62 protein-coding genes, 1 tRNA gene and 1 pseudogene are annotated in these 88877 nt (G+C 54.9%); 26 read left to right on the top strand and 38 right to left on the bottom strand.

What is annotated here, in order from left to right:
- The coding region (locus tag KK078_RS20630) for a PKD domain-containing protein (protein WP_254092208.1) at nucleotides 1–2185 on the top strand (2185 nt) is incomplete at its 5' end.
- Between the two features lie 168 nt (nucleotides 2186–2353).
- A complete protein-coding gene (locus tag KK078_RS20625; protein ID WP_254092207.1) occupies nucleotides 2354–5260 on the top strand; it encodes a ligand-binding sensor domain-containing protein in 2907 nt (968 codons plus the stop codon).
- Nucleotides 5261–5505: 245 nt separating this feature from the next.
- On the opposite strand, the gene KK078_RS20620 is transcribed toward KK078_RS20625, so the two are convergent.
- The 4 genes from KK078_RS20620 to KK078_RS20605 form a co-directional block, all read right to left on the bottom strand.
- Nucleotides 5506–7455 carry a sialate O-acetylesterase gene (locus KK078_RS20620; protein WP_254092206.1) on the bottom strand — a complete coding sequence of 650 codons (1950 nt, stop codon included), beginning with the start codon at nucleotides 7453–7455 and terminating at the stop codon, nucleotides 5506–5508.
- An 8-nt stretch (nucleotides 7456–7463) separates the two neighbouring features.
- The gene (locus KK078_RS20615) at nucleotides 7464–9086 is read right to left on the bottom strand and encodes a GH35 family beta-galactosidase (RefSeq protein WP_254092205.1); all 1623 of its coding nucleotides are present in this window, start codon (nucleotides 9084–9086) and stop codon (nucleotides 7464–7466) included.
- Nucleotides 9087–9174: 88 nt separating this feature from the next.
- A complete protein-coding gene (locus KK078_RS20610; protein WP_254092204.1) occupies nucleotides 9175–11004 on the bottom strand; it encodes a RagB/SusD family nutrient uptake outer membrane protein in 1830 nt (609 codons plus the stop codon).
- 17 nt (nucleotides 11005–11021) lie between these two features.
- A complete protein-coding gene (locus KK078_RS20605) occupies nucleotides 11022–14150 on the bottom strand; it encodes a SusC/RagA family TonB-linked outer membrane protein (protein WP_254092203.1) in 3129 nt (1042 codons plus the stop codon).
- A gap of 225 nt (nucleotides 14151–14375) precedes the next feature.
- Here KK078_RS20605 and KK078_RS20600 point away from each other — a divergent pair, with 225 nt between their 5' ends.
- On the top strand, nucleotides 14376–16580 hold the full coding sequence (locus KK078_RS20600) for an alpha-glucuronidase family glycosyl hydrolase (RefSeq protein ID WP_254092202.1): 2205 nt from the start codon (nucleotides 14376–14378) through the stop codon (nucleotides 16578–16580).
- 6 nt (nucleotides 16581–16586) lie between these two features.
- Here the strand turns inward: KK078_RS20600 and KK078_RS20595 are convergent, their stop codons facing one another.
- Nucleotides 16587–17630, bottom strand: a complete 1044-nt coding sequence (locus KK078_RS20595) for a glycoside hydrolase family 43 protein (RefSeq protein ID WP_254092201.1) — start codon at nucleotides 17628–17630, stop codon at nucleotides 16587–16589.
- A 147-nt stretch (nucleotides 17631–17777) separates the two neighbouring features.
- On the opposite strand from KK078_RS20595, the gene KK078_RS20590 reads away from it, so the two are divergent.
- From KK078_RS20590 to KK078_RS20575, 4 genes are all read left to right on the top strand, one after another.
- Nucleotides 17778–18800 (top strand): LacI family DNA-binding transcriptional regulator, encoded by a 1023-nt coding sequence (locus KK078_RS20590; protein WP_254092200.1) that lies wholly within the window; start codon nucleotides 17778–17780, stop codon nucleotides 18798–18800.
- 109 nt (nucleotides 18801–18909) lie between these two features.
- Nucleotides 18910–24789, top strand: coding sequence for a PKD domain-containing protein (locus KK078_RS20585; protein ID WP_254092199.1), 5880 nt, complete (start codon nucleotides 18910–18912; stop codon nucleotides 24787–24789).
- An 85-nt stretch (nucleotides 24790–24874) separates the two neighbouring features.
- Complete coding sequence (locus KK078_RS20580) at nucleotides 24875–26512, top strand: M28 family metallopeptidase (protein ID WP_254092198.1); 1638 nt, start codon at nucleotides 24875–24877, stop codon at nucleotides 26510–26512.
- Between the two features lie 137 nt (nucleotides 26513–26649).
- A complete protein-coding gene (locus KK078_RS20575) occupies nucleotides 26650–28878 on the top strand; it encodes a LamG-like jellyroll fold domain-containing protein (RefSeq protein WP_254092197.1) in 2229 nt (742 codons plus the stop codon).
- 138 nt (nucleotides 28879–29016) lie between these two features.
- Here the strand turns inward: KK078_RS20575 and KK078_RS20570 are convergent, their stop codons facing one another.
- From KK078_RS20570 to KK078_RS20555, 4 genes are all read right to left on the bottom strand, one after another.
- Nucleotides 29017–29475 carry a SusE domain-containing protein gene (locus tag KK078_RS20570; RefSeq protein WP_254092196.1) on the bottom strand — a complete coding sequence of 153 codons (459 nt, stop codon included), beginning with the start codon at nucleotides 29473–29475 and terminating at the stop codon, nucleotides 29017–29019.
- Between the two features lie 6 nt (nucleotides 29476–29481).
- Nucleotides 29482–31194 carry a RagB/SusD family nutrient uptake outer membrane protein gene (locus KK078_RS20565; protein WP_254092195.1) on the bottom strand — a complete coding sequence of 571 codons (1713 nt, stop codon included), beginning with the start codon at nucleotides 31192–31194 and terminating at the stop codon, nucleotides 29482–29484.
- A 17-nt stretch (nucleotides 31195–31211) separates the two neighbouring features.
- Nucleotides 31212–34526 carry a SusC/RagA family TonB-linked outer membrane protein gene (locus KK078_RS20560; RefSeq protein WP_254092194.1) on the bottom strand — a complete coding sequence of 1105 codons (3315 nt, stop codon included), beginning with the start codon at nucleotides 34524–34526 and terminating at the stop codon, nucleotides 31212–31214.
- A gap of 185 nt (nucleotides 34527–34711) precedes the next feature.
- The gene (locus tag KK078_RS20555) at nucleotides 34712–35668 is read right to left on the bottom strand and encodes a FecR family protein (protein ID WP_254092193.1); all 957 of its coding nucleotides are present in this window, start codon (nucleotides 35666–35668) and stop codon (nucleotides 34712–34714) included.
- A gap of 196 nt (nucleotides 35669–35864) precedes the next feature.
- Here KK078_RS20555 and KK078_RS20550 point away from each other — a divergent pair, with 196 nt between their 5' ends.
- Both KK078_RS20550 and KK078_RS20545 read left to right on the top strand, forming a co-directional pair.
- Nucleotides 35865–36452, top strand: coding sequence for an RNA polymerase sigma-70 factor (locus KK078_RS20550; RefSeq protein WP_254092192.1), 588 nt, complete (start codon nucleotides 35865–35867; stop codon nucleotides 36450–36452).
- A 127-nt stretch (nucleotides 36453–36579) separates the two neighbouring features.
- Nucleotides 36580–38097 carry a TROVE domain-containing protein gene (locus KK078_RS20545; protein WP_254092191.1) on the top strand — a complete coding sequence of 506 codons (1518 nt, stop codon included), beginning with the start codon at nucleotides 36580–36582 and terminating at the stop codon, nucleotides 38095–38097.
- Between the two features lie 635 nt (nucleotides 38098–38732).
- On the opposite strand, the gene KK078_RS20540 is transcribed toward KK078_RS20545, so the two are convergent.
- The 4 genes from KK078_RS20540 to KK078_RS20525 form a co-directional block, all read right to left on the bottom strand.
- Entirely contained in the window at nucleotides 38733–40304 is a 1572-nt protein-coding gene (locus KK078_RS20540) for a glycoside hydrolase family 71/99-like protein (RefSeq protein WP_254092190.1), read from the bottom strand.
- A 263-nt stretch (nucleotides 40305–40567) separates the two neighbouring features.
- Nucleotides 40568–41281, bottom strand: a complete 714-nt coding sequence (locus tag KK078_RS20535; protein WP_254092189.1) for a DUF3823 domain-containing protein — start codon at nucleotides 41279–41281, stop codon at nucleotides 40568–40570.
- Between the two features lie 13 nt (nucleotides 41282–41294).
- Nucleotides 41295–43325 carry a RagB/SusD family nutrient uptake outer membrane protein gene (locus KK078_RS20530; RefSeq protein WP_254092188.1) on the bottom strand — a complete coding sequence of 677 codons (2031 nt, stop codon included), beginning with the start codon at nucleotides 43323–43325 and terminating at the stop codon, nucleotides 41295–41297.
- Nucleotides 43326–43336: 11 nt separating this feature from the next.
- A complete protein-coding gene (locus KK078_RS20525; RefSeq protein ID WP_254092187.1) occupies nucleotides 43337–46564 on the bottom strand; it encodes a SusC/RagA family TonB-linked outer membrane protein in 3228 nt (1075 codons plus the stop codon).
- A 335-nt stretch (nucleotides 46565–46899) separates the two neighbouring features.
- Between KK078_RS20525 and KK078_RS20520 the strand changes: the two genes are divergently transcribed.
- From KK078_RS20520 to KK078_RS20490, 7 genes are all read left to right on the top strand, one after another.
- Complete coding sequence (locus KK078_RS20520; RefSeq protein WP_254092186.1) at nucleotides 46900–49527, top strand: Kelch repeat-containing protein; 2628 nt, start codon at nucleotides 46900–46902, stop codon at nucleotides 49525–49527.
- Between the two features lie 163 nt (nucleotides 49528–49690).
- A complete protein-coding gene (locus KK078_RS20515; RefSeq protein ID WP_254092185.1) occupies nucleotides 49691–50533 on the top strand; it encodes a sugar phosphate isomerase/epimerase family protein in 843 nt (280 codons plus the stop codon).
- Between the two features lie 135 nt (nucleotides 50534–50668).
- Entirely contained in the window at nucleotides 50669–51541 is an 873-nt protein-coding gene (locus KK078_RS30685; protein ID WP_254092184.1) for a helix-turn-helix domain-containing protein, read from the top strand.
- A 125-nt stretch (nucleotides 51542–51666) separates the two neighbouring features.
- Complete coding sequence (locus tag KK078_RS20505) at nucleotides 51667–52314, top strand: DUF2652 domain-containing protein (RefSeq protein ID WP_254092183.1); 648 nt, start codon at nucleotides 51667–51669, stop codon at nucleotides 52312–52314.
- Nucleotides 52315–52332: 18 nt separating this feature from the next.
- Nucleotides 52333–53679, top strand: a complete 1347-nt coding sequence (locus KK078_RS20500; RefSeq protein ID WP_254092182.1) for a TolC family protein — start codon at nucleotides 52333–52335, stop codon at nucleotides 53677–53679.
- Between the two features lie 8 nt (nucleotides 53680–53687).
- Nucleotides 53688–54737, top strand: coding sequence for an HlyD family secretion protein (locus KK078_RS20495; RefSeq protein ID WP_254092181.1), 1050 nt, complete (start codon nucleotides 53688–53690; stop codon nucleotides 54735–54737).
- 6 nt (nucleotides 54738–54743) lie between these two features.
- Complete coding sequence (locus KK078_RS20490) at nucleotides 54744–56333, top strand: MFS transporter (protein ID WP_254092180.1); 1590 nt, start codon at nucleotides 54744–54746, stop codon at nucleotides 56331–56333.
- A 12-nt stretch (nucleotides 56334–56345) separates the two neighbouring features.
- Here the strand turns inward: KK078_RS20490 and KK078_RS20485 are convergent, their stop codons facing one another.
- The 8 genes from KK078_RS20485 to KK078_RS20450 all read right to left on the bottom strand — a co-directional run bounded on the left by KK078_RS20485 (nucleotide 56346) and on the right by KK078_RS20450 (nucleotide 65382).
- Nucleotides 56346–57059, bottom strand: a complete 714-nt coding sequence (locus KK078_RS20485; protein WP_254092179.1) for a hypothetical protein — start codon at nucleotides 57057–57059, stop codon at nucleotides 56346–56348.
- A gap of 228 nt (nucleotides 57060–57287) precedes the next feature.
- Nucleotides 57288–57358: transfer RNA gene (locus KK078_RS20480), tRNA-Cys, on the bottom strand.
- Nucleotides 57359–57496: 138 nt separating this feature from the next.
- Nucleotides 57497–59503, bottom strand: coding sequence for a 30S ribosomal protein S1 (gene rpsA / locus KK078_RS20475; protein ID WP_254092178.1), 2007 nt, complete (start codon nucleotides 59501–59503; stop codon nucleotides 57497–57499).
- Nucleotides 59504–59691: 188 nt separating this feature from the next.
- The gene (locus KK078_RS20470) at nucleotides 59692–61047 is read right to left on the bottom strand and encodes a TolC family protein (RefSeq protein ID WP_254092177.1); all 1356 of its coding nucleotides are present in this window, start codon (nucleotides 61045–61047) and stop codon (nucleotides 59692–59694) included.
- A 21-nt stretch (nucleotides 61048–61068) separates the two neighbouring features.
- Nucleotides 61069–61755 carry an ABC transporter ATP-binding protein gene (locus KK078_RS20465; protein ID WP_254092176.1) on the bottom strand — a complete coding sequence of 229 codons (687 nt, stop codon included), beginning with the start codon at nucleotides 61753–61755 and terminating at the stop codon, nucleotides 61069–61071.
- Nucleotides 61756–62248: 493 nt separating this feature from the next.
- Nucleotides 62249–62662, bottom strand: a complete 414-nt coding sequence (locus KK078_RS20460) for an OmpA family protein (protein WP_254092175.1) — start codon at nucleotides 62660–62662, stop codon at nucleotides 62249–62251.
- Between the two features lie 75 nt (nucleotides 62663–62737).
- Nucleotides 62738–64315 carry an ATP-dependent DNA ligase gene (locus KK078_RS20455; protein ID WP_254092174.1) on the bottom strand — a complete coding sequence of 526 codons (1578 nt, stop codon included), beginning with the start codon at nucleotides 64313–64315 and terminating at the stop codon, nucleotides 62738–62740.
- A complete protein-coding gene (locus KK078_RS20450) occupies nucleotides 64312–65382 on the bottom strand; it encodes a ligase-associated DNA damage response exonuclease (RefSeq protein ID WP_254092173.1) in 1071 nt (356 codons plus the stop codon). The genes KK078_RS20455 and KK078_RS20450 overlap by 4 nt, the downstream gene beginning before the upstream one ends.
- 252 nt (nucleotides 65383–65634) lie before the next feature.
- Here KK078_RS20450 and KK078_RS20445 point away from each other — a divergent pair, with 252 nt between their 5' ends.
- Entirely contained in the window at nucleotides 65635–66423 is a 789-nt protein-coding gene (locus tag KK078_RS20445) for a porin family protein (RefSeq protein WP_254092172.1), read from the top strand.
- A gap of 15 nt (nucleotides 66424–66438) precedes the next feature.
- On the opposite strand, the gene KK078_RS20440 is transcribed toward KK078_RS20445, so the two are convergent.
- Entirely contained in the window at nucleotides 66439–67056 is a 618-nt protein-coding gene (locus KK078_RS20440; protein WP_254092171.1) for a nuclear transport factor 2 family protein, read from the bottom strand.
- A 96-nt stretch (nucleotides 67057–67152) separates the two neighbouring features.
- On the opposite strand from KK078_RS20440, the gene KK078_RS20435 reads away from it, so the two are divergent.
- Together KK078_RS20435 and KK078_RS30515 are read left to right on the top strand one after the other, a co-directional pair.
- Entirely contained in the window at nucleotides 67153–68304 is a 1152-nt protein-coding gene (locus tag KK078_RS20435; protein WP_254092170.1) for a tetratricopeptide repeat protein, read from the top strand.
- Nucleotides 68305–68456: 152 nt separating this feature from the next.
- Nucleotides 68457–68585 (top strand): hypothetical protein, encoded by a 129-nt coding sequence (locus KK078_RS30515; RefSeq protein WP_262898742.1) that lies wholly within the window; start codon nucleotides 68457–68459, stop codon nucleotides 68583–68585.
- Nucleotides 68586–68666: 81 nt separating this feature from the next.
- Here KK078_RS30515 and KK078_RS20430 read toward each other — a convergent pair whose 3' ends face one another.
- The 10 genes from KK078_RS20430 to KK078_RS20385 all read right to left on the bottom strand — a co-directional run bounded on the left by KK078_RS20430 (nucleotide 68667) and on the right by KK078_RS20385 (nucleotide 75569).
- Complete coding sequence (locus tag KK078_RS20430) at nucleotides 68667–69215, bottom strand: thioredoxin family protein (RefSeq protein WP_254092169.1); 549 nt, start codon at nucleotides 69213–69215, stop codon at nucleotides 68667–68669.
- 24 nt (nucleotides 69216–69239) lie between these two features.
- Nucleotides 69240–69815 (bottom strand): hypothetical protein, encoded by a 576-nt coding sequence (locus KK078_RS20425; protein WP_254092168.1) that lies wholly within the window; start codon nucleotides 69813–69815, stop codon nucleotides 69240–69242.
- Nucleotides 69799–70371 (bottom strand): YkgJ family cysteine cluster protein, encoded by a 573-nt coding sequence (locus KK078_RS20420; RefSeq protein WP_254092167.1) that lies wholly within the window; start codon nucleotides 70369–70371, stop codon nucleotides 69799–69801. The genes KK078_RS20425 and KK078_RS20420 overlap by 17 nt, the downstream gene beginning before the upstream one ends.
- 103 nt (nucleotides 70372–70474) lie before the next feature.
- Nucleotides 70475–70981 carry a nuclear transport factor 2 family protein gene (locus tag KK078_RS30945; protein WP_254092166.1) on the bottom strand — a complete coding sequence of 169 codons (507 nt, stop codon included), beginning with the start codon at nucleotides 70979–70981 and terminating at the stop codon, nucleotides 70475–70477.
- Nucleotides 70982–71015: 34 nt separating this feature from the next.
- On the bottom strand, nucleotides 71016–71501 hold the full coding sequence (locus KK078_RS20410) for a VOC family protein (protein WP_254092165.1): 486 nt from the start codon (nucleotides 71499–71501) through the stop codon (nucleotides 71016–71018).
- A 27-nt stretch (nucleotides 71502–71528) separates the two neighbouring features.
- On the bottom strand, nucleotides 71529–71978 hold the full coding sequence (locus KK078_RS20405; RefSeq protein ID WP_254092164.1) for a GyrI-like domain-containing protein: 450 nt from the start codon (nucleotides 71976–71978) through the stop codon (nucleotides 71529–71531).
- 77 nt (nucleotides 71979–72055) lie between these two features.
- Complete coding sequence (locus KK078_RS20400) at nucleotides 72056–72481, bottom strand: SRPBCC family protein (protein WP_254092163.1); 426 nt, start codon at nucleotides 72479–72481, stop codon at nucleotides 72056–72058.
- Between the two features lie 61 nt (nucleotides 72482–72542).
- Nucleotides 72543–73640 carry an alkene reductase gene (locus KK078_RS20395; RefSeq protein WP_254092162.1) on the bottom strand — a complete coding sequence of 366 codons (1098 nt, stop codon included), beginning with the start codon at nucleotides 73638–73640 and terminating at the stop codon, nucleotides 72543–72545.
- A gap of 165 nt (nucleotides 73641–73805) precedes the next feature.
- Nucleotides 73806–74090 carry an ArsR/SmtB family transcription factor gene (locus tag KK078_RS20390; protein ID WP_254092161.1) on the bottom strand — a complete coding sequence of 95 codons (285 nt, stop codon included), beginning with the start codon at nucleotides 74088–74090 and terminating at the stop codon, nucleotides 73806–73808.
- A 96-nt stretch (nucleotides 74091–74186) separates the two neighbouring features.
- Complete coding sequence (locus KK078_RS20385) at nucleotides 74187–75569, bottom strand: ATP-binding cassette domain-containing protein (protein ID WP_254092160.1); 1383 nt, start codon at nucleotides 75567–75569, stop codon at nucleotides 74187–74189.
- Nucleotides 75570–75730: 161 nt separating this feature from the next.
- On the opposite strand from KK078_RS20385, the gene KK078_RS20380 reads away from it, so the two are divergent.
- Both KK078_RS20380 and msrB read left to right on the top strand, forming a co-directional pair.
- Nucleotides 75731–75955 carry a hypothetical protein gene (locus KK078_RS20380; RefSeq protein WP_254092159.1) on the top strand — a complete coding sequence of 75 codons (225 nt, stop codon included), beginning with the start codon at nucleotides 75731–75733 and terminating at the stop codon, nucleotides 75953–75955.
- A gap of 25 nt (nucleotides 75956–75980) precedes the next feature.
- Nucleotides 75981–76535, top strand: a complete 555-nt coding sequence (gene msrB / locus KK078_RS20375; protein ID WP_254092158.1) for a peptide-methionine (R)-S-oxide reductase MsrB — start codon at nucleotides 75981–75983, stop codon at nucleotides 76533–76535.
- An 8-nt stretch (nucleotides 76536–76543) separates the two neighbouring features.
- Here the strand turns inward: msrB and KK078_RS20370 are convergent, their stop codons facing one another.
- Entirely contained in the window at nucleotides 76544–77638 is a 1095-nt protein-coding gene (locus tag KK078_RS20370) for a hypothetical protein (protein WP_254092157.1), read from the bottom strand.
- 265 nt (nucleotides 77639–77903) lie between these two features.
- On the opposite strand from KK078_RS20370, the gene KK078_RS20365 reads away from it, so the two are divergent.
- On the top strand, nucleotides 77904–78548 hold the full coding sequence (locus KK078_RS20365) for a GyrI-like domain-containing protein (RefSeq protein WP_254092156.1): 645 nt from the start codon (nucleotides 77904–77906) through the stop codon (nucleotides 78546–78548).
- A gap of 3 nt (nucleotides 78549–78551) precedes the next feature.
- On the opposite strand, the gene KK078_RS20360 is transcribed toward KK078_RS20365, so the two are convergent.
- From KK078_RS20360 to KK078_RS20350, 3 genes are all read right to left on the bottom strand, one after another.
- Nucleotides 78552–80138 carry a Na+/H+ antiporter gene (locus KK078_RS20360; RefSeq protein WP_254092155.1) on the bottom strand — a complete coding sequence of 529 codons (1587 nt, stop codon included), beginning with the start codon at nucleotides 80136–80138 and terminating at the stop codon, nucleotides 78552–78554.
- A 100-nt stretch (nucleotides 80139–80238) separates the two neighbouring features.
- Complete coding sequence (locus tag KK078_RS20355) at nucleotides 80239–81165, bottom strand: NAD-dependent epimerase/dehydratase family protein (RefSeq protein WP_254092154.1); 927 nt, start codon at nucleotides 81163–81165, stop codon at nucleotides 80239–80241.
- A gap of 28 nt (nucleotides 81166–81193) precedes the next feature.
- Nucleotides 81194–81850, bottom strand: coding sequence for a phosphoadenylyl-sulfate reductase (locus KK078_RS20350; protein ID WP_254092153.1), 657 nt, complete (start codon nucleotides 81848–81850; stop codon nucleotides 81194–81196).
- A 436-nt stretch (nucleotides 81851–82286) separates the two neighbouring features.
- On the opposite strand from KK078_RS20350, the gene KK078_RS20345 reads away from it, so the two are divergent.
- The 4 genes and pseudogenes from KK078_RS20345 to KK078_RS20330 all read left to right on the top strand — a co-directional run.
- The gene (locus KK078_RS20345; RefSeq protein ID WP_254092152.1) at nucleotides 82287–82697 is read left to right on the top strand and encodes a 6-pyruvoyl trahydropterin synthase family protein; all 411 of its coding nucleotides are present in this window, start codon (nucleotides 82287–82289) and stop codon (nucleotides 82695–82697) included.
- A complete protein-coding gene (gene folE / locus KK078_RS20340; protein WP_254092151.1) occupies nucleotides 82657–83349 on the top strand; it encodes a GTP cyclohydrolase I FolE in 693 nt (230 codons plus the stop codon). The genes KK078_RS20345 and folE overlap by 41 nt, the downstream gene beginning before the upstream one ends.
- Before the next feature lie 86 nt (nucleotides 83350–83435).
- Nucleotides 83436–83954 (top strand): MarR family winged helix-turn-helix transcriptional regulator, encoded by a 519-nt coding sequence (locus KK078_RS20335; RefSeq protein ID WP_254092150.1) that lies wholly within the window; start codon nucleotides 83436–83438, stop codon nucleotides 83952–83954.
- A 25-nt stretch (nucleotides 83955–83979) separates the two neighbouring features.
- Nucleotides 83980–86232, top strand: a pseudogene (locus KK078_RS20330) (aconitate hydratase); the annotation flags it as partial.
- Between the two features lie 594 nt (nucleotides 86233–86826).
- Here the strand turns inward: KK078_RS20330 and KK078_RS20325 are convergent.
- Together KK078_RS20325 and KK078_RS20320 are read right to left on the bottom strand one after the other, a co-directional pair.
- A complete protein-coding gene (locus tag KK078_RS20325; RefSeq protein WP_254092149.1) occupies nucleotides 86827–88059 on the bottom strand; it encodes a PepSY-associated TM helix domain-containing protein in 1233 nt (410 codons plus the stop codon).
- A 345-nt stretch (nucleotides 88060–88404) separates the two neighbouring features.
- Nucleotides 88405–88877, bottom strand: a 473-nt coding sequence (locus tag KK078_RS20320) for a GntR family transcriptional regulator (RefSeq protein WP_254092148.1), incomplete at its 5' end; no start/stop codon positions are given.

Raw genomic sequence — 88877 nt, 5'->3', positions numbered from 1 at the left:
TCCCTATTATGTCATCCTGAATCTCGCGGTCGGCGGCAGCAACTTCGTCGGCATTACCAACCCCGCCCAGATCACGGCACCCATGCCGGCACAAATGGTCGTCGACTACGTGCGCGTATATGCAAACGCCAACACACAAACCTTTCAGGCCAGCAACCTGCCGCGGCAGACCGGCACCTTCGGTGTCTTTACCGAAACGACTCCCGTCACAGCATCGCTGGGCGCCAGCCCGACGATCGACGTGTGGAGCAACCTGACGGCTACACCCACCACGCCGCAGGAAGGATCGGCTGTATTGTCGTTTACCGCCAATCCCGGCAATTGGTTTGGGCTGGGCATTCCTACCGGCGCCACCAACATCAAGAACATGCAGAACTTCATCGACGGCACATTGCGCTTCCGCATGAAGACCACCTCGTCGTGGCCCTTCTCGATCGGTGTGATCAGCACGGCCAACGGTAACGCCCAGGCCGGTACACAAAGCAAGACCGTGCGCCTCGACCCCGCCGGTGCGAATCAGTATGGATTAGTACGCGACGGCCAGTGGCATGAGGTCGTGATCCCGATCAGCGCCTTTGGCAACGTGGAATTCCGTTCCATCAACACCATGTTCTATATCGTGGGCGATGCGCCGTCGTCATCCGTCACGTTTGCCCTCGACAACATCTACTGGCAGGATGGCACAAAGGTCACCCCGCAGAACGGCAACTATGTATTATACAGCGATACGCAGACCGGCGTAGACCGTTTCGACCTCGGCACCGACGGCAACTTCTTTGTATGGGAAAACACCCTGACCCCGCTGGCCACGACGCCTTCCGAGGGCAGCAGCGTATTGTCGTTTACCCACAACAACAAAGGTTGGTTCGGCGCCGCCTTTACACCCAGCAACGTACACAACCTCACCGCTTACAAAAACACGACGGCGCGGCTTGTGCTCTCGCTGAAGACCTCGGATGCGACCACGCCCTTCTACCTCGGCATGAAGAGTGGTACACGCGACGGCGAAGGCCAGAAGTGGATCGCGTTTGAGCCCGGTCAGACACCCTATGGCTTTGTGCGCAACGGCACCTGGCAGACGATCCAGATTCCGCTGAGCCATTTTTATGAATCGGTCAACCTCATGGAAGTAACACAGCTTCTGCAGATCCTGGGCACCGGTAACATTTCCAACATCGCCGTCGACAACATTTACTTCTCGGGTGGCGGCACGGCCGAACCGGACAACAGCGGCAGCAACGTCGCCCCCATCGCCAACGCCGGCGCCGACAAGGTCATTACCCTTCCGGCAAACAGCACGACGCTCAACGGTAGCGGTACTGACAGCGACGGAACGATCAGCACCTATGCCTGGACACGCGTCAGCGGCCCGAACACACCTACCCTGAGCGGCGCGGCCACCGCCACCCTATCGGTTAGCGGCATGGTGGCCGGTACCTATGTATTCCGCCTGACGGTAACCGACAACGGCGGTCTGACCGCCAGCGACGATGCGACCGTTACCGTGAACCCCGCAGCCACCGTCAACCTGGCGTTGCTGAAGCCCGTTACAGTGTCGTCTGTCGAAGCCGTTGGAACGCCGGGCAGCGCCGCGGTAGACGGTGTGGCCACGAGTCGTTGGAGCAGCGCGTTCAGCGACCCGCAGTGGCTCTATGTGGACCTGGGCGCCACATACTCCATCACGCAGGTAAAGATCACGTGGGAAGCCGCCTACGGCCGCGACTACGTGGTGGAAATCTCGCCCAACGCATCCACCTGGTCGCCGCTGCGCACGGTGACCGGCAACACGGCGCTGGTCAACGACCTGACGGGATTGTCGGGCTCCGGTCGCTACGTACGTGTCTATGGCACCACCCGCGGCACGCCCTACGGCTATTCCATCTATGAGCTGGAAGTGTATGGCACCGCCGCCGGCGCCCGCACCGCCGCACCGGAAGGCGTCACCACCGCGCTGGCCGAAGAAGATCCCGTATTCTTTTATCCCAACCCCGCCCACGATGTGCTGCGCATCGAAGGACTGACCGACGGCACGGAAGTTGGCTTCCTGTCCACCACCGGCGCACGCCAGTATACACAACGTGTAGAAAACCAGGCCGTGAGCATAGGTCACCTCCCCGCCGGCGTATACGTCGTGCGCTATCGCCGTGGCGCAAAAGACGTGCAGAAGAAATTGATTAAACGATAGACCTCCCTTTCTGACAAGCCGGAGACGTGCGTACCGTGCGTCTCCGGCTTCTTTTTTTACACCGCCCGGAACTTCGGCTCATTCCCTCCCGCATGCAACAGGCCGGTCATAGCTGAAAAAATAAGCGAAATGCTGCGTATTTTCAGTACTCCGACAACCGACCTCGTTATGGACCACTATGTTTTTCCGGTTACGCACCGGAAGCTCCTCTGCTTGATTCTCGCCGTGTTGCCCGCGCTTGAACCGGCGTTCGCCCAGGCCCCACCCGAAGGGCTTCCGTACATTCGCCATTACAGTCGCCAGGACTACGGCTCGTCGCCGTTTAACTGGGGTATTGTGCAAGACCGTCGTGGAGTAGTATACGTGGCGAATAATTACAACCTGCTGCAATTTGACGGTAACACCTGGCGCAGCACCCCACTCCCGAACCGCACCGTCGTGCGATCCCTTGCGCTCGACAAGAACGGCACGGTCTACTACGGCGGCCAGGCCGACTTTGGCTACCTGCAACCCGACGCCCGCGGCGAGCTCAGCTTTGTGTCGCTCAAGTCGTATATCAAGCCCCGGGAGCAGGCCTTTGCCGACGTCTGGAAGATCCTCGTTACCGAGCAAGGCGTCGTATTCTGCACCAGCGCCGGACTCTATACCTGGCAACACGACTCGGTACGGTTCTTCCGGTTAGACCCCGAAGCCGCGGGACTTACCTCCTACTTTTATGTAAGCCGTCGCCTGTTCGTCTGTCGCCAGCGACAGGGCATAGCCGAGTTCAAAGACCACGAGCTCGTCACCGTGCCCCACAGCGAGACACTCGCCCGGTACAACGTCACGGGCATGCTCCCCGCCGCGGGCAACCGCATGCTGGTGGCCACCCAGCAGCACGGGCTGTTTATGTATGACGGCTACAGCAGCTTTACACCGTGGTCGCCCGAAAGCGCGCCCTTCTTTCGAAACAACACCGTGGTATCGGCCGCCGCCATCCCGGGCGGATATATTCTCGGCTCGTCACACCACGGCATGCTGATGCTGGGCGACGACGGCACACCCCGCTTGCACCTGCACCGCGACAACGGCCTGCAGCACAACGGCATCGAGTATATATACCCCGACAACAACGGCAACCTGTGGCTGGCGCTGCGCGACGGGATCGACTACGTCGAGATCAACTCCCCCTTTACGCGCCTGTCCACGGCCAGTGGCCTGGCAGGCGCTGGCTTTACATCGTGGATAGAAGACGGCACCGTATACCTCGGCACGAGCGAGGGCCTGTATTACAAACCCTGGGCACCGGCCAATCCACTCACACCATCACCCTTTCGCCTGGTGGAAGGCACCGCGGGTCAGACATACAACCTGCAAAAGATCGGCAACACACTGCTCCTGACGCACAACAACGGTCTCTACACCGTGCGGGGCACGACCGCACAGCGCGGCGAAGGCCCTGCCGGCGCGTGGCTGGTACAACCGCTGGCAAAGCGGCCGGGCTATATACTCTGCGGCGCCTACGACGGCCTGCGACTGTACCGCCTCGTAGATGGCAAGCCGACATTCCTGTGGAAGATCCGCGGCTTTGACGAATCATCGCGGGTCATCGAGCAGGACGCGGCAGGCAACCTCTGGGTGGCACACGGCTACCTCGGCCTGTACCGCATCACGCTGACAGACGACCTGCGCCAGGTGCGCGACGTGCAGTTCTACAACGCACGCAACGGCTTCCCGTCGAACGTCTTCATCAATGTCTTCCAGGTGAACCACGAACTCGTCTTTACGGGTCAACGCGGCATCTATTCCTACGACGCGGCCCGCGACACCTTCGTACCGCATGCAACCCTCGTGGAAGCGATCGGCGCCGCGGGCCACACGCGCAAGCTGGTAGAAGACCGTGAAGGCAACATCTGGTTCGCCTCCGGCGACGACCTAGGCATCTTGCGCAAACGCAACGGCCAGCACTACGAAAGTACACGCACCATCTTCAACAAACTGCAGCGACGCCTCGTCGGCGGCTTTGAACACATCGCCCCCTATAGTACACGCCACGTCATCATCGGCACCGACGACGGCTTCGTGCACTTCGACCCCGCGTTTGTCTTCGACACCGATCATACCTTCGCCACCCTGATCCGCGGCGTAACCCTCGCGGCAGGCGGCGACTCCCTCCTTTCAGGGGGCTGGCAACCCGACACAAAGGTTTCTGTCGGAGACACACCGGAATTACCCTACGCACGTAATGCGCTTCGCTTTTCCTTCTCAGCAACGTCATACGAAGACCCCGGGCACGTACAATATCAATATATACTGGACGGATACGACACCCAATGGTCACCCTGGACAAAACACACCACGCAAACATATACCGACTTGCCCGAAGGGCGCTACACCTTTCGCGTAAAGAGCATGGACCTGTACCGTCGTGCCGGTTCGGAAGCCGTGTATGCCTTTGTTGTGCTACCACCCTGGTATCGCACCTATTGGGCCTACGCCGGATATCTGGTGGCGATCGGGCTATTCGTACGCTGGGCCTACCGAAGCCTGCGACACACACGGCTAAAGACGCTACGCCTGCAAGAGGTCACGCACCAGGAGGCCGTGTTGCGGGCAGAGAAAGAGATCATCAAACTAAATCACGAAAAGCTCGAGCACGCCCTGGCCCACAAGAACCAGGAACTGGCCTCATCCGCCATGCACATTGTTCACAGCTTTGAAACGCTGCAGAAAGTCAAGAGCGATCTATATACCGCGCTGGAAGCCGTACAAGACCCGGAAGCACGCGGACACCTCAAAAGGATCCTACGCGCCATCGCCGGCGAGCTGACATTAGAGAACAAGTGGGAACAATTCGAGCATCACTTCAACCATATCCACCAGGACTTCCTGGCGCGCCTGCGACGCGATTATCCGGGACTGACGCACAACGACATCAAATTGATTTCTTACCTCAAGCTAAACCTGGCGACAAAAGAGATCGCGCCGCTGCTAAACCTGACAATACGCGGCGTAGAAGCCAGCCGATACCGCATACGAAAGAAGATGAACCTGGACCCACATATAAATCTGACGGATTTTATAATGCGGTATTAGGGGAGGTCGGAGTTTGGTGCCCAAAGGGGTAGTAGGGGCGTAGCCCCCACACACATCAGTACCTGGCGCGAGTCTTAGCCCCGCCGCGGGGCGGAGACTCGTGCCTAGCATGATTCGTGCATCGATGGAGGGAGTCTCCGACTTCCGAACCTTCACGCAAATTATTTTCGAGCGCCCTAACGCCAAAGAAACAACAACTCGATTCGTCCACCGTAGCTTCAGGTGGCCCGAGACAAGACCGCGTTCTATTCAACAACCCGCTCCTCAAACGGCGAAGCCGGCAACCCTTCCCGGTTAACAAGATTCGCCTTCGCCGGATTATCCCCCCATGCATACCGAACATATACCGGATGCTCCACAAACGCACTGGAAACAACAACCGCGTCATCAACGATCCTGCCCGTCGCCCGCTTATATACCTTATCGACACCGGCTACAGCAAACTGCCCGGGCGCATCACCATCACTTGTTGCAAGCCCGGTCCCAATCTCACGAAACGACAGAACAACGGAACGCCCCGCTAAACGCGCTCCCTGAAACACAGGCCCCGAGCTCACCACCTGCCTGTCATCGTACACCAGCCTCCGCGCCGCCAGCGCCAGCCGATCACCGATCGGCTTTTTATTACCAGGATGAATGTCGTTCCACTCCCCCACATCGATCGCCACCACCATCGCCGTACGCGGTACGCGTAGCGCCTGACGCTGTGCCTCCCGCAAAGAAGCCCACCGGCTTTCCACCGGCAGGTAGTTCACTTCGTTAAAGTTCGGCAGCTGCACAAACAAAAAAGGCAGAGCAGCATGCTGCCATTGCTGACGCCAGTCAGCGATCAACGCCGGAAGAAGCTTGCGGTACTCCTCGGGCGTATCCGTATTGCTCTCTCCCTGGTACCATACAACCCCCTTGATCGCATACGGCACCAGCGGTGCCACCATACCATTGAACAACGCCGCCGGTTGCGAACGCGGCGGTATGATCTCCGCTACCGGTTCCGGCGCATGAAAGACGACATCGATCGTATACTGCCAATGCCCCGTCAGATCCACGGTATCGCTGTCAACGACCAACCGATACGGCTTATCCGGCACAAAGCCGCCTTTACCGTGATAGTTCGTGACACGCACCGTCAGTACATTCCTGCCGGCCTTCAGCACCCCCGCGGGCACCTGGTAACGTCGCTGCGGATACTGATATCCTGTGTGCCCCACGGCCACACCGTTGATATATACATCATCCGCATCCACAATACGCCCGAGCGCCAGACGCGCCGGCTTGCCCGCCGCCGAGGCCGGCAGCTCGATCACGCGGCGGTACCGAACGATGCCGTCCAGGTCCCGAATGCCCTGGTCTTCCCAGTAGCCCGGCACATATACCGGCCGCCAGTCTTTTACCGTTACTTCAGCAGCATCCCGCGCGCCCGCCGAAAATCCCGGCTCCGAACGCACCGCGGCCTCCCAGGCATCATACGCTGCACGGGCGCCACGGTTCACCCGGTGAACATACGCACTGTCTTTGTTCTGCCGAAGGCTAACCATGGCTGCCGGAAAGGCACGCAGACCATCCTCACTCGTCCAGGCTTCGATCGGCGTCCCCCCTGCACTGGTGTTGATGATACCGACCGGCACACGGTATTTCTCGTATAACGCCCGCGCAAAGAAATACGCTATTACCGAGAAGCCCTTGACATCCGAAGGATTCGCCGCCTTCCACCGGCCGCCCGGCAAGTCCTCCCGGGGCCCTTGCAGGTCGGCCGTTACCGGCACCGTGAAGTTCCGGATCTGCGGATAGTTTGCCTGCGCAATATCTTGTTTGTAACGCTCCTGGTGCAATGCCAGGGAGTGTACCATGTTGGATTGTCCCGCGCAGAGCCACACATCGCCGGCCAGGATATTCCGCAGGGTGATCTTGTTGCTCGCCTGTATATCGATCGTATACGGACCACCGGCCGGCAGCGGACCCGCCAGGATGGACCACGTACCGTCTGCCCCGGCCGTTGCCTTGTAGTGCTTCCTGGCAAGCGCCACCTGCACGCGCTCACCCGGGGATGCCCACCCCCAGATCTTTACCTTCGCATCGCGCTGTACGATCATGCTGTCGCGTACAAGGGCGGGCAACTTCACCTGTGCCGGCAACAACGTACTGCTCAGCAGCCAGGCCAGTACCACCATGCCTCGCCGTACACTTCGATCCTTCATGATAAAAATCACTTATACTGGTATAATGACAATTTCTGAATACCACACTCACCGACAGGAAAGCGCAGGTGCCTTCCCTGGTGGCTTTGGTCGCCGTTCATCGTGCGACCGGGCACCCAGCGGCCCTCGCGGTATTCGCCTTCCTCGATCGTGAGGATCCCGGTCCGCCCGTTGCTCGCTTGCGCGGATACAAATGTAACGACAATGCCCGTGCCGGCCACGACAAACTCATCGGCCGCGGTTTGCAGGATAAGCCCGCCCGCCTGCGGCCAGGCCTCCTCCTTGGCACCGGGCGACCATCCCAGGGTATAGTCGTGCTTTACGATAAATATATAGTTGCCAAACGTCAGCGTATCCGTGTCCGCGTGTTTGTCGAGCAATACGCCGTCGAGCGTGGGTTTGCCCTGGTGCCGGCAGAGCTGCGGTATCAGCTGCTCCAACACACGATAGCTCCGGCCGATAGGCTCGCGCTCCGGCGCGTCTGTCGACTCGATGGAGAACGGTGAAAAGCCGATCGCCTGGTAGTGACCCAGCGCATAAAATACTTTGGCCGCAACCGACGGCTCAAACCGTATCTCGGGAATGAACAATGCATTGTCCGGACGCGTATACAGGTCGTTCCAGTAGGCAAAGTCGGGATTGTAAAAATCCGGAGACAACAGATCGATCGCAGGCGTAGCCGCCTTCCAGACATCGATGATGTGCGGCAGCGGCCCGCCGCTGGGGTAGTCGCCCGGCTTTACGTTGGGGCGGTTCAGCGCCGCATTGACAAACATCGGCAGCGGGTATACCTTCTTGCCCTCCTGCGCTACCTGGTTGGCAAAGACCGCAAAGTGCCAGGCGATAAACATTTCGTCCGTGGCCAGGCCTTTGCCAAATACTTCCTCCCAGGTGCCGGCGGCACGGGTGCCATTCTTCTTCCAGGCCGTTGCCAGCGCCGGCGCCAGGCTCTTTCGATGTTGCTGCAGGTATTGCATCAACGCCGCGGGGACCGGCTGATGAAATGCCTTCGTAGCGTCGGGATGGTAGTCGCGGGCGCTGGGCAACATGCCGATCTCGTTCTCCACCTGGATCATAATCACCGTTTGGTGCTTCTCATCCTCCGTGCGGATGTGCTTCATGAGCGCGCGAAAGGCATCGACGTCGGCACGCAGGTTGTTGGCGCTGAACGGCGTGAGGATCTCCTGCGCCTGGCCCCGCGCGTCGTAAGCACGCGGATAAGTCTTATAATCCTTCTTGACCCACGCCGGCACATAACACGACATACTGTTCTTCCAGCTTCCGAACCACAGGAAGACCAGTTTTATACCATGACGGCGGGCACCGGCCAACAGGCTGTCGACCGTCGTAAAATCGAATTTACCCGGGGCGGGCTCGATCAGCTCCCAGTATACCGGCGCCAGCACGGTGTTGCAATGCATGGCCTGCAGCTTTTTCCAGAGGGGCCGCATATAGTCGGCACTGGACGCGCTGGAGTTGCCCAACTCGCCCCCCAGCACCAGGAAGGGTTTACCGTTCACCACCAGGTGGCCGGCCGCGCCCTGCCGTTGTAATGACGGCAGCGGCTGTGCCCGTATAGTCGTGGCGCAGGCCAGTATAACGACTGCGCAGTATATAAACAGGTATTTCATCGGAAGGAAGATACGTTAAAAATAGTGAAGGAAGGTAACAACCTTCCTTCACACCAAACTCCAAAGGGGTAAAGCAGTAACGATTCCGTTAGTACACGGGATTCTGATACTTGGCTTTGTCCGGATCGGATATCCGGTCCAGCTGACTTTGCGGGATGGGGCGCAGTACATGGTGCGGTTGAATATTGGCCGCATCGGGATTGCGGGTCGGCACCCGGTCCAGCAACTTGCCCCGCGCCGCGAGGTCCGGCCAACGCGAGTGCTCACCGGCCAGCTCACGTGTGCGCTCGTCGAGTATAAAGTCGATGTCTATATCGTCAGCCGTCACTTCGATGGCCGCATAGCGGCTCTCGACCTCCTCCGGCGTCAGTCCCGGACGGTACGCCGCGCGGCGCTTCAACACATTGATCAGATCGGCAGCTTCACCTGACTGCCCCAGTAGCATGGCGGCTTCCGCTGCGAGCAGATACGTTTCCGCAAAGCGGCTCACCGGCAACGGCCTGCCGGACGCATCCTGGAAGTTAGCCCGCTGTATACTCTGGAACTTCGTAAGGCTCGGGTAGATCAGGTTGGTCCGGTTGGCGTTGGTATAGAATTCGCTCGGACCAAAGACCCGGTAGTTTTTCTTTTGAGCACCGGTCAACGCCTTCAACGAATCGGCCTCCCGGTCCGTCTTCGTCAGGTAAAAAGCAGTGTCGCCGATATTCAACCCGATTACCTGTAATCGATCCACGTAGGTAGCGGGCGGCGTGGCCGACACAGACCGTGCGTACCACACCATCCGGAACGAATTGTCGAAGCGGCTGTCGTTCTTCTTGTCGGCAAAGGCCGTTTCAAAAAGCCACTGGGTCGGGGCGAACCGGCGTAAGGGACGACCGTACTCCAGCGGGCGGCCGTCGATATAGGCCTGCGTGGAAGGGGGCGTCGTCGAAGGATCAAAGACAAAGATCGGTCCCTGGTAGTTTGAGTTGAACATGTTGTTGGTCATGTTCGCCTTGTTGGCAAAGTCGGTCGAGGGATCGAGCATTTCGTTCGCCGTGTTGTTCTTCGGCAGACGCTCGACGGCGTACAGTATCTCCGCATTGTAGTCATTCCCTTCCCGGAACACATCGGCAAAGTTTTCAAGCAACGCTGCACCATACGTATCCTTGCCGTTGATGAGCTGAATAGCCGTATTGTAAGCGTTCTGAAAGTCCGTAGATTGGCTGGCGGCCGAATATCCGCGGTATAGGTATACCTTTGCCAGCAGGTGCAACGCGGCGGATTTCGACAAGTTGAAGGCTCTTTCGGGACGCTTCGCGGGCAGGTTCTCCACGGCGAATGTGAGGTCGTCGATCATGGCCTGGTAATTCTTTACCAGCAGATCGTCCACCGGCAACCGGTTAAAGGCAGAGGTCGGCAGGTCATTAAACTGAAGCTCTCCCGAACCCAGGTCGAGTGGTACCGCACCGAACTGTGTTACCAGCAAATAATAGTACTGTGCACGCAGATAACGGGCTTCCGCTACCCAGACGACCCTGTCTGCTTCCCGCACGTCAACGAGTTCTTCCGGCTTCAGGTTGATGATCAGGTTGAGCGTATTGATGTGCCAGAAGTTATTGTTCCAGGGCGTAAGCAAGTCGCCCTCCGACGTACTGACGTTATATACATTCAGCGGCGAGCTGATAGCTTGGTCGCCGTTGGTCCATTCATCCGTACCAAATACGTTCAGGTCCAATGCACCAATAGGCCCATAGTTAAAACGCATGCCTGCATACCCGGTCACAACCGCTGAACGAAAACCGCCCGAGGTCTTAAAGTAGTCCTTCGTAAAGGTGGTATAGGGATTCTCTTCGAGGATCTCGTTACACGCGGTCGACAGCAGGGTTACCAACACCAGGCAGCGCGACGAGGGTATAAGTTTATTTAAGAATTTCATAAACCAGTGTTTTTATTTTAGAAGGTAATATTAAGGCCCAACGTAAACGAGCGTGTGGGCGGCGAGCTCAGCGCTACGGTCAGCGCGCGGTCGGGAATATTGCCACCGTTCTGTACAAAGCCGGTTTTACCGGTTCCGGTTGCCTCAGGATCGACGCCACCCGCTTTCATGTACGGCGAGTAGAGCACCACCGGGTTGATCACCGTGGTATAAACGCGAATGGAGCGTGCCCGGATCCGCTCGGCCACCGCCGTCGGGATTTTATACCCGAAGTTGATGCTCCTGATCCGCACGAACGACGCATCGTAGTAGCCCAGCGTTGTCCAGGCAGACGTAGCTTGCGGCGGCGTGATCGTCGCAAGAGGTGCCGGGAAGTCGTTGGTCGGATTTTCCGGTGTCCAGTAGTCGACTTTCAGCTGATTGCGGCGACCGTCGTTGATCGTCAGGTAACCCGCCAACGGCTGGTGTATTGCGCTGATCAGGGTACCGCCGAAGCGGGCATAGGTCACAAACGAAAGGTCAAAGCCTTTATAGGAAAAGCGGTTGGTAATACCTCCCTGCCACTTCGCCTGGCCGCTGCCGATGATGGTACGGTCGTATTCGGGCGTGATCTTACCGTCGGGTACACCGTCGGGACCACTGATATCGCGGATCTTGAGCTGACCCGGCACCTGTCCGAACGATTGAGCCTGCGCTTCTTCACCCGTCTGCCAGATACCCTGCTTGTCGAAGTCGTAGATCGCCGTGAGCGGTTCACCGATGTGCAATCCGTTTTCAATGTTCCGCACAAAACCGTCGTCGAGGAAAAGCAGCTTGTTCCGGTTCCAGAAGATGTTGAGATCGGTGCTCCACTGAAACCCGCCCGGTGTTTCGATGTTGATGGACGAGATGGAGATCTCCATGCCACGGTTCTGCATTTTACCGATGTTCGTGGCATAGTCGCTATTGACACCCGACGTGGCCGGCAGCGTACGGTTATAAATAATGTTGTGGGTGCGTGCGTTATACCAATCGATCGAGCCGGTGATGCGGTCTTCAAACAGCCCGAAGTCGATACCGATGTTGGTGGTCGCCGTAAACTCCCACACAAGCTTCTGGCTGGCTATGCGACTTACATAATAACCGTTCTGGAGCTTTGTACCAAAATTATAGACGATCGGCACGTTGTTGGCTCCGTTGCGCCAGGTGTTGGTCACGCCGCCGATCAGGCTGTAGGGATCAACCGCCTGGTTGGACGTATTCCCCCACCCTACCCGCAGCTTCAGGTTTGACACGGGCCGGACATTTTGCATAAAGTCCTCCTTGATAATATTCCACCCACCCGACACCGCCGGGTAACGATGCCATTTCTCAGAAAGACGGGAAGAACCGTCGATACGCCCGGTCAGCGTCAACAGGTATTTGTCTTCAAAGCTATAGTTGATACGTCCCATGTAGGACACAATACCCCACTTAGCTTCTTTGCCGTCCAGCCGACGGTTGGCCGTTTCCACCGACGTGCCCAGGTTATAGTATTCCACAAAGTCGCTCGTGATCGAATCCTTGCGCACAAACGTGTTGTGCTTCTGCGATTCCTGCACGCTATACAGGCCTGTGAATTTAACATGATGCTTTTCCGCAAAAGTCTTCTCATACATCAGGATGTTTTCCAGGGTATAGCTCCATTCCTCTGTATTATCGACGCTGGCATAGTTACCGGCGTTCGGTGTGAAGTACGTATCCATCCCGCGGAACTGGCTGTTTTCCTCCTGCGAGTAGTCCAGGCCGATATTCAGGCGATAGGTCAGGCCCGGTATAATTTCGGCCTCGCCGTATAAACTATTGAACGTACGGATCCGGCGGATGCGGTCGACCCAGTCATGGTCGTTGCTTTTCAGATAGAGCGGACTATAGGTATTGGCCCGGTCGTCGTCGTTGCCGGCCGGGGCCTTGACGATCGTACCGTCGGCTTCATATGCCGGCATCAAGGGGCTGAGCGATAAGATCGGGAACATGGGGCTGATGCTCGAGCCATTGCGGATGCTATAAGAGTTCATGGAATTGAAGCCGAACTTAACACGGTCGTTCAGCTGCAGGTCTTCGGTGAGCCGCAAGCTCAGGCGCGAAAAATCCTGCGCGGGCAAAACACCTTTTTCTTTGAAATATCCGCCACCCACCGAATAGGTGCTCCGGTCGCCGCCACCTGAAATGGATAGGTTGTGGTCCGTGATATAACTGTTCTCGTACATCAGGTCCTGCCAGTCGGTAGACCGGCCTAACTGGATCGATTCAAGCTCCTCGGGTTTATAGCCACCAAGGTATACAGACCTGTCGCGCAGGTTTTCATATCCTTTGGCATCGTATACCGGGTATTTCTTGGACACGGTGCTGATACCGTAATAGCTGTTGAACGAAAGGATGTTCTCTCCCTTCTTTCCCCGTTTGGTCGTTACCAGGATCACGCCGTTAGCGCCGCGCGATCCATAGATCGCCGTAGCCGATGCGTCTTTTAATACCTCGATGGAGGCAATATCGTCGGTATTGATATCATTGAGGTTTCCCTGGTACGGTATCCCATCGAGTACAATGAGGGGGTCGTTGCTCCCCGATACGGAACGCTCACCGCGAATGCGGATCTGCGCGCTCGAGCCCGGTGTGCTCCCCACGCGTTGTACCTCCACGCCGGCAGCACGCCCCTGCAGGGCGTTCTGTACGTTCGCCACCGGCACTTCGCGCAAGGACTCGGAGCTGACAGACGCCAATGACCCCGTGATGTCACTCTTCTTTTGTGTGCCGTAGCCCACGACGACCACTTCGTCCAGCGACTGCACGCTGGCCGCCAACGTTACGTCCACACGTGTGCGGCCGTTGACGGCCACTTCCTGCGTGGCATACCCGATGAAGCTGAACACCAGCACGGCATCGTTGCTGTTGACATTCATCGAAAAGTTACCGTCGGCGTCGGTTGTGGTACCCAGCGACGTGTTCTTGACCACGACGTATACACCGGGCATGCCGGCACCGGTCTCGTCTTGTACAGTGCCCTGCACAGCCAGCTGCGCATGCGCCGCGGACGCCACCAGCAGCAGGCTCATCCATAGGACGATCCCCGGGAAGCCCCGCCCCATGCCGAGACCTGGGAAATTGGGTAGAAATAGAGTTCTCATAGGTTGTTTATTTAAGTGGATTAGTAATTGGTCTGTTCCAGGAGCACTCCCGGGTGCCGGGAATGCATGAATCGAAGATGAGTGTTTTCAAGAATCTTTGCAACCGATTGCATAAATTTATCTTAATAAATCACTACTTTAGGCAATTACAAGGCCGTAAATCGATATAAATGAATGATACCGATTTATTGAAATAGCGTAAAAAAGGCCTTATTTGTATACTTTATGAGCACAATTGCCATCGACTTCGCAAACGGCACCAACCGGCGTCGTTCCGCGCTCCCGGTAGCCGCCCGGGTGCTGATCCTACTCGTATGTCTGACGGGACCACGGCTGTTGCAGGCCGATGACGGCTATGACCTGTGGCTGAAGTATACCCGCATCGCCGACCGTGCCGTAGCGGCATCGTATCGCCGTCAACTCCAGGGCTGGACGGTACTGTCGACCGGCGCAACGGCCGACGCCGCACGCAGGGAGCTCCGCCGGGCGTTGCCGGGTTTGTTGGGTGAAACCATACCCGAAGCAGGCGCTGTCAACCGCCAGCTGGTGGTGGGCACATCGCAGCTCCCCCTGCTGGCGCCGCTGCACGGTAAAGTGGCCGGGCTTGCGCCGGAGGGCTTTATCATTACGCACACGCGTATCCAGGGAAAAGAATCGATCGCAATCGTATCCGCCACGGAAACGGGCATGCTCTATGGTGTCTTTCATTTCCTCCGCATGATGCAGACGGGCCAGCCGCTGGGCGAGGTCAGCAGCAGCCCCAAAACAAAGGTCCGCATCCTCAACCATTGGGATAACCTCGACCGCACGGTAGAGCGCGGCTATGCGGGCTTCTCCCTGTGGGATTGGCATCAGCTGCCGGGGTACATCGACCCGCGCTATACCGACTATGCCCGGGCCAATGCATCGATCGGCATCAACGGGACGGTATTGACCAACGTCAACGCCAACGCACTCGTGCTCACGCCGATGTACCTGGAGAAGGTCAAAGCACTGGCCGACGTCTTCCGGCCGTATGGCATCAAAGTGTACCTGACGGCCCGGTTCAGCGCACCCATCGAGCTCGGCAAGCTGCCGACAGCCGACCCGTTGGATAAAGCGGTACGGGCCTGGTGGCAGGATAAGATCCGGGAGATCTATACCTATATACCCGACTTCGGCGGTTTTACAGTAAAGGCCAACTCCGAAGGGCAACCCGGTCCGCAGAACTACGGACGGACACATGCCGACGGCGCCAACATGCTGGCAGAAGCATTGCAGCCCCACAACGGCATCGTCATGTGGCGTGCCTTTGTGTACGATCACCAGGTGCCCGAAGACCGCACACGTCAGGCCTATAACGAGTTCAAGCCCCTGGACGGCAAGTTCCTGCCGAATGTAATGGTGCAGGTAAAGAACGGACCGCTCGACTTTCAGCCGCGGGAGCCCTTCCACCCGCTCTTCGGAGCCATGCCGTCCACAGCCCTCCTACCCGAATTCCAGCTCACCCAGGAGTACCTGGGCTTTGCGTCACATCTGTTTTACCAGGCGCCCCTGTTTAAGGAATGCCTGGACGCCGACACGTATGCACGCGGCAAGGGCAGTCCGGTATCGAACGTAATAGACGGTACGCTGGATCACCATACGCTCACCGGCATGGCCGGTGTGGCCAACATCGGCAACGACCGTAACTGGTGCGGCCACCCCCTCGCGCAAGCCAACTGGTATGCATTCGGCCGGCTGGCCTGGAACCATCAGCTGTCACCCGCCAGCCTGGCCGACGAGTGGATCCGCATGACGCTGCACCAGGATGCCGCCGTCGTTCAAACCATCCGCGCGATGCTGCTCGCTACACGCGAAACCACGGTGCGCTACATGACACCCCTGGGCCTGCACCACATCATGGGCTGGAACCACCACTACGGCCCCGCGCCCTGGATCAAAGACAAAGAACGCGCCGACTGGACATCGGTCTATTACCACCGCGCCGACGAGCAGGGCATAGGCTTTGACCGCTCCGCGCGCGGCAGCAATGCCCTGGGGCAATACCACCCACCCGTACAGGCGCTGTATAACGACCTGCAGCAGTGTCCGGAACCCTACCTGTTGTGGTTCCACCATGTGCTCTGGGACCACACGCTGCGCTCGGGCCGCACGTTGTGGGACGAGCTCTGCTACAGCTACCAGCAGGGCGTTGACTCGGTGGCCTGGATGCAAGCGCAGTGGAAGACGGTACACCGTAAAGTAGATGATGCGGTGCACGCCCACGTAACATCGCTGCTGGCGATTCAATACAACGAGGCAGCCTGGTGGCGGGACGCCTGCCTGCTGTATTTCCAACAGTTTTCGAAGCGGCCCTTGCCGGCCGGAGTAACCAAGCCGACAAGGACGCTGGAATATTATCAAAGCCTGGAATTTCCCTTTGCCCCGGGCATTCGCCCGAAATGGTAATAACGTTTAGTCGAGATACGGCGAAATGGTTTGAATGGTGCCATCGGCGTTATACTTCAGCTCGGTCATCTTGATATTCCGCAGGTGTGTTTTGCCTCCCGACAACGTGCTGTCGTGGTAGAACAAATACCACTTGCCTTTAAACTCGATGATCGAGTGATGGTTGGTCCATCCCAGCACAGGCTTCAGTACGACGCCGCGGTATACAAACGGCCCATAAGGGCTATCGCCCGTAGCGTAACAGATCAGGTGGGTGTCGCCTGTAGAATACGACAGGTAATACTTGCCTTTGTATTTGTGCATCCAGGCGGCCTCGAAGAAGCGGCGGTTGTTGTCGCCGTTCAATAATTCCTTGCCGGCGGCGTCTACGATCCTCAGCTCGCGCAGGGGCTCGGCAAACTCCGTCATGGCGTTTGTAAGCTTCGCCATGCGGGGGCCGACAGCAGGCTCCTGATCCTGGGGCAACGCACCGGCCTCGTTGTATTGCCCGGTGCGCCAACGTTGTAACTGCCCGCCCCAGATGCCCCCGAAGTACATATAGCTCGCTCCATCATCGTCCGTGAAGACGCATGGATCAATGCTGTAACTGCCTTTCATAGGTTCTGGCAATGCCTGGAAAGGACCTGCCGGCGATTTGCTCGTAGCAACACCTATACGAAAGACGCCCTGCTTATCCTTGGCGGGAAAGTATAGATAATAGGTGCCGTTGCGAACGGCGGCATCCGGCGCCCACAGCTGCTTTCCGGCCCAGGGCACGTGTTTGATGTCGAGCGCCACGCCATGATCCTGTATTTTTTTACCCGGTGCTTCCAGCGAGTACACATGGTAGTCGCGCATGTCGAAGTGGTCACCATTGTCATTTTCCGGCACGCCCGCGTCGATGTCGTGCGACGGATAAATGTAGATCTTACCATCAAATACATGTGCAGAAGGATCGGCCGAATAGAGGTCGGTGACCAACGGCGGTGAAAGCGGTTTCTGAGGAACCTGCGCAAAAGCAGTCGCGCCAAAAAGAATGCAGGCACAAAAAAGGATCTGTCTATGTTTCATAGTCATTCGGCGGCCCCGACGGGCCTTGGGTTTGGTTGATAGCCACTAAAACTAGCAATATTTGCAACCGATTGCAATACAATAACGTTGTGAGATAGAATTTTAGTTAATTTTGATCACCTGATCGCATGTAAGCGATTGTAAAATATGGACGGAAAGAAGGAAGTCACGATCTATGATATTGCAGAAAAGCTTGATCTGTCGCCTGCTACCGTTAGCCGCGGACTGAAAGATCACCCTGCCATCAGGAAGGAAACACGCAAGCGCATCAAGGAAACCGCGCAGCTGATGGGATACCAGAACAACCTGTTTGCCAGCAACCTGCGTGCAAAAAAGACCAATACCATCGGCATCATCATCCCCCGCATCAACAGCTACTTCATGTCGACGGTGATCTCGGGCATCGAGCACGTGGTCAATGCCCAGGGATACAGTCTGATCATCAGCCAGTCGCAGGAAACCTTTGAGAAGGAGATCAAAAATGCCACGACGATGTACAACAGCCGCGTCGACGGCTTGCTGGTGTCGCTTACCTATACCACGGAGAACATCCAGCACTTTGAAGCGCTGCTTCGTAAAAGGATCCCCATCATCTTTTTTGACCGCGTCTTTGACGATCCCACCTGTACCAACGTTGTCATCGACAATACCAAAGCGGGATACGACGCCACCATGCACCTGCTCGAGCAGGGCCGCCGGCGCATTGTACACCTGTGCGGCCATCTGACACGCAATACCTATGCCGACCGCCTGAAGGGGTATCGCATGGCGTTACAAGACAAGGGCATTGCTTATGACGAATCGCTTGTGATCGTAAACCCCTTAAACGAGGCAGGAGGTATCGAAGCGGCACAGAAATTCCTGCAACTCGATATCCGCCCGGACGGTATCTTCGCCGCCAACGACTCGTCGGCCGTAGCGTGTATGCAAGAGTTAAAAATTGCTGGTATTCGCATTCCGGAAGATGTCGCGATCGTGGGGTTTAACAACGATCCGATCGCCCGGGTTATCGAACCCAACCTCACTACCATCCATTATCCGGGATATGAAATGGGCCAGATCGCGGCCACGACCCTGATCAACACCATTCACAACAGCCGCACGTCGCCGATCAACACGCTGGTGCTGAAGCACGAGCTGCTCGTACGCGAATCGTCCTCGGCGAAATAGCGTCATCGTTGTTTTTTCGACAAAATACGGATACGTAGGTTTTCACCCCACTTTTCGCCGTTTTTCTGCTCCACCCTGCCGAACTTTGGGCATTCGAATACCTACCAATATGTCATTCAAATCGTTACTGGCCGCTTCGCTGGCCTTTCTGCTTCCTGTGGCTGGTTTTAGCCAATGGAAGCAGGAAACCTCCCCCATCCCTAAATCCTCTGCCATTTATGACGTCCACTTCCTGAACGATCAGGTAGGCTTTCTCGGCACGAGCGAAGGCATCCTGAAAACCGCCGACGGCGGGGTCACCTGGGCCAAGGGGCAATACCCCACCGCCACCGACCAGCAGTTGCTCGGGGGCGCATTCGTCAACGACATTCACTTTTTCAACACCACGACGGGCGTACTGGTCGGCAGTGCGATGTTCAACACGTATGATGTCATTGCCCGCACTACGGACGGCGGCACCAGCTGGTCTGTTACCTACTACAAGGCTATGGGCAGTGCCGTCGGCCGACTCGGCTTATCGTCGGTATCGTTCGCCACCGCATCGATCGGCTTCGCGGTTGGTAGCGATGGTACGGTACTGCGCACCCAGGACGCCGGCGTATCCTGGATCACCGTGACGACGGCTCCGGCCACCGGCAACCTGCGGAAGGTTCTCTTTATCGACAACCAACTTGGCTTCATGGCGGGCGACAACATGTTCCTGAAGACCACCAACGGCGGCGCTACCTGGACAAACCTCGGAACCACGTATAACATCAACGATTTATACTTCTTCGATGCCAGCCGCGGCATTGCGTCCACCTCCATCGGTGCTGTTTTGCATACCTCCGACGGCGGCGCGACCTGGCAGGAAAACCCCTTTACCGTAGGTGTCGACCTGGGGGCTATCGCGTTCCAGGGGCAAACAGGCTATATTCTCTCGTATTCTACCATCTTCCTTCTGCCGGTGCTCAAGACAACCGACGGCGGCGCGACCTGGGAAACCCAGACGTTTCCGAATTCCAACCTGAGCCTGCAGGGTATTTCTATTACACCCTCCGGAAAAGTGTGGGCGGGAGGATTTGAAGGACGCCTTTATTCAGGCTCGACCGCTGACAACGTCAGCACCCCTATTGCGTCGTTTACCGCACCCGGCACGACCTACTGTGCCGGTCCGTCGTATACATTCCAGAACAACGGTCCAGCCACAGGCCAAACATTTGAATGGCGCATTGACAATACGCTCGTCAGCACCAGCCGCGATCTTACGACCACGCTCACAGCCGGCAGCCATACGATATCACTTACCGCGAAGAGGGGTACGCTTTCAAAGGCAAAGAGTATAGACGTATATGTCGAAGCCAGCGTCGCCTTTACCAGGCCGCTGCAGGTGGCCTATCCGCAAACGATGTGCGCAGGGCAGCCCGCGGTATTTACGGTGACCAATCCCGAGCGTGGAGCCTATCAGCTTTTACAGAGCGGTGTGCCGGTGGCATCTGTCACTGTCAACAGCACCATGTCCTCCATCCAACTGACATCCCCCATCCTGACGGCCGCGACGACAAATACGTTCCGCGTCGTGGCTAGCCGTTCGAACGTCTGCGAAACAGTCACTACCGACAAGACTGCCACCATTACGGTATACGACGACATCCGTGCGGGCACGACAATCGGCATCGATGCGCAGCGGTTCTGCCAGGAAGGGCTGCCGGTAATCAGTATTACCAACAGCCGCACCCTGGTGCAATACGATATCTACCACGAACAAACCTCGCTTGGCAGTGTTACCGGTACTGGCGGCGTTGTCACATACACTGCCCCGGTTGTAAATGGCGACACATACTATCGCGTAAAGGCCCACATCGGCGCGTGCGAGCAATGGTTCGACAATAACCTCACGGTTGAGGCGAACCCCGCCTTCACCAAACCACTGCAGGTGACCTATCCACAGACGATGTGTGCCGGGCAGACCGCGGTGTTTACCGTTAGCGACCCGGAGCGTGGAGCCTATAAACTTTTACAGGGCGACGTGCAGGTGGCGTCCGTCACCGTTAACAGCACCACGCCCTTCATTACGCTGACATCCCCTACCCTGACGGCCGCAACGGTCAATACATTCCGCGTTGTCGGCACCCGTTCGAATAGCTGCGAATCCGCTACTGCCGACATGAATGCCACGATTACGGTATACGACAACATCCTGGAAGGTTCGACGATCACGCTCGATGCACAACAGTCCTGCCAGGGCGGGCAGGCAGTCATCAACATCGCCAACAGCCACCCTTCGGTGCAATACGACGTTTACCGGGAGCAAACCCTTCTGGGAAACGTTATCGGTACCGGCGGTTTGGTGACCTTCACGACCACGATCACCAAAGACACATATTACCGCGTGCAGGCCCGCATCGGCGCGTGCGAGCAATGGTTTGACAATAACCTTCCGATTGACGTACAACGTATAAAGGCCGACTTCTACCTGTCGAGTATAAATACACAAACCGGCGGTTGGCAGGAACCGGTGAAAATTTTTAACCGGTCGACCGACGCCACATCGTTCGAGTGGGCCTTTAACGGGGCAGATGTGGCAACATCAACCGACGCCCATCCCGCCGCTATCCGATTCCTGCAACCCGGCACGCATGCAATTACCTTGCGCGTAACGGGCTCCAATGGCTGCTCGGATGTGATCCAAAAAACCATCCATGCATACGACGCCACGGGTATGCTTGGCTGCTGGGCTACGAGCATTGGGCTGAATCAACCCCAGAGCACGTACCCTACGGACAAATTGTTTGCCCTGACTTCGACCTGGGAAGGCGGCTTTGTCGTATCGGGCATGTATGAGTCGGGCACAGCGATGCTGGATTCGAAGACCGGCGTGAAGTATACCGCCCCGGCCGCAACGGGCCGGAGACGATTCCTGGCGAAGTACACTTTCGGGGGTGTCGTGGCATGGGCATTTGCTGCCATGCCCGACCTCCCGCAAAACCCGCACCTCGACGTAAAGCTTCGTACAGCCAAAGATCAGTCGATCTACATGCTGGCCTGGCAGGCCGGTAACATGCCCGAGTTTTATTCCGCCAATGGTGATACGTTGCGTCCGGCAACGTCCTCCAGCGCGGACCAGCAATACCTGGTAAAATATACGACCGACGGAGTGATCGAGTGGATACGCTCCGGCGGGCAGATTGCTCCGGGCGGTAGCGGGGTCCTCAAAGACATGGAACTCGACGAAAACGGTAATATATACCTGGTCAACGATCACCTTACTATCGTCTCTCCCTCCGGGAATGTCATCTCGTCGTTTCCGTTGGAACTGCCGAACTATCCGTACACTGCCGACGAGATGGTCGTAACCCCGGACGGTATGTGGTTTTTTTATCCCACACGCTGGGACGGAAACATTGTGCACAAATATTCACACAGCGGTGAGCTCCTGGTAGAAACTAACGTTCCCGGTACGATCCTGCAAGCATCGGCCGACCTGGATGGCAACCTCGTGGTAAGCGGCGAGGCTTTTGGCGCGGTCTCTTTCCCCTCGGTGGGCGAAGCCGACCATACCGTGATGGTCAACAATGTGTATATCGTTCGCTATAGTACTACCGGCCAGGTGCAATGGGCAAATGCTTCGATAGGCAGCATGTACCTGCGCGGACTTTCGGTAGACGACGTTGGTGTAATTTACACCTCGCTTCAGTCCAACCACGAAGAATCAAGCTTTCAGGCACAGGATGGTCCGATCACCGTCCGGGGTGGTTTTGCCTACGTCGTTGGGTTTAATACGGACGGTACCCTGGCGAAAACGAAGTCACTTGGCGAAAACGTCTACGACCGGGAGTTCGATGACGGTGTACGGCCGGAAATACTCGATGTGTCTACGCTATCTGGAAGGGTCTTGGTGTATGGTGCCGCATACCAGAACACCAATAGCGACATGTCCGTTCAGCTGCCGAACCTTGTGCTGGGCGATGCGATTTATACGGAACAGAATCGCTCTTTCTTTATCGCCGCCATTGACGGTCTCGATTGCACTTCGTCACAATACAAGCTCTACGCCGACAGCCACATCGATGGCGCGGACTTCCTGTGTCCCAACACGACGGTGGACATCGACTATCGTGTACACGGCAGCATAAAACTCGGGGCGGGTAATGTCTTCGATGTATATCTCGTCAGCGATCAAAACACCACCATGCTGAAGGTCGGCAGCCTGGCCACGCAAGAACCGGAAGGAAAAATAACGGTAACCATTCCGGACGTACCTTCGGACGCTTATACGTTCCGGATCATCGGCTCGAACCCGACGCTATATTCGCCGCCGGCGGACTACTATTTCACGATCAGCCCGCCTGTCTCCGCCGACTACTCGTACACAACGAAGGATGCCTACATGCGTTATGGATTTACCGCCTCGGGCGGCAATGGTACCGACTATACCTGGACCATCGAAGGCCAGACATATACCGGCGCCCAGGCAGAGCATCGTTTCACAACGCCCGGCACGTACAACGTCTGCATGACCACGCGCGGCGGCGGCTGTGATCAGCCACTGACGATCTGTAAAGACATTACCGTTACGTGTACGCAGGGCTTGCCTGCATTCACGTATCAACAAGCGGCCTACACCGTGACGTTCACCAACACCAGCGCAAGCGAATATACCAGCTTCCTGTGGTCGTTCGGCGACGGCACGACGGCTTCTACACGCGATATCCCGCCGCATGTGTATGCTGGGCCGGGCTCCTATTCGGTAACGCTGAAGGGCACAAGCCCTTGCGGCGAGCGTACGGTTACAAAGACCTTCACCGTTACGTGTACGCAAGGCCTGCCCGCATTCACCTATCAGCAAGCGGAGAACACCGTGACGTTCACCAACACCAGCGCCAGCGAATATACCAGCTTCCTGTGGTCGTTCGGCGACGGTGCGACGGCCTCTACGCGCGATATCCTGCCGCATGTGTATGCCGGGCCGGGCTCCTATTCTGTAACACTGAAGGGCACTGGCCCCTGCGGCGAGCGTACGGCTACACAGACTGTCACCATCACTCCTCCGGTGGTGACGCAACCGAGCAATCTGACGGCTACCGCGGCGGGTACCTCTGCCGTAGCGCTGCAATGGCGTGACGATGTTACCACCGAGCAATCGTACCGCGTGGAGTATAAAGAGTCGACAGCCACGGCGTATACGTCAGTATCCATTGGCGCCAACGCCACACAATACACCGTGAATAACCTGGTGTGTAATCGAGCGTACGATTTCCGCGTCGCGGCGATCGTCTCTAACACCCCCCTCTACTCCAACGACGCAACGACGACCACCGAAAAAATTGCCAGGCCTGTCATTGTAAAAAGCGCGGAACAGGGTTGTATCGGCCAGCCACTCGAGCTGTCTGCACCGGCCGGCTTCCGATATTATCAATGGAGCACCGGTGAGCGCACGCAGACGATCGGCGCCATAATAGAAGACGATTATACTGTTCGCGTGACGGACGCGCAAGGTTGCCAGAGCGAGGTATCGGATAAAGTCACGGTGACGTTCAATCCGGTGCCGGTTCCCGTGATCGAACTGGTGGGCCACACACTCCAGACGACCGAAGAGGCCGATCGCTATCAGTGGTACCTGGAAGATGAACCGATCGCCGGCGGGACTACACGCAGCATCGCTCCCTTGTCGGACGGGCACTATAAGGTCGACGTTGTCGCCGACGGCTGCAGCGGCAGCTCGCGGCCGGTCATGCTGACCATTACCGGCGTGGAAACCGGCGTGCATGAAGGCGTAGCGGTATATCCTTCGCCTGCAACCGACTGGCTCACGCTGAAGTTTGACGATGCCCTCCACGCCGCAACCGTAAGCTTCATCGGCGCGTCCGGCGGCAACTTATGGGAAGTGTCCAAGCCTGCGCGCCAGGAAGCGCTGTTGGTCGACGTTTCACAACTGCCTCCGGGCGTGTACATCTGTCTGATCAAAACACAAGAAAAGGTCATTCACCGGAAGATCAGTATTTATTGATCGGCTCGTAATCGCCTCCTGAAAAAAATCCGCGCCCCGAGGGCACGGATTTTTTTTATCTTGGGTTCTCTTAACCTTCATCCTTATGTCAAAAAGTACCGTTTGGCCCCTGGCCCTACTGCTCCTTCTGGCCTCCTGTAAGCCGAAACACGCCGATCCGCAAGACGGCCTTGCCAGCTTTACCGAAGCAGGCTACGCACAACATGTGAAGACCCTCGCCTCCGACGACTTTCAGGGTCGCCGTCCCTTCACCGCGGGCGAAAAGAAAACCCTGGCATACCTGGTCGACGAGTTTAAGCAATTGGGATTGGAGGCCGGTAATGATACCAGCTTCCTGCAGGAAGTACCGATGGTGGAAATCACCACCAAGGCCGATTCCGTCATGCACCTTACCGGGCCAACCGGCAAAACAACATTGTCGGGTTTGAAGGAATATGTACTCTGGACGCAGCGCACCGACTCGCTCATTTCCTGGCGTGATGCCGGGCTGGTGTTCGCCGGCTTTGGCATCGTGGCACCGGAATATCATTGGAACGACTATCAGGGCCTGGATGTAAAGGGCAAGATCGTTGTCGTGCTGGTGAACGACCCGGGCTTTGGCGGCAACGACACGACCTTCTTCAAAGGCAACACCATGACGTATTACGGGCGCTGGACCTATAAATACGAAGAGGCCGCACGCCAGGGCGCCCGGGGCTGCCTGATCGTACACAACACGGTACCAGCAGCCTATCCGTTCGGCGTGGTGCAAAACAACTGGAACTCGCCGCATCTTTACCTCGACCAACGGGGCCACCAGCTGTACGTCTGCGAAGGTGTGGGTTGGGTCTCCTTTCCCGCGGCGGAAAAACTTTTTCAGCTCGCCGGCCTGAATCTCAATGAGCAGCAGACACGCGCACGTAAGCCCGGCTTTACCGCCGTGGACATGAACGTAAAGGCCTCTACAACCTTGCATGTAAAAACACGCTTCGACAAGTCGTACAATGTCATTGCCAAACTCACGGGCAGCGAAAAACCCGATGAGTATATACTGTATACCGCCCATTGGGACCACCTGGGCATCGGCAAGCCCAACGCCGTCGGCGACAGCATCTACAACGGTGCGCACGATAACGCCAGCGGCACGGCAGCTCTGCTGGAAATCGCAAAGGCCTTTAAGAGCCTGCAGCAAAAGCCCCGGCGGACGGTAGTATTCCTGGCCGTTACGGCCGAAGAGCAAGGCTTGTGGGGCTCAGCCTACTATGCGGAGCATCCGGTATATCCGGCGGCCAGCACCGTCGCAAACCTCAACATGGACGGTATCAATCCGTACGGCAAAATGAAAGACGTGGTCGTCATCGGCAAGGGCCAGTCGGAGCTGGAAGATTATCTGGCCGACGCGGCCAGCCAGCAGGGCCGCTATGTCGTGCCTGACAGCGAACCCGAAAAAGGTTATTACTTTCGTTCCGACCATTTTAACTTTGCCAAGATCGGTATTCCCGCGCTTTACACCGGCACGGGCAACGATCACGCCGAAAAGGGAAAGGAATATGGCGCACGCTTAAAAAGCGAGTACACCAGGCTATACTATCACCAACCGACCGACGAGTACGATAGCGCCCGCCTGAATACCGCCGGCGCACTGGAAGACATCAAACTGCTCTTCCAGGTAGGAAAACGCCTGGCGGCAGAAGATGCCTGGCCGGCGTGGAAAGAAGGATCGGAGTTTAAAGCCGCACGCTGATGCAGCAGCGTTGATGCATTGCGCGTGGACTGCCCGATTTCGGCCCGGGTAAACCAGCGGATTCTATTACATGGACTACCCCCGCGTCCAAAAACCGACGTATCTTTGTTGCCTGGACGTAACCCGTCTAAATGTCTATGCTGAGATTGGTTTTTCTGCTGTTTTTAACGGCCGGTTGTTATTGTTTTGGTTATGCGCAGTCAGATTTTAAAAGCTCCGGCCGATGCATAGAATTCGATGGCGTCGACGACTACATCGATTTAGGAAACATCCTGGATAATCTGGCGCTGCCGCTTACTGTGGAAGCGTGGGTGTATGTCGATGGCACACCTGCCTACGTGCTACCAGTTTTTAGCAGTCAGGACAACTTACCTCTCTATAACGGCGTCGATTTTGGCGTTACGGCTACGCGTATTACGGGCGGCTATGGCGACGGCCGGGGAGAAAACAGTGGACAGTACCGTCGGGCCAAATCGCAGACTATTGCATCCATTGCTGACAAATGGACGCACGTGGCCATTGTGGTGAACGGTCCGCTCGATATGCAGTTGTTTGTCAACGGTGTCGATGTAGGGGGCCACTACGACGGATCTACAAACTTGCCGATGAGTTCCAATTCGCCGGGTGATGTGGCCAAGGTCGGGCAGTGGACGCCGAATGGGAATGCATACTTTTTCAAAGGCAAGATGGACGAAGTGCGTGTGTGGAACCGCGGGCGAACAGCCGATGAGATTCGCACCACGATGTGCCAGAAACTAAAAGGCAATGAGCCAGGCCTGGTAGGCAATTGGTCGTTTAATGAGACATCCGGCACGGCCATCCATGATCAATCTCCCGTTAAACACGCCGCCGGCATCATGCATGGCTCCACCCGGAGCTACTCCGGCGCACCCATAGGAGATATCAGCACGTATCAGTATGCAGGGACCTGGAGCGGTAGCTCACTTCAGCTTATTCAGGGCGACGACGCGTTAAAAACAAGCAATCTCGAGGGCAATCCCCAGGGCGTACATATATACTATGTCAATGAACATCCCAGTCGCTCCAACGGCCTCGATCTAACCGCAGCTGCCCGGGGATATTTTGGCGTGTTCGTCGCGGCGGACGCCGGCTATCGCTATACTGCCACCTACTCGTACGAAGGCGCGGCTCCTTGTGCGCTCTCGCGACGCCCGGATAACAGTGTCGGCAATTGGACCTCGCTAGCCTCCGGCGGGCCATTAACAGCCACGGCTCGCCTTGAACTAATCCGCACCGGCGTCTCGGGAAGCGACCCGTCGCTGGGGCCCGATCAATTCACGTGCAGCGGGGCTGCGATCACCCTGCGCCCCACCGCACCCGATCCGGCGGCTACCTTCCGCTGGAGCACCGGGCAAACAAGCCCAAGCATTGTCGTGTCAACGGCAGGTAAATACTGGGTGGCTGTAACGGACGCCTGCGGCACTTCACGCGACACCATTCAGGTATCAGTCGCGTCTAAACCACAAGCATCGCTGGGACCCGACCGGACGTCGTGTGACGAATCTGTCCTGCTACGCCCCATGGCCGATGCCACCGGCGTGAATTTCTTATGGAGAAATGGATCGACCAGCCCGCAACTTGAAGCGCGCGTCACCGGCTCGTATTGGGTAGCGGTCAGCAACGCCTGCGGCGCTGATCGCGATACGGTAGACCTGGTGTTTCCACCCGCGCCCGAGGCCGACCTTGGTGTAGACCGAACGCTGTGTGACGTTTCCACTTTGTTGACGCCTCTGGCTAACCCGATCGACTTCACCTTCCTCTGGCAGGACGGATCGATGGCGCCAAGCTTCGTGGCAACTACCTCTGGCACGTACTGGGTACGCGTCAGTAGCGTCTGCAGATCGGTAACCGACACGGTACGCCTGTCACTTGTAAACGCGGCTCCTGTGGTATCCCTGGGAGAAGATCAAATCGCCTGCAAGGTGGCAGCAATGCTCACACCAGTAGCCGACCCTACAGGCCTGACATTTGAATGGCAGGATGGTTCAACCACGCCACAATTGGAAGCAAAAGTGTACGGCACCTATTGGGTACAGGTGAGCAACGCGTGTGGCAGCACGCGCGACTCAGTAACAATCACCCAAAAAATCTACCCCATACTGTCGCCTCCTAATGTTATTACACCAAACGGCGACGAGAAGAATGAAACATTTAACCTCCCGGTCGATCCCCACGCCGGCGCCGTTTCGCTCGCCATCTTTAACCGCTGGGGACAACGAGTGTATGTTACCGACGACTACAAGAACACCTGGACGGGGTCCGGCCTATCGGAAGGAGTCTATTTTTACCGCGCCACCGGTGAGTGCGTTCCTGAAACGAAGGGTGCCATTCACATCCTGCGCTGATAAACTGCAAGTGCTTTTTGATTTCTGCTGACTGGATCCACCGGCACAAGTATCACCATTTCGGGTGGTGGTGATCCTAAAAAAAAGCGCTTTGCCCGGTATTCAGGACAAAGCGCTTTTTTATGCAACGCTAAAAGACTAACCTTCTTTCATGGCGGGGGTTGCCGAAATAGTCACGACGTTGGAAGACGCTTCCCGGTCGTTGATGGTCACTTTTGCATGGACCTGTACGCTGACCGATGCCGGCTTGTCAATTTCCAGATCGAGGTTATCCACCAGGATGTCGTTCAGCTCGGTGTTCGAGAATCCTTTGTCGACGGTATTGGCCGCGACATCCACCGAGTCGGTCTTTGATCCGGCGGTGAAAATGATCTTGTACGCCACCAATGTATTTTTCTCTGCCGACCAGGTAAATTTAACGGCCTCGTCCGACGGTTGGGTCATGTCGATCACCACCTCGGACTTCGATGTCGAAAGCGTGCCCGTGGTCAACGGTGTTGGCTCCGGCGCGTCCAGGTCTTTACTGCAAGACCCTATGGCTATGCTCAGCAGCAGTATTGCTGCAATGCCTATGTTTCGTTTCTGATGCTTTTCCATACTATATCAATAACCAGGGTTGGGTGTAAGATCGGGTACGAGGTTGGTCACGTTCTTACCAATAGGATATAGTTTGGTATGATCGTCCGCATCGGGTTGTTTATCCCACCAGGTGCCTTTGTTGAACAGATCCCAGCGGATCAGGTCTGTACGCCGTCTGGCTTCGCCGATGAATTCCCGGCCCCATTCGTCGATCAGCTCGATGTCTGTCAGCTCGCTGCCGTCGGGTTCATAGAGGCTGGTAGAGCCCTCGGGATAATTGCGTTTCCGCACTTCGTTCAGCAGCACGGAGGCTGCCGCCTTATCGCCCGCCCGATACTTGCATTCCGCCAGGGAGTAATAGATCTCTGCATACCGGATCTCGGCATAGGCCGACGCCAGTTTGTTCGGATCCTCCGTCGGATAGAATGGATATTTGACCAGCCACACGCCGGAGTTGTCATCCGCGTGGTCCATGTTCGAAACTTTATCCGCCAACTCCTGCCCGGGGGGTGTATTTTTGAAAAAGCCTACCTGGTCGCGGCTGAAAATGGTATAGCCGCGGTTGCTCTGGACGTATTTGGTTTCTCCGTTTTCGACATACGGCAGATACCCATATAAAAACATTCCTTCGCGGGTACTATTGCCAAGGTTGCGGTATTTCTTTAACCGGAAGTCGTCGGGATACTTTTGAAACTTGACAAAGGGCTTGCCCAACGCAAAGGGATACTCCACGCTGTCGACGTCGCGTCCGGGTTGCAAGGCATAGCGGGTGTTAAAGCCAAATCCCGACAGGCCAAAATATTTGCCGGCCTGGTGCGGCGCCATCCAACCGAACATGCCGCCATCGTACTGCCAGTGTGTACGGGCAAAGCTGGACGGGAAACCAAAGACCATTTCAGCGGAAGTTGAATTGGTATAATCGAACGGAGCATCCCAACGGGTTTCGAGCTGATAACTGCCATACTCACCGTTGATAAACTTCTCACAGATCGACGCACACTCGGCAAACTTGTCCTGGTCGACGTACACTTTTGCATTCAGGTACAGCCGGACCAACAGGGCGGCGGCACCGCCCTTTGTCCAACGCCCGATCGCGTCGTCGCCGAGCTGCTCGCGGGTTGGGAGATTCGGAAGAGACTCGGTCAACTCCCGCTCAATAAAATCAAATACTTCCTGCGGGGTCGACTGCGGGGGCATCTGGCTTTCGCCCTTCACTTTCGTGACCAGGGGAATGTTCCGGTACAGGTCAAATGCCCGCAGGTGATACCACGCCCGCAGGGTTCTCAATTCCGCCACAAAGTCTGCCTTGTCGGCCTCGGTCAACCCGAACTGAACGGGATCGATTTTCTCGATGTCCTCCAACGAGTTTGTCGCCAGGCTTATGCCCTGGTACAAGGCATTCCACATGTCGCTGGTATAGCCATCCTGCTCGGTCCAGGTATGATAGTGCAAACGGGCGTACACGCCGCCGTCAAACCAGTCGCCGTCGCGGTTTGGCGTCATCAGCTCGTCCGAGGGCAATTCCTGGGCATAGTATAAGCCACCGCCCTGGATCGACCAGTAGCCGTGTTCAAAGGATCGTAAGAAGTCGCGGATTACGTCGTCCTTGGTTTGTAAAAAATTTTCTGAGGTAATCCGGTCGTACAGCGTTTCGTCCAGGTCTGTACAGCCATTCGCAAAAAACACCAGCAGCACACTGCATGCAATACCGGCTATATGTTGAGTTATAGTTTTCATACGCTAGTATATTGACATTAAAACTTGAGTTGTAAGCCAGCGATGAGCTGGGTAGAAGAAGGATAGTACGGCAGCGAGGTATTGATACCCGGCGTCAAGCCGTTCACACTCACCGATTCGGGATCACCACCGGTGAACTTAGTGAACGTGTACAAATTCCGCGCAGTAAAATAGAGTCTTACCGACGACAGGAACTCGATGGGGTTCTTGAACGTATAGCCCAGCGTCACGTTATCGATCTTCACAAAGTCACCCTTTTCGAGAAAGTAATCGGAAAGCGATGAGTACGTCTCGGGATTGGTGAGGGCCGAATACTTTCCACCGTCATACGCCGATGCCAGCACGTTGACACCTTTCTGGGTCGCGGGTGTACCGAGGAAATACGCGGTGGTATTGTACAGATCATATCCAAAGGCACCACGTAAAAAGATACTCAGGCTGAAGTTGCCGTAGCTGAAGTTGTTGCCCAGGCTGGCGGTGAACTTCGGAAGCCCGTTCCCCACATACTGGCGGTCTTCGGCTTTCGCCCGGTTCCCCGGAATGACCTCTCCGGCCTTGTCGTAAACCAATAACCGGCCGGTGGCATCCACCCCGGCGGATTTCAGCATGTAGAAGCTGCCAATGCGTTTGCCTTCTTCCAGGCGCTGCGCATTCAGTCCGGAGCTGCCCATGCCACCCAGGCCTGCGATGTCTGAAAAGTTCTGACCATGGTACAGCTCGTTTGAAAACGACACAAACTCATTGCTGTTGGTGGCGCCGGCAAATGTCACCCCATAGGTAAATTTATCCGAACGATAGGGCTCGCCCTCCAGCTGGATCTCCAAACCGGAGTTCTTCATCGTACCGACGTTTACATAGGTAGCGCCTTGCACATTGGGCGGGACAGGAACATTGTAGTTACCCAGGAGATCTTTATTCTTCCGGGTATAATAGTTCACGCTGCCGGTCAGTCTCCGGTCGAAGAGCTCGAAATCGACACCGATGTTTATATTCTCGGACTTTTCCCACCGCAGGTTGTAGTTGGTATTTTGGCTGGGGCCCCACACCTGGTAGTATACACCCTGATAGGCATAGAACCCATAGCCCGAATAGGTGTCCATGGACATGTAACTGCCCAGGTCCTCGCCTCCACGGTTAAAATCCTGATTTCCGGTCACCCCGAAGTCTGCCCGGAATTTAAGATCGTCGATGGCATCCACCGCCGGGAAAAAGGCTTCGTTAGTGATCCGCCATCCCACGGAAACACCGGGAAAATTGCCCCACTTGTTGCCGATACCAAACTTGGATGATCCTTCACGACGCAAGCTGGCGGAGACATAATACCGGTCGGCAAAGTCATAGTTCACGCGGCCGAAAAAGGCTATCAGCTTGGCATCCGATTTATACGAACCCAACCGGTTTTGGGGGCTCTCCAGGATCCAGGTTCCGGTCCCCAGGTTATTATACGTGAGCACATCCGAGGGAAATTGCTCATTGGAGGCGTTCATCCCTTCATTGACGAAATAGTTGAACGAATAGCCGCCCATGACCTCTACGTTGTGTTTGTCGAAGGAGAGATTGTAATTGCCGATCCACTCAAAGATCTTTTGATCGCGCTTCTTATACGCCCGGCTGGCTGTATTCCTCCCGCCGTCGTTATTGATCCGGGTAGTGTTATACGAAGGCGTGAATCCAAAGTCAAAGAAGTCGGTCGTCTGCTCGCTGAGGCTGACCTGCGTGTACAGGTTCTTCAGCAGGTTCAGTCTGAACGAAGCGCTCCAGTCGAGGTATTTCCCTTCCGTGCCGCTCTCGACTGTCTTTAGTTCCTCTACGGGGTTAAAGGCACCATCAAACCCGGTGCGGATATTAAAATACCGCGCACTGTTCAGGGTATCCTGAACGGGTATCGTCGGGTTTAGGAACAACGCCTGGCTAAAACCGTTCTTGCTGATATTATTGGATCTTAAATAGCGCGGCGCAATCGTAATGGTGGCAACGTACAGATTATTGGCCGAGTGGTGATTCAGGTTTAGCCGCGCACCGTACTCCTCTTTGTTCGATCGCAGGTCGATTCCATCGGCATCGCGGTAGTCGAAGGAGATCATATAATTGGTCAGATCGCTTCCACCGGAGAGCTGCAGCGTATGTTTCTGCGATACGGCCGGTTCGTGGGTGATGGATTTTAACCAGTCGGTATTGCCGTGGTAATCGACGCCCCGGCCATTCGCCACAAATTCGTCCCGCGAAAGGACGTCCAACGTATTGGCTAAATAATTGAAGCTGACATAGCCATCATAAAAAGCCTGGGGAGTGGTGGTTCCTTTCTTGGTCGTCACAAGAATGACACCGTTGCTGCCCCGGGTACCATAAATGGCCGCGGCAGCGCCCCCTTTCAACACGGTCACCGACTCGATGTCGTTCTGGTTGAGGTTGTCGATGTTGCCGCCCGGTATACCGTTGATCACGAACAGCGGCCCCAGGCCCGCGTTGCGGGAGGATACACCCCGCAACTGAAAGTCCGGGGTGGAATTGGGGTCGGCCGCCGCGGTGTTGACGATCGACAACCCCGCCACTTTGCCCTGTATGGCCATCAACGCTCCGTTGCCGGCTACCTGCAAAAGGTCTTCCGACGAAACCTGCGTAATGGCTGTCGTCACGTTCTTTCGCTGCTGCGTGCCATACCCCACGACGACGACTTCGTCCAGGGATGTAATATCGGCCGCCATCGCCACATCGATGGTCGTCCGGCCGTTGATAATCACTTCCTGCGTCGCATAGCCGATAAACGAAAATACCAGCACACCCCCCTCGTCGGGCACGTTCAGAGAGTACCGGCCGTCGGCGTCGGTAGTGGTACCGATGCTCGTTCCTTTGATCACGACGTTTACGCCCGGTAACGGGCCGGCGTTCTCTCCGTCCGACACAATACCAGACACGGTCCGGTCGACCGGCGTAAGCATGGATTGATAGTTATCGGGATTTTTTGCCTTCTGGTCCAGGGGCCGGTCGGAAAGGATGATAAAGTCGCTCTCTTCGATGTATGCTATACCGCGGGGCTTTAGCAGGGTCTCCAGCACATCTTTTAGCCGGGTGCTATTTACCGCAATGGTCACTTTTTCTTCCAGGGCGGGCATGCTGCCGCTGTACGCAAATTTGACCGAGCTCTTGCGCTCAATGCCTGAAAGTACATTCCGGATGGATTCGTTACGGTATTTTACCGTCACCTGCAGTTCGAGAAGCTGGCCGTAGTTGTCGCCGGCGATCGCGATACCGAAAAGGGTCATGGCAAGAGTTGCCTGTATTAGGGTAATACGCATAAGCTTACCGATCCAACTGATCGTAAATTTTTGCATTTTTGTTAAAGGTTTAGTGTGAAACTCTCGAGGTGAAACATTAGCCTACCGTTTTTGACGGGGGGCAGAGGTGGTGCGAACACTTCTGCCTTTTTTTAGGCTGTAGCGGTATTGGCTTTTTTCTAGCTTGTATTGGTACTATTGGCGGGTTTGTTCATATGTTATTTGTTTAGGTAGCGGATACGTTATTCACTGCACCCCGTGCCGGTCAGGGTGACGGTCTTTCCATTCACTTCGTAGTGCGCGCGCAACGTCAGGGTTATGACGTCTAGGGTCTTCCTGAGCGATTGGTCCGTCAGGTTGGCCGTAATGATACAGTTCCCCATGCTCGGGTCGGTCAGGGATATGGTCACATTGAATTTGAGCTCGATCCGCCGGATAGCTTCCTGCATCCGCGTTTGCTCGAAATTCATGTTGTATTCCGTGCCCGAAATGCTGGACACCGACTCCTCTGGCTGCGCCTCGACCTTGGCCAGCTGCTTCATCTCCTTGCGGTATATCGCTTTCTCAGACGGCAGGACGACAATGCCCGACGCGTCGTTTTGCGCCGTCAGCGAGACCTTGCCCGTCAGCACGACCACTTCAATGTCTTTTTCGCTGGACTTGATATTAAAACTGGTACCCAGCACGGTCGTCGTCAGCTCGCCGCATTGGATAATAAAGGGATGGCTGGCGTCTTTGGCTACTTCAAACAGCGCTTCGCCGCGAAGCACAACCCGCCGGTCTTTCCCCGTGAATTTCTCCGGATAGGTCAGCGAGCTGTTGTTCTTCAGCCATACCAGGCTTCCGTCATCCAGGAGGACCTTATGGACAAATCCCTCGGCGGACGAAGCCGTCAGTTGCTGCGCCACCGGCAGATAGGCATCGTGTGCGATATACTGCCAGATCGCAAACGACGCCACGGCTATCAACAATAAAGAGGCTGCGATCCTCCAGGCATACACCGGGGCCCATGTTTTATGTCCGTGCACGCCCGCCATCACCCGCCGCCTCAAAACATCGCGCTCCGCCGTCGTCCGCAAGGGGTGTGCCTCGTCACGGCCGATGGCGTCAAACCATGCGTCCATGAGCTCCTTTTCTTTTCCGGACAACAGCCCCTGCTGATACTTCTCGATAAGCTGCTCAAATTCTGATTTCTTCATATAGATAGTCGATGATAACAGGCCACTTCTGCGGCCCCATAACAGGATGTAGCCCGAGCCGCTCCTTACGCACACGTTTTCTGTAAAATTCTTTTATATCATGTCCAAACCATTGGTTTTCAATCAAATCCGGATCATGCTTTCGATTGAAATAAAAATATTCTAACTTTCTTCAATCAATACCCTGGTCCACTCTATGGCGTCTGGATTCAACCATTCGGACTTCTTCGCGTTGCCTGCTGCTGAACAGGCAAAAGCCTTTGAGGCACTCTACGACCGCTTCGAGCCGGCCCTGTATCGGTATGTCTATAGCAAAGTCAAGAAGAAGGAAGTCTGCGAAGAGATCGTACAGGAGATCTTCCTGGCGCTCTGGGCCAAACGCGATACACTCGTGATCAACACCTCGGTCGAAGCCTGGCTTTTCGGCGCCGCAAAAAACAAGATCCTGACATTCATCAAATCCCGCTCGGTACGCGAGCGCTACGCCGCCGATTTTGTACTCTATACCGCCGAGCGTGTGGACAATTCCAGTGAAGAGCTCCTGCACCTGAAGGACCTCTATAAGACCATCGAAGAAAGCCTCTCCGGATTACCCGAGCACTATCAAACCGCCTTCCGGCTCAGCCGCATGCAGCACGAGCCCACGCAACGTATTGCCGAGCACATGAAGATCTCACCGCGTACGGTGGAGAATTATATCTCGGCGGCTCTGAAGCATTTAAGGCTCTCGCTCGACCGGGTAATGTTGCTGGCCTTCCTTATTAAGATGTTGAGGCCCTGGTAATGTCGGGGACTCTCCCCCACCCGATCTTTTTTTCACTCTTTTAAAAAAAATAACAGAACATACGTGCTGCGCAAAAAGGCTGCGTAGTAAGGCCTAACCTTTGTATCGTCAATTAAATATAAAGGTTATGAAATTCAATGTACGGACAACCAACACGCTGACAAACCACGCAGGCGCTACCGCGCATCGGCTGGATGAGCGCCTGGAGCTGTATAGCGCCGTGGTAACGACATCGCTAAGCGACAAGTTCTACGAAAAGGCAGGCGAGCGCATGGAGCGGATCCGTATGCTGATCGAGCTGAACGAGCCTGATTTTGTGGCCCGGCTGGCGGTCTATGCACGACAGCGTATGCATTTGCGTAGCGTACCCCTGATGCTGGCCGTCGAGCTGGCAAAGCTCCAATCGGGAAACAACCTGATCGGGAAGACGGTGAACCAGGTAGTACAGCGCGCGGACGAAATCACCGAGCTGCTGGCTTACTACCAGTTGGCCAACGCGCGTACCGGTGCCAAGAAGCTGAACAAGCTTTCCAAGCAGATACAGCGGGGCTTGTCGGCAGCGTTCAACACCTTTGATGAATACCAGTTCGCGAAATACGACCGCGCCGGTGAGATCAAGCTGAAAGACGCCTTGTTCCTGGTCCACCCGAAAGCGGCGAGCGAGCAGCAACAAGCCGTGTTTAACAAGATCGTGCACGGCACGCTGGAGATACCTTATACCTGGGAGACTGCACTGTCGGGCCTGGGTCAGAAAAAATTCCATAGCGAAGGACAGAAGATCCTTGCCTTCCGCGCACAGTGGGAGGAACTGATCCTGAGCGGCAAGCTGGGCTATATGGCCACGCTCCGAAACCTGCGGAATATGCTGGAGTACGGTGTATCATCGCAGGCGATGGAACGCGCGTGTGCATACCTGTCCGACCGTGAGGCCGTAGCCACGTCACGCCAGTTGCCGTTCCGTTTCCTGGCGGCATACCGCGAGGTGAAAGAGCTGAAGTCCGGCCTGGCACCGATGGTGTTGGGCGCATTGGAAGATGCTGTGGCGCATAGCGCGGCAAACATCCGCGGCTTTGGTCGCGATACCTCGGTGTGCATCGCCTGCGACGTGTCCGGGTCGATGCAGAAGCCTGTATCGGCAAAAAGCAAAGTATTGCTGTACGATATCGGGTTGATGCTGGGAATGCTGCTGCAGTCGCGTTGCGCGCAGGTACAGACCGGTATGTTTGGCGATACCTGGAAGATCGTGAGCGTGTCGCGTAAGAACATCCTGGGTAACGTGCAGGAGTTCTACCGCCGCGAAGGTGAGGTAGGATATTCTACCAACGGCTACAAGGTCGTACAGGATCTGCTCGCCCGCCGTCAGATCGTCGATAAGATCATGTTGTTTACGGATTGTCAGCTGTGGACCAGCGATTCCACGCGGGCCACGGCAACACTGTCGGCGCAGTGGGCACTGTACAAGAAGCTGGCGCCAAAAGCAAAGCTGTACTTGTTCGACCTGGCCGGACACGGCCAGGCGCCGGTAGATGTACGTGGTAACGATGTATACCTGATCGCAGGCTGGTCTGATAAGGTCTTCGACGTGTTGAACGCACTGGACGAAGGTCGTCAGGCATTGTCTGAGATCGAGAACATAACATTGTAGTATAAAACAACCCTCTCCCTCCCGTGAGGGAGGGAGAGGGTTCTAAAAAGAAAATAAGGATGTCGTAGAAGTGAGTTACTTCGCTCAAAACAGGGAGGAATCACACGCTCTGACCAGATCAGAGGAAGTGTTCCGGGTTCGACTCCCGGCATGCGACGCCCAAACTCAACTCGTTTCGTCTTTTACTCCTTATTCCTAAACTATACAGAGGTGCCGTACTGCAGGGTTACTTCGACTTTTAATTGAACATAAGCCCTGTTGATCTGTTGCCCTCTGTTTTAAAAAACTTAAACCGATGCCGTAGGCAAGCGTTACTTCGGGACTTAAGGGACGGGGGTTCAAATCCCTCCTGCGGCGCAAACTGCGGTAGCTCAGCCAGGTTAGAGCATTAAATAAAAGTCGCTTGCCGGGTTGTTGCTCGGTTTTTTAGATAGTAAAGAAACAACAGGTGCCGTAGAATAGCGTTACTTCGGCTGTTAACCGGGAGGTCGCGGGTTCGAGTCCCGCTCTTGTGACCCTAACAGTATTCATCACAAGATAGCTCAGTGGATAGAGCGCCTAAACGTACGCTTTCGCCTTTTGCCCTGTTTATTTTATTATAGAAGGGGTGGATGAAAACATCCACCCTTTCGTTTTTATTGCACCCTCACGGAAGAAACCATATCATTCGCATTCGGCGAAAGCGTTGTAAAGTTGGGAGTATCCGCCGTCCGGGTCCACGACGTTCCGCTGAAGTTATCGTCGGAATACATAATAAGCGTCCTGCCCGCAGGCACACGCACAGACGACGCCCAGTCGTTTACCACGCCGAGTGCCGCCAGCTGTGCCAGGGTATAGTTACCGACCGGCAACGCCTGACTGGCTGCGCCACCGTAGTCTATATGTTGATAGAAAACAACCCCTGCCCCACCGGTAGTAGTATGAGGCGTCGGGTGGTTTGGCGTAAGGCCGATCTGTCCCTTTAACATCTGCGCACCATCCCGCGTAAGCCGCAGGTAAAAATCCGACGACACGGCAACGCCATCCGCGTCGAGGCTCAGGAACCACTGGTTCGTCGGACGCATACTGCTGTTTTCGGCGGCCTTGGCTATGGCCGTGCCTTCGTCATATTCGTCAAACATGGCTACGTAGCTGGTTGTCATCCCGGCGTTCTTTACATTATAAAACTGGCGCCACATAAAATCACCGTGCAGACGCGGAATCTGATTCTGTGCGCCGCCGTTCCAGTTAGCCCACGAGAAGCCCGGCCATATCACCGGCATGTAATCGATGTTGCGGGCGTTGCAGTACGCCAGGTCCGCTTGCATGACCGGCACATAGCTATCGGCGCCGGCCAGGCTGTTGAACGTTCCTACGGCCCAGGGTGTGATCATATTCGCCGCCTCGAACGCCGGAAGATTGACCGTCTGATTCCTCCAGTCACGCGGCACGCCGATAATAACAAAACACCCCTGCGCCTTGAACCAGTTGATGACGTCGGTATAAGACGTGACATTGCCCGGCCGGCCGGAAACCCCCATACCCCAGATGCAAACCACGGGCTTGCCATTCTGGATCGCATAAGCACTGGACCCGGTCAGATTCAGATTACCCACAATGACATTCGTCCAATCTGTTTTGATCTCGCTTTGAAAATTGGTCCACCCTGAGAGATCATACATGACAAAGAACTTTCGTCCGTAGGTCTGTGCGGCGTTCCGCACGCGGACGGCGATACCATCCTTCTGTCCGTCACTCTTCCCAAATCGTTGCATGGCCGCGCAGTCGATGCCATGCTGCTGCATCCACTCGAAGTGTTTGTTCACCACCTGCGGATCCCACGAAGAAAATAGTTTCGCGGGTTGTCCGTTGCCCAGGTTGGCGTACCCGGTTTGATACGTAGTAGTATACTCCCGCACATCCGGCCACAGATCGAAGGTTTGATTACCGGGGCGCGGGCCTTGCGCACCACCACCCCAATGCACCCAGGTATTGTATGCAGATCCATCACCCGCGCAGGCAAACCATCCCTGATAGCCGACCACCAGCTTTCCAACAACATCGCCCACCGGCGACGCCAGCGGCGTGATCGCCTCCCCACTTTTCGGTTCCCGATCCAACACTTTATCACGGTCTCCCTCGAGCACCCCGTGATCGGAACATGCTGCAAAAATGCTAGCCAAAAGAACAAGAGAGAGTTTAGCATAGGTGTACTTTCGCTTTTTCATGATTGTTTGATTTTAGTTAAAAATGATTCCTAAAAACGGACTGCAGTCCAAGGCAGAAACGTTACGTATGAAAAGGTAAGGCGGGGCGCTTATTATCGGCTTAATAAAGACTTAACGGTCGCAGAAGAATAGCAGGGTCTTCTGAAAACGTCCATCAACTCCTGTTATCGTCGATGAAAAAATAAGAGGAGTCCGGGGCCATACGCTACACAGGCCCCGGATCAGGATCCCCAATCAGATCTCCTCTTCTTACCGGCGGTGACCTATGGCACCGCTACCGTCCGAACATCGGTGTAGTTGTACTTCTTGAAGCTGTCGTTCACGCGAACTCCCACCCGTACAAAGAATGTGGTGGCGTACTTCATTGGCTGCGCGGACATAATGGTAATGTCCGTGCTCTCCTTGTCATTGGTTACCGGTACGACGGCACTCACCACCGTCGCATCGAAGTTGTTGTTGCCAACATACTTCGTCGTGGAAATGAACAGCTGGTAGTCCAGCACATTCGGTTGTATTACTCCGCCCGGTGCTGCATTGCGGGTGAACCGGAATGTTGCCGTTACTTTTTTGTCTGCCGTGACCGTAGGAGGCGTTACCCAGGCGACATTGAGATAGGGAACAACCGAAAAATCGAGATCCGTTACCCCGACGATGTCTGCCATTTTCGCGGCATCGTCGGCAAGCGGATAAAAGGGACCGTCCACAGGTTGCATGCGATAGTGGCCCGCGAAGATCTTGTTGTTCGAATAGGTTCCGTCGACCTTTACGTTCAGGAACGTAGGCACGGCTGTTTCACTCCAGCTCAGTTCCTGCATGCGAATCCGCATGCTCGACGCGCCTTGCTCGAGCTGCAGCGGGTTTCCGTCCTGATCCAGGATACGGCCTTGAATGGTCGCGTTCGGCTCCACGTAGTTATCTGTATCATGGCAGCTCGCCAGCGTCACGATGGCGATCATATAATAGAATATGTATTTCATAGGTCTCCGATAATTAGTATTGCGGATTCTGTTTCAACCTGGGGTTTGCGTTGATCTCGCCGTTGGGAATCGGCTCGTAATAGCGTTGCGTGGTGACGGTAAAGGTCGAACCGCGCTCGTCGAAGCGGCAATCGACGATCCACTTGCCTTCCACCTTGTCGGGCGCCACGACGACCGCACCCTTTGAAAACAGGAAGGGGTTGAACTTACGCCACCGCCGGGCATTCACCTCGCGGTCTGCCGTACGCCATCGCAGCATGTCCCACCAGAGCTTATGCTCAAAGGCCAGCTCTTTACGACGCTCGATCCGAATGATCTGCAGGCCACGCGTAGGTGCCAGTACATATCCTCCCACGCCCTGATCGACACCAATGGGTGCCGCTGCCGAAAGATCGTCGGGCGTGGCGAGCAGGTCGGCACCGGCCCGCGCGCGGATCTTATTGATACACTCGAACGCGTCTGCCTGCAGATTTACGCCGCCCAGCTCCGTCACGCCGTTCTGAAAGAGCTCCAGGCCGGCTTCCGCGCGAATAAGCAGCACCTCTGCGTAGCGCATATCGATCCACGTTTGTGATGATGCGTGCAGGCGCGTTTCCGCTGCCGGCAATGCAGGCATGAGCCACTTGCGCCCGTGGAAGCCGGTAACTGTAGCGGTATTGGCTGAAGTAGGCCCGTCCATTCCCGTAGGGTTGATGCTGACGCCACCGGTCGTTACATAGGGCACCTGGTTGAAGATGCCGCCGGACTGTTTTACATTGGCATTATAAAAGGCATTGGCGTTATAGCCTGCCGTCTGCCCTTCGGGCACGAACTTCTGGATGGGCGTGGCGGGGTCAACGGCATCGATCAGCGTACCCCGGCGCAGGTCCACATTCATGCCCTTAATGCTCATACCGGGTAGTAGCACCGTTCCCCGCAACCGTGGCTCGCAGTTCTCAAATACCTCGTCCGGTGAATCATACACGATGTATGTTCCATCATCGTTTGTGGTTTTAAGCTGACCCTTCTCGTTTTTGGGAAGACCGTCGAAAAGCTCCACATAGTCCAGCGTCGGGTTAAACCGGTCGCCATAGGTCGTGGTCATGTGCGGCGGTGCATAGATCGCATCGAAGCTATGAACGGACTGATCGTACGAATAGCCTTTCGCAAAGATCGTCTCGGGGCTGGTGGGATCGAGAAACAACGCGGCATAGTTGTCGGCGGCAGCGATCTTGTCGGTGGCCGACCACGTCTTCATATACAGGGAGTACTTGCCTTCGATGGCGCGGGCCGCCTGGTAAGCCTGGGTGAAATACACGTTGGCCTGGTCGGCCGGTATACCGTTGAGCATTACCCCTTCTACAACGTTTTGGCTACCGTACCGCGCAATGGAGGCGGCATGCAAGGCTACGCGCGCCTTGAACGCATAGGCAATATTGCGGTTCACGCGGCCGGACTGCTCGCTGGTCTCCGGCATGCCGGCAATGACGGCATCCAGGTCGCTCAGGATCAGGTCAACTATTTCTTTTTCGCTGCTGCGGGGAATCTGAAGCCCGGTCACATCGGCGCCGCTCAGGCTTTGCGCCGCGGTGGTGATGGGCACCCCGCCGTAGCGTTTCGCCAGGGCAAAATAGGTATAGGCACGCACAAACTTTGCCTCTGCGCTCCAGCGCTTGATCTTATCTTCGGTAAGCGAACCGCCGTAGGCAGGCAACGTTTCGATCAGGTAGTTGGCGTTTCGAATCACGAGGTAGCCGTTCTTCCAGTACTCCCGCGCCGGGTTCTGAAACCCACCGGTGTTCCGGTTTGCATTCTCGCCCGTGTTGAGCATCGGCACCCAGATAGCGTTCCAGGTGTTAAATCCGTCGTTCTCCGTTGCACTATATTTAAAATCCTCGATCGGCAGACGCGAATACAGGGCTGCCATATATGCTTGCATGCCGGAGTCGGTAAAGGCGGCATCGTCTTGTACTACGTTCATGGGCGCTATGTCGAGCGTATTACAAGCCGACATCAGCACCACGAGGATCAAGGTCGATATTCGGTTAAAGCGTATTGTTTTCATCGGCATTTTCGTTAAAAGGTTGCGGTTAATCCAACGTTGGTGGTGCTGCTCAGCGGATAGATATAGCCGAACAGCTCCGAAGGATGTTCCGGATCGATTATTCTCGCTTTTGTCCAGGTATGGAGGTTATAGCCGTTAAAGAACAGGCGCAGGTTGTGAACGCCGGCCCGCGCGGTGATCTTCCGGGGAACGGTATACCCGATCTCCAGCGTCTTTACGCGCAGATAGGCCGTGTTCTGGATGTTGCGTTCGGAGTTCTCATCAATGTTTGTACCGGTGTAGGCGTAGTACCCTGGAATCCATTTGGTGGCGGGATTATAGGGATCGGCTTTCGGATCTTCCGGACGCCAGCGATCCATAAACTGTTCCAGCGCGTTTCCGTCGAAGGCCAGCGGCTCGATCATCATTTCTTTATTGGCGACATAAGACAGGGCCGATCCCTGGAACAGCACCGTAAGGTCTATGCCTTTATACGCTGCCGAAAGCGTCAACCCGAAGTTGAGCAACGGGTTGTTCTTTTTTGCGTTGCCGCCGGTCACGTCGTTGCTGGCGGGGTTGAGCGTTGTGGCAATAGGATGCCGGTCTCCGTCGTCTATCACACCGTCGCCGTTCCAGTCTTCGTAGCGGTAGTCGCCGGGCAGCGTGTTCCGGCTGGTATAGACGCCATAGTGGGCGATCTCTTCGTACGATGTGAACTGGCCGGCATCACCCCAGCCGAACCACACGTCGTTGTAGCGGCCGTTGGTATTGTTTCGCCAGTTGTCGTAAGAATTACCGGCGCGTGCCCGCTCTATATAGCGGTTCTTCGTACGGGTATACGAGACGTTGCCCGTCACGGTGTACGATACCTGCCCCGCGCGGCCGCGGTGTGTCAGCCCAAGCTCCAGGCCTTTTGTCTGATCGCTGTTCAGGTTCTCCTGCGGCATGGTCGCGCCGAACGAGCCGGGCACGCTGACCAGGCGGTTGGCGAGCAGCCCCGCGCGGTTCCGACGGAAGACGTCGAATTGAAATCCGATCTTTCCGCCCAGGAAGTCGGCATCCAACCCGATGTTCGCGGTTTGCACCGTATACCAGGTAATGTTCGGATTCGGTGAGTTACGAAAACCCAACGAGTTGACAAACGTGCCGCCTAATACATGCCCTCCGGGCAGGCCCTGGTTACTGCCGTTGTACGGATAGTCGTACCCCGAGATAAACTGATAGCTGGATGCGCCATCGTCGCCCATTTCACCCCACGAACCCCGAACCTTGAGGTTGTCTACGAAATCGAAATGAAAAAAGTCTTCTTCCGAAATGCGCCAGCCGGCAAATACGGCCGGGAAGAAACCCCACTGTTTTCCGGGAGGGAATTTGGAAGAGCCGTCATAGCGGAAGGCAAAATCCACCATGTACTTTCCCTTGAAGTCATAATTTAATCTTCCTACAAGACCTTTGTTGGCGGTCTCCCAGATATCGTTGATGTTGCTGTTACCGATCTGATTCTGCGCTTTGCCGGCAAAAAGGTAATCCATCGGCAGCCCCAGCTCACGTGATGCAAAGAAGTTGTCCGCTTTGCGCGTGCTTTCCTCATAGAGCACCAGCAGGTTGATGTTGTGATGCGAGAAAAGCGTTCTTCCATAATTCAGCGACAGCTGCATCAGCGACGAAGGCAGGCTGTAATAGTTACGGGTGAAATTTCCAGGAGCGTTTTGAAGGTTCGGAATGTAAACTTCCGTTACCGGGTCGTACGCATAGCTCGTATAGGTTTTACGGTATTGCCGGTTCTCGTTGAAACGCATATCGTAGCTGAACATACCTTTCGCCAGCAGGCCCTCGATATAGGGCACCTTGTACTCCAGCTGGAACTGACTCTGCACCCAACGGTTATCGTCGCGGCGATACCCCGAGATGCCGGCGTCGGTGATGGCGCCGGGGTGAAGGAACAGGGTCTTGAATAAATAGGCAGAATTGTCGTTGGCGTAATACTGCTCATTGGGTTGCGCGCGCCACAAGGCACCATAGATATCCTGGGGTTGATTGGCGTACGGGCTGTTCTTTTGCTCTACGATCCCACTGATCTTCATAGACGCCTTGATGCGCTGCGTGATCTGCGCGCCGATGTTAGCCCGCACGTTATACCGGTCGTAGTTGAGGTCGTCGCTGCGGTAGTAACCTTGTTGATTCATATACCCCAGGTTTATGAAGTAGTCGACCCGTTTGTCTTCCGATGCGCCACTGACCGTCAGGTTGTGCTGATATTGCGGCGCCGTGTTTCGCATAACATCGTCATACCAATCCGTGCCCTGGCGCGAGCCGTCCCGGAACGGCGCAAAGTCGTCGTCGGTATAGCGAAGCACCGGTCCATTTACAGTGTGCATGCTCTTTTCATTTGCCAGGGTATACCGGTCTATGACGTCTACCGGCCTGGGCAAACCGATAACGTTTTGCATGCCGTAGTAGCCCGAGTATTCAATCCTGGCGCGTCCGGGCTGACCGGTCTTGGTGGTGATCAGCACCACGCCGTTGGCCGCTCGTACACCATATATCGCCGCCGAAGCATCTTTCAGAACGGAGATACTTTCAATCTCACTGGGATCGATACGGGCGATGTTGTCACGGGGTACGCCGTCTATAATAATAAGAGGCGCACCGAAGCCACGAATGTCGAACTGCGTGTCGAAGTTGCCGGGCTCGGATGTGCGCTGCACCACGCGTACCCCTGGCACCTTTCCCGTCATCATATTCTGAACGTTCTGGTGCCGGGTGGTCATGAGCTCTTCACTTCGCACGGAGGCTACCGCGCCCGTCAGGCTTACCTTCTTCTGCTCACCGTACCCCACTACCACGACTTCGTTCAACGTGGCCACATCACTGGCCAATGTCACAGCGATCGACGTCTGGGCCTGGACGGCTATCTCCTGCGTTTGATAGCCGATGAAGGAAAACACCAGCACTGACGAGGGACCTTCTACCGTTAGCGTATACTTCCCCGCGGTATCGGTCGTGGTGCCATTGGTCGTGCCTTTCTCAATGACGTTCACGCCAGGCATCGTCACGCCAGACTCATCGCTGACCGTGCCTGACACGGTTACGATCGTCGGCACGGTACCGGGTGCTCCGGCGCGCATTTGCACCGCTAAAGATGTTTGTGGCGGCGGCGCACTGTCTTCTGAAAACACCCGCCGGGCACTGACGGTTTGGGCGCCAACCCAATCGGCAGATCCAAGGAAGAAGAGCACAAACAAGTATTTTTTACTCATAAGCATTAGGGTTAGGGGTTGTTTAAGGAATTAGGACGTTCGTTTGAAAAACGACTTCCATCGCTTTCGGTGAAACAAGGTAGATGCCCCCTATTAATGCCGTTATTAACACTGCTATTAATGGCATTTTTCTATCTGAATTTTTACGAAAAGGTGCCATTGGGATCGGTCCCGATAGCCGTGAATAAACCATGGATCGAATCCGGCGGGAAAATAACGGCCCTGAAAGGGGCCGTTCCACGATCTGCCTGCAAACGTTCTTTTGCTCAAAAAATCCCTTTTTTATATCTTGAAATACAATTTTCCGGTCACTGCGGGGAGAACATTTACGTGTTATGTCGAGTCTCAGATTACCTGTCTATACAGTCCTTGTCCTGATCTATTCTATCGGTACGTTCGCGCAGAACAAGTACCCGGAGACCACCTATGGCCTTGAGTTTGCATCGCACGAGGTCGCCAAAGACTTCCGGACATCCCTCAACCTCACACCGGCATCTGCATTTCAGACCTCCGATGATATAGAGGTCTCTTTTACATTTCGCCTGAAGCGTCTCTTTAATACCTATGGTTATGTGATGCGCATCGTTGCGAACGACTCCCTGAACTTCGACCTGGTTTCCAGCCCTGAAACCGAAGGCTTCCATGACTTTAACTTTATCATCAATAACCAGAAGACAGACGTCTATTTTGATTACGAAGAGCTCGGCATCAAGCGCTTTGAATGGGGAAACCGCCCTTTTCCCTGGGCAACCATTACGATCAGGTTCGACACGCGCAAGAACCTTGTCTCCATAACCTGGAACAACAAGGTCAAAACACACGCGTTTCCCGCGGCACAGATCAAACAGTTCCGGTTGTTCTTCGGCAGCCACGATTTCGGAAAGTTCAAAACCGCCGATGTGCCGCCGATGATCATCAAAGACATTCGTATATCCCTGGACGGCGGAAGGAATCGCCTGGCATGGGACTTACGAAATCACGGGACAAACGAAGTGTATGACAACACGCTGGAGCACCTGGCGCAGGTCAGAAACCCGATCTGGCTCATCGACCGCCATATCACCTGGAGCCATAAAACAGAATTTAAGACCGGCAAATATCCTTCGGCGGCATTCGACCCGACCACCGGAAACCTATACATCTCCGACATCAAAAATCTCACGACATTCAATACGCTAACGGGTATCCTGGAAAAAGTGAACGCCGCGGAAGGCAACGTGGCTTATATCGACGCCAACCAGCTGGTCTATGTTCCTGAAACCGGGGAGCTCATCAACTACGATTTCCGATCAAACGTCTATTCGCATTTTGATTTCGCGAACAGCACGTGGGAAAACGGGCTCAAGATGTATAAGCAGCCGCACTACTGGCACAACAATAAGTTCTATAATCCCTTCGACTCGACATTGTATACCTTTGGCGGCTACGGGTACTATGTTTACAAAAACAAATTCCGCCGCTATAACGCGAAGAAACACGCCTGGGAATCTGTTCAGACCGCGGGCGATTCCATACCACCACGCTACCTGAGCGCGCTCGGACTCACGGCATCCCAAACCACGGCATACATATTTGGCGGCTACGGATCCGAAAGCGGCAAGCAGGAATTATTCCCGCAGAGCTACTATGATCTCTACTCCTACGATCTGAAAACGCATACTGTAAAAAAAGTGTGGGAATTCAAGGAGCATGGCGACGAAGAGATCGCGTTCTCGAATTCACTCATCGTCAACGAAGCGGACAGCTGCTTTTATGTTTTGAGCTTTCCCAAAAACAAATACCACGGCTCTCTGAGGCTGCGTAAATACCTGCTGAGCGATGCGCGATATACCGGCTTTGCCGACTCCATCCCCTTTCAGTTCCACGACGAATACTCGTTCTGCGACCTGTTCCTCTCGAAAGCCACACAAGAGCTCATCGCCGTAACCGCCCACAAGAACGCGAAGCCCGACACCGCCTATACCGTGCATGTTTACTCTATTAGTTATCCTCCCCTTCGAAAAGAAGATGTTGTACAAGCGGCCGGCAGCCGGCAACACGCCGGCAACTATTGGATCATCGGGATCGCCGGCATCTTGGGAATAGCCCTGGCCTATCAGCTCTTATCCAAACGCAGGGTTGGACAACCACACGCGGTCTTCACCGGCGACAAGATCACGCTGCAGCCCCTGTCGGATCCCGATCCGATCGGCCACCTGGTAAAAGGGACCGAAATAATCAATGCGCTTCCCGAAGACAGAAAGATCGTCTCGACGGTATTTCTCTTTGGCGACTTCCAGGTATTCGATAAAAACGGCAACGACATCACTTCGAAGTTCAGCACTACACTCAAAGAGCTCTTTGTGTTGCTCGTCCTTTCGTCCGTCAAGCAGGAAAAGGGTATCTCGACGGCCTCGCTCCGCGAACATCTGTGGTCCGAAAAAGACGAGATCAGCGCCCGAAACAACCGCAATGTTACCATTACCAAACTGAGAGCTATTTTTGAAGAGATCGGCGACATCAAGATCGAGAACACGCACAACTATGTACGCCTGGTCATCGGCGAAGGCGTCTTTTGCGATTATCAGATCGCTTCCAAAATCCTCCATAGTGCCGGCGACATCACCCACCAAACCGTGGACATTCTCATGCGCTGTGTAAAACGCGGAAACCTGGTGCCCAACCTGACGGCGGGGTGGCTGGACAATTACAAGTCAGATGTCTCGAACATGGTTATCGACAGCCTGCTGGCCTACTCGCAAAAGCTGGACGTCAACCGTCACGATCATGCCCTGTTGGAAATCGCCGACATCATCTTCAAGTACGACAGCATCAACCAGGAGGCACTGGTGCTCAAGTGCTCGATCCTCAACAACAAGGGAAAATACTCGCTGGCCAAAACGTGGTACGATCACTTTGTAAAGGAATACAAAGCGCTCTACGCTGAAAATTATCCAAAGACATTCGAACAGGTCATTTCCTGACACGCGGTGTTCACGCCGGTGCGGGTCCACCGCTTATGTAAAAAATAGCCCGAAAATATAGCCTGTAGATCGTTCCCGGGCTGTATTAATTGGTTTGTTAATTCAGGCGTAAGCCATCCCCTGTAGAATTGTTATCTTTTATAGCAACGAAACAGTATCCCTTATGATCCAATCCAGAAGCTCCTTTCTAAAGACACTTGGCCTATCGGCCGCCGCTCTCGGCCTGACACCCGCTATGGCCCAGGCCGCCACAGCAACGTCCCTCCCACCGGCCGACGTCACGCTGAAGCTTGGCCTGGCCTCGTATACCTTGCGCAAATTCAACCTGGACGACGTGATCAGGATCTCCAAGCGCCTGGGGCTTACCGGCGTAGCATTGAAAGACATGCACATGCCGCTGAAAAGCCCTATCGAGGACGTTCGGCAGATGGCCGAAAAAGTCAACGCCTCGGGCCTTCGCCTCTACGGCGCCGGTGTCATCTACATGAACACCGAGCAGGAAGTTGACACTACCTTCCGCTACGCTGCCGCCGCGCAGCTCGAAATGATCATCGGCGTACCCAAACATTCCCTGTTGCCGATGGTCAACGAAAAGGTAAAGACGCACAACATCAAGGTGGCCATCCACAATCACGGCCCGGGGGATGAAATGTATTCCAGCCCCGCGGACGTATACGCCAGGATCAAAGACCTCGACAAACGCATCGGCTTCTGCATCGACATCGGCCACGTGGTCCGCATCGGCCAGGATCCCGTCGCCTTCATTGAAAAATATAAAGACCGTCTCTACGACCTCCACATGAAAGACGTCGACAAACGCGCCGCCGACGGCGGGGCCATCGAAATAGGCCGCGGTGTCATTCCCATTCCGGCTGTCATTCAAGCGTTGAAGAAGATCAATTACCAGGGCACCGTGGCCTTTGAATATGAAAAGGATGGCGACGACCCGGTGGCGGGCTTAGCCGAATCCATCGGATATGTAAAAGGAATAATGAAATTATCGTAGGGCTTCGGGGTGGTCTTTCCGCGGAAGACCACCCTTGGAGTAAATACGTGATTTGTCCACCCCAAGCCGTGAAACGTGCGACCTTAATACGGCCTCACCCTGTACCTTTGCATTGCAGTTTACGTTCTAACTACAGTGAATACCAAGATACCTATATGGCAACTCCAAGAGAATATATCGGGTCTCCGGATAGAACGAGTTAGCAACTCTTTTATCTCCTCGCTGTTTGCCGACATCAGCCAGCTTCATCGCAACGACCATTTCATTTGCCTGATGCTGACGACGGGCGGCGCCGAACTACTGGTAGATTTTAAGAAGGTGTCAGTTGCCCGCAAGACCCTTGCATTCCTGTTGCCGGGACAAATCCAGCGCGTGATCAAGTTCAACAAGAACAGCGACGGATGGATACTGTTCCTGGACAATAAGCTGGTGAACGACGACGCCCGGCTGATGATCGAAGATACCTTACTGAAAGACCCCCTGTTACCTTTATCCGCAGCCGACCTGCTTTGGTTTACCCGGTATTTCGAGCTGCTCTTTCAAACCTACCACGATGGCGCCTTCGGAGGTCTTCATAAATCGGCCGTTACTGCGCTCGTGGCACCCAGCATATACAAGATCGCATCGGCATTTCAAGCGAATAGCAATGCCCTGGCGGGCGTGCATCCACAACGCAGCATTGAGCTTGCCAGGAAGTTTAAGCGACTGGTGCAGAAGCACTATCGCGAGTTGAAGAAGCCCGGCGACTATGCCGGCCTCATGAGCTTTTCGACCAGCTATCTGAACGACACCATAAAATCGGTAACGGGTTTTACAACGACTTACTTTATTCAACAGGAAATGTTTCGGGAAGGGCAGCGATTGCTTTGCTACACCGACTTGAGTGTGAAAGAAATCGCGGCACTGCTGGGGTACGACGACCACAAGTACTTCAACCGGCTTTTTACCAAACTAGCCAACCTCTCGCCGGGACGGTTCAGAAAAAATTTCAAATCATACAGCACGTAGTCAGCGACTCCATTCAAACAAGAGTTCGCGTACAAAAAACACCTTCCACCGAAGGACAGGGGAATATTGTTGTCAATTTCCAAAGCATCTATGATTTGCAGGGTAGGATGTAATCGAAAATACATATGATTCAGACAGAACCAAAGACAACCGTACGGCAGGGAATGATCTTTATCCCCGACATCAGCGGCTTCACCAAATTCGTGCACGATACCGATATACATTCGGGTCGCAAAATCGTCGCGGAATTACTATCCGTCATCTTACACTCCAACATCCTGAATTTGAAAGTGTCGGAAATAGAAGGCGATGCTGTACTGTTCTACCGATACGGACCACCGCCAACGCTAAAAGAGCTTGTACGCCAGTATGAGGTGATGCTGATCGCTTTCAAGAGAAAGCTTCGCGACCTGAACAACACACGACAATTGGCTGCGTTGGAGCTCTCCCTGAAGTTGATCGTTCATTTTGGCTCTATTGCAGAATACAAGCTCTATGGATTTAAAAAGCTGTATGGAGAAGCGCTCGTAACGGCGCACAATCTGTTGAAGAACGATATACCGAGCCACAACTACATCCTGGTGACAAAAGACTTTATCGAAAAGATCGAAAGTACCGGAGCCGACGACCTGGTGCTACCCGAATGGGTAGAACGAGACACATCCGAGCACATGGCAAACAGTGACGGACGTTTGCCGTTCACCTACTTCCTGTATGACACGGAGATATTGAATGCGAAGCTGTCGCCCGGATCAGGGAAATCGATTCTGTAATGGAAAATAACATACATCATGAAATCTGGAAGTATTAAAACCACGATAAGGCTGGGGCTCTTTTGTGCACTGGTGTTCGTGTCAGTAGTCGAGATCAACGCACAAATCCCAGACAGTGCTACGCTGTCTTTATCGTTGCAGCAGGCAATACAATATGCCAGGACGTCTAACAAATCCGTCAGTGCCTTGAAGACCGAGGAGGACGTCATGCAGGCTAACCTGGCCGAGGCCAAAGCCGGAGCGCTGCCGCGGGTCCACGCCAACGCTTCCTATCAGCGGTATAGCAACGTACGGTTGTACGACGGCGTACTGGGGAATTCGCACGAAATACCCAAACCGCCAACGGCCAATGCCGGTGCACTGGGTGTGGAAACATCCGTTAACCTGTACGCGGGTGGCCGGCAGCGGTCGGTTGTTACGGACCTTCACTACAGAAGCGAGCTGGCGTCTATCAACACGCGCGAGCAGGAAGCAACGATCGGATTACAGGTAGCGCTTCAATACCTGGAAATGATCAAGCTTCATTTCCAGCAGCTGCTCATAGACGACCAGGTAGCCCGGTCCCGCGAGCGCTCGAAAAACATCGACGCCCTGTATGCCAATGGTAAGGTTACAAAAAGCGACGTACTACGGGCCGACGTGCTGTTATCGATCACACTACTTAGTAAAACCACCGCCGAAAACGACTACCTCATCAGCAATCAGAAACTAAATACACTGCTGAACCTACACGAGCACACCAGAATCATCCCTTCCGATACCATGTCGCTGGGACTGTTGGACAGCGTGGCATTCGCAGGCTTTCTGGAGGATTATTCGGGCACTTACGCGCTGCTGAAGATTCAAAAGAATATCGCCCTGCAGGAAAACCGGGCCCGGCTGGTGAAGTCCTATAATCACCCCACGGTTACTTTGTTTAGCGGCTATGGCCTCAACTACCCCAATACATTGATGTTTCCACCGGTAGCGCAGACAGTCGCTGTGGGGGTTGCGGGCGTGAAAGTGTCGTATGAAATATCATCGCTATACCAGAACAAACATCGGATCAAGTCCGTCCGCCTGCAGGAAACTACCATCAGCCAACAAAAAGCCTGGATCGAAGACAACGTTAAGCAAGAGGCCCGGGCGCTGGCCATAAAATATAATGAGACCATGCATCGGATGCATGTCATTCAAAAATCCATCCAGCAGACCCAAACAAACTACGACATCCAAAACACAAAGTATTTCAACCAGCTCGGTCTGCTCACCGATCTTCTGGAAGCCGATAATCTCTACCAGGAAACCCGATTCAACTATTTGCAGGCAAATATCGCCGCGTTGTCGATATACTATCGCCTACTGTTTATCACCGGTAAAATCTGAACGCAGCCATGAAAACAAAACAACACGTAACATCCAGCCTCATGCATAAGCTTATCAAAGGCATTGCCCTATCGATTGTCGTGATCGCACTGGTCTACTTTGTTCGATACATCCTGTATTTAAGCCACTACGAAGATACTAATGATGCGCAAGTGGAAGCGTTTATCACACCTGTCTCTGCCCGTGCGGGAGGCTTTATTAAAACAGTACTGTTTGACGAGCATCAGCCTGTCGCGCAGGGCGATACACTGGTTGTTCTCGACAACCGGGAATATATCCAAAAGGTACGGGAGGCAGAGGCCATCCTGGACGACACGCGTGCGCAACAGGAAATACTGGACGCCAGCATCACAGCGGCGCAAACCGCTACGCTCGTCAATGGTGACCAGGTGAACGCCGCCAAGGCACGGCTCTGGCAACAAGAGCAGGATGTAACCCGATTCAGGAACCTGTTGGACAAAGGCGCCGTGACCGTGGCCGACTTCGAGCAGGTGCAGACACGATACGACGTATCGAAGAGCGACTACAGCGCGGCCCTCAACAGCCTGAAAACCGGCAACAGCAAAGTGCGGGAATTGCAAGCCCGGTACAACGCGCTGTCGGCAGCGCGCAAGCGTGCCGAGGCATTGCTCGACCTGGCCCGGTTAAACCTCAGCTATACGGTGATCACATCGCCTTACAGTGGATATACGGGACGCAAGACCATCCTCGAGGGGCAACAGGTGCAAGCCGGGCAGCCGCTGGTATCGGTGGTGAACAGTCGCGATAAATGGGTTATCGCAAATTTTAAAGAGACCCAGGTAAGCGGCATGTACGTGGGCCAGCCGGTACAGATCGAGGCAGATGCTATCCCGGGCAGGATGTTTCCCGGAAAGATCGACGCCATCGCTGCGTCGACCGGTTCAAAATTCTCCCTGCTGCCGGCGGACAACTCGACGGGCAACTTTGTGAAGATCATTCAGCGCGTGCCGGTGAAGATCGTATTCAACGAAGGCAACGTAGACGAGCTGAAGGCGGGTATGAACGTGACGATCGTCGTAAAGAAGGCAACTAACTAAGAACAGGTGCAAACCATTCACTTCAAAGAAACGCTCTACGGACACCTCGGTGCTGTGAGGCTGGCGTTGATCTTCATCTTATTTGCTGCCATGGCGCCATTCGCTTCGTTTGCGCTGACCCAGCAGCATGTAATTTCCTTCTATGGCGCGCAGCCCGAAGACATCTCGTTCGCATTGCAGATCGCCTATGCCGGCATCATTGCTACTTTGCCTATACAGTTCCGCCTGGTGCGGTACTTCACTACCCGCAGCTATTTGCTCCACGCATTCATACTCGGCATTCTGGTCAATGTCGGCTGCCTGTGTGTGCACGACCTGGTATTGTTTGCTGTGCTGCGTTTTTTTACAGGCGTTATTACCTGCTCGGTCGCCGGTTGTATGCTGATGGCCATTTTTTCTACACTGCCAGACCACAAAAGAATGGTCGTGGGCATGTCGCTATTTTTCTCACTGGTCCTTACGTGCGGCCTTCTTGTTGGTATCGGAGGGACGTGGGTCGTACTAAGGGCCAACTGGGTATGGGTGTATAACGGGTTGATCGGTTTACAGGTGATCGCCGTTGTGCTTGTTACGCTCATTTTCGATCCGCGGTCCACCACCAGACCGTACCCATTATACCAGGTCGACTGGCTTGGAAGCGTGTTGTTTATAACCGGTGCGTCAGCAACGGCTTTTGTCATGATCTACGGCCCGAAGCGTTACTGGTTTGCCGACGCTTCGATCCTGTATATATCCATTGTTGCCGCGGCAACCTTGTTACTTTTCCTCCTCCGGCAATCGGCGCTCAAAAGACCGCTGATCGATCTGCGCGTATTCCGGTCGGGAAAATTCGCCTTTGCCATACTACTCATGCTTTTGTTCTGGGGGATCAAAGACAGTATAAACCTGATGTATGGCTACGCAGGCTCGGTGCTTGGCTGGAGTCCGGCAGACGTCGTGAACGCAGGCATGTTCAACGTCGCGGGGGTGATCCTGGCAACCATTATCGCTGTGATGGTGATCCTGGCACAAAAGACAAACCTGCCCAAGCTGTTGCTAGCCGGGTTTGCCGTGATGACATTCTATCACGCATGGGTATACGCATACCTCACGCCCGACTTATCATTCCATGCGTTGTGCTTCCCGATATTCCTGCATGGTTTTGCCTGCGGATTATTGTTCGTGCCCATTACGATCTTTTGTATGGCCTCCATTCCCCCGAAAGCCGCGATCACCGGAATCGTGATCTGCGCCTACGCGCGATTCATCGCCACGCTCAATTCCCTGGCAGGATTTTATACGCTCCAATTGAATTATAGCCAACATTTCAAAGAAGGCTTTCTGCCCAAACTGTCAACCGGCAGTGACATATTCTCGCAGCGACAGGAGTTATACAAAAGTCTGCTGACCCTGAAAGGCTATGCCGCGGGGGAAGCCTCGCAAATTTCAACCATGCTCATTGCCAAAACGTCGGCCGTCCAGGGCCAGCTATTAACCCTGCGTGCAATTTTTCTTCTCGCTGCGGTATTTACGACCGCTGCCTTTGTTGTGCTGTTGACGTTTGCTGTTGTTACTAAAATGCGCGATAAGCATAAACCTACGCCGGCGGGGAAATGACCGGCATCAGAATTAGTTTTCGCTGTCAGCCGTGTTGCGGCGAAGACCACCCAGCCGGAGACCGAAACCAAAAGAGAGATGAAACGGTTCGTAGTCATAGACGGTACTCCCTTGGGTCGTGAAGCTGAACCCCGCCTGGAATTGCGTATATATAGGGCTTTTACCAAAATTGACCCGTCCTGTGAATGCCGGCTCAAAAAATATTGCCGGGTCGTTGAAGGCCGCCCGGCGGCCATCGTATATAAATTCTTCGAAGTCGACATAGCTGATCCGCCCCGAAACAATCCAATTAAAAATGCGGTGGTTCGACCCGATGGAAGGCTGAACGAAGAAGCGTTGATATTTTCCGGTAGCCAGTACGTCGGTCGGAACCGTGAACAGATCGCCATAGTTGTCGTAGGCTGTTCCCTCTCCCCTGCCATATCCTCCGAAGATCTCATAACATATCTTGTCGGAGTTTTCGTAGTAGCCGATGGCAGCTTCCCAGAATTTATGTTTGATATAGCTGTCGTCGCTTTCGCTATTGCGGTTTACAAACTCATAGTTCCCCATGACGCCGATGTGATCCGTAACAGACACCGCCGACTGCAGGTCGACGCCATTACCCACGTGGCCGGACACCTGCACTTCTCCCGCGCCGCGGAACAGCGCTGCGTTGCGAACGTTCGGCACGTATACCGGTGCACAAGATGAGAGAATGAATACGATCCAAAGAAGCTTCTTCATAAATGCGCGTAGTTATCCAAAGTTAACCAAAATTAAGGATAACCCCTCGTTTCGTATCTCTGACGGCCACCAACATCGGTGTAACATGTTAAGAAAATGGTACAGCGCTATTGTTCGCATAAAGTATAAATAATTTCTGAACGGTCTACCGCAACTTAACAAGCAAGATCTCCCAGGGGTGGAAAAATAAAAAGCCATCCAATACAGCATTGGATGGCTTTTTATTTGAGGTTCCGAGCGGATTCGAACCGCTGTAGGAGCTTTTGCAGAGCTCAGCCTAGCCACTCGGCCACGGAACCGTGTCATTTTGCGTGTGAGGTGTGGGTATCGCTCTTAACGATCGTGCAAAACTAAAAAAAACGGCTGTGTTTACAACGATCTATAAAATAAAAGGTGATCCCGACGGGTGCCGGAACCACCTTTTTATTACTTATAGCTTACTCAGCTTTACCTTCACCACCTTGCATTTTTTCTTTCAATGCGGCCAGGGCATCGAGGTCGCCCAGGGTCGACTTTTCAGTCTGCTGGTTGATCGACTGGATCGAAGCGCCTTTTGAAGGGGCTTTCTTGTTGCCAGCGCCTTTGCCGCCGGGTGCAGGACGTTCTTCTTCTGCAGACCAGGTTGCTTTGTGCGACAACACGATTCTTCTGTCATCTTTCGAGAACTCGAGCACTTTGAAATCCAGTGACTCGCCCACCTCTGCCTTGGAGTTATCTTCCTTGGCCAGGTTTTTAATGGCTGCAAAGCCTTCGATACCGTACGGTAACTCGAGCACTGCGCCTTTGTCGTTCTTGTTGATGATCGTGCCTTTGTGCACCGAACCGATTGTGAATACGGTTTCGAATGTATCCCAAGGGTTCTCTTCCAGGTGCTTGTGGCTGAGGGCCAGGCGACGGTTTGCGGCGTCGAGCTCGAGCACTTGTACTTCCATGGTCTCTCCTACTTTCACGAACTCAGAAGGATGTTTGATCTTCTTGGTCCAGCTCAGGTCGGATACGTGCACGAGGCCGTCGATACCTTCTTCCAGCTCGATGAACAAGCCGAAGTTGGTCAGGTTGCGCACGATGCCTTTGTGCTTGGTGCCTACGGCGTACTTGGTCAGCACGTCCTGGCGTGTCCAGGGATCTTCGGTGAGTTGCTTGATGCCGAGTGACATCTTGCGCTCTTCGCGGTCGAGGGTCAATACGACTGCTTCAACCTCGTCGCCAACTTTCATGAAGTCTTGCGGGTTGCGCAGGTGTTGTGACCAGCTCATTTCGCTTACGTGGATCAGACCTTCCACGCCGGGCTGCAGCTCGAGGAATGCGCCGTAGTCGGCTACGTTCACGATCTTGCCCTTCACTTTCGAGCCAACCTGGATGTCGGCCGGCAGTGCATCCCACGGGTGCGGCGTCAGCTGCTTCATGCCCAGGGAAATACGCTTCTTGTCTTCGTCGAAGTCCAGCACTACTACTTTCACCGTCTGGTCGAGCTTCAGCACCTCTTCCGGGTGGTTGATGCGACCCCAGCTGATGTCGGTAATATGGAGCAGACCGTCTACACCACCCAGGTCGATGAACACACCGAAGTTTGTCATGTTCTTGATGACACCTTCGAGCACCTGACCTTTTTCGAGGTTGGTGAGGATCGCTGCCTTCTGCTGCTCGAGGTCTTTCTCGATCAGGACTTTGTGCGATACTACTACGTTGTCGTTGGTGTAGTTGATCTTCACAACTTTCACCTCGATGTTCTTGTTTACATAGATATCGAAATCGCGAATAGGCTTCACGTCGATCTGTGAACCGGGCAAGAAGGCCTCGATGCCGAACACGTCGACGATCAGACCACCTTTGGTTCTGCGTTTTACAAAACCTTCGATCACCTGGTCTTTGTCCAGGGCGGTTTGTACATATTCCCAACCCTTCACGAGCTTCGCTTTTCTGCGGCTCAGGACGAGCTGACCCATGGCGTTTTCACGCTCTTCGATGAAGAGGTCAACCACATCACCGATTTTCAGGTTGGTCATTTCCTTGAATTCAGCCAGCGGCACGAGACCGTCTGACTTGAAGCCGATGTTCAGGATCACGTCGCGGTCGTTGATACCCACGACTACACCTTGTACTACTTCACCGCTGTCAACAGACGTTACGGTACCGGAGTACATTTTCTCCATTTCATCGCGCTTCTCTTTCGAATATCCTTCGCCAAAGCCTTTTGAAGCGAATGCTTCGAAGTCGAACTGGCCGGGGATCTGCTTTTCGTATTTTGCTTTCTTCAGTTCAGAAAGCGGGATGGCGTCGGTGCCGATGTCCTCGCGTTGCGCAGAACGGAGGTCTGCCATCGGATCTTCATCGTCGTTGTCGACTTTCGATCCTTTTGCTTTAGAGGTTCCTTTCGAAGCGTCGCTGGAAGCTCCTGCAGGTTTTCTGGGGCGATCACCACCCGGGCGTTGTACTTTTGACATGCGTTTGCCCTGTTTACATGCCTCCGGCGGGCGGGCGGAGGCAACTTTGTTTGTTTATTTCCCTTCCGGCAACCGCCCGAAGAGCCCGCTCGATCGAGCAGGGGTGCAAAGATAGGAAAAGGCTGAATAACAGCAAAATGCCCTCCCGATCATCGGAAGGGCAACGTATTTCAACAAAGAAGGTACTCTCAGGGGATATCCTCGAATTTGAGCGTGCCAACAGCAAAGTCCAACAGGATCTTTTGAAATGTGATCGTGAATTTGGATTGCGCAAAGTCGCCCTGTGCTTTAACATAATTCTGGTTAGCCTGCGTGTACTGAACCAGATCGGTAATGCCCAGATCGTACCGCTCTTTCTCCAGATTATACGACAGCTCGGCTGCATGCAGTTGCACTTCGGCAGCCTGGTAGGCGGCAATGGCATCCTGGAAATTCAGGTAAGCTTTCAGAACATCATTTTTGACAGTATTTTCGACGTTGCTTCGCACCAGCTTGGCGTTGTTATAGGCCACCTTCGTCCGAACCACATTCAACCTGTTGCTTAAATTATTGAAGATGGGAATGTTCAACTGCAGACCATATTGTAGCTGGGTGTTATCGGTAAAGAACTGATCCCGAAAACCGCGTGCAGCCGATCCTTGCAATTTGTTATAGGCCGACCCATAGGAGCCGAAAGCCACGAGATTGGGATAATACGTTGCGCGGGTGGCATGTACAAAATGAAGGGCAGCGTTTTCCGTATACAGTGCGCCCTGATAGTCTGCCCGATTTGCCAGGGCGGTAGCCACCAATTGGTCCAGGTTTTGGTCCAGCGACGCAGCAAAGTTTGCGTCCCACTGAGGATCTTCGAGCGAATAATCCGCCGCAGCGTCTACCAGCATGGTCTGCGAAAGCAAGGCCTTGTCGTTACGCAGCGTCACGCGGGCACGTAGGAACATAAGCTCCGCACCCTTTACCAACGCGTCTTGAGTGATGCCATCCACCTCGGCCTTGGCACCAAGCTCTACCTGTCCTTTGATCTGTTCCAACTGGGCCTTGAGTAATTCGATGTTACGCTCGGCAATCTTCAGCAACTCCTGATCGAGCAATACTTGCAGATATTGTGACGATACATCGCTGATTACCTGTTGCTCGGTGCGTTTGACAACACTCGTCTGCGCACGGAGCAGATCGTTAGACTGTCGGATCGTGTTGATCCGGTTAAACCCATTGAAGAGCATCAGGTTGGCATCAACACTTCCATAAACGTTATCGCGTACGCCGTTTTCAACTTTACCTTCGTTTTGGTTGAACGAATTACCGTCTATGCGCAGGGCCGTAAAAGTACTGCTCACCGAGGGTGCCAGTCGGGCAACATTGTTGGCTCTGACAGATTGACTCAACTCAAGATTATTCTTTTCCTGGTTCAGGAGATAGTTATTCTTGATAGCAATCTGCACCGCCTCCTTATATGACAACGTGGTAGGCACTGGCGTGGACGCTTCCTGAGCCCGGGCTGCTATAACCAGGCAGCTTAACCAACATATTGCAACGATCCTCTTCATGTCTTGTTTAGTTCTTAAGCCTTATGCTCCTACCATCACCTGCTCATCCGACACGATAGTGCCGTCGGCTACTTTCACGATGCGTTTGCCGTAACGTGCGTTTTCTTCCGAGTGTGTTACCTGGATGATGGTGATGCCTTCTTCATTGAGTTTCTGGAATATCTCCATGATCTGCTTGCCCTGGTCGGAGTGCAGGTTGCCGGTCGGCTCGTCGGCGAGCAGCAACTTGGGCTGGCCCACAATGGCCCGCGCGATGCCCACCAGCTGTTGTTGGCCGCCGCTGAGCTGCTCGGGGAACAGGTCTTTCTTGGCCACCATGTTGAACCGGTCCAGCATTTCGGCCACCATGCTTTTGCGCTGGCTGCCGCTGACGCCTTTGTACAACAGCGGCGTCTCGATGTTTTCGTACACGGTCAGCTCGTCGATGAGGTGGTAGGCCTGAAAGATAAAGCCGATATAGTTTTTGTGCATGTCGGACTTTTGTTTCTCCTTCATGCGGTGCACGGGCTCGTCAAAGAAAAAGTATTCGCCGGCCGAGGGCTCATCGAGCATGCCGATGATGTTCATCAGCGTCGACTTACCGGCGCCGCTGGGGCCCATGAGGGTCAGGAATTCTCCTTGCTGTACATCCAGGTTAACACTTTTCAGAATGAAGGTGCGCTGGAAACGTGAGTCCACGTACTTGTCGATGTCGCGTAGTTTGATCATAGTGTTGAATAATAGGTCAGAACATGTTAGAAGCGGGATGATTCCACGACTCCCTGGGCGCTATGACCGGTAGCAGGTCTTTGCCAACAATGGTGCCAATGGACTTTTTAGCGGAAGATGCACAAAAAAGGGATGTTTTCAGCATAAAGTGCGTCCGCTTGTGCAAAATGGTGTCCTAAATCGGACGGTCGATATGAACACCTGGCCGGGGGAATGGTGAGGAGACCGTGGGGCCTGATTGGGAGGGAGTATGTATGCCTTTAGTACGGCTTTGATAGGGGTATGATACGGGTATGATACGGGTAATCTAGGGCTTTGATACGGGTATGATACGGGTACGCTCCCTCCTGGCCTGATGTGGCGCCGGCTTGTCCGAGCCGTGGCCGGGTGTTTTCTCAGTCCTTTAGGACTATGTCATCACTGGCTTACGTCTGTGTGAATACAGGCTTAACTCTATTGTTAACCCTGCCTTTGGCCCCCTTGCAGGCCGATCCTAATAAACAATCGGATATAGGATCACATCCACGCGCCGGTTCAGCTGCATGCCGTTAAACGTTTTGTTGCTATAGACCGGGTTGTCCAGGCCCCAGTTCTTGATATTGATCCTGTACGAGGGGATGTTCTTTTGGATCAGCAACTGCAGCACGGCCTCTCCCCGCATTTCCGAAAGCCATTCGTTGAACGCCCGGCCGCCGATGGGGTCGGTGTGGCTGATCAGCTGCAGCTGATATTTTTCAAGCAGGTCGGGAATGGAGTCGAGCCATTGGTACAGGGCGTCGGCCTGGAACTCGTCGATCTCGTAGCTGCCGCCGCCGAAATAGATACTCCGCCGCAGCTCTTCGCGTGCCTGCTGGGCAAGGGCCGGCAGCGGCAGCAGGAACAGTAGGGTGAAGAGCAGGCGGGCCATGGTTTTATAACGTTGATGAGTCCTAATTTAATCCTTGTGGCCACCGAAATACAGTGTGATCGGTGTGAACGGCAATTAACGCTCGTCCAGCAGCAAGCGGAGGTTGTCGAGGGTGTCGGCCTCCGCGGCCGGCTTGTCCTGCCGCCACCGGCGGATGCGTGGAAACCGTAGCGCGATGCCCGATTTATGCCGCGTGGATCTGGCGATGCCTTCGAAGGCTATCTCGAATACCAGCTCGGGCTTGACACTTCGCACGGGGCCAAAACGTTCGAGGGTGTTTTGTTTGATCCAACGGTCTACCGCGCGGATCTCGTCGTCGGTCAGGCCACTATAGGCTTTTGTGAAGGGCACCAGCTGGCCCTGGTCCCACACGGCAAATGTATAGTCGGTGTAGAGGTTGGCTCGGCGGCCGGCGCCGTGCATGGCGTAGATCATCACGGCGTCTACGGTCAACGGGTCGATCTTCCACTTCCACCAGTCGCCGCGGCGGCGGCCCGTGCGGTAAGGCGACGTCTTGCGTTTGAGCATGATGCCTTCGCTTACCAGCTCGCGTGCCCGCCGGCGCTCGGCGGCCAGGGCTTCCCAGGTGTCGAACGTTACCAGCGCTGAAAGGCGTAGCACGGGGTTGGGTTGCGCGCAGATCGTTTCGAGGATGGTGCGACGATCGTGCATCGGCCGCTCGCGCAGGTCCGTTTCCTCCCACTCCAGCACATCGTACGCGACAAAGGCCACGGGCACTTCGCGCAGCAGTTTAGTGCTCAGCGTCTTCCGGCCGATGCGCGTTTGCAGGTGGTTGAACGACAGCGGGCGGTCATCGAGAAAGGGTAAGATCTCGCCGTCGAGCACCGTACCGTCGGGCAGCAGGTCGAGCATGACGGCGTACTCGGGGTACTTGTCCGTTACCAGCTCTTCGCCACGCGACCAAACAAAAAGTTGGCGGTCGCGCACGATGATCTGTCCGCGAATGCCGTCCCATTTGTGCTCGGCATACCACTCCTCCGGTGTCCCGAGCGTGGCTACGTCTTCTTCCAACGCATAGGCTAAGTAAAAGGGATACGGACGCGAGATGTCGTGCTGTTCTTCTTCCAGCAACTGGCTGAAGCTGGTCTGATCGGGCGACCAGTTGCCCATGAGCTTGTGCGCCAATATGGTATCGCGCGTGCCGGTATGTTTGGCCAGCGCTTTTACCATGAGCTGCTGGGATACGCCCATGCGAAAACCGCCGGTAATAAGCTTGTTGAAGACGAAGCGTTCGGTATGATCGAGGCGGCTCCAGGCAGCCTGGATCTGGATCTGTTTTTCTTCGATCGTGAGCGGCGCCAGCACCCGAATGAACTCGATCCAATACGTCAGCGATTCGTCGGAGGCCGTCTGCGGGGGTGGCAGCAGCAGGGTGATCGTTTCGGCCAGGTCGCCTACTACGTGGTAGGACTCTTCAAACAACCACAGAGGTAAGCCTGCCTGCGCGGAGGCCCACGTCGCCAGCAACGTGGTGTTTACGGTGCGCTTCGGGCGGCGGTGTGAGAGCAAGGCAATGGCCCAGAGCTTGTCCGTGTCGGGAGCCTGACGGAAGTATTCCACGAGGGCGTCGATCTTGCCCAGTGTTTTTGTGGTTTGGTCCAGCGCGGTGAACAGGTTGGCAAAGTTTTTCATGCGGTGGTCCCTCCCGGCGTAGTGTTCTCCTGCTCTTCGACCGGATCGGGATGGGTCTTCTCCTCTCCTTCTACTATCTCGCTCAGCTCGCCTTCGTATCGGGTCTGCACGGCATGTGCCTCCAGCCCCTGCTCGCGCAGCCATTGGGTATAGATCTCGGTATAGCCGTGGGTGACATATACCCGCTCGGCACCCGTCTCGCGCACCGCAGTGTTTAAGCTGTCCCAGTCCACGTGGTCGGACAACGCAAAGCCACGATCTGCCCCGCGCCGGCGACGCGCACCGCGCAGGCTCATCCAACCGGAAGCAATGCCCAGCGAGTACGGCAGGAACCGGCGGATCCACGGTGAGCCTACTGCCGACGGCGGACAGATCACCAGCGCGCCTTCGAAGTCCTGTTTTCTGTGTTGCGAGGTGACGCGGTGCGTAGCCGGCAGTGCCATGCCCTGGGCGCGGAATATTTCGAGTATGTTGTCGACGGCGCCGTGAAGGAATACATTTCCGATCGTCGTATCGATGTTCCGGAGAATGCGCTGACTCTTGCCCAGCGTATAGCCGGCAATGACGGATACTTTACCCTCGGCCCGGTTTTGCCGCCACCACGCGTTGATATCCTCCATAATGGCCTGCTGCGGTTTCCACCGATACACGGGCAGCCCAAACGTTGACTCGGTAATGAACGTATGACACCGCACCAGTTCGAAAGGCTCGGACACGCCATCGTCTTCGAGCTTGTAGTCGCCGGTAAAGACCCACACCTCGCCCTGATGCTCGACGCGGATCTGTGCCGAGCCGGGAATGTGGCCGGCCGGATGAAATGTAAACTGTACGCCGTTGATCAGCAGGGATTCTCCATAACGCACCGTCTGCAGGTTGTTTTCCAGGCGCAGGCGGTAGCGTATCACCGGCGCAGCGGCCTCGGTGCACAGATAGTGCGCATGCCCCCATCGGGCGTGGTCGGCATGGCCGTGGGTGATCAGCGCCCGGTCCACCGGCTTCCAGGGGTCGAGGTAGACGCCGGCGGGTGGGCAGTAGATCCCGCGGTCCGTGAATTCCAGTAGCGGCATGAAGATGTTCTTTTGGGGAAATCTACTTAAAAAGCCATACCCGCTTAGAAGGTAGTGTGGGTGTGAGCGTGAGAGCGAATAAAACAATACCGTCAAATAATAATCATATTATTGCTAAAACATGTAGCCTGAATATAGTATACTGCACTTGTTATTAAACCTACCATGCTACGCGTTTCTACTCTTGTTGGCCTGTTCGTTATCGGGACAAGCGTTTCTGCCCTTGCCCAACATGTTTTTGTACAACCTAAAATGGGGGTGACATTGTCGACCATTACAAATCATGCGGGTGTCTTTGATAACCCGGTTTTAGAACCCATTCACTGGCCTTCCTGGGTAGCACCGGGCACTTTGCCACCCGACGGTTTGCCTGACGACGTAGCTCACCGGGAAGTGCCCGGACAGCGCACAGAGGTCAAAACAGGTTTTACGATCGGCGTGGCTGTCAACATTGCGTTTTCGGAACGTTTCTCTTTACAGCCGGAGCTTAGCTATATCCGAAAGGGAGCACAAACCCGCTACTCCGTCAGTGCCATGACAACCGTGGTCGGATCGGGCGTCGAGCGGGGTTCCCGATCATGGGGCGACGGTAAAGTGACGCTAGAGTACCTGGAGCTGCCGGTTCTGGCACGGTACAACTTCCCTTCCAAGAGTACGATAGCGACATTCTTTGTCGTGGCGGGGCCCGTGGTCAGCATGGGCATTGGCGGCCAGGTGCGTTCTGATGCAGGTTATGTTAGCTATACCCGGAACAACAATACCGACCTATCCAATGGCTCCGGTCAAAGTTACAGCGAAGCGAGTTTTGCACGTCGCGGCTCGGTGAAGTTCGAAGATGCCACGTTTTCCAACAATGGACGCGACCTGTATGTCAATAGCCGATACGACGTCGGCGCACAGATCGGCGGCGGCGTGGCACTTATTCAGCATCTTGTCATCGACGTGCGGTATAGCCGTGGTTTTATCAGCGTGTACGATCGCTACTCCAACGCGCGTAATCAGACGCTGCAGGTATCCCTGGGTGTGCCGCTGATCTTTTAGATACTGACGCCGGCTTTACCAGCCTATGCGACCGCCGTTCCAACGCCTGTAACCAAACGATCCGGGCGACGGCAGGCTTTCCGCCGGCGTCGAACCAAGGTCGTAGGATCTTTTTATACCGTAGTCAATGTGACCCCGGATGTGCTTGCGCTCGATCTCTTTGGGAATGTTACAGCCGGTCTTGCGCCGGGTGTCAGCCAGGTGAAAGATCTTCCAGGCCCCTTGCTTGTCGCGAAACAGCTGGAATGCATCTACGCCGCAGTGGCTAAAGGTATCACCGACATAAAAGGCGTAATCACACCAGGCCTGGGCAAAATCGCCGTCTATCTGGACCTTCACGTTCCAGATCTCTTCGTACCATATTTGCGGATGCGGGGTGCCTACCGCTTTCAGGAATTCATCGAGGGACGACTCGCGGCGGAGTGTGGGAGCATCGGTCTTATCGCGGTAGACGGTCGCCATCGTTACCGTGGGTGTAAAGGCGGCATGCACCATGGCGCTGTCGCCTTTTTCCATACCGGTGAACAGCTGTGTAACGACACGCCGGATGGCCGCCTCGTCGGCGGATTGGCTCCGGGCCACGCCCGCGGAGGCTAATAACAGGCAGATCAGGAAGATTATGCGGCAATTCATCATCTTGGGTTTTATGTATACGGCCGAAGATCGTGAAAATGACGCTTATAACCACTCCCAAATATTTATTACTTTTAACGCCGTATTTTACTGCCTATGCTCCACAAGATATTGCTGGCCTTTGTTGCCGTTACCTGTATGTTTTTGTCTGCTCCTGTGTTCGCCGCAGGCCCCGACAGCCTCCAGGCCATTTTAGATACCGTACCCCGCAACGAGGTTAAAGTAAAAACGCTGAATGAGCTGTTCCGCGCGCACGTGCAAAACAACCCCGTGAAGGCTGTGGGTTTTGCCCGCGAGGCCCTGAACCTGGCCACGGAGATCAACGACCGCAAGGGCCTGGCAGCGGCCTATAACAACCTGGGCGTGGCCTACAAAACCCAGGGTGCCCTGGACAAGGCCCTGGAGTATTACCTTACCTCGCTGCACCTCTACGAGGCCCTGCAGAATAAAGAGGGCATTGCCACCACGCGCAACAACATCGCCACGATCTACTCGATGAAAAAGGATTACGGCCAGGCCATGAAGTACCTGCAGGAGTCCTACAAACTTTTTATCGAGCTCAAAGACGAAGACAAGATCATCGGCTCCATGAACAACCTGGGCAACCTGCACAGCGAGATCCAGCTTTATGAAAAAGCGATGGACTATTTCTCGCAGGCGTACCAGCTCAGTGAAAAGAAAGGTCAGGCATACGCCGACCCGCTCACCAATATCGGCAACCTCTATTTCCGCCAGAACAACTACCAACGGGCGGTGGAGAATTATGAGAAGGCGCTTCAGATCGAACGCAAGAACAACAATATGCTGGGCGCGCTGAACATTCTCATCAACCTGGGGATCACCTATACCAAAGCCAAACAACCCAAGCCTGCGCAAGTGTACCTGGACGAGGCCGCGAGGCTTTGCGAAGAGCTGCAAGCTTTCTCGTACCTACCGTCGATTTACAAGAACACCTCTGAAAACTACAGCAACCAGGGCAAATGGAAGGAAGCATACGATGCGTATGTGAAGTATGATGAAGCCCGCGAGAAGATCTACGGTGAAGAGAGCAGCCGCAAGATCGCGCAGATGGAAATGTTGATAGACTTTCAGGAGAAAGAAAAAGAGCTCGACCTGCTGAAGTCGCAGGATGAGATCACCCGCCTGGAGCTGCGCAGCACGCAATTAGTCGTCGTGCTGATCATTTTAGGTGTTCTGACGGTACTGGGTGGGTTGAACCTATTTTTACGAAAGAAGATGTTGAAATAAGTACGGCGCAACCGTTGCGAAGGAAACGATTGCATGCGGCAGGTAACAAGGAAGTACCAAAACAGCGAAATTTTACAGTTTTTTTAATGATAAATCCTTTTACGGTTTACATGCATGCCATACCTTTGCTTGCGTAAACAACTACTACAACCATGTTTCAACAGTTTATTGGAGACGGAGCAAACATTTTCATCGCTATTGTAGCCGTGCTGGTAGGCTTTGCCACGGCGCTGGGCTACGTCGATTTCCTGAAAACCAAAAAGGAAGAGAAGAAAGACTGATCGCACATCAATCGCTATAAAGAAAAAGCCTTGATGCCATCGCACCAAGGCTTTTTTATTTAGCCTTTGTTCGTTGTCTTTTTAATATGGCGACTGGTAGCTTTTCTGCCAGTCATTCCATTTCATCGTTTTAAAATGACCTTCGCCTATGAATTGGGCAATCATGTGAAATTCAGGGGCTTTGCGATAGCCTGCCACGGGCTGGATCATGTTAAAATCCTCGTCGAGGAATACCACCGTAGGGTAGCTGAGCTGGTTGTTCAGCATGGCCGCCGCCAGTTCGTGATAGCCGCTGCGGCCACTGGTCACATACTTGTAGGTATTGCCTTTAAAGACGACATCCTCCTTCTGTTCGCCGTTAAATTTTACAGGGTAGAATTTTTCATTCAGTAGCTGGGCTACCGTGGGGTCGCTAAAGGTCTCGCGGTCCATCACCTTACACCATCCGCACCAATCGGTATAGACGTCGATAAAGATGGGGCGTTTTTCCTTCTCTGCTTTTTTCATCGCTTCTTCCAGCGTCAGCCATTGCACTCCGCTTTCGGCCGGTTGGGGGCGATCGATCAGGGTCATAGCCGTCACTGCCAGTACACCGGCGAGGGCCATGGCTGAAAATAGTAGTCGTTTCATAACGTTTGAGTCTGGTATGGAAAATCAGCGTACCCGGCGCGGGGCACCCTTCAGGTTAAAATAATCGCGGTTCAGGTTGAATACCAACGAGAAACGGTTGCGGTAGAGGGAGGTGATCTCGTCGTTGGACAGGGGGATCTGGTAGCCGTAGAACAGGTCGGCAAAGCCCAGGATGGTCAACCCGATCTTTGGTGTCGCCACCAGGGAGCGGCGGTTGCTGCCTTCGGCATCGTAGTTGTGATCGATGAAATACGTCAGGTCCACCGCCGTGCCGATGATGCCCGCGGTAAACTCATAGCCCAGCTTGGGGCCGAGCAGCAGGTTCTTATCGTCCACGAAGACATCGACGGTGCAATACGCTCCTTTGGAAAACAGTGTGAGGGGGTGCTTGTAGATGCTCTGCCACTGCAGGCCGGCTTCGAAAAAAGCCCGGTCCTGGGCACCGACGCCGATCTTAGGCACAATGCGTGAGCGCGTCCAGTAGCGGTCGAACGGCCTGGTACGGGCCGAGTCTCCCTGCGCATGGGCGCCGGCCGCCGTCATGACAAGCAATACGGCTCCTAAAAATCCTACGGCCAATGCTTTATTCCCTGTACGCATAGTAATGCAATATAACCTCAATTGCCCTCTTTATGGCTTCGTTTATCGGGAAAAATTCGCGTGTCAACTCGAAATCAATACCGTGTAACTGCATGTAGTATTGGTTCATGACCGGCAGGCCTCCCTCCTCGCCTACCCGTTGCTGTGCCGCCTCGTATGGCACGGCCTGTTCTGTTTTAATAACCTGACAGGTGACGAGCTCTTTTCGTCCGTACTTGTTGGTCCGGGCCGAGTAGCCAAACAGCCTGCAGATAAGTCCGCGATGTTTGTATTCCGAGCACAGCCCGGCCCCCGCCTGTGTGGGATTCAGGACCACGCAGAGCGACGTATCGCGGTCGCGTAGTTTATCATACCAATCATGTGCCAGGTTTTGCTGGTAGAGATAGTGAGCAAAGGGCAGGAATTCCAGGGGTGTGGCCTCGATGTCGGCCTTATAACAGCACTTGCCGCATCCCCAGGCACAATGCAGTCCCGACCAGGCCTGAAAGGCAGCGATTTCCTGGTCCAGCTTTTCAAACACACCCTCTACAGCAGCAATTTTTTCCTCTAAGCTCACAGCACAAAGGTACAGCTTATCGGCAAACCAATTTATGTATGCTGCCGGGGTAACAAGTTTTTAACACGATGTGGGGAAAGAATGGTGCTTTTCCGTGGGGGCTTCAGCGTTTGCCGGCCAGGAAGGCGTCCAGTCCGCGCCGGGCCGTCTGGCGGACTTTGTTACGCAGCATCGGGCTCCACCCCAGTAACCACCCGGCAGTGCCCAGGGCCTGGCGCGACCATCGCCAAAAGCCAAAGCGGTCTGTATGCCGGTAGATCCTGCCGTCGCGGAATTCAAATGTAGCGTGCACGATGTTGTGCACGGGACGTCCGGTTTTGGAAAAGGTATAGCGTGCCTCCCAGGTGCAGCTGCCCCGGTCACCGGAAGCTTGCAGGGTGTGAGCTTCTACCGCCAGGTCGCGCGAGGATGTCAACAACATCTGCCACATGGCCTTTACCTCCGTGGCGTCGAGCTGTTGAAAAACGGGATCGTAGAAGGTCGCCTGCGGGTGGTACAGCGCCTGCATGGCGGCATAGTCCTTCCGGTGGAAGGCGGCATAAAAGTCGCGGATGATGGCTTCGTGCATGGTGATCGGTGAAAGCGGAAAGCTAACGGCTATTACCGACATGTCCAAGCACGCGGGTATCACTTACCGGTCGGCCCTATTGGCCGGCAGGTTGTGTATACTTCACCAGGTCTATACCAACGCCGTTGGGATCGACGATCGCAAAGTGCCGGTCGCCCCAGGGCTCATCGCGCAGCGCAATGGCAATGGGAATACCCAACGCTTTTATGCGTTTATACTCGGCGTCGACATCTGTCACCTCGATCGTAAGGAAGATACCTTTCCCGCCAAAGGCCGGCTGAAAAAGGGGTTGTTGCGAGGCGTGGTCGGGTAACATAAACGCCACTTCTGCCTGGCGGCCGGGCGTGTGCAGCAGCAGGTAAAACTCGTTCTCGAACGTAACGCCAAAATTCAACACGCGGGTATAAAACTCGCGCGACTCCTTTAGTTTCGGGGTGATGATGCCGGCATTCAATTTCATGGGGTGCACGTTTTCAGGTTGTGTCTGGGCGGAGGCGGTAAACGCCACCAGCATGCTGGTGATGCCGATGACGATACCGAGGAGGATAATGAGCTTTTTCATAATCATAGGTACAGTAGATGCATACGGTCAGGCTATGCCGATCTGGATCTCCGAGGTATTGGCTTCCGGATGGACCATGTCGACGTTAATGTAGATCTCGCGATTGACCGCCAGCGGCGACAGTCTGTGCTCTGCAATGTAGTGCATCATCTTGCCATAGCTTTCGGGCATCCGCTCCCACGGGCCTTCGTGCACGCAGGATACGCAGCGGAAGGAACCGGTGCGCTTGTATTGAAACTGGCCGTCATACTCCTGCGGTATTTCCCGCACCGGCAAGGCTATCTCCAGCATAAACGGCTTTGCGACGTCGGTAAAACCGATGTAATGCCAGTGTACCGGCCCCGCAACGAAGTGGCCACGCGCTACAGCCTCTGCAAAAAGCTGTTGCCCCACGGGCAGGAACTGATGCAGCTCGCCCACCGTGGTTTCCACGCGATGGAACAAGAAATTGATGGGATGTACTTCTTTGATATACATAGGTCTTTTGTTTTGTTGTTACAAAGCAACACTGCGCTACTGACACCCCTGTGTCAAGAGCGCCGGCATGATGAAAATTAATTTTCGGTTTCGAGGATCTGTTTGAGCCGCGGCAGATCATAGGCGGCCAGCAGTTTGCCGGCATACCACGGTGCCATCAGGCTCCACGGGCCGTTGAACGATACCGATACGCGCAGCAGCGTTCGTTCGCCACGCGGTTCGAATTCCATATTATAGGTGGGTTGCAGCCAGGCGTCGCGGCGTGTAACGGCACGCTTGCGGTACGGCGTGTGCTCGGTGACTTCGTATGTAGCGCGGCGCGTGCGGCCGGGCTGCTGACACGTGTAACGGGCTCCGGCGCAGTAGTGATCGATGGCCGTCCACTCGGCGTGGTCTATCCGGTCCTGCCAGGCGGCGTTGTTGTGGATATCGCATACATAATTGAACAAGGCCCGGATCGGCCAGTCAATTTCTATCTGTTGTTCGACGGTCTGCTTCTTCATACACCGTAAGATTTGGTACGAAGAAACAGACCGCCAGTGACAGCCCTATGACAGCAGGATTTCAGGCATTGACAAGTTCCTGATCAAATACGGGGTAGTCTATGAGGCCTTTCGGCCCCGGTGTGTATAATGTACGGGCGTCGACCATGATGTTCAGCGGCAGCCGCTTGCGCACGCGCGGCACCAGGTCGGGGTTGCTGATGAAGGGTTTACCAAAGGCCACCAGGTCGGCAAAACCCGACGCCAGGTCTTCTTCTGCCTGGAAGACGGTATACCCGCCCGCCAGGATCAGCGTGCCTTTAAACTGCTCGCGGATCATGCGCCACACGGGCAGCGGCTCGCCCGCCGGCGCCACGTCCACATTGGCCAGGTGCAGGTAGGCTATGCGCAGGTCGTTCAGGTGCGCGGCCAGGTAGGTGTACGTCTCGTCTACTTCCGCATATGAACGCATGTCGTTTTCCGTGCCGTGCGGCGACAACCGCACACCAACTTTGTCGGCGCCGATGGCGTCACTGATGTCTTGGGTCAACTCTAACAAAAAGCGGCTGCGGTTTTCGATGTTGCCTCCATAGATGTCGGTGCGCTGGTTGGTATGCGGCGACAGAAATTGTTCGGGCAGATAGCCGCCGGCGGCGTGGATCTCCACTCCGTCAAAACCTGCGTCGATCGCGTTCTGTGCGGCCCGCACATATTCGTATTTAATTTGCTGCACTTCGATGGCCGTCATGGCTTGCGGCACCGGGAGGGCCTGTGGCCCTTTCTGGTCGGTCATGATCCGACCGGCCGCACCCACGGTCGACGGCGCCACCACCTTTGCTCCGCGGGGCAGGTTCAGTGCATGCGCAATACGGCCCGTGTGCATCAGCTGCATAAAGATCCTGCCGCCGGCCTCGCGCACACCGTATGTCACTTTTCTCCAGGCGTTTACCTGGTCGTTGGTATAAATGCCGGGCATGCGCGGATACCCCAGGCCATTGGGCGACGGCGACACACCTTCGGTAATGATCAGTCCGGCCGATGCGCGCTGTTTATAGTATGCAGCCATCAGGTCGTTCGGTATATTGTTAATGGCCCGGTGGCGGGCCATGGGGGCCATGGTAAAACGGTTTTCCAGGGAGATGTTTCCAAGTTTGTGGGGGGTAAAGGCTGTTCTGGTCATGCTCGGCAAACGTTTATATGATACATTTAAATATTTCGATGCATTAGGTTCAAAAAAATCCCCGCGAGGGGCTTATAGTGCTGTAGACGCACGCCACGTCGTTTTAGTTCATAGACACATCGAAATATTTCAATATATCTCACCAAAAAAAATCCCACGGGGACTTTACACGAACTTCAGCAGGGTTACGGCGCTGGTGTATTCTTTTAAGACAGCGTCATTCAGTGTGTATTTCTGGTTTCTTCCCTCCTTTTCGGCATCGATCAGACCCGCTTCGATGAGAACTTTGAGGTGGTGGCTTACAGAAGGCTGTGCCAGGGTGCTTTCTTCCTGGATCTCCGAACAAAAACCGCAACCGCCTTTTTTTGCGATGTGCTGCAGGATCCTGAGGCGGTTGGCATCTCCCAACGCCTTGGAAATCTTTTCAATTTGCTTCGTATTCAGCGACATACTTGTTTTGACAGTGCTCCGTCTTATTGACGAATGCAAATGTATTGATTCATTTTAAATACATAAAGCGGTCGGCAAAAGTTCAAGGGGGGCATTTCACGCCAGTACCAACCGCTGCTGCGTCCAGCGAGCGATGTCGTCTTCGTAGTGGGTAATGAGCACCAGCGTCGTATCGGGATGCAGATGCTCGTGCAGGTAGTCGTTCAGGCGCTCTTTATTGGCCGCATCCAGGAACTGGTAGGGCTCATCCAGCAGCAGCAGCTCCCGGCCCGACACCAGGCTGCTGATTATGAGCATGACCTGCAACTGTCCCGACGACAGGGTCTTTACCGGATGGCCGATAAAGTCCTGTGCTTGAAAATGTTCGATGGCATGGGTTAACGCTTGCCGGTTCAACTGCCGGTGTTGGTTTGCTATCCAGGTGCGGGCTGTTTCGGGCCGGTACTGCGGCGCCAGGTAGCTGATCAACTCCGGCCCGAAGTAATTAATGCGGTTTTTAATATCCCAGATGGACTCGCCACTGCCACGGCGCTTGCCAAACAAAAAGACCGGCTGACTATAGGCCATGGGGTGGTCGGCAAAGATGAGGCTGAACAACGTTGTCTTGCCCGAGCCGTTGCGGCCCGTCAACGCCCAGCGCTCGCCCTGCCGGATGGTCCAATGAAAATCTTCGAGGATCGTGCGGCTGCCATAGCGGATGGCGACACCCTTCATCTCGACGATGGGCGTGCCGTCCTGAAGGGGCTTGGCCGGTGCCGGTGTGACTGGTGCCGGCCAGGGCGACGGCTGCACCGGTTCGATCGCCTTTACGGTGCCGGCGGCCAGTACCAGGCGGCGGTTAATCGCCGCGGGCAGGTGGTGGCCATGGTCGGTCATGACCAGCGTGATGCCCTGCTGCCGGGCCAGGTGGTCCAGGAAGGCGGCCAGATCGGCACGGCTTGCGGGGTCAAGGCCTTCGAAGGGATAATCAACCAGCAGCACACGGGGCAACCCGCGCAGCAGTTGCTGTAAAATAACAACCTTTTTCAGCTGCCCGTTTGACAGCCGCGTCACGTCTATTTCCAGCAACGATGCTATGTTAAATGTAGCAGGCATACCGAGCGCCTCAAACGCATCGGCTTCCACCCCGAGAATGTCTTTGACGCGGGGCACGCGCTCGTCGCCCATGGAGTAATAGCGCTGCTGGTAGAACATGTCGTGTTGCTGCAAAAAGACCTGCAGGGCATGCGCGGGAATATAGTGTATATGTTGTTTACGCAGCGCAAACCGTTCGTCCCAGGTGGTACCCTGTACAAAGTCGTAGACCACTTCGCCGGCCGTGGCGTGTACGTGTCCTGCCAGCAGCTCGAGCAGCCAGGTCTTACCGCTGCCGTTCGCGCCGGTAATTACCCAATGCTCGCCAGCCGTTATGCGCCAGGTTATGTCTTTCAGCAACGGTAGTCCCGCCCGCCGCACGCTCACTTGCTTCACCTCGATCATGCCGCAAGAAAACAAAAAGTATACAGCCGGTCAGCGCCGGTGCTGTAACAATTCCTTACGAACACCTGTATTTCCGATTATGTAAAAGGGATTTTTCCCCGTAGTGCAATATTCTTGAAAAATAGTACCTTGCTGTATAATGCCGTTATCCGGAATGTTTTATGGAGCAAGAAAAACTAGAGTTCTTTAAGCTGGACGAGATCGACCGTAAAGTGTTGTTATGGCTCTTGTCGCACGTCCCGCAAAAATCGGTGATCGCCTGGCTGGAGTACATCGCCGTTCAATACAAGCAGGAAAAATCCATCCTTATCGACATCGACAAGGTCTACGCCGAAGTGGAAGAGTCTACCGGGAATCAAAAACCAAACGAGCGTGTTTTAACGTAGATCATTACGTCTAAACCAGCACGCCATGCACGCATTTGCTTTTGTTCTGCTTACCGCTGCCACTCTGGTAGCCTGCCACCCGGCGACCGACCGCCCGGAAACCACTGCGGCCGTATTAACATCGGCCCCCGCCGTACAAGACACCACCGGCAAGATCATCCGCACCGACGCCGAGTGGAAAGCCATGCTTACCCCCCAGCAATACAACGTTCTGCGCAAGAAAGGAACGGATATGCCCTTTACAGGCAAGTATACCAACACCCGCGAGAAAGGTACGTATTACTGTTCCGGCTGCGGGCAGGCGCTTTTTACATCGGACATGAAGTTTGCGTCGGAGTGCGGCTGGCCCAGCTTTGACCGTGAGCTGGCCGGCGACCGTATCACTACGGTGGTAGATCGCAGCCACGGTATGGTCCGCACCGAGATCTTGTGCGCGCGCTGTGGCTCACACCTGGGCCACTTATTTGACGACGGGCCGACCCTTACCGGCCAGCGCTATTGCGTAAACTCTACGTCCCTGGAATTTAAGAAAGCCGACGACGCCAAAGCCGAGAAGGCCGCGCAGCCGAAAAAACCGTGATACACGGGCTAGTCGCGGGCGGCTTCCAGGCCGCCTTCGGGTGAATAGGTAAAGGAATAGCTCCGCAGTGCCAACAGCGGGGCCGCACCTTCTTGGGGCGCTTGCATTTCGTACTGAACGACCAGCTCGACGTTGTATTCATCTCCCTGCTGGTGCAACCAATCCATGTGTACAATGTGGCTGGATGTGATCGGCCGCGACGAGAGCGGCATGGGAATGGACCAGCTTTCGGCCACCAACGTATTGCCGCCTTCGCCCATGGGGCTATGCAACATAAATAATGTGTAGTCGGCAATGCCCGACATGCCCAGGGCCAGGTATACCTTTTGGTCTCCTACCGTTTTTTCGTCGAGGTAATCTTTATCCAGGGGGTCGACAAAGATGGCTTTTTCGATGGCGGCGAGTACCGGTTTGCCCGTTTCGACCGTCACCATCGACTCGGCATATTCCAGGGGTACCTCTTCGGTATAATTTTCTTCCTGCCCGTTCATCTGCATCAGATTGCTCTGGATCGCCGCAAAGGTGCCGGCTTCGGTTACACGGCAGGTCACCTTATACTCCGTTTCCTCCTCCATACTCAGGCCGGCGACTTCCTTTATGCCAAATTCAGTCGGGCTCTCGATCCAATACGCACGATGGTGATGGGCATCGTCGACACCTACCATGAGGTTGTCGATCAGTTTACCCCGGGCATCGGTGGTGAATAAAACATCGTATTGATCGGGATGGTCGCCGCCACCACGGAGCTCTTCGCGCAACAGGTAAAGTGAGTAACGTGCGGTACTGTCGATCCGCATCACAAAGGTATTCGCATGTTTGGAGGAGGCATAGCGCACGACGGTGTCCTGCTGAAGCCGCATCATGGGGGCATAGGCCGGGTCGATGGCAATCGGAAGTTTGAAAGGAACGTTGTCAAACACGTGGTGCTCCAGGCATTGGTGTTCGGTATTGGCGTTTGCGTCGTCGGCAAATTCGATCTCTTCGCCATGGGTGGGCCACACGAGCGCCGGGTAGCGCGTCTCTTCGAGACAACGGGCTTGCCATTCGCAGGCCGTTAATAGCATAGCGGTCAAGACCACCGATACCGGCAGAGGTCCATTCATACGTTTAGGTTTCGACACTAAGATAGACGTTATCGCGTTTTTTCACTTTCCCTAAGACCTTTTTTTTGCGTACTCGCTACCGGTAACGCTCCATCCAACTCCCCCTTTATGGGGGATTCAACAACTGTATATTCCGGCATCCGAAGGCCAAACGCTTCCTGGCACTGAAAAAAATGGAATTCTGATCTGATTTTCACAGGTTCTGCTGACATAGGGTTGACGGCAGGGTGTCGCACTTTTGGGTACACCTTAAAACGCAAACCCGATGACAATCACCTCCACGAAGACTTCTTCCAAGCTCGACCTGACTAAGCGCTATAAATCGTATTACTCCGCCTCCAACACCCCGGAAGTGCTGACACTGGAGGAGGCACACTACTTGTCACTCACAGGCCAGGGGGACCCTAACGGCGACGATTTCAAAGCCGGTATACAGGCCGTGTTTCCCGTAGCCTACGGCATCAAGTTCCTGTGCAAATCACGCGGGAAGGACTTTACCGTACCCAAGCTGGAAGCCCAGTGGTGGTTCGACAAACGCTATGCTGGGGTCTCCATGGCCGAGGCGCCACGCCAGATCCCACGCGCAGCATGGCAGTGGCGGCTGCTGATCCGCATGCCGGACTTTGTTACCGCCGAGGTCGTGGCATCGGTGCGCAAAGCCGTACTGGAAAAAAAGAAGCAACCCTTGATCGCCGAGGTCTGCTATTATACGCTGAACGAAGGCAAGGTCGTGCAAATGCTACACAACGGGCCCTTTGATCGCGAACCCGAATCGCTGCAGATCATGCAGGAATTCATGCAGGCGCATAACCTGAAGCATGCGGGCGATCACCACGAAATATACCTGTCTGATTTTACGAAAGTAGCGCCCGCGAAATTCAGGACGATCTTGCGGGAGCCTGTGCAATGACACTTACGCGAGATCGCGTTCGAGGATAAGACGGGTCTCTTCCAGGTCCAGCTCGTACTCCATCTTGCGCAAGATCTCGTCGCTGATCTTACCGTCGTGTCGCAGCCGGATCATGTCCCGCCGCTCCTTCTCCAGCAGCTCCTGCTGAATGCGGTGGAACTCGCGGATCTGGTCTTCTGTCATGCGGCGTTGCGGCTCGTCTTTGCGCAGCCGCTCGATGCGGATCTCGTACTTCGACTTTACCTGGCTAAGCACGGCGTCGCTTAGCTCGAGCGCATAGTTTTCTTCGATGTGCTCGATGACCGAGGCGGCAATCTTCAGGCGTGCGCGTTGCTCGTCCTCGTAATCCTTATCATCCGGCTTCAGGCCAAAGAGCTTGATCATGGGGCGGAGCGTGAGGCCCTGCAAAACCAATGTCGAGAAGATCACGCAGAAGGTCAGGAAGATGATCAGGTTGCGATGGGGGAACGCGACACCGTCGCCGATCACCAACGGCAGTGCCAGCGCCGCCGCCAGGGAAACAACCCCGCGCATACCCGACCAGGCAATGATCGTCGTGAGGCGCACATCGGGTTCCGGTTCCTGTTCGCGGATATGCCTGAACAAGATGCGTGGCAGGTACGTACTCGGGTACACCCAGATGATGCGGCCGATGATCACCGCCACGCTGATGAGCACGGCATACTTCCAGGCCCAGAAGGCGTAGTCGCCCATGGACCGGATGATCTCCGGCAGCTGTAAGCCGATGAGGATAAAAATGATACCGTTCAGGATGAAGAGCACGGTATTCCAGGAGCTGTTGGCCTGCATGCGTGTTTGCTGCGAGAACATTTCGCTGGAGCTCCGCCCCAGCATCAGCCCGGCCGTTACCACCGACAATACGCCCGACACGTGCACCGCTTCCGCCAACAGGTATGCTACAAAGGGCGCCAGAAAGGTCAGCACCGTATCGGTCGTAGGATTGCTGGGCGTGATGTTGTGGATCCACTTAAAGAGCCAGCCCAGTGCCAGCCCCAAGCCGATACCCCCTGCGGCTACCAGCAAAAATTGAAAGCCGGCTTCCCACAGGCTGAAGGCTCCGGTGACAACGGCGACCACGGCATAGCGGTAGGCGATCAGACCAGTGGCATCGTTCACCAGGCTTTCACCCTCCAGGATCGTGACGACGCGTTTGGGTATGGCCAGGCCTTTCGTGGCGGCCGTAGCGGCAACGGCATCGGGCGGGGAAATGATCGCCCCCAGCACAAACCCTTCGGCCCAGCCAAAGCCGGGAATAAATGTATGCGCTACCCAGGCCACGGCACAGGTGGTAAAGATCACGCAGCCGATGGCCAGCATCGTGATGGGACGCTTGGCTGCTTTAAAGTCGGGCCATGATGTGTTCCACGCCGCGGCATACAGCACGGGCGGCAGGAAGACCAGGAACGCCACATCAGGGTCGAGCGAGAGCACCGGCAGCCCCGGTACAAGCCCGATGCCGATACCGGCCAGTACCAACAGGATCGGATACGGTACCCGGATCTTATCGGTCACCTCGGCCAGGGCGGTGACAACGGCAAGCAAAATGATAACAGTAGCGATGTTTTGCATGCTATGGAATACGTTTTCTTTACCGGATGCCCCTCTCTACGGCTAAAAACAACCATAGAGGGACCAATCCGGTACCTTAGATATGAAAATTGTGTTGAATTTAAAAGCTGAATTTCGCCAGAAACTCTTCCAGCTCGGCTTTCAGAAGTCTTTCTTCACCGATGCCCAGGGCCGCATTGACCTCGGCGTTCGTCCGGATGTTCAGCTCATGCAACCGCAGGTGCTGGTTGATGAAGATAAACTCCAGCGGAGGCACCAATTCCTTCAGCATGTCGACAATGTCAAACACCCGCAAGGTGCGGTCTACCAGGTTATACGTGCCGCTGGCGAACGTTGTCGATGCCAGGTTGGCAAGGGCGTGCGCCACCTTGTCGATGTGTATAAAGGTACGCGACTGCTTACCGTCGCCCTGCACCGTGACACGTCCGTCGAAATTGGCTTCAAATACAAATTTATTGATAACGGAGTCGAACCGCATGCTTTTGCTGTAGCCATATACATTGCCGCAGCGCATGATGTAAGTGTCCATGCGCGATGCCAGCCGGCGCACGTGCTCTTCACCGCGAAGCTTGGAGATCGCATATAATGACTGCGGGGCCGTGGCAGCGGTCTCATCGACCGGTTGGCCGGTGGACGGGCCATAGACGCCGGTACTGCTGGTGTAAATAAAACGCTTGACGGTAGCGCTCTCTTCTACGGCGTATACCAGCTCGGCAGTGCCCCAATGGTTCACCTGCTCGTACACGTGGGCATCGGTATTGGCCAGCGGCGTGGTAACCTTAGCGGCCAGGTGGTAGACCACATCCACACCTTTCAACACTTTGCGCAGGCCGCGCGAGTCGAGCAGCTCGCCTTTAACAAACGATACCTTGCTGTGATTCTGCAACCGCAGGCCCAGGAACACATTATAGTTGGGTCTGCTCAGGTTGTCGTAAACAATAACGCTTTCTATTTCAGGCTTGGCTATCAGGGCACTGATCAACTCCGTGCCGATATACCCGGCGCCGCCGGTAATTAATACTTTCATTAGGCTAGATACTGTGTGTGGTGGTTGGTTATTTGCTGATCAGGTCTGTGTGCAGGCCGCATTCTACTTTGTTCATGCCGAACCAACGCGCTTCGCGTTCCTGCATTTCAGGATCTAATTTACGGGTACAAGGCTCACACCCGATGCTGACGTATCCTTTTTCTTCCAGGGGGTGCTTGGGCAGCTGATATTCCTTCTGATACTGCCAGATCATCTTGGCGTTCCAGTCCAGCATGGGATGAAACCGGATACAGCCGTGCTTGGCCGGCTGCTCTACCTTCATCGCGGCGCGCACCGCGCTTTGGTCGGCGCGCACACCGTTGATCCAGACATCGTGGGACATGAGGATGGCATCCGTGGGCTGAGTCTTGTTGAGGTAGCAGCAATGGTCGGGGTCGGAGGTAAAGAGCAGGCGCCCTTCGGGGTCGCGCTGCATGAACTTGGGCACGTCCGACTTCAGGTCGACGATGTTGAGCCCGAACTGCTCGCCAATATAGTCGCGAAACGACACCGTTTCGGGAAAATGGAAGCCGGTGTTAATAAAATAAACCGGTATGCTTTTGTCAATCCGGCTCAGGATGTGCAGCAACACGAGGCTATGCGACTGGAACGATGATGTGGTGAACAACTTCTTTCCGTCTGCCTGATACGCCCCGATCTTGGTCTTTATCTCCTCAAAGTTCATGGCAATCTACCCGTTCAAATAATCCATTTAACTATTTAACAATCAATTCATCAACTGAATAGTAGTGAATAGATACTTCAATTATTATATTCACTGCCAGTTACGAACCCTAACCCCACGCGTCTTGAATTCGAAATATCGTGTTCTTTTGGCACTATTGCTCAGTTTACTGGCAATTTGTGGCCAGGCTGTATTTGGGCAAACCATCAATCCTACCCAAATAGTTCATCCCCGTACCCAGCAATCTGTTGTCGCTCCCCTTTCATCACAGCCCTAACAAGTGATCGCTCCGTGGGGAGCTGATCCTTTACGTGCCTGACTTGTTACCAGGCGAAGACGTATACTCCAAAGCGTACGAAGCGCGTAGCCCGTGCGATGGGGCAGGTTTTACACACCCGATTGAACCATTCTTCGGGAATCCTGTTTACCTTTACGCATGAAGATAAAGGTATCGCGCAAGGAGCACTTTAACGCAGCACACCGTCTTTTCAACGAGGCCTGGTCCGACGAGCAAAATCAACGGGTCTTCGGCAAATGCAACAACCCGAACTATCATGGTCATAATTACGAGCTGATCGTGAGCCTTGTCGGCGAGCCCGACCCCGAGACCGGGTATGTATACGACCTCAAAGCGCTGAGCGACCTGATCCAGCAACATGTCCTGCGCAAGTTTGACCACCGCAACCTGAACCTGGACGTAGCCGAGTTTACGGGCATCAATCCCACCGCTGAGAACATTGCCCTCGTTATCTGGAAGATCCTGCGTGCCCTGATAGATCCTAAATTTGACCTGAAAATTACCCTGTATGAGACCGAACGAAACTTCGTCGAATTCCCAGCCGAATAAGCTCAACGACGACGAATTTGGCGACGACCACGTGGCCTCTTCATCCTTCGAAACGCCGATGCGGGCCGACGCCTTCGACCTGGACGACGAAGAGAAGATCACGCGCATCGAGGGGCACTTCCGCGAGATCATGAACATCCTCGGCCTCGACCTGAACGACGACAGTCTGCAGGGCACACCCCGCCGCGTGGCCAAGATGTACGTCAAGGAAGTGTTTGCGGGCCTCAACCCCAAGAACCGGCCACATGCCCGGCTCTTCGATAACAAGTATAACTACGACCAGATGCTGGTCGAAAAGGATATTACATTCTACTCGCACTGCGAGCATCACTTTGTGCCCATCTACGGCAAGGCCCATGTGGCGTATTTTTCACATGGCAAGGTGATCGGCCTCTCGAAGATCAACCGCATAGTACAATACTTTTCCAAGCGGCCGCAGGTGCAGGAGCGTCTGACGGTGCAGATCGGCAAGGAGATCGAGCGCGTACTGCACACGCAGGACGTGGGCGTGGTGATCGACGCCAACCACATGTGTGTGGCCTCCCGGGGCGTGGGCGACACCAATAGCAAGACCGGTACGGCTTATTTTTCCGGTAAGTTCAACGACGAGAACATAAAAAGAGAGTTTCTAAATTACATCAACAGCAAGTGATAGCATCCCTATTATTTGGGTAACATGCACGTGATAATAAATAAATGGCTAATTTGGCACCGCAAACCAGATCGGCTATTTGGCTTATGTCCCTTGAACAAGACATCCATCAAAAGGACTTCCGAAGCGAATATCACAAGGCTGTTCTTAATTTGATGTACACGCACAACTACCTGTTGGATGGCATGAATGGCGTGTTTAAGAAACATGACATCACGCGGCAGCAGTACAACGTGCTGCGTATCCTGCGTGGCCAGCACCCGGGGCATGCGTCGATCAATCTCATCAAAGACCGGATGATCGACAAGATGCCCGACACTTCCCGTATCGTTGAACGCCTCCGGCTAAAGGGATATCTGACACGTGTATACTGTGCAACGGACAAGCGCAGCGTAGAAGTGACGATCACGCAGGAAGGACTCGATGCGCTGACGCGGATGCAGGACGAGGTCATCGCGATCGAAAACCTGCTGAACGCCCTGACCGAAGACGAAACCCGTCAGCTGAATATGTTGTTAGAGAAGGTGCGAAGCGGTAAAACACATCCGCAAACGCGTGCGTCGGACTCTGACACCCCCTCTGATAAGAAAATATTACTACTTTAGCGTCTCTTTTTAACCTTTTAACAATATGGTATTCGATTTAGACATGATCAAAGCCTTGTACGACAAGATGCCTTCCCGCATCGCCAAGGCTCGAAAAGTTGTAAACCGCCCGCTCACCCTCTCCGAAAAAATACTTTACTCCCACCTCCACGAAGAACAAAAGCTGGAAAATTTTGGACGGGGCAAGTCGTACGTAGACTTTGCGCCAGACCGCGTAGCCATGCAGGATGCCACCGCCCAGATGGCGTTGCTGCAGTTTATGTCTGCCGGCCGGCCGAAGGTAGCGGTTCCTTCAACGGTACACTGTGATCACCTAATCGTCGCGAAAACAGGCGCGGCAGAAGACCTTACCAATGCAAACAACGAAAGCTCGGAAGTATTCAATTTCCTTTCTTCTGTTTCCAATAAATATGGCATCGGCTTTTGGCGGCCGGGGGCGGGCATCATTCACCAGGTGGTACTCGAGAACTACGCCTTCCCGGGCGGTATGATGATCGGTACCGATTCTCACACCGTAAACGCCGGCGGCCTCGGCATGGTGGCGATCGGTGTCGGTGGTGCGGATGCCGTAGACGTTATGTCGGGCATGGCGTGGGAATTGAAATTCCCCAAGCTGATCGGTATAAAACTGACCGGTAAACTGAGCGGCTGGGCATCGGCCAAGGATGTCATTTTGAAAGTGGCCGGTATCCTGACCGTAAAGGGCGGTACCGGGGCCATCGTCGAGTATTTCGGCGAAGGTGCCAAGTCACTGAGCTGTACCGGTAAAGGTACCATTTGTAACATGGGTGCCGAGATCGGCGCGACTACCTCTACCTTCGGATACGACGAGTCGATGGAGCGTTACCTTATCTCTACCAACCGTGCGGAAGTTGCCAAGCTGGCCAACAAAGTAAAAGAGCACCTCACTGCCGATGCAGAAGTATATGCCAACCCTGAGCAATACTTCGACCAGGTAGTGGAGATCAACCTGTCGGAGCTCGAGCCGCACCTGAACGGTCCGTTTACGCCCGACCTGGCTACCCCTATTTCGAAGATCAAAGAAGAAGCTGCGAAGAACGGCTGGCCTACCAAAGTGGAAGTAGGTCTGATCGGTTCTTGCACCAACTCTTCGTATGAAGATATTTCCCGCGCCGCCAGCCTGGCCCGCCAGGTGGCTGACAAAGGCCTGAAGACCAAGGCGGAGTTCACCATCACACCGGGTTCGGAAGTAGTGCGCTATACCATCGACCGCGACGGCTTTATCGACACCTTCGACCAGATCGGCGCCAAGGTATTTGCCAACGCCTGCGGTCCGTGTATCGGTATGTGGAGCCGCGTGGGTGCGGAAAAGAAAGAGAAGAACACCATCGTTCACTCGTTCAACCGGAACTTCCAGTCGCGGAACGACGGCAACCCCAACACGTTTGCCTTCGTAGCATCGCCCGAGCTGACAACAGCGCTGGCCATTGCCGGCGACCTGACGTTCAACCCCGCTACCGATTACCTCACCAACGAGCGCGGCGAGCAAGTAAAACTCGACCCTCCTACCGGCGACGAGCTGCCGAAGAAAGGTTTTGACGCTGAAGATCCGGGCTTTATCGCTCCGGCGAAAGATGGCAGCAAAGTAGTGGTAAAAGTGAGCGAATCATCTGACCGCCTGCAACTGCTGGCTCCGTTCAAACCCTGGGAAGGCTCCGACCTGAAAGGCCTGCGCCTGCTGATCAAAGCAAAAGGCAAGTGCACGACCGACCATATCTCCATGGCCGGCAAGTGGCTGAAATACCGCGGTCACCTCGACAACATTTCAAACAACCTGCTGATCGGCGCCACCAACTTCTACAACGAGAAGATCAACAGCGTGAAGAATGCGCTCTCCGATTCATACGACGAAGTACCCAACGTGCAGCGTGCCTACAAGGCACAAGGCCTTGGCTCGATCGTGGTCGGTGACGAAAACTATGGCGAGGGTTCATCCCGTGAGCACGCCGCCATGGAGCCGCGCCACCTGGGCGTACGCGCCATCCTGGTGAAGTCGTTTGCCCGGATCCACGAAACCAACCTGAAGAAGCAGGGTATGCTCGCGCTTACCTTTGCCAACAAGGAAGACTACAACAAGATCAAGGAAGACGACACGTTCGACATCGTAGGCCTGACGTCGTTTGCCCCGGAAGTACCGCTCACGCTGGTGATCCGTCACAACGATGGCACCGAAGAGTCGATCCAGGTGAACCACACCTACAACGCCAACCAGATCGAGTGGTTCAAAGCCGGTTCGGCGCTGAACCTGATGGCGGCAAAATTTGCCAAAGAAGCGAAGAAGCCGGCCGCTGCTGCGCCGAAGAAAGCAGCTGCTCCTAAAAAGGCTGTTAAAGCTGTCGCCAAAGTGGCCAAAGGTGTAGCAAAAGCAGTGAAGACGGTAGCGAAGGTGGTGAAGAGCGTAACCAAAGCAGCGCCCAAGAAAGCGGCCAAAAAGGTTGCTTCGAAGAAAGCTGTGAAAACGGTGGCGAAGAAAGCTGCTCCTAAGAAAGTAGTAAAGACCGTAGCGAAAAAAGCTGCGCCGAAGAAGGCAGTAAAGGCAGTCGCTAAGAAGGTGGTGAAAAAAGCCGCTCCTAAAAAAGTGGTGAAGAAAGTAGCCCCGAAAAAAGCCGCTCCTAAAAAAGTGGTCAAGAAAGTAGCCCCGAAAAAAGTAGTCGCTAAAAAGGCTGTGAAAAGCGCCCCGAAAAAAGCGGCGAAGAAAGTAGCGAAGAAGAGACGGTAATCCGCTCCTATGATCGAATACACAGACGGCTGCTTGAACGAGCAGCCGTTTTTTTTGTCGTCTCCCCTACATACACGGCAAAGGTGTGCGGCGTAACGGCCGGCTAATGAAAAGGATACAGGAGAAGTAATGCTATTTATTGGCGGCGACAACAGGCCTGCGCATCACCGGTGCCACGCGTTTAACCGCGACGGGCTTGCGTGCAAGCTCTGTGTTCGTTTCGTCTTCCAGCTCGCTGCCCTTCTTCTTGCGGCGACCCCACCAGATATAAAACCCGGTAACGGGCAGGCTGGCGCACAACAGGCTGGCGCAGAAAGCCAACACTTTGCCGGCCAGGCCCAGCACCGCGCCTACGTGAATGTCATAGTTCATCCGCATCAGTTTGTCGGCGGCAGCAGCATCTTTAAACCGGCCGTAGATGTGGTCTACTGAAAGCTCCTTCAGGGAATACTGGTCGAAGTAAATGTTGTCGTTTTGCCAGTAGGTGCCGTCGTCCGGGTTAACCCCTACGGCAATCGGCGACGACGCTGTTTCGGGGACGTGTACTTCCAGTACGGCCGCGCCGGGACACTCGGCCGACATACGGCGCCAGATCTTGTCGATGGCGGGCTCGTCAAACGAGGCCACGTACGTGGTGTCCGACACCGGCTCGGTATACATCAGGGATTTTTGCCCCCCCGTTACCGCATACAGACCTTCGGCAAACCAGGTGAAGCCCCATACCAGTCCGGTGGTAGCAAAAATGATCCCGAGCCACGATACATAGAAGCCCAGCACGTTGTGCAGGTCGTAGTTCTTCCGGCGCCAGCGGGCATTCCACTTGATCGTAAACCGCTGCTTCGCGGCAGCCTTGTTACGCGGCCACCACAGGATGATGCCCGAGATGAGCATGAAGAAAAACACCAGCGTAGCCGATGCCACGATGGGCTGACCGATCTCGTGGGGCAGCCACAGGTAAAAGTGGCCGTCCAGAATGAACGGGAAGAAACCCTCCTCTTCGTTGGAGAGCTTCAGCACCTCGCCCGTATACGGATTGAGGTATGCGATATGATAATCTACCGGGTCCGGATGATAAAAGATCACTTCCGCGGCCTTTCCGGGTTTTCCATACAACACGGCGTGCAGGTGTTTGCCGGGCAGGGCCGCCAGAGCGATGTCTTTCAGCTGCGACGGCGGCAGATAAGGTTTGTTCTGGATCGTTACAAACCGATGCGGCTCGGTCAGGTTGCGGATCTCCGCCTGGAAGGCATAGAGACACCCCGTGATGGCAATGATAAAAACGATGATGCCCGAAACGAGTCCCAACCATAGGTGAAGCTTGCCGATGACTTTTTTGAATAGTGTCGAAAGCTTCTTTTCTGCCATAATTCCGCGGTTTGTAGATCTATCTGGATGTGATCTAAATACTAATAACCGCAAATCTAGGCGCGGAAAGCCTATTGTCCTATCGCCCCGGGGGGTTAAAACGTATACCCTTTACAGGGTAGATAAGCAGCACGAGAGCGAGTGTGGAAGTGAAGTACAGGTTATGGACAAGGAGGCCATCCTTATAGCAAGGCTATACCCATGCTTATAGCATCCTTATAGCAAACATATAGATACCTTAATGTAAGCTTATAGTGAGTATAGTAAAATGAAATTTGCGACGCTGTTGCAAATAAATGACCAGAGCGGAATTTGCAGCCCCGGGGTGCCGGTCCTGGCAGTGGATCAGCGTCTGATGTCGATTTCGTAGGTAAAGCTGTCGCCGCGATAATAGCCCAGGTTGTATTCTACCGGCCGGTTGCCGGGATCACATACGATGCGCTTGCGGAACAATACGGCGTCGCCCTTCTTCAGCCCGAGCTTTTTGGCGATCTCTGCTTTGGCCGACACGGCGCTGATCTTTTCCCGGGAGATGGAGGGTATGGTATGATAGTCCTGCTCCATGATCTCGTACAGGTGCCGGGAAAAGTCTTCTTTGCCGGTGAAGCCCACGCGCGGATGGAAATACGAGATGAAGTATACAAACGGGCCGGTGCCGGTGCCCCGCAGGCGCTCCAGCCGCAGCACACGCTTTTCCTGCTCGATGCCCAGGCTCAGGGCCACGTCTTCGTCGGCATTGACCCAGGACACCTTGATGCTGTGATTGATCGATTCCACGCCCTGGTTGTGCATCTCGTCGCTAAAGCTCAACCAGTTGT

It is taken from the genome of Dawidia soli (genome assembly GCF_018598185.1).
In the GTDB taxonomy this organism is placed as follows: Bacteria; Bacteroidota; Bacteroidia; order Cytophagales; family Cyclobacteriaceae; genus Ohtaekwangia; species Ohtaekwangia soli.
Note: the sequence above shows the minus strand (reverse complement) of the source record. Positions and strands in the feature narration are given on the sequence as shown.

Excerpts from the sequence above, each read along its gene's own strand:
- KK078_RS20455 (WP_254092174.1), bottom strand. The coding sequence starts at position 64,315 with ATGAAAAACTTTGCCAACCTGTTCACCGCGCTGGACCAAACCACAAAA.
- KK078_RS20620 (WP_254092206.1), bottom strand. The coding sequence starts at position 7,455 with ATGAAGGATCGAAGTGTACGGCGAGGCATGGTGGTACTGGCCTGGCTG.
- KK078_RS30945 (WP_254092166.1), bottom strand. The coding sequence starts at position 70,981 with ATGTCGGTAATAGCCGTTAGCTTTCCGCTTTCACCGATCACCATGCAC.
- KK078_RS20535 (WP_254092189.1), bottom strand. The coding sequence starts at position 41,281 with ATGAAATACATATTCTATTATATGATCGCCATCGTGACGCTGGCGAGC.
- KK078_RS20625 (WP_254092207.1), top strand. The coding sequence starts at position 2,354 with ATGGACCACTATGTTTTTCCGGTTACGCACCGGAAGCTCCTCTGCTTG.
- KK078_RS20450 (WP_254092173.1), bottom strand. The coding sequence starts at position 65,382 with ATGCCGCTACTGGAATTCACGGACCGCGGGATCTACTGCCCACCCGCC.
- KK078_RS20390 (WP_254092161.1), bottom strand. The coding sequence starts at position 74,090 with ATGTCGCTGAATACGAAGCAAATTGAAAAGATTTCCAAGGCGTTGGGA.
- KK078_RS20400 (WP_254092163.1), bottom strand. The coding sequence starts at position 72,481 with ATGAAGAAGCAGACCGTCGAACAACAGATAGAAATTGACTGGCCGATC.
- KK078_RS20590 (WP_254092200.1), top strand. The coding sequence starts at position 17,778 with ATGGACGGAAAGAAGGAAGTCACGATCTATGATATTGCAGAAAAGCTT.
- KK078_RS20360 (WP_254092155.1), bottom strand. The coding sequence starts at position 80,138 with ATGCAAAACATCGCTACTGTTATCATTTTGCTTGCCGTTGTCACCGCC.
- KK078_RS20355 (WP_254092154.1), bottom strand. The coding sequence starts at position 81,165 with ATGAAAGTATTAATTACCGGCGGCGCCGGGTATATCGGCACGGAGTTG.
- KK078_RS20350 (WP_254092153.1), bottom strand. The coding sequence starts at position 81,850 with ATGAACTTTGAGGAGATAAAGACCAAGATCGGGGCGTATCAGGCAGAC.
- KK078_RS20460 (WP_254092175.1), bottom strand. The coding sequence starts at position 62,662 with ATGGCCCGCCTGCTCTTCACCCTACTGTTCCTGCTGCCGCTGCCGGCC.
- KK078_RS20520 (WP_254092186.1), top strand. The coding sequence starts at position 46,900 with ATGTCGAGTCTCAGATTACCTGTCTATACAGTCCTTGTCCTGATCTAT.
- KK078_RS20335 (WP_254092150.1), top strand. The coding sequence starts at position 83,436 with ATGTCCCTTGAACAAGACATCCATCAAAAGGACTTCCGAAGCGAATAT.
- KK078_RS20610 (WP_254092204.1), bottom strand. The coding sequence starts at position 11,004 with ATGAAATTCTTAAATAAACTTATACCCTCGTCGCGCTGCCTGGTGTTG.
- KK078_RS20550 (WP_254092192.1), top strand. The coding sequence starts at position 35,865 with ATGGCGTCTGGATTCAACCATTCGGACTTCTTCGCGTTGCCTGCTGCT.
- KK078_RS20425 (WP_254092168.1), bottom strand. The coding sequence starts at position 69,815 with ATGCGTACAGGGAATAAAGCATTGGCCGTAGGATTTTTAGGAGCCGTA.
- KK078_RS20345 (WP_254092152.1), top strand. The coding sequence starts at position 82,287 with ATGAAGATAAAGGTATCGCGCAAGGAGCACTTTAACGCAGCACACCGT.
- folE (WP_254092151.1), top strand. The coding sequence starts at position 82,657 with ATGAGACCGAACGAAACTTCGTCGAATTCCCAGCCGAATAAGCTCAAC.
- KK078_RS30515 (WP_262898742.1), top strand. The coding sequence starts at position 68,457 with ATGTTTCAACAGTTTATTGGAGACGGAGCAAACATTTTCATCGCTATT.
- KK078_RS20530 (WP_254092188.1), bottom strand. The coding sequence starts at position 43,325 with ATGAAAACAATACGCTTTAACCGAATATCGACCTTGATCCTCGTGGTG.
- KK078_RS20505 (WP_254092183.1), top strand. The coding sequence starts at position 51,667 with ATGATTCAGACAGAACCAAAGACAACCGTACGGCAGGGAATGATCTTT.
- KK078_RS20580 (WP_254092198.1), top strand. The coding sequence starts at position 24,875 with ATGTCAAAAAGTACCGTTTGGCCCCTGGCCCTACTGCTCCTTCTGGCC.
- KK078_RS20600 (WP_254092202.1), top strand. The coding sequence starts at position 14,376 with ATGAGCACAATTGCCATCGACTTCGCAAACGGCACCAACCGGCGTCGT.
- KK078_RS20365 (WP_254092156.1), top strand. The coding sequence starts at position 77,904 with ATGACAATCACCTCCACGAAGACTTCTTCCAAGCTCGACCTGACTAAG.
- KK078_RS20470 (WP_254092177.1), bottom strand. The coding sequence starts at position 61,047 with ATGAAGAGGATCGTTGCAATATGTTGGTTAAGCTGCCTGGTTATAGCA.
- KK078_RS20485 (WP_254092179.1), bottom strand. The coding sequence starts at position 57,059 with ATGAAGAAGCTTCTTTGGATCGTATTCATTCTCTCATCTTGTGCACCG.
- KK078_RS20545 (WP_254092191.1), top strand. The coding sequence starts at position 36,580 with ATGAAATTCAATGTACGGACAACCAACACGCTGACAAACCACGCAGGC.
- KK078_RS20395 (WP_254092162.1), bottom strand. The coding sequence starts at position 73,640 with ATGACCAGAACAGCCTTTACCCCCCACAAACTTGGAAACATCTCCCTG.
- KK078_RS20380 (WP_254092159.1), top strand. The coding sequence starts at position 75,731 with ATGGAGCAAGAAAAACTAGAGTTCTTTAAGCTGGACGAGATCGACCGT.
- KK078_RS20605 (WP_254092203.1), bottom strand. The coding sequence starts at position 14,150 with ATGAGAACTCTATTTCTACCCAATTTCCCAGGTCTCGGCATGGGGCGG.
- KK078_RS20465 (WP_254092176.1), bottom strand. The coding sequence starts at position 61,755 with ATGATCAAACTACGCGACATCGACAAGTACGTGGACTCACGTTTCCAG.
- KK078_RS20435 (WP_254092170.1), top strand. The coding sequence starts at position 67,153 with ATGCTCCACAAGATATTGCTGGCCTTTGTTGCCGTTACCTGTATGTTT.
- KK078_RS20405 (WP_254092164.1), bottom strand. The coding sequence starts at position 71,978 with ATGTATATCAAAGAAGTACATCCCATCAATTTCTTGTTCCATCGCGTG.
- KK078_RS20570 (WP_254092196.1), bottom strand. The coding sequence starts at position 29,475 with ATGGAAAAGCATCAGAAACGAAACATAGGCATTGCAGCAATACTGCTG.
- KK078_RS20440 (WP_254092171.1), bottom strand. The coding sequence starts at position 67,056 with ATGAATTGCCGCATAATCTTCCTGATCTGCCTGTTATTAGCCTCCGCG.
- KK078_RS20385 (WP_254092160.1), bottom strand. The coding sequence starts at position 75,569 with ATGATCGAGGTGAAGCAAGTGAGCGTGCGGCGGGCGGGACTACCGTTG.
- KK078_RS20575 (WP_254092197.1), top strand. The coding sequence starts at position 26,650 with ATGCTGAGATTGGTTTTTCTGCTGTTTTTAACGGCCGGTTGTTATTGT.
- KK078_RS20565 (WP_254092195.1), bottom strand. The coding sequence starts at position 31,194 with ATGAAAACTATAACTCAACATATAGCCGGTATTGCATGCAGTGTGCTG.
- KK078_RS20595 (WP_254092201.1), bottom strand. The coding sequence starts at position 17,630 with ATGAAACATAGACAGATCCTTTTTTGTGCCTGCATTCTTTTTGGCGCG.
- KK078_RS20515 (WP_254092185.1), top strand. The coding sequence starts at position 49,691 with ATGATCCAATCCAGAAGCTCCTTTCTAAAGACACTTGGCCTATCGGCC.
- KK078_RS20540 (WP_254092190.1), bottom strand. The coding sequence starts at position 40,304 with ATGAAAAAGCGAAAGTACACCTATGCTAAACTCTCTCTTGTTCTTTTG.
- KK078_RS20525 (WP_254092187.1), bottom strand. The coding sequence starts at position 46,564 with ATGAGTAAAAAATACTTGTTTGTGCTCTTCTTCCTTGGATCTGCCGAT.
- KK078_RS20410 (WP_254092165.1), bottom strand. The coding sequence starts at position 71,501 with ATGAAAAAGCTCATTATCCTCCTCGGTATCGTCATCGGCATCACCAGC.
- rpsA (WP_254092178.1), bottom strand. The coding sequence starts at position 59,503 with ATGTCAAAAGTACAACGCCCGGGTGGTGATCGCCCCAGAAAACCTGCA.
- KK078_RS20370 (WP_254092157.1), bottom strand. The coding sequence starts at position 77,638 with ATGAATGGACCTCTGCCGGTATCGGTGGTCTTGACCGCTATGCTATTA.
- KK078_RS20560 (WP_254092194.1), bottom strand. The coding sequence starts at position 34,526 with ATGCAAAAATTTACGATCAGTTGGATCGGTAAGCTTATGCGTATTACC.
- KK078_RS20430 (WP_254092169.1), bottom strand. The coding sequence starts at position 69,215 with ATGAAACGACTACTATTTTCAGCCATGGCCCTCGCCGGTGTACTGGCA.
- KK078_RS20555 (WP_254092193.1), bottom strand. The coding sequence starts at position 35,668 with ATGAAGAAATCAGAATTTGAGCAGCTTATCGAGAAGTATCAGCAGGGG.
- KK078_RS20445 (WP_254092172.1), top strand. The coding sequence starts at position 65,635 with ATGGGGGTGACATTGTCGACCATTACAAATCATGCGGGTGTCTTTGAT.
- KK078_RS20495 (WP_254092181.1), top strand. The coding sequence starts at position 53,688 with ATGAAAACAAAACAACACGTAACATCCAGCCTCATGCATAAGCTTATC.
- KK078_RS20585 (WP_254092199.1), top strand. The coding sequence starts at position 18,910 with ATGTCATTCAAATCGTTACTGGCCGCTTCGCTGGCCTTTCTGCTTCCT.
- msrB (WP_254092158.1), top strand. The coding sequence starts at position 75,981 with ATGCACGCATTTGCTTTTGTTCTGCTTACCGCTGCCACTCTGGTAGCC.
- KK078_RS20325 (WP_254092149.1), bottom strand. The coding sequence starts at position 88,059 with ATGGCAGAAAAGAAGCTTTCGACACTATTCAAAAAAGTCATCGGCAAG.
- KK078_RS20500 (WP_254092182.1), top strand. The coding sequence starts at position 52,333 with ATGAAATCTGGAAGTATTAAAACCACGATAAGGCTGGGGCTCTTTTGT.
- KK078_RS20615 (WP_254092205.1), bottom strand. The coding sequence starts at position 9,086 with ATGAAATACCTGTTTATATACTGCGCAGTCGTTATACTGGCCTGCGCC.